This window comes from Cryobacterium suzukii (assembly GCF_004403185.1).
GTDB lineage: Bacteria > Actinomycetota > Actinomycetes > Actinomycetales > Microbacteriaceae > Cryobacterium > Cryobacterium suzukii.
In genome coordinates, this window is the sequence record NZ_SOHJ01000011.1 from 1 (window position 1) to 113,748 (window position 113,748).

At 64.6% G+C, this 113,748-nt stretch carries 101 protein-coding genes, 1 rRNA gene and 1 pseudogene (1 of these 103 only partly in view); 27 read left to right on the top strand and 76 right to left on the bottom strand.

Annotated features, from left to right (window positions below; genetic code table 11):
- From E3T39_RS09790 to tyrS, 3 genes are all read right to left on the bottom strand, one after another.
- Positions 1-87: ribosomal RNA gene (locus E3T39_RS09790) — 16S ribosomal RNA — on the bottom strand; the annotation flags it as partial.
- A gap of 687 nt (positions 88-774) precedes the next feature.
- Complete coding sequence (locus E3T39_RS09795) at positions 775-1,314, bottom strand: GNAT family N-acetyltransferase (RefSeq protein WP_134514834.1); 540 nt, start codon at positions 1,312-1,314, stop codon at positions 775-777.
- 56 nt (positions 1,315-1,370) lie between these two features.
- On the bottom strand, positions 1,371-2,672 hold the full coding sequence (gene tyrS, locus E3T39_RS09800) for a tyrosine--tRNA ligase (protein WP_174845114.1): 1,302 nt from the start codon (positions 2,670-2,672) through the stop codon (positions 1,371-1,373).
- Positions 2,673-2,814: 142 nt separating this feature from the next.
- On the opposite strand from tyrS, the gene E3T39_RS09805 reads away from it, so the two are divergent.
- On the top strand, positions 2,815-3,435 hold the full coding sequence (locus tag E3T39_RS09805) for a DNA-binding protein (protein ID WP_134514838.1): 621 nt from the start codon (positions 2,815-2,817) through the stop codon (positions 3,433-3,435).
- Positions 3,432-4,031, top strand: coding sequence for a hypothetical protein (locus tag E3T39_RS09810; RefSeq protein ID WP_134514840.1), 600 nt, complete (start codon positions 3,432-3,434; stop codon positions 4,029-4,031). Before E3T39_RS09805 ends, E3T39_RS09810 begins: the two co-directional genes overlap by 4 nt.
- Before the next feature lie 56 nt (positions 4,032-4,087).
- Here E3T39_RS09810 and argH read toward each other — a convergent pair whose 3' ends face one another.
- From argH to E3T39_RS09845, 7 genes are all read right to left on the bottom strand, one after another.
- Complete coding sequence (gene argH / locus E3T39_RS09815) at positions 4,088-5,524, bottom strand: argininosuccinate lyase (RefSeq protein WP_241979642.1); 1,437 nt, start codon at positions 5,522-5,524, stop codon at positions 4,088-4,090.
- Between the two features lie 7 nt (positions 5,525-5,531).
- Positions 5,532-6,731, bottom strand: coding sequence for an argininosuccinate synthase (locus E3T39_RS09820; RefSeq protein WP_134514844.1), 1,200 nt, complete (start codon positions 6,729-6,731; stop codon positions 5,532-5,534).
- Positions 6,732-6,896: 165 nt separating this feature from the next.
- Positions 6,897-7,826 carry an ornithine carbamoyltransferase gene (gene argF / locus E3T39_RS09825; protein WP_134514846.1) on the bottom strand — a complete coding sequence of 310 codons (930 nt, stop codon included), beginning with the start codon at positions 7,824-7,826 and terminating at the stop codon, positions 6,897-6,899.
- A 103-nt stretch (positions 7,827-7,929) separates the two neighbouring features.
- A complete protein-coding gene (locus tag E3T39_RS09830) occupies positions 7,930-9,111 on the bottom strand; it encodes an acetylornithine transaminase (protein ID WP_134514848.1) in 1,182 nt (393 codons plus the stop codon).
- Positions 9,108-10,022 (bottom strand): acetylglutamate kinase, encoded by a 915-nt coding sequence (gene argB, locus E3T39_RS09835; RefSeq protein ID WP_134514850.1) that lies wholly within the window; start codon positions 10,020-10,022, stop codon positions 9,108-9,110. Before argB ends, E3T39_RS09830 begins: the two co-directional genes overlap by 4 nt.
- Positions 10,023-10,024: 2 nt before the next feature.
- Positions 10,025-11,206 carry a bifunctional glutamate N-acetyltransferase/amino-acid acetyltransferase ArgJ gene (gene argJ / locus E3T39_RS09840; RefSeq protein ID WP_134514852.1) on the bottom strand — a complete coding sequence of 394 codons (1,182 nt, stop codon included), beginning with the start codon at positions 11,204-11,206 and terminating at the stop codon, positions 10,025-10,027.
- Complete coding sequence (locus E3T39_RS09845; protein ID WP_134514854.1) at positions 11,203-12,324, bottom strand: N-acetyl-gamma-glutamyl-phosphate reductase; 1,122 nt, start codon at positions 12,322-12,324, stop codon at positions 11,203-11,205. The genes argJ and E3T39_RS09845 overlap by 4 nt, the downstream gene beginning before the upstream one ends.
- Before the next feature lie 359 nt (positions 12,325-12,683).
- On the opposite strand from E3T39_RS09845, the gene E3T39_RS09850 reads away from it, so the two are divergent.
- A complete protein-coding gene (locus E3T39_RS09850) occupies positions 12,684-13,667 on the top strand; it encodes a type IV toxin-antitoxin system AbiEi family antitoxin domain-containing protein (RefSeq protein ID WP_134514856.1) in 984 nt (327 codons plus the stop codon).
- Positions 13,668-13,949: 282 nt separating this feature from the next.
- Here E3T39_RS09850 and pheT read toward each other — a convergent pair whose 3' ends face one another.
- The 10 genes from pheT to infC form a co-directional block, all read right to left on the bottom strand.
- Complete coding sequence (gene pheT, locus E3T39_RS09855) at positions 13,950-16,598, bottom strand: phenylalanine--tRNA ligase subunit beta (protein WP_134514858.1); 2,649 nt, start codon at positions 16,596-16,598, stop codon at positions 13,950-13,952.
- Positions 16,598-17,680, bottom strand: coding sequence for a phenylalanine--tRNA ligase subunit alpha (gene pheS / locus E3T39_RS09860; protein WP_241979643.1), 1,083 nt, complete (start codon positions 17,678-17,680; stop codon positions 16,598-16,600). The genes pheT and pheS overlap by 1 nt, the downstream gene beginning before the upstream one ends.
- Before the next feature lie 23 nt (positions 17,681-17,703).
- Complete coding sequence (locus tag E3T39_RS09865; RefSeq protein WP_134514862.1) at positions 17,704-18,612, bottom strand: amino acid ABC transporter permease; 909 nt, start codon at positions 18,610-18,612, stop codon at positions 17,704-17,706.
- Positions 18,609-19,256, bottom strand: a complete 648-nt coding sequence (locus E3T39_RS09870; RefSeq protein ID WP_134514864.1) for an amino acid ABC transporter permease — start codon at positions 19,254-19,256, stop codon at positions 18,609-18,611. Before E3T39_RS09870 ends, E3T39_RS09865 begins: the two co-directional genes overlap by 4 nt.
- Positions 19,257-19,393: 137 nt before the next feature.
- Positions 19,394-20,257: a glutamate ABC transporter substrate-binding protein gene (locus E3T39_RS09875; protein ID WP_134514866.1), complete on the bottom strand. Its 864-nt coding sequence runs from the start codon at positions 20,255-20,257 to the stop codon at positions 19,394-19,396.
- A gap of 84 nt (positions 20,258-20,341) precedes the next feature.
- Complete coding sequence (locus tag E3T39_RS09880) at positions 20,342-21,130, bottom strand: amino acid ABC transporter ATP-binding protein (protein ID WP_134514868.1); 789 nt, start codon at positions 21,128-21,130, stop codon at positions 20,342-20,344.
- A 103-nt stretch (positions 21,131-21,233) separates the two neighbouring features.
- A complete protein-coding gene (locus tag E3T39_RS09885; protein ID WP_134514869.1) occupies positions 21,234-22,034 on the bottom strand; it encodes a TrmH family RNA methyltransferase in 801 nt (266 codons plus the stop codon).
- Between the two features lie 142 nt (positions 22,035-22,176).
- A complete protein-coding gene (gene rplT, locus E3T39_RS09890; protein WP_092449848.1) occupies positions 22,177-22,569 on the bottom strand; it encodes a 50S ribosomal protein L20 in 393 nt (130 codons plus the stop codon).
- Between the two features lie 36 nt (positions 22,570-22,605).
- Positions 22,606-22,800, bottom strand: a complete 195-nt coding sequence (gene rpmI / locus E3T39_RS09895; protein ID WP_092341054.1) for a 50S ribosomal protein L35 — start codon at positions 22,798-22,800, stop codon at positions 22,606-22,608.
- On the bottom strand, positions 22,793-23,419 hold the full coding sequence (gene infC, locus E3T39_RS09900) for a translation initiation factor IF-3 (protein ID WP_104081252.1): 627 nt from the start codon (positions 23,417-23,419) through the stop codon (positions 22,793-22,795). Before infC ends, rpmI begins: the two co-directional genes overlap by 8 nt.
- 289 nt (positions 23,420-23,708) lie before the next feature.
- Between infC and E3T39_RS09905 the strand changes: the two genes are divergently transcribed.
- Complete coding sequence (locus tag E3T39_RS09905) at positions 23,709-24,110, top strand: DUF1844 domain-containing protein (RefSeq protein WP_134514871.1); 402 nt, start codon at positions 23,709-23,711, stop codon at positions 24,108-24,110.
- Between the two features lie 78 nt (positions 24,111-24,188).
- On the opposite strand, the gene E3T39_RS09910 is transcribed toward E3T39_RS09905, so the two are convergent.
- The 8 genes from E3T39_RS09910 to E3T39_RS09945 all read right to left on the bottom strand — a co-directional run bounded on the left by E3T39_RS09910 (position 24,189) and on the right by E3T39_RS09945 (position 34,255).
- Positions 24,189-24,977: a DNA-formamidopyrimidine glycosylase family protein gene (locus E3T39_RS09910; RefSeq protein ID WP_134514873.1), complete on the bottom strand. Its 789-nt coding sequence runs from the start codon at positions 24,975-24,977 to the stop codon at positions 24,189-24,191.
- Complete coding sequence (locus E3T39_RS09915) at positions 24,970-29,652, bottom strand: ATP-dependent helicase (protein ID WP_134514875.1); 4,683 nt, start codon at positions 29,650-29,652, stop codon at positions 24,970-24,972. Before E3T39_RS09915 ends, E3T39_RS09910 begins: the two co-directional genes overlap by 8 nt.
- Positions 29,653-29,708: 56 nt before the next feature.
- The gene (locus E3T39_RS09920; RefSeq protein WP_134514877.1) at positions 29,709-30,560 is read right to left on the bottom strand and encodes an SseB family protein; all 852 of its coding nucleotides are present in this window, start codon (positions 30,558-30,560) and stop codon (positions 29,709-29,711) included.
- On the bottom strand, positions 30,560-31,306 hold the full coding sequence (gene priA, locus E3T39_RS09925; protein WP_134514878.1) for a bifunctional 1-(5-phosphoribosyl)-5-((5-phosphoribosylamino)methylideneamino)imidazole-4-carboxamide isomerase/phosphoribosylanthranilate isomerase PriA: 747 nt from the start codon (positions 31,304-31,306) through the stop codon (positions 30,560-30,562). Before priA ends, E3T39_RS09920 begins: the two co-directional genes overlap by 1 nt.
- Positions 31,307-31,411: 105 nt before the next feature.
- Complete coding sequence (gene hisH, locus E3T39_RS09930) at positions 31,412-32,044, bottom strand: imidazole glycerol phosphate synthase subunit HisH (protein ID WP_134514880.1); 633 nt, start codon at positions 32,042-32,044, stop codon at positions 31,412-31,414.
- Positions 32,041-32,664 (bottom strand): imidazoleglycerol-phosphate dehydratase HisB, encoded by a 624-nt coding sequence (gene hisB / locus E3T39_RS09935; RefSeq protein WP_134514882.1) that lies wholly within the window; start codon positions 32,662-32,664, stop codon positions 32,041-32,043. The genes hisH and hisB overlap by 4 nt, the downstream gene beginning before the upstream one ends.
- A 9-nt stretch (positions 32,665-32,673) precedes the next feature.
- Entirely contained in the window at positions 32,674-33,798 is a 1,125-nt protein-coding gene (locus E3T39_RS09940) for a histidinol-phosphate transaminase (protein ID WP_134514884.1), read from the bottom strand.
- Positions 33,799-33,829: 31 nt separating this feature from the next.
- Positions 33,830-34,255, bottom strand: coding sequence for a LysM peptidoglycan-binding domain-containing protein (locus tag E3T39_RS09945; RefSeq protein WP_134514886.1), 426 nt, complete (start codon positions 34,253-34,255; stop codon positions 33,830-33,832).
- A 291-nt stretch (positions 34,256-34,546) separates the two neighbouring features.
- Between E3T39_RS09945 and lexA the strand changes: the two genes are divergently transcribed.
- On the top strand, positions 34,547-35,251 hold the full coding sequence (gene lexA, locus E3T39_RS09950; RefSeq protein WP_241979644.1) for a transcriptional repressor LexA: 705 nt from the start codon (positions 34,547-34,549) through the stop codon (positions 35,249-35,251).
- Between the two features lie 81 nt (positions 35,252-35,332).
- On the opposite strand, the gene metE is transcribed toward lexA, so the two are convergent.
- The 4 genes from metE to E3T39_RS09970 all read right to left on the bottom strand — a co-directional run bounded on the left by metE (position 35,333) and on the right by E3T39_RS09970 (position 43,022).
- Positions 35,333-37,675 (bottom strand): 5-methyltetrahydropteroyltriglutamate--homocysteine S-methyltransferase, encoded by a 2,343-nt coding sequence (gene metE, locus E3T39_RS09955; protein WP_134514889.1) that lies wholly within the window; start codon positions 37,673-37,675, stop codon positions 35,333-35,335.
- Between the two features lie 89 nt (positions 37,676-37,764).
- A complete protein-coding gene (locus E3T39_RS09960; RefSeq protein ID WP_241979645.1) occupies positions 37,765-38,730 on the bottom strand; it encodes a methylenetetrahydrofolate reductase in 966 nt (321 codons plus the stop codon).
- 378 nt (positions 38,731-39,108) lie between these two features.
- On the bottom strand, positions 39,109-40,695 hold the full coding sequence (locus tag E3T39_RS09965) for a chitinase (protein WP_134514891.1): 1,587 nt from the start codon (positions 40,693-40,695) through the stop codon (positions 39,109-39,111).
- Complete coding sequence (locus E3T39_RS09970; RefSeq protein ID WP_134514893.1) at positions 40,692-43,022, bottom strand: glycosyltransferase family 2 protein; 2,331 nt, start codon at positions 43,020-43,022, stop codon at positions 40,692-40,694. Before E3T39_RS09970 ends, E3T39_RS09965 begins: the two co-directional genes overlap by 4 nt.
- A gap of 268 nt (positions 43,023-43,290) precedes the next feature.
- Here E3T39_RS09970 and E3T39_RS09975 point away from each other — a divergent pair.
- A pseudogene (locus tag E3T39_RS09975) lies at positions 43,291-43,483 on the top strand (IS982 family transposase); the annotation flags it as partial.
- 67 nt (positions 43,484-43,550) lie between these two features.
- Here the strand turns inward: E3T39_RS09975 and hflX are convergent.
- Positions 43,551-45,128, bottom strand: a complete 1,578-nt coding sequence (hflX, locus tag E3T39_RS09980) for a GTPase HflX (RefSeq protein ID WP_134514895.1) — start codon at positions 45,126-45,128, stop codon at positions 43,551-43,553.
- 39 nt (positions 45,129-45,167) lie between these two features.
- On the opposite strand from hflX, the gene E3T39_RS09985 reads away from it, so the two are divergent.
- Positions 45,168-45,776, top strand: coding sequence for a class I SAM-dependent methyltransferase (locus E3T39_RS09985; RefSeq protein WP_134514897.1), 609 nt, complete (start codon positions 45,168-45,170; stop codon positions 45,774-45,776).
- Here the strand turns inward: E3T39_RS09985 and dapF are convergent.
- The 18 genes from dapF to thyX all read right to left on the bottom strand — a co-directional run bounded on the left by dapF (position 45,773) and on the right by thyX (position 64,640).
- The gene (gene dapF / locus E3T39_RS09990; protein ID WP_134514899.1) at positions 45,773-46,654 is read right to left on the bottom strand and encodes a diaminopimelate epimerase; all 882 of its coding nucleotides are present in this window, start codon (positions 46,652-46,654) and stop codon (positions 45,773-45,775) included. The two genes, E3T39_RS09985 and dapF, sit on opposite strands and share 4 nt — an antisense overlap.
- A 43-nt stretch (positions 46,655-46,697) precedes the next feature.
- Positions 46,698-47,663: a tRNA (adenosine(37)-N6)-dimethylallyltransferase MiaA gene (gene miaA, locus E3T39_RS09995; protein ID WP_134514901.1), complete on the bottom strand. Its 966-nt coding sequence runs from the start codon at positions 47,661-47,663 to the stop codon at positions 46,698-46,700.
- A gap of 4 nt (positions 47,664-47,667) precedes the next feature.
- Positions 47,668-49,272, bottom strand: coding sequence for a tRNA (N6-isopentenyl adenosine(37)-C2)-methylthiotransferase MiaB (miaB, locus tag E3T39_RS10000; RefSeq protein WP_134514903.1), 1,605 nt, complete (start codon positions 49,270-49,272; stop codon positions 47,668-47,670).
- Positions 49,273-49,333: 61 nt separating this feature from the next.
- Entirely contained in the window at positions 49,334-50,068 is a 735-nt protein-coding gene (locus E3T39_RS10005; protein WP_134514905.1) for a regulatory protein RecX, read from the bottom strand.
- 60 nt (positions 50,069-50,128) lie between these two features.
- A complete protein-coding gene (gene recA / locus E3T39_RS10010) occupies positions 50,129-51,274 on the bottom strand; it encodes a recombinase RecA (RefSeq protein ID WP_134514907.1) in 1,146 nt (381 codons plus the stop codon).
- 322 nt (positions 51,275-51,596) lie between these two features.
- Positions 51,597-51,842 carry a DUF3046 domain-containing protein gene (locus E3T39_RS10015; protein ID WP_134514909.1) on the bottom strand — a complete coding sequence of 82 codons (246 nt, stop codon included), beginning with the start codon at positions 51,840-51,842 and terminating at the stop codon, positions 51,597-51,599.
- Between the two features lie 92 nt (positions 51,843-51,934).
- Positions 51,935-52,243, bottom strand: coding sequence for a helix-turn-helix domain-containing protein (locus E3T39_RS10020; RefSeq protein ID WP_134514911.1), 309 nt, complete (start codon positions 52,241-52,243; stop codon positions 51,935-51,937).
- A 158-nt stretch (positions 52,244-52,401) separates the two neighbouring features.
- On the bottom strand, positions 52,402-52,929 hold the full coding sequence (locus tag E3T39_RS10025) for a CinA family protein (RefSeq protein WP_134514912.1): 528 nt from the start codon (positions 52,927-52,929) through the stop codon (positions 52,402-52,404).
- Entirely contained in the window at positions 52,916-53,509 is a 594-nt protein-coding gene (gene pgsA, locus E3T39_RS10030) for a CDP-diacylglycerol--glycerol-3-phosphate 3-phosphatidyltransferase (protein WP_134514914.1), read from the bottom strand. The genes E3T39_RS10025 and pgsA overlap by 14 nt, the downstream gene beginning before the upstream one ends.
- A 3-nt stretch (positions 53,510-53,512) precedes the next feature.
- Positions 53,513-56,428 (bottom strand): FtsK/SpoIIIE family DNA translocase, encoded by a 2,916-nt coding sequence (locus E3T39_RS10035; RefSeq protein ID WP_134514915.1) that lies wholly within the window; start codon positions 56,426-56,428, stop codon positions 53,513-53,515.
- Between the two features lie 96 nt (positions 56,429-56,524).
- Complete coding sequence (locus E3T39_RS10040) at positions 56,525-57,754, bottom strand: ABC transporter permease (protein WP_134514917.1); 1,230 nt, start codon at positions 57,752-57,754, stop codon at positions 56,525-56,527.
- On the bottom strand, positions 57,751-58,446 hold the full coding sequence (locus tag E3T39_RS10045) for an ABC transporter ATP-binding protein (RefSeq protein WP_134514919.1): 696 nt from the start codon (positions 58,444-58,446) through the stop codon (positions 57,751-57,753). Before E3T39_RS10045 ends, E3T39_RS10040 begins: the two co-directional genes overlap by 4 nt.
- A complete protein-coding gene (locus E3T39_RS10050) occupies positions 58,443-59,501 on the bottom strand; it encodes an efflux RND transporter periplasmic adaptor subunit (protein ID WP_174845115.1) in 1,059 nt (352 codons plus the stop codon). The genes E3T39_RS10045 and E3T39_RS10050 overlap by 4 nt, the downstream gene beginning before the upstream one ends.
- A 185-nt stretch (positions 59,502-59,686) precedes the next feature.
- Positions 59,687-60,664: a 4-hydroxy-tetrahydrodipicolinate synthase gene (gene dapA, locus E3T39_RS10055; RefSeq protein WP_134514921.1), complete on the bottom strand. Its 978-nt coding sequence runs from the start codon at positions 60,662-60,664 to the stop codon at positions 59,687-59,689.
- 35 nt (positions 60,665-60,699) lie between these two features.
- Complete coding sequence (locus tag E3T39_RS16455; RefSeq protein WP_134514923.1) at positions 60,700-61,809, bottom strand: multicopper oxidase domain-containing protein; 1,110 nt, start codon at positions 61,807-61,809, stop codon at positions 60,700-60,702.
- Positions 61,806-63,077 (bottom strand): cupredoxin domain-containing protein, encoded by a 1,272-nt coding sequence (locus tag E3T39_RS16460; protein ID WP_241979646.1) that lies wholly within the window; start codon positions 63,075-63,077, stop codon positions 61,806-61,808. Before E3T39_RS16460 ends, E3T39_RS16455 begins: the two co-directional genes overlap by 4 nt.
- On the bottom strand, positions 63,074-63,853 hold the full coding sequence (locus E3T39_RS10070; RefSeq protein WP_134514925.1) for a hypothetical protein: 780 nt from the start codon (positions 63,851-63,853) through the stop codon (positions 63,074-63,076). Before E3T39_RS10070 ends, E3T39_RS16460 begins: the two co-directional genes overlap by 4 nt.
- A 76-nt stretch (positions 63,854-63,929) precedes the next feature.
- Complete coding sequence (gene thyX, locus E3T39_RS10075; RefSeq protein ID WP_241979685.1) at positions 63,930-64,640, bottom strand: FAD-dependent thymidylate synthase; 711 nt, start codon at positions 64,638-64,640, stop codon at positions 63,930-63,932.
- Positions 64,641-64,768: 128 nt separating this feature from the next.
- On the opposite strand from thyX, the gene E3T39_RS10080 reads away from it, so the two are divergent.
- From E3T39_RS10080 to E3T39_RS10095, 4 genes are all read left to right on the top strand, one after another.
- Positions 64,769-65,218, top strand: coding sequence for a TlpA family protein disulfide reductase (locus tag E3T39_RS10080; protein WP_134514929.1), 450 nt, complete (start codon positions 64,769-64,771; stop codon positions 65,216-65,218).
- Positions 65,211-65,690 carry a DUF4395 domain-containing protein gene (locus tag E3T39_RS10085; RefSeq protein WP_134514931.1) on the top strand — a complete coding sequence of 160 codons (480 nt, stop codon included), beginning with the start codon at positions 65,211-65,213 and terminating at the stop codon, positions 65,688-65,690. Before E3T39_RS10080 ends, E3T39_RS10085 begins: the two co-directional genes overlap by 8 nt.
- Before the next feature lie 143 nt (positions 65,691-65,833).
- Complete coding sequence (locus E3T39_RS10090) at positions 65,834-66,265, top strand: OsmC family peroxiredoxin (protein WP_134514933.1); 432 nt, start codon at positions 65,834-65,836, stop codon at positions 66,263-66,265.
- 9 nt (positions 66,266-66,274) lie between these two features.
- Positions 66,275-67,165 carry a TIGR01777 family oxidoreductase gene (locus E3T39_RS10095; RefSeq protein ID WP_134514935.1) on the top strand — a complete coding sequence of 297 codons (891 nt, stop codon included), beginning with the start codon at positions 66,275-66,277 and terminating at the stop codon, positions 67,163-67,165.
- A 7-nt stretch (positions 67,166-67,172) separates the two neighbouring features.
- Here the strand turns inward: E3T39_RS10095 and E3T39_RS10100 are convergent, their stop codons facing one another.
- Positions 67,173-67,616, bottom strand: a complete 444-nt coding sequence (locus E3T39_RS10100; RefSeq protein ID WP_134514937.1) for a tetratricopeptide repeat protein — start codon at positions 67,614-67,616, stop codon at positions 67,173-67,175.
- Complete coding sequence (gene dapB / locus E3T39_RS10105; protein WP_134514939.1) at positions 67,613-68,377, bottom strand: 4-hydroxy-tetrahydrodipicolinate reductase; 765 nt, start codon at positions 68,375-68,377, stop codon at positions 67,613-67,615. The genes E3T39_RS10100 and dapB overlap by 4 nt, the downstream gene beginning before the upstream one ends.
- A gap of 56 nt (positions 68,378-68,433) precedes the next feature.
- On the opposite strand from dapB, the gene E3T39_RS10110 reads away from it, so the two are divergent.
- Positions 68,434-68,937: a GNAT family N-acetyltransferase gene (locus E3T39_RS10110; protein WP_134514941.1), complete on the top strand. Its 504-nt coding sequence runs from the start codon at positions 68,434-68,436 to the stop codon at positions 68,935-68,937.
- 37 nt (positions 68,938-68,974) lie between these two features.
- On the opposite strand, the gene E3T39_RS10115 is transcribed toward E3T39_RS10110, so the two are convergent.
- The gene (locus E3T39_RS10115) at positions 68,975-69,577 is read right to left on the bottom strand and encodes a histidine phosphatase family protein (RefSeq protein ID WP_134515746.1); all 603 of its coding nucleotides are present in this window, start codon (positions 69,575-69,577) and stop codon (positions 68,975-68,977) included.
- Positions 69,578-69,641: 64 nt separating this feature from the next.
- On the bottom strand, positions 69,642-70,985 hold the full coding sequence (locus tag E3T39_RS10120) for a M16 family metallopeptidase (protein ID WP_134514943.1): 1,344 nt from the start codon (positions 70,983-70,985) through the stop codon (positions 69,642-69,644).
- A 211-nt stretch (positions 70,986-71,196) separates the two neighbouring features.
- Between E3T39_RS10120 and E3T39_RS10125 the strand changes: the two genes are divergently transcribed.
- Complete coding sequence (locus E3T39_RS10125; RefSeq protein ID WP_134514945.1) at positions 71,197-71,787, top strand: TetR/AcrR family transcriptional regulator; 591 nt, start codon at positions 71,197-71,199, stop codon at positions 71,785-71,787.
- Between the two features lie 7 nt (positions 71,788-71,794).
- On the opposite strand, the gene E3T39_RS10130 is transcribed toward E3T39_RS10125, so the two are convergent.
- Complete coding sequence (locus E3T39_RS10130; protein ID WP_241979647.1) at positions 71,795-72,814, bottom strand: aldo/keto reductase; 1,020 nt, start codon at positions 72,812-72,814, stop codon at positions 71,795-71,797.
- Between the two features lie 327 nt (positions 72,815-73,141).
- On the opposite strand from E3T39_RS10130, the gene E3T39_RS10135 reads away from it, so the two are divergent.
- The gene (locus tag E3T39_RS10135; protein WP_134514947.1) at positions 73,142-74,755 is read left to right on the top strand and encodes a peptide chain release factor 3; all 1,614 of its coding nucleotides are present in this window, start codon (positions 73,142-73,144) and stop codon (positions 74,753-74,755) included.
- 70 nt (positions 74,756-74,825) lie between these two features.
- On the opposite strand, the gene E3T39_RS10140 is transcribed toward E3T39_RS10135, so the two are convergent.
- Positions 74,826-76,511 carry a ribonuclease J gene (locus E3T39_RS10140; protein WP_134514949.1) on the bottom strand — a complete coding sequence of 562 codons (1,686 nt, stop codon included), beginning with the start codon at positions 76,509-76,511 and terminating at the stop codon, positions 74,826-74,828.
- 277 nt (positions 76,512-76,788) lie between these two features.
- Complete coding sequence (locus E3T39_RS10145; RefSeq protein ID WP_134514950.1) at positions 76,789-77,007, bottom strand: hypothetical protein; 219 nt, start codon at positions 77,005-77,007, stop codon at positions 76,789-76,791.
- Between the two features lie 294 nt (positions 77,008-77,301).
- Here E3T39_RS10145 and E3T39_RS10150 point away from each other — a divergent pair, with 294 nt between their 5' ends.
- Positions 77,302-77,805 carry a glutathione peroxidase gene (locus tag E3T39_RS10150; RefSeq protein ID WP_134514952.1) on the top strand — a complete coding sequence of 168 codons (504 nt, stop codon included), beginning with the start codon at positions 77,302-77,304 and terminating at the stop codon, positions 77,803-77,805.
- 89 nt (positions 77,806-77,894) lie between these two features.
- Here the strand turns inward: E3T39_RS10150 and E3T39_RS10155 are convergent, their stop codons facing one another.
- Genes E3T39_RS10155 through E3T39_RS10175 form a run of 5 tightly spaced genes read right to left on the bottom strand, consistent with a single transcriptional unit; the run spans position 77,895 to position 84,163 of the window.
- Positions 77,895-78,818: an HpcH/HpaI aldolase/citrate lyase family protein gene (locus E3T39_RS10155; RefSeq protein WP_134514954.1), complete on the bottom strand. Its 924-nt coding sequence runs from the start codon at positions 78,816-78,818 to the stop codon at positions 77,895-77,897.
- Positions 78,815-79,312, bottom strand: coding sequence for a MaoC family dehydratase (locus tag E3T39_RS10160; protein WP_134514956.1), 498 nt, complete (start codon positions 79,310-79,312; stop codon positions 78,815-78,817). Before E3T39_RS10160 ends, E3T39_RS10155 begins: the two co-directional genes overlap by 4 nt.
- A gap of 20 nt (positions 79,313-79,332) precedes the next feature.
- Positions 79,333-80,499, bottom strand: coding sequence for an acyl-CoA dehydrogenase family protein (locus tag E3T39_RS10165; RefSeq protein ID WP_134514958.1), 1,167 nt, complete (start codon positions 80,497-80,499; stop codon positions 79,333-79,335).
- Entirely contained in the window at positions 80,496-82,541 is a 2,046-nt protein-coding gene (locus E3T39_RS10170) for an ATP-binding protein (protein ID WP_134514960.1), read from the bottom strand. Before E3T39_RS10170 ends, E3T39_RS10165 begins: the two co-directional genes overlap by 4 nt.
- A gap of 14 nt (positions 82,542-82,555) precedes the next feature.
- A complete protein-coding gene (locus E3T39_RS10175; RefSeq protein ID WP_134514962.1) occupies positions 82,556-84,163 on the bottom strand; it encodes a carboxyl transferase domain-containing protein in 1,608 nt (535 codons plus the stop codon).
- Between the two features lie 111 nt (positions 84,164-84,274).
- Between E3T39_RS10175 and E3T39_RS10180 the strand changes: the two genes are divergently transcribed.
- Positions 84,275-84,874 (top strand): SACE_7040 family transcriptional regulator, encoded by a 600-nt coding sequence (locus tag E3T39_RS10180; RefSeq protein WP_134514964.1) that lies wholly within the window; start codon positions 84,275-84,277, stop codon positions 84,872-84,874.
- Between the two features lie 17 nt (positions 84,875-84,891).
- On the opposite strand, the gene E3T39_RS10185 is transcribed toward E3T39_RS10180, so the two are convergent.
- From E3T39_RS10185 to pdhA, 4 genes are all read right to left on the bottom strand, one after another.
- Positions 84,892-85,554 carry a VOC family protein gene (locus E3T39_RS10185; protein WP_134514966.1) on the bottom strand — a complete coding sequence of 221 codons (663 nt, stop codon included), beginning with the start codon at positions 85,552-85,554 and terminating at the stop codon, positions 84,892-84,894.
- A gap of 211 nt (positions 85,555-85,765) precedes the next feature.
- Positions 85,766-87,172: a dihydrolipoamide acetyltransferase family protein gene (locus tag E3T39_RS10190; RefSeq protein ID WP_134514968.1), complete on the bottom strand. Its 1,407-nt coding sequence runs from the start codon at positions 87,170-87,172 to the stop codon at positions 85,766-85,768.
- Positions 87,169-88,128 carry an alpha-ketoacid dehydrogenase subunit beta gene (locus E3T39_RS10195; RefSeq protein ID WP_241979686.1) on the bottom strand — a complete coding sequence of 320 codons (960 nt, stop codon included), beginning with the start codon at positions 88,126-88,128 and terminating at the stop codon, positions 87,169-87,171. Before E3T39_RS10195 ends, E3T39_RS10190 begins: the two co-directional genes overlap by 4 nt.
- A 98-nt stretch (positions 88,129-88,226) precedes the next feature.
- Positions 88,227-89,339, bottom strand: a complete 1,113-nt coding sequence (pdhA, locus tag E3T39_RS10200) for a pyruvate dehydrogenase (acetyl-transferring) E1 component subunit alpha (RefSeq protein WP_134514969.1) — start codon at positions 89,337-89,339, stop codon at positions 88,227-88,229.
- Between the two features lie 131 nt (positions 89,340-89,470).
- On the opposite strand from pdhA, the gene E3T39_RS10205 reads away from it, so the two are divergent.
- The 7 genes from E3T39_RS10205 (at position 89,471) to E3T39_RS10235 (ending at position 97,211) form a co-directional block, all read left to right on the top strand.
- Positions 89,471-89,935 carry an Lrp/AsnC family transcriptional regulator gene (locus E3T39_RS10205; protein WP_134514971.1) on the top strand — a complete coding sequence of 155 codons (465 nt, stop codon included), beginning with the start codon at positions 89,471-89,473 and terminating at the stop codon, positions 89,933-89,935.
- A 197-nt stretch (positions 89,936-90,132) separates the two neighbouring features.
- Positions 90,133-90,618, top strand: a complete 486-nt coding sequence (locus E3T39_RS10210) for an NADH-quinone oxidoreductase subunit B family protein (protein ID WP_134514973.1) — start codon at positions 90,133-90,135, stop codon at positions 90,616-90,618.
- Positions 90,615-92,627, top strand: a complete 2,013-nt coding sequence (locus E3T39_RS10215; RefSeq protein WP_134514975.1) for a proton-conducting transporter transmembrane domain-containing protein — start codon at positions 90,615-90,617, stop codon at positions 92,625-92,627. Before E3T39_RS10210 ends, E3T39_RS10215 begins: the two co-directional genes overlap by 4 nt.
- The gene (locus E3T39_RS10220; RefSeq protein ID WP_134514977.1) at positions 92,624-93,565 is read left to right on the top strand and encodes a respiratory chain complex I subunit 1 family protein; all 942 of its coding nucleotides are present in this window, start codon (positions 92,624-92,626) and stop codon (positions 93,563-93,565) included. Before E3T39_RS10215 ends, E3T39_RS10220 begins: the two co-directional genes overlap by 4 nt.
- Before the next feature lie 9 nt (positions 93,566-93,574).
- Positions 93,575-94,234 carry a hypothetical protein gene (locus tag E3T39_RS10225; RefSeq protein WP_134514979.1) on the top strand — a complete coding sequence of 220 codons (660 nt, stop codon included), beginning with the start codon at positions 93,575-93,577 and terminating at the stop codon, positions 94,232-94,234.
- On the top strand, positions 94,234-95,682 hold the full coding sequence (locus E3T39_RS10230) for a proton-conducting transporter transmembrane domain-containing protein (RefSeq protein ID WP_134514981.1): 1,449 nt from the start codon (positions 94,234-94,236) through the stop codon (positions 95,680-95,682). Before E3T39_RS10225 ends, E3T39_RS10230 begins: the two co-directional genes overlap by 1 nt.
- A complete protein-coding gene (locus tag E3T39_RS10235; protein ID WP_134514983.1) occupies positions 95,682-97,211 on the top strand; it encodes a hydrogenase large subunit in 1,530 nt (509 codons plus the stop codon). The genes E3T39_RS10230 and E3T39_RS10235 overlap by 1 nt, the downstream gene beginning before the upstream one ends.
- Positions 97,212-97,226: 15 nt before the next feature.
- On the opposite strand, the gene E3T39_RS10240 is transcribed toward E3T39_RS10235, so the two are convergent.
- The 5 genes from E3T39_RS10240 to rpsO all read right to left on the bottom strand — a co-directional run bounded on the left by E3T39_RS10240 (position 97,227) and on the right by rpsO (position 104,582).
- On the bottom strand, positions 97,227-97,583 hold the full coding sequence (locus E3T39_RS10240; RefSeq protein ID WP_134514985.1) for an ArsR/SmtB family transcription factor: 357 nt from the start codon (positions 97,581-97,583) through the stop codon (positions 97,227-97,229).
- 60 nt (positions 97,584-97,643) lie between these two features.
- A complete protein-coding gene (locus E3T39_RS10245) occupies positions 97,644-98,498 on the bottom strand; it encodes an SGNH/GDSL hydrolase family protein (protein ID WP_166784100.1) in 855 nt (284 codons plus the stop codon).
- Between the two features lie 169 nt (positions 98,499-98,667).
- Positions 98,668-100,956: a polyribonucleotide nucleotidyltransferase gene (locus E3T39_RS10250; protein ID WP_134514989.1), complete on the bottom strand. Its 2,289-nt coding sequence runs from the start codon at positions 100,954-100,956 to the stop codon at positions 98,668-98,670.
- A 1,652-nt stretch (positions 100,957-102,608) separates the two neighbouring features.
- A complete protein-coding gene (locus E3T39_RS10255; protein ID WP_134514991.1) occupies positions 102,609-104,126 on the bottom strand; it encodes an amino acid permease in 1,518 nt (505 codons plus the stop codon).
- A gap of 186 nt (positions 104,127-104,312) precedes the next feature.
- On the bottom strand, positions 104,313-104,582 hold the full coding sequence (gene rpsO, locus E3T39_RS10260) for a 30S ribosomal protein S15 (RefSeq protein WP_092112143.1): 270 nt from the start codon (positions 104,580-104,582) through the stop codon (positions 104,313-104,315).
- A gap of 205 nt (positions 104,583-104,787) precedes the next feature.
- Between rpsO and E3T39_RS10265 the strand changes: the two genes are divergently transcribed.
- Positions 104,788-105,120, top strand: coding sequence for a DUF7882 family protein (locus tag E3T39_RS10265; protein WP_134514993.1), 333 nt, complete (start codon positions 104,788-104,790; stop codon positions 105,118-105,120).
- A 1-nt stretch (position 105,121) separates the two neighbouring features.
- Here E3T39_RS10265 and E3T39_RS10270 read toward each other — a convergent pair whose 3' ends face one another.
- The 3 genes from E3T39_RS10270 to E3T39_RS10280 are packed head-to-tail and all read right to left on the bottom strand — an operon-like array spanning position 105,122 to position 110,125.
- The gene (locus E3T39_RS10270; RefSeq protein ID WP_174845116.1) at positions 105,122-108,007 is read right to left on the bottom strand and encodes an aminotransferase; all 2,886 of its coding nucleotides are present in this window, start codon (positions 108,005-108,007) and stop codon (positions 105,122-105,124) included.
- A gap of 46 nt (positions 108,008-108,053) precedes the next feature.
- Positions 108,054-109,175, bottom strand: a complete 1,122-nt coding sequence (locus E3T39_RS10275; protein ID WP_134514996.1) for an AI-2E family transporter — start codon at positions 109,173-109,175, stop codon at positions 108,054-108,056.
- A 59-nt stretch (positions 109,176-109,234) separates the two neighbouring features.
- Positions 109,235-110,125 carry an LLM class flavin-dependent oxidoreductase gene (locus E3T39_RS10280; protein WP_134514998.1) on the bottom strand — a complete coding sequence of 297 codons (891 nt, stop codon included), beginning with the start codon at positions 110,123-110,125 and terminating at the stop codon, positions 109,235-109,237.
- 69 nt (positions 110,126-110,194) lie between these two features.
- Here E3T39_RS10280 and E3T39_RS10285 point away from each other — a divergent pair, with 69 nt between their 5' ends.
- Both E3T39_RS10285 and E3T39_RS10290 read left to right on the top strand, forming a co-directional pair.
- Complete coding sequence (locus E3T39_RS10285; RefSeq protein WP_134515000.1) at positions 110,195-111,340, top strand: M4 family metallopeptidase; 1,146 nt, start codon at positions 110,195-110,197, stop codon at positions 111,338-111,340.
- A gap of 9 nt (positions 111,341-111,349) precedes the next feature.
- Positions 111,350-111,616 (top strand): protealysin inhibitor emfourin, encoded by a 267-nt coding sequence (locus E3T39_RS10290; RefSeq protein ID WP_104127290.1) that lies wholly within the window; start codon positions 111,350-111,352, stop codon positions 111,614-111,616.
- Between the two features lie 20 nt (positions 111,617-111,636).
- On the opposite strand, the gene E3T39_RS10295 is transcribed toward E3T39_RS10290, so the two are convergent.
- Complete coding sequence (locus E3T39_RS10295; protein WP_134515752.1) at positions 111,637-113,304, bottom strand: BCCT family transporter; 1,668 nt, start codon at positions 113,302-113,304, stop codon at positions 111,637-111,639.
- Positions 113,305-113,608: 304 nt separating this feature from the next.
- Between E3T39_RS10295 and E3T39_RS10300 the strand changes: the two genes are divergently transcribed.
- Positions 113,609-113,748, top strand: partial view of a pyridoxamine 5'-phosphate oxidase family protein gene (locus tag E3T39_RS10300; RefSeq protein WP_134515002.1) — the start only. The gene runs 304 nt beyond the window's last position; 140 of the gene's 444 nt are visible here — the first part of the coding sequence; it begins with the start codon at positions 113,609-113,611; its stop codon lies off the right edge, out of view.

A 113,748-nucleotide genomic window follows, 5' to 3' on the forward strand; every position in this document is an offset into this window, starting at 1 on the left:
GGAGCAAGCTCCTCTTCACCGTTCGACTTGCATGTGTTAAGCACGCCGCCAGCGTTCGTCCTGAGCCAGGATCAAACTCTCCGTAAATGTTTGAATAGCTACCCGATCCAAAGACCGAACGCCCATCTAGTGCACCCACCAACCGGAATAGGCTGAGAAGATGCAAGTTTGAAACTGACAGAACAAATCATTACTGACTTGCTTTGTATAGTTGCCTAGTCCGAAGACCAGGACTTGTTCAATATTATTTCCAAAGGAATCTCATCAGCTGTACCCCGCTAGAAACGGGCCACAACCACGAGGTTTTTGGCATTTGACATTGTGCACGCTGTTGAGTTCTCAAGGATCGGACGCACCCGACTTCAGGCCCTACTGGGCTGTCGCTCCGGGGCAACTTGTCTAACTTACCCCTCCGACCAGACCCTGTCAAATCGAAGAAACACCCAGTTTCAAGCGCCAAAAAGCGACCAAAACCACGCGACTCGACCAACTAAGGAACAGCAGGAGGGAGGCTTACTATCCTAGCCCAACACCGACGCTCTACGCATCTATAAGAAACGTCTAGAACTCGAAGTTGTGATGACTACGATTTGGTCCCACGTGAGGCCGGGAAGCACTGCGGCTTTCCGCACCTTTGGGGTACGTATAGATACATTACGGCCACCACGACCACCCGTCAAAACGCCCCCCACCCGGGCGTGTCGCGTGTCCGCATCCGCTCCCCACCAGCAAAAGCCGGCCCAGGCGGGTCGGGCTTCACCTGTGGAGACCTGGTTATGACTCGGGGGCCACGGCCACGAAGAGTTCGCTCACGGAGTTGTAGTACTGGTCGGTTCTGCCGTTGTGTGTCATGCCGATGCGCAGGCAGACCCGCTGCGACGGGCGATTACTCGGAGTCGTGACGGCGACCACCCGGTCGAGGCCGGTCTTCCAGCCTTCAGCCAGTACGGCGGATGCCGCTTCCGTCGCGTAGCCGTGGTGCCAGGCGTTCGGGTGAAAGTGCCAGCCGATCTCGGTGTCCCCCGACGGCTCGAGCGGTGCCACCGCGCTCGACGCGGGGATGGACTTGAGCAGCAGATTGCCGAAGACCTCGCCGGTGTCGGCATCCGTTACCGCCCTAATGGCATGAATGGGATGCTCCATACCCTGCCAGCGCGTGATGACGGCAACCGCCTCGGCGCGGTCGGTCATAACGCGCGGATGCAACCCGATGTGTTGTTGCACGGACCACAGCGAGTAGAGCCCGAAAACAAAGTCGGTGTCATCCAGGGCCCAGGGGCGCAGCAGTAGGCGTTCGGTTCGAAGAGTTTCCACGACGTCATCTTGCCACCCGCACCTGCTGACCCCCTGCACTGCACCCGCTGGAACAGTTACTCGACGAAAATCCCCGCGAGCGTCTTCTTGCCACGACGCAGTACCGCCACTCCCCCTGGGAGCACCGATCCTTCAATGGTCAGGTCGACACTCGTGACCTTTTCGTTGTTCAGGTAGACCCCGCCCTGCTGCACCGCACGCCGGGCATCGCCAAGACTCTTCGACAGTTCGGTGTCGACGAGTAACTGCAGCACGGTCGCGTGCGGCGCCGTTGTCGTGTGCGGGAGTTCTCGTAGTGCGGCCTCGAGGGTGTCGGGATCCAGCTCGGCGAGGTCGCCCTGGCCGAAGAGCGCCTCGGCGGCGTGGATGGCAGCATCCGTTGCCGCGTGCCCGTGCACGAGGCTGGTCACCTCTAGGGCGAGCCGACGCTGGGCTTCGCGCCGGAACGGTTCGTTTTCGACCAGTTCGGCGAACCCGTCGATCTCGGCACGGGTGAGAAACGTGAAGACCTTGAGCCGAAAGACCACGTCGGCATCGTCGGTGTTGAGCCAGAACTGGTAGAAGGCGTAGGGGCTGGTGAGGTTCGGGTCGAGCCACACCGCGTTCCCCTCGCTCTTGCCGAACTTGGTGCCGTCGCTGTTGGTGATGAGCGGGGTGCCGATGGCGTGGACCGTGCCGCTTTCGGCGCGACGAATGAGGTCGGTTCCGCTCGTGAGGTTGCCCCACTGATCACTGCCGCCCGTTTGCAGCACGCAGCCGTAGCTGCGGAACAGCTCGAGGTAATCCAGGCCCTGAAGTATCTGGTAGCTGAACTCGGTGTAGCTGATGCCCGCGTCGGAATTGAGGCGCGCGCTAACGGCATCCTTCTTCAGCATGGTGCCCACACGGTAGTACTTGCCGATTTCGCGCAAGAAATCGATGGCGCTCAAGGGCGCGGTCCAGTCCAGGTTGTTCACGAGCGTGACGGCGTTGTCGCCCTCCGAACTGAGAAACCGCGATACCTGCGCCTTCAGGTAACCGACCCATTCCGCGACGGTGTCGGCGGGGGTGAGCGTGCGCTCGGCTGTGGGGCGCGGGTCGCCGATGAGTCCGGTCGAGCCTCCGACCAGGCCAAGCGGACGGTGCCCCGCCAGCTGTAGGCGCCGCATCAGCAGCAACTGCACCAGGTTGCCGAGGTGCAGGCTCGCCGCGGTCGGGTCGAATCCGCAGTAGTAGGTGATCGGGTCACCATCGAGCAGCGCCTTGAGCTCGGTCTCGTCGGTGGAGACGTGCACAAGGCCGCGCCAGTTGATCTCCTCCCACACCGAGTCGAAGGAAGGATCATTGGTCTGCTGGGCGAGAATGGTGGGGTCTGACACGCGCTTTAGGTTATCAGCCGCGGCAGTTTCCCGAAGTACCGGCAGAATACGTTCTGCAGTGCTGATTTAGGTTAGAGTCTATAATTGACTTAATTTAGCCTGTGGGCTTAACTAGACTAAATGCAGGACGGAGCCTGAGACCATGTTTGTCATCACCGCCGACCAGATCGGCAGCCGTAACGATCACGATCGCGCGCGCGAGATGATCGCGCAACTCGTGACACAGACCCCCGAAGCGTTCGGCCTGCCGCCCGACCAGACCGCCGGAGATGAGATTCAGTTACTCCTATCGGCGGCCCGGCCCACGCTCGACGCAATTCTCGCGCTGCACCGTTCCGGCCATTGGAGCGTCGGGCTCGGTGTCGGAACCGTGCGCACTCCCCTACCGGCGTCGACCAGACAGGCCACCGGCGGCGCATTCATCGCGGCCCGCGACGCCGTGCTGCGCGCTAAACGAACCGAAGCGCACTTTGCGCTCGAGGTCGATCCGACGCATGCCGCCTCCCCCGGCGTTGAGGCGCTCTTCACCATGCTCCTGCTGCTGCGTCAACGTCGAACCCCCCAAGGTTGGCAGGCCGGCGACCTGTTCGAAGGCGGATTGGCCCAAATCGATATCGCTGCAGAACTCGGAATCACGACCGGTGCCGTGAGCCAACGGCTCAAAGCCGCCCAGTACCGGGTTGAGCAGGCGGCGCGGCCGGCGTTGGTTAGGCTGCTGGAGCAGCTCGATCATCGCCCAAATGAAACGGATAATTCCGCATGACCTTCACCGTCCTTACATTTCTCTACTGGGTCGCCCTGCTCCTGGTCACGCTCGCCTCGCTCACCTGCGCCGCAATCGCCTTCAAACTGCACCGACAGATCTTCGCAATCTGGGCCATGGCCGGTCTCGTCGTTGCCCTCGTGCTCGCCGCGGTGCACGTTGGCACCGGCCCGAGCGCCTTCGGTATCGTGATCGGCATGCTCGCCGTCGCCCTCGCCGTGATCGGCGGCGGCCCGATCGCCGTACTGGCGCTCGATCTCGCCACCAACAACTCGGTACCGCCGGGCCAGCATGGCGGAATCATGGTGCTGAACGCCGGCAAACCGGCCCCCACCATGGCCGGGGTCAGCGACCCGGAGACCCACGAGGTGTTACGCGGCGGGTTGACCATCGGCATCCTGGAACGTCTCGCCGTGGCCGGCGCGATCCTGGCCGGTTTTCCCGAAGCGATCGCCGTGGTCGTCGCGATCAAGGGCGTTGGCCGCTTCACGGAGTTGGCCGCGGCCGAATCGCGCGAGCGGTTCATCATCGGCACCCTGTCGAGCCTGATCTGGGCGTGCGCCTGCGCCGCCCTCGTGCCGATGGCGCTGGCCTAGCGTGCCGGTTTAGTTCCTCGCAGGCACTAGCTGCGCGCCGCCGAAGCGGCAAGGCTCTACCGGCTGAGGGCGGCCGTCAGGTCGCGCACGCGGGCCACGAGGTGGGCACGCTGTTCGGCCACGCGCACCGGCGCGGTGCCGCCGGCGCCGTCGCGGCTGTCCACCGATCCGCGGATGGTAAGCACTTCGCGCACCTGGGGTATGAGGTGCGGCGAGATCACGAGCAGCGCCTCGTCGTCAACTTCGTGCAGGTCGAGATGGTTGGTTTCGGCAAACTTCACGAGCGAACCGGTGATTTCGTGCGCGTCACGGAATGAGACGTGCCGTTTGACGAGCCACTCCGCGACATCCGTTGCCAGGGAGAAACCTTGCGGGGCGAGTTCCGCCATCCGCTCGGTGTGGAAGGTCAGGGTGGCGACCATGCCGGTGAAAGCGGGCAGCAGCACTTCGAGCGTGTTGATCGAGTCGAGAACCGGCTCCTTGTCTTCCTGCAGGTCGCGGTTGTAGGCGAGCGGCAGACCCTTGAGCGTCGTGAGCAGCCCGGTCAGGTTGCCGATCATGCGGCCGGACTTGCCACGAGCGAGCTCGGCGATGTCGGGGTTCTTCTTCTGCGGCATAATCGACGAACCGGTGGAGTAGGCGTCATCGAGGGTGACGAAACCGAATTCCCGGGTGTTCCAGAGAATGATCTCTTCGGCCAGCCGGGACATGTCGATGCCGATTTGCGCGGTGATGTAGGCGAATTCGGCGACCAGGTCGCGGCTCGCGGTGCCGTCGATGGAGTTCTCGACCACGGCGGCGAATCCCAGATCCGCGGCGACGAGGCGCGCGTCGAGACCGAGAGTATTGCCGGCGAGGGCGCCGGAACCGTAGGGGGATGCATCCGCTCTGCGGCCCCAGTCCGCAAAGCGGTCGAGGTCGCGCACAAGCGGCCAGCAGTGCGCCAGCAGGTGGTGCGCCAGCAGCACCGGCTGGGCGTGCTGCAGGTGCGTGCGGCCGGGCATGATGGCGTCTTCGTGCGCTTCGGCCTGCGCGGCGAGGGCGTCGATCAGTTCAATGACGAGCGAGGCGAGAATGGCGGCGTGGTCGCGCAGCCACATGCGCACGAGCGTCGCGACCTGGTCATTGCGGCTGCGGCCGGCGCGGAGCTTGCCGCCGACCTCGACGCCGATTATGTCGATCAGCCCCCGCTCGAGGGCCGAGTGCACGTCTTCGTCGGCCTCGGCGGGTAAAAATTCGCCGGCGATGACGGCACGCTCGAGCTCTTCGAGCGCGCCGACCATCTGGGTGAGTTCGGTGTCGGTGAGATACCCGGCGGCGGCGAGGGCACGGGCGTGCGCGCGGCTGCCCTGCAGGTCGTATTCCGCCAGCATCCAGTCGAACTGGGTCGACTTGCTCAGCCGCGCCAGTTCCGGCGACGGTCCCCCGGCGAAACGGCCACCCCAGAGGGCGCCCGCCGCTCCGGCGCGGTTCGGGTTCTTCTCACTCGACACGGATGCCCTACTTAGCGGCGGCGTCGCGTCGTGCGGCCACCTTGCTCGGCAGCGACCACAGTTCAATGAAGCCCTTGGCCATGGTCTGGTCGAAGGAGTCGCCGGTGTCATAGGTGGCGAGGTTGAAGTCGTACAGGCTGGTCGTGCTCGAGCGGCCGGTGACGACGGCACTGCCGGCGTGCATTTTCAAGCGGATGTCGCCGGTCACGTACTTTTGTGTGTCCTCGATGAACACGTCAAGACTCTTCTTCAAACCGGAGAACCACAGGCCGTCGTAGACGAGCTCGGCCCACTTGCTCTCGACGCCGCGCTTGTAGCGGGCAACGTCGCGCTCCAGGGTCATGTTTTCGAGCTCTTCGTGCGCGGCGATCAAGGCGATACCGGCCGGAGCCTCGTAGATCTCGCGGCTCTTGATGCCGACCAGACGGTCTTCGACGATGTCGACGCGCCCGACCCCCTGGTCGCCGGCGAGACGGTTCATCAGCTGGATCATCTGCAGCGGGGTGACCTTCTTGCCGTCGATAGCGACGGGCACTCCCTGCTCGAACGTGATGACCACCTCGGTGGGGGCGCGGGTGATCGATGGGTCCTGAGTGTAGGTGTAGAGGTCTTCGATCGGCGCGTTCCACGGGTCTTCGAGGAATCCGGTTTCGACGGCGCGACCCCAGACGTTCTGGTCGATGGAGTACGGGCTCTTCTTCGACTGTGCGATGGGCAGGTTGTGCTTAGCGGCGTACTCGATGGCCTTGTCGCGGGTCAGCTCGAAGTCGCGCACCGGCGCGAGCGAGGTCAGTTCGGGGGCGAGGGCGGCGACGGCTGATTCGAATCGCACCTGGTCGTTGCCCTTTCCGGTGCAGCCGTGGGCGACGCTGTCGGCGCCGAGTTCCTTGGCGGTCGACGCGAGGTATTTGGCGATCAGCGGTCGGCTGATGGCTGAAACGAGCGGGTAACGCTTCTGGTACAGCGCGTTCGCCTTGAGCGTCGGCACGATGTAGTCGTTCGCGAACTCGTCCTTGGCGTCGATGACGATGGATTCGACGGCGCCGCAGTCGAGGGCGCGCTGACGGATCACATCCATGTCTTCGCCCTCCTGTCCGACGTCGACGGCGAGGGCTACGACCTCTTTGCCGGTGGCATCCTTGAGCCAGCCGATGCCGACCGAGGTATCCAGTCCACCCGAGTATGCGAGTACAACGCGTTCCGCCATGGTTCTCCCTAAATCTTGATCTGTCTAAAGTTTACGTGCTAGGCCCTGCGCCCCCGGTCGTCCGCCCTCTGCCGCGGACGGGGCCCGGGCCCCGTCCGCGGGCCCAGTTTATAAACTGGGCCCCGGGTCCGGGCCCGGGCCCCGTCCAGAAGGCGAGCGAGACGGTCAGGCCGCGTTGCGCGCGAGCAACCAGACCAGCAAAGCCTTCTGGGCGTGCAGGCGGTTCTCCGCCTCGTCCCAGATGATGCTCTGCGGCCCGTCGATGACGTCGGCGGTCACCTCGTAGCCGCGGTCGGCCGGCAGGCAATGCATGAAGTGTGCGCCAGCCTTGGCCAGGCCCATCAGCTCCGCGTCGACCCGGTACTGGCCGAGGTCACCGAGACGCGTCGCCTTCTCCTCTTCCTTGCCCATCGACACCCAGGTGTCGGTGATGACCACGTCGACGCCGGTGACGGCTTCGCGTGGGTCGGTGAACAGGGCGACCGAACCGCCGGTGCGGGCGGCGATGGCCGTCGCATCCGCTACCACCTGGTCGGTCGGGGTATAGCCGACCGGTGACGCGATGCGCACGTGCATGCCGGCGGTCGCTCCGGCGAGCAGGTAGGACTGGCCCATGTTGCAGGCTCCGTCGCCGAGGAAGGCGAGGGTCTGGCCGGCGAGGTCGCCGCGGTGTTCGCGGATGGTGAGCAGGTCGGCGAGCAGCTGGCAGGGGTGAAAGTCGTCGCTGAGCGCGTTGATGACGGGCACGGTCGTGCCGAGCGCCATTTCCTCGAGTCCGGCCTGGCCGTAGGTGCGCCAGACGATCGCGGCGACCTGGCGTTCGAGCACGCGGGCCGTGTCGGACGCGGTCTCCTTGCCACCGAGCTGGCTGTTTGCGGTGCTGATGATGAGGGGGCTACCGCCGAGGTCGGCGATACCGACCGCGAAGGACACCCGGGTGCGCGTGGAGGACTTGTCGAAAATGACCGCGACGGTCTGCGGGCCGGCGAGCGGGCGCACCGCAAATCGGTCTCGCTTCAGCTCCAGGGCCAGATCGAGAATCTCGGCCTGTTCGGCCGGGGAGATGTCGTCGTCGCGCAGGAAATGGCGGGTCACGGTGTCACTTTCGGTTGTTGAACAATGGGTGAGCGGATGCGGCTCCCCCTGTAAATACCCCGCGCGCCGGTGCGATACCCGCGCAAAGTGGGATTCGACCAGCCTAGAGGCTGGCCAGTGCACGCCCGAACCGCGCCTGGAAGTCGGCGACTTCGGCGTCGCCCACGATCAGCGGCGGGGCGACGCGAATGCTGGTCTCGTTGGCGGCATTGACGATGAGACCCTGGGCGAGTGCGGCGGAGCCGAGCTTCAAAGCCACCGGCTCGGTCAGGCCGATGCCGAGCAGCAGTCCACGTCCGCGTACCTCCTCGATCAGCGGCGAGTGGAAGCCGAGAATGATCTCGCGCAGCTGGTGGCCGCGGCGGGCGGCGTTGGCGGCCAGATCGTCACGTTCGATCACGCCGAGCACGGCGTTGGCGGTTGCGGTCACGAGCGGGTTGCCGGCAAACGTCGAGCCGTGCTGGCCGCGACGGAACAGCTCGGAGGCCCAGCCGAAGGTGACGAGCGCGCCAATGGGGACGCCGCCGCCCATCCCCTTCGCGATGGTGACGGCATCCGGAAGAATATCAGCATGGTTGTAAGCGAACCAGGCGCCGGTGCGGGCGATGCCGGTCTGGATTTCGTCGAGGATCAACAGCACGCCGTGCTCGGTGCACAGCTCACGGGCACGCTTGAGGAACCCCTCCGGCAGGTCGATGACGCCCGCCTCGCCCTTGACGGGTTCGAGGAACAGGGCAGCGACGGTGTTGTCGATGGTCGCCTCGAGGGCCTTGATCGTACTGTCGATGTGTTCGACACCGCCGGGCACTGGCTCGAAGGCCTCACGCATGTGCGGCTTGCCCGACAGGGCGAGCGCGCCCATGGTACGACCGTGAAAGGAGTCGTGCAGCGAGATGATGCGGGTACGGCGGCCTTTGTTGTTGAGCCTGGCCAGTTTGAACGCAGCCTCATTGGCCTCGGCTCCGGAATTGCAGAAGTAGACGCGGCCCGTTTCACCGGCGCCGGTGAGGCGCTTGAGGCGTTCCGCCAGTTCAATCTGCGGCGGCGTAGCGAAATAGTTGGAAACGTGGCTGAGCGTGCCGATCTGCTTGGTCACGGCGGCAACGACTTCGGGATGCGCGTGGCCGAGCGAGTTGACCGCGATGCCGGCCAGAAAGTCGAGGTATTGCGTGCCCTTCTCGTCCCAGACGTAGCAGCCCTCACCGCGCACGAGCATGGCCAGTGGCGGGCTGAACGTGCGCATCATCGAATCGGCGAACCGATTCTGCCAGGAATCTTCAGTCATGCCGGTACTACCTCCGTGCCGATGCCGCTTCCAGTGAAAATTTCGAGCAGGATCGAGTGCGGCACTCGCCCGTCGATGATCGCGGCCTTGGCGACGCCACCGTCGACGGCGTCGAGGCAGGCCGTCATCTTGGGAATCATGCCTGATTCCAGCTCGGGCAACAGACCGCGGAGCTCGGCCACATCGATGATCGACACGAGCGAATCCCGGTTCGGCCAGTCGCGGTAGAGTCCGGCGACGTCGGTGAGAATCACGAGCTTGGCCGCGCCCAGCGCGATAGCGAGTGAGGCAGCGGCAGCGTCGGCGTTGACGTTCAGGGACTGGCCAGGAACATCCGTATCGGGAGCGATCGAGGAGACCACCGGTATGCGGCCGGCCGCGAGCTGGGCGAGTACCGCTTCGGGGTCGACGCCGATGACATCGCCGACGAGCCCGAGATCGACCTCTTCGCCGTCGATGACGACGCCGCGCCTGCGCCCGCGAAACAGGCCGGCGTCTTCACCGGAGAGTCCGGCGGCGAGCGGGCCGTGCTGGTTGATGTGGCTGACCAGGTCGCGGTTGATCTGGCCGGTGAGCACCATGCGCACCACGTCCATCGCTTCGGGCGTGGTCACCCGATAGCCGCCGCGAAACTCGCTCTCGATGCCGAGACGCGCCAGCATGGCCGAGATCTGCGGGCCGCCACCGTGCACGACGACCGGGCGGATGCCCGCGTACCGCAGGTAGACCATGTCCTCGGCGAACGAGCGTTGCAGTTCTTCGCTCACCATGGCGTTGCCGCCGAACTTCACGACGATGATCTGGTCGTGAAAGCGCTTGAGCCACGGCAACGCTTCGATCAGCGTCGCCGCTTTAACGGATGCTTCGGCCTGACTGGTCTCGTCGGCGTTAGTTCTCGGTGTTTCGGTCATGATCAGCTCGAGTACGCGCTGTTCTCTTCGACGTAGTCATGGGTGAGGTCGTTGGTCCACAGGGTGGCCGTTTCGCTGCCGGCGTGCAGGTCGATCAGCACAGTCACGCCGCGGCCCGAGAGGTCGACGAGCTCGCGCGGCTGGTCGGGCTCACCCGCGGTGCACACCTGAACCCCGTTGATGGCAACGTCGATGCCGTAGGGGTCGAACGCGGCGTGCTCCACCGGTACTGTTCCGACGGCAGCGAGCACGCGGCCCCAGTTCGGATCGTTGCCAAAGATGGCTGACTTGAACAGGTTGCTGCGAGAGACCGCGCGCGCCACGGTGACGGCTTCGTCCTCGGAGACCGCGTTGGTGACCGTGATCGCCACGTCGTGCGCGGCACCCTCGGCATCCCCTTGTAACTGCAAAACGAGGTCGCGGCAGATCTCGATGAGGGCGATGTTGAATTCGTCCTGGTCGGCGGCGATGCCGCTCGCACCGGAGCAGAGCAGGCTCACGGTGTCGTTCGTCGACATGCAGCCGTCGGAATCGAGGCGATCGAAGGTAACCCGGGTCGCCGCGCGAAGCGCCGTGTCGAGGTCGGCCGAGTCGAGCACGGCGTCGGTCGTGATGACCACGAGCATCGTGGCGAGGCCTGGAGCGAGCATGCCGGCACCCTTGGCCATGGCGCCAATGCTCCAACCGGCGGCAGAGGTGTGCGCGGCCTGCTTGGGGCGGGTGTCGGTGGTCATGATCGCCTGCGCGGCCAGGAGGCCGGCGGCGGGCGTGGTGGCAGCATCCGTTTTGATGGTGAGGGCTGCCTCGAACACCCCGGCGGTGACGAGGTCGAGGTTGAGCTGTTCCCCGATCAGTCCGGTGGAGCAGACCAAAACGTCACCGGAGGAGATCTCGAGGCGGGTGGCGACGGCTTCGGCGGTGGCGTGTGTGGTCTGGAAGCCGATGCTGCCGGTGTAGCAGTTGGCGCCGCCGGAGTTGAGCACGATGGCGCTGACCCGGCCGTCACTCATGACCTGGGTGCTCCAGATGACGGGGTTGGCCTGGCAGCGGTTGCTGGTGAACACGGTGGCGGCGTTCTGCAGCGGACCGAGGTTGTGCACGAGGGCGAGGTCGAGCCCGCCGGACTTTTTCAGGCCGGCGGTGACGCCGGCAGCAGCGAAACCGGCGGGAAGGGTGACACTCACGGAGCAACTCCATTCATGGTCAGACCGAGCGTTTCGGTCAGACCGAGGGCAATGTTGGCGGACTGGATGGCGGCGCCGGCGGTGCCCTTAACAAGATTGTCGATGGCCGTGATCGTGACAACGCGGCCGGCGGCTTCGTCGACGGCCAGTCCGATCAGCGCGGTGTTGGCACCGAGCACATCGGCCGTGCGGGGAAAATGTCCCTCAGGGAGCAGGTGCACGAACGGTTCGTCGGCGTAGGCGCTCTCCCAGGCGGCGCGCACGGTGGCAGCGCTCGTGCCCGGTACCAGCCGGGCGGTCGACGTGGCGAGGATGCCGCGCGACATGGGCACGATCACCGGCGTGAACGAGATGGTGGCGTCTCGTGCCGCGCTGGCGGCTGGGCCGGTCGTGGTGGGCTGGCCGTCCGTAGCAGATGTGCCGGCCGTTGCGGCTGCGACGCCCGCGGCGGCCCAGCGCAGCGACTGCACGATCTCGGGAATGTGGCGGTGGGTGCCGCCGACCGCATAGGGGTTGGCGGAGCCGAGGATCTCGGCCGCGAGGTTCGGGAGCTTGAGGCTCTTGCCGGCCCCGCTCGGTCCGACCGCGAGTACGGCGACGAGGTCCTGCGCCTCGATCGCGCCGGCGTGGATTCCGGGGGCCAGTGCGAGTGCGACCGTGCTGGCGTTGCAGCCCGGAGCGGCGATGCGGCGAGCGCCGACGATGCGCTCGCGCTGTTTGCCGTGGGCGGTGGGCAATTCGGGTACGCCGTAGGTCCAGGCGCCGAAGTAGTCGCCGCCGTAGAACGCGGCCCAATCGTCGGGACTCTCGAGGCGGTGGTCGGCGCCGCAATCCACCACGAGGGTATCGGCGGGCAAATGCGCGGTGAGCTCACCGGATTTTCCGTGCGGCAGGGCCACGAACACCACATCGTGGCCGCTCAGATTCGCCGACGTCGTGTCGACGAGAGTCAGGTGGGCTAGGGAACGCAGCGATGGCTGCACATCGACCAGCCGCTGCCCGGCGTTGCTGTGCGCGGTGACCGTGCGCACCTCAAATTCGGGGTGTCCGGCGAGCAGCCGCAGCAGTTCGCCGCCCGCGTACCCGCTCGCGCCCGCCACTGCCACCGAAAAAACCATATGTTAAACCTAGCGCGGCCCCGGCGGCACTGGTTCCGCGCTCGTGCGGGGCGTCACGCGCGGGCATCCGCTTAGGTCGCGGCCCAAACCCGGGCGGCGGGCTCGCGGCACCCGGTGGAGTTCACGGCCCCCCTAGCTAGGAGTGCCACCGTCGCCAACGAGTGCCGCGACGAACGGATGCCACCGGCCGGCCTCGCGGCACTCGGTCGAGTCCACCGCTCCCCTACCACCGAGTGCCGCCTTCGCGAACAAGTGCCGGGAGCACGGACCGTCTCCTCCCCAGCGGATGTCCGTCTCGAGTACTCCCCGGATGCCGCGCTGCGCGCACGCGGCACCCGGCCTCGCGGGAGGGTGGGGACATGTTGGAGGCCTTGGAAACGCAGGATGTGCTCGGCGACGGCCTCATCACGGCCGATGCCCTTCGTGCGGCCGGTATCAATGCGCACGCCGTGGACCTGCTGGTGAAACGGGGCGAGCTCCGGCGTCTCCGACGCGGTTGGTACGCCCTCGGAGCGAAGTGGAAGGCGGTTGGTTCCGATGGGCAATACTGCCTGTTCGCGCGTGCCACTGCCGGTGCGGCGAAACGACCAATGGTGCTTTCGCATCATTCCGCCGCGGCCATGCACGGACTGCCGCTGATTGGCGCCTGGCCCGCCACGGTGCATGCTCTCGCCCCCGACGCCCAGGGCGGCAGCAGTCACCGGCTCGTCACCACGCATCGCGCCGCCGCCGATCCGAATACAACACTCATCACCGGTGTCGCGGTGACCAGCCTCGCCCGTACCCTTGTCGATATGGCTGCCGGGTGCAGTTTTCTCACCGGAGTGACGATGATCGACCACGTGCTCCACCAGGAGAGTAGACGGGTAATGGCCGGCGCGGGGAATCCGGGCGTTCCGACGATCACAAAGGCAATACTCTTCGCTGAACTGGAGGCGGCGCGTCCCCGTACGGGGCGACAGGCCGCCGAACGGGCCATCACCTTTGCCGACGAACTCTCGGCCAACGCTGGCGAGTCGCTCAGTAGAGTGCGGTTCGAGGAACTGAAGTTTGAGATTCCCGAACTTCAGGTGCGGTTCGACATCGCTGGCCGCTCGTACTTCGTGGATTACTTCTGGCGGGGTGTGCGCAAGATCGGCGAGTTTGACGGGCACATCAAGTACACCCGTGCGGCGGTCATGAACGGGAAAGACGTGGTGGGGGTGGTCGTGGCTGAGAAAGATCGGGAAAGCGTACTGCGCCCGTATGTGACGAGTTTCGACCGGTGGGGGTGGAACCTGGCCCTCAATGCCGACGAGTTCTACCGCTTCCTCTGCGAAAAAGGTGTGCCGCGCGCCCGCTGACGCTACCCCCTTGCGTTCGTGGCGCCCGTCAGGGTTCGTGGCGCCCGTTACAGTTCGCGGCACCCCGTGCAAAGAGTGCCAACGTCCCAAACGAGTGCCACCACCCGCGGATCCCGCGCGTCCACCTGATGGAGCGGCTCGCGGCACCCATTGGAGTTCGCGGCACCCCGGGCACCGAGTGCCCGCGTCCCAAACGAGTGCCGCGACCAGCGGATGCCGCGGGCCGGGCCCGAAAGGGTGACTCGCGGCATCCGCTGCGCGCGACATACAGGCCCCGGCTGGCTATTCGCGCAGGGCCGCCCCGAAGCGATCCGCAGCGAGGGCAACCCCCGACAGGCGTGCGGTGCTCGCCTCAGCGGCGGTCAGCGTGCGCTCCTCGCCACGAAAACGCAGTGCAAAGGTGAGCGACTTCTGGCCGAGTTCGACTCCGGCACCGCGGTAGTCGTCGACCAGGTCGATGGTCTCGAGCAGGTCGCCAGCCCCCTCGGCAACGACCGCGCGCAGGGCGGCAGCCGGCACCGAAACCGAGACGACGAGCGAGAGGTCCTGCGTCGCGGCGGGCATCGTGCGGATCGGCGTGACCGTCAAGTCACCGTCGGCCTGCGCGAAGACGAGCGCGAGGTTGATCTCGGCAACGGCCACGACAGCGGGAAGGTCGTAATCGTCGGCAACTGTGGGAAGCAGTTCGCCGGCGAATCCCACCGACACGGTCGCGGCCGACACACTCGAGCCCGACACACTCGAGCCCGACACACTCGAGCCCGACACACTGGAGTCCGACACGGTGACGAACAGTTCGGCGGTGCGGCCCGGGTGCATCGCCGGGTGCTGGCCCTGGCGAACTTCGATGCGCACGCCGGTGGCCAACGCCACCTGCTGCGCAGCGGCCAGCGCGGATTGCCAGCCGGTAGCAACGGCGGCCAGTCCGGGTTGGTGCCGCACCTCGTTGCCGACGAGAACGATCCCGACCAGGAGCGGCTGCGGCACGATGCCGGCATTCAGGGCAGCCTCCGCCTCCGCGCTCGGGCGCGCAGCGCCGGCCGGGAGCTCGGCCGTGCCGTATTTCACGCCGGCCTCGGGCCGAAAGACCAGTCCCTGCTCGTAGATGGCCACGTCGACCAGTCCGCGTGAACGGTTGCGGTGCGCGATCTGCAACATGCCCGGCAGCATCGACGTGCGCAGGAACGGTGCCTCGCCATCGAGCGGGTTAGCCACCTTTATCTGCGGCACCGAAATCGGCACAGCGGATGCCGCGTCCGCCATGCTCGCCCCGGCAGACACCGGAGCGGGTGAAACGGCCACCCCGAACAGATTGTTCGCCCGCTCGGAGACGAACGGGTAGGTCAGCACCTCGGTGTGACCGGTGGCCGCCAGGGTCTGCGCGATGGTACGGCGCAAAGTCTGCGTGCGGGTCAGGCCACGGCCGGGCGGTGCGACGGGCAGCACCGAGGGGATGCGGTCGTAGCCGACGATACGGGCGACCTCCTCGGCGAGGGTCCACTTATCAGTGAGGTCAGGGCGCCAGCTTGGCGGGGTGACCTGCAGGTCACCGTCGGCTTCGACCAACGAAGCACCGACGTCGACGAGCGCATCGCGCACCTCATCGCCGGTGTAGGCGAGGCCGATGAGACCAGAGACGAACCCGGTCGGCAGCAGAATCGGCTGGGGTGCCGGAGCCTCGTCGTAGACCGAACCGAGATCGTCGGCGACTCCCCCGGCCAGGTCCACAAGCAGCTGCACCACGCGGGCGGCGGCAACAGCGGCGACGCGCGGGTCGACACCGCGTTCAAAACGCTTGCTGGCCTCGCTCGGCAGCTTGTGACGACGGGCCGAGCGCGCGATCGATACCGGGTCGAAGTTGGCGGCCTCAACGAGCACGTTGACGGTCTGCGCGCTGATCTCAGTGCTTGCCCCGCCCATTACACCGGCCAGACCGATCGGTCCGGATTCGTCGGTGATCAGCAAATCTTCGATGTTCAACGTGCGGGTGACCGCGTCGAGCGTGGTGAATTTCTCACCAGAGGTCGCGCGCCGCACGATAATGCCACCGGCCAGCTTGTCGAGGTCGTAGCCGTGCAACGGCTGGCCGAGCTCGAACATCACATAGTTGGTCACGTCGACGACGAGTGAGATCGAGCGGATACCGACCAGCCCCAGGCGCGCGATCATCCAGGCCGGGGTGGCCCGGGTCGGGTCGACGCCGCGCACGACGCGGGTGACAAACACGCTTGCTCCGGTTCGGTTCCGAATCGGAGCCCGATCGTCGATCGTGACGGGGAACCGGGTGACCGGGGCTATTACGGTCAGCGCCAGCGCTGGATCCCGGAACGGCACACCGGTCGCGTGCGAGTATTCGCGGGCGACGCCCCGAATCGAGAAGGCGTAGCCGCGATCCGGGGTGACGTTAATCTCGACGGCGCTATCGTCCAGACCAAGCAGGGCAATCGCATCCGTTCCGACCGGAGCGTCGAGGCCGAGCGAAGCCAGCAGCAGAATGCCGTCGTGCTCGTCACCGAGTCCGAGTTCACGGGCCGAGGCGATCATGCCGTCGGAGACGTGGCCATAGGTCTTGCGAGCCGCGATCGGAAACGGACCGGGCAGCGAAGCGCCGGGCAGGGTCACGACGACCTTGTCGCCGACGGCGAAGTTGTGGGCGCCGCAGATGATGCCGTGAATGGCCGGGCCGCCGTCAGCAGCGAGTTCGTCGCCCGGCGCAACGCGCACCTGGCACCAGTTGATGGTCTTGCCGTTGGTCTGCTCTTCGCCGACGAATTCGAGCACCTCACCGACCACGATCGGACCAGAGACTTGGAAGCGGTGAATGTCTTCCTCTTCGAGCCCGACGCTCACGAGCGCGGCGTGTACGTCTTCCGGCGTGGTACCGGGGGCGAGGTCGACGAATTCGCCGAGCCAACTCAGTGGTACCCGCATTAGACCGTCATCCCATACTGCTGGCTGAACCGAATATCGCCCTCGACCATGTCGTGCATGTCCTTTACGTCATTTCTAAACATCACTGCTCGCTCAACGCCCACACCGAACGCGAACCCGGAGTACACCTCGGGATCGATCCCGGCGGCGCGCAGCACGTTGGCGTGCACCATGCCGCAGCCGCCCCATTCAATCCAGCGTGCACCGTCCTTAAAGGTCGGGTGCCAGACATCGAGCTCGGCGCTCGGTTCGGTGAACGGAAAGTAGTTGGGGCGCAGACGCACCTTGGCTTCCGGACCAAACAGGGCCCGCACGAAGTGGTCGAGCGTGCCGCGCAGGTTCGCCATGGTGAGACCCTTGTCAATGGCGATGCCCTCGATCTGGTGGAACACCGGCGTGTGCGTGGCATCGAGTTCGTCGGTGCGAAACACCCGTCCGGGCGCGACCACGTACACCGGCAGCTCGCGGCTGAGCAACGCGCGCAGCTGAACGGGCGAGGTCTGCGTGCGTAGCACGAGGTGGGCATCCGTCGGTTCGACGAAGAAGGTGTCCTGCATAGCGCGGGCGGGGTGGTCCTCGTCGAAGTTCAGCCCGTCGAAGTTGAACCATTCGCTCTCGAGCTCCGGCCCTTCCGCCACTTCCCAGCCCATCGCCACAAATACGTCTGCGGCACGTTCGCTGAGCAGCGAGACCGGATGCCGCGCCCCGGCTTTCCACGTCGACGCTGCGGCGGTGACGTCCACCGTTTCGGCGAGCAGGCGAGCTGCGGCTTCAGCGCTGCCAATTTCGTCTTCACGAGCGGTCAACGCCTTCGTGACGGCGCCTCGGGCCTGGCCGACGAGCTTGCCGGCTGCGGCCTTCTCTTTGCCCGGCACGCTGCGCATGAGCGCGTTGAGCTTCGACAGCGGTGAGGACTCCCCCGCGTGCTCACTGCGCACGAGCCTGAGTGCGGCGGTCGTGTCGGCGGCGGCAATGGCGGCCAGTGCTGCGTCAACGGCGGCGTTGACGGCGGCTTCCGAGATCAACGGCTCTGCTGGCTCGACTGACGAGGTGGGCTCTGGGGGAACGCTGGGAACAGACACAAGGCCCAAGTTTAGCGGGCTTGCTACTGGTCTCTGCTCTGCGTGCCCAGTGCGCGCGCGTCGACGAGGTTCGGGTCGATCGGCGGCGTCGTGTCGGGTTTGATGAGCTTGCCAGCCTGCGGCCCGGTACGCTTGGCGATTCGGCGAGCCAGCCAAGACAGCGACAGGTTCATCGTCAGGTAGATGGCGAGCACCACGAAGAAGAACGAGAACTGGTATTGGTTGCCGAAAAAGGTGCCCAGGTTGTAGTTTCCGGAGCGCATCAGTTCGGGGTAGCCGACCACGAAGGCGAGCGAGGTGTCCTTGAGCAGCACCACGAGCTGCGCGATGATGATGGGCAGCATCTGGCGGAACGCCTGCGGAAATTCGATGCGAAAACGCGTCGCGATCGGCGTCAGGCCGATGGCCAGCCCAGCTTCACGCTGTCCGCTCGGCAGGGCGTTGATGCCCGCGCGCAGGGCCTCGCCAATGATCGCACCGTTGTAGACAGCCAGGGCGGCCACGCCGGCCCAGAACGAACCGGTGGAGAAGACCAGCAGGATGAACAGCATCATCAGCAGCACGGGCATGCCGCGGAAGAATTCGAGCACAATCGTGGTCGGGATGCGGATCCAGGCGGCGCCGGAGGAACGGCCGAAGGAGAAGAGAACACCGATCACGAGGGCAAAAGCCGCCGCGACAAAGGCCATCCGCAGGGTGTTTAAGGCGCCGATGCCCAGGGTGCGCCAGACCTGCACGTCGTTGAAGACGTCCCAACGGGAGGCATCCCAGATACCGGGCTGCACGGCCCCGTTGGCACTCGTCTTGGGAAGGCCCAAAACCACGATCAGGGCCAGCAAAGCACCAACAATGATGACGACGCCGACGACGGAGAAGATCTTGGAGCGGAAGCGGGCTCGGGGGCCGGGAACGTCATAGAGCACGGAGGTCATCGGAGTACCGCCACCTTCTTCTCGATCCTGCCGGCGATGAAGCCCAGGGGGATGGTGATGATGAGGTAGAACACGGCAACCGCGAGCAGGATGGCAATGACGGCGTCCCCACGATCGTTGGTGATGCGGCGAGCCGCCCCGAAAAGTTCAAAGACGAAGAATGCACCGGCGACCGAGGTGTTCTTGGCCAGGGCGATGAACACGTTGATCAGCGGAGGAATCACCATGCGGAACGCCTGTGGCAGAACGATGAACGAGAGTGTCTGGCCAAAGGTCAGGCCGACGCTACGGGCGGCCTCGGCCTGGCCTACGTGCACGCCGTTGACGCCGGAGCGCAGCGCTTCGGCGACGAACGGCGAGGTGTACACCGTCAGACCGATCGCCGCGAGTTGAAAGTACCCCGGAGAGAATTGCAGGTAGGGCAGCAGGTAAGCACAGAAGAACAACACGAGCGTGAGCGGTGTGTTACGCACAATTTCGGTGTAAACCGTGGCGAATGCCCGCAGCGATGCCACGGGTGAAATGCGCATTGCGGCGACGAGCACGCCGAGGATGAATGCGCCGACGCCGGCGACAGCGAGGAGGCCCAGCGTGTTCCGGAAACCTTCCAAGAACAACGGCAGGTTGTCGATGACTGCGTCCACAACTCACCTCCTCTTCTGTACATATAGAACTGTGTGAGCGACCGGATAATTGGTGGTGCGGGCTAACCCGGATGGCCCGTCCGTGAGACGAACGGGCCATTCGGGCTTAGCGCGAGTGAGCTGGTGCTGCGATCGACCTAGTAGCGGTCGACGGCCGGCGGCTCTGGGGTGTCAAGAACGCTGCCCGCGGTGGCTTCCCAGGCTTTCACCCAGGTGCCGTCTTCGTAGGATGCTTCGAGTACATCGTTGATGAAGTTACGGAACTCCGTGTCTTCGAGCGCAACGCCGATACCGTAGGGCTCCTCGGTAAACGGGTTGTTGACGACCTCGAACTCGTCACCGTTCTGGTCGGCGAGGCCCGCGAGAATCACGTTATCGGTGGTCACAGCGGCGACTTCGCCGCTGCGCAGCGGGCCGAGGCAGTTGGAATAAGCATCCGTTGCGATGATGTCTGTCGTGTACTCGGCGATGTTCTTCTCCGAAGTGGAACCGCTCACGGTGCAGACAGCCTTACCGGCGAGGTCCTCGGGGCCGGTGATGTCAGTGCTGCCCGCGAGAACGAGCAGGTCCTGACCGGCCGAGTAATACGGGCCGGCGAAGGAGACGGACTCCTTGCGCGTGTCGTTGATCGTGTAGGTGGCGACAACCATGTCGACCTGGCCGTTGATGATGAACGGCTCGCGGTTCGCGGAGATGGTTTCGATCCAGTTGATGTTGTCGGCGCTGATTCCGAGCGCACCGGCGACGAGCTTGCCCACCTCGATGTCGAAGCCGATGGGATCTCCCGTGCCTTTGAGGCCGAAGAGCGGCTGGTCGAACTTGGTGCCGATGGTGATCTCGCCGGCTTCGGCGAGGGCGGCCATCGTGGTTCCCGCTTCAAATTCGGGGGCGTCGGCGACGTCGACCGTGTCGGTGGTTGCGCCGGAGTCGGTGCAACCACTGAGGACGAGTGCGCTTGCGAGGGCAAGGGCCGAAATTGCAAGGCCTTTTTTGAGTCTCATTTGTGTCTGCTCCTGATTGCTGTGAGGTGCTCTGGACGATCTTGCACACTGACTAGTGGACAAGAGACATAGTGGAAGAAAGTTTTAGTGGTCGAGAATTTTGGAGAGAAAGTCCTGCGCGCGAGTGCTCTGCGGGTTGGTGAAGAACTCTTCGGGCGTGGTCTCCTCGACGATTTCGCCGTCGGCCATGAAAATCACGCGATCCGCAGCCTTGCGGGCGAAACCCATCTCGTGGGTGACGACGATCATCGTCATACCGTCGTTAGCGAGGTCGACCATGACTTCGAGAACCTCGTTGATCATTTCGGGGTCGAGAGCGCTGGTCGGCTCGTCGAGCAGAATCAGCTTCGGCTCCATGGCCAGCGCTCGCGCGATGGCGACACGTTGCTGCTGCCCGCCCGAGAGCTGGGCCGGCATTTTCTTTGCCTGGTTGGCCACACCGACGCGTTCCAGCAGGGTCATGGCTTTCTTTTCGGCTTCGGCCTTTGACAGCCCTCGCACCTTTATCGGTCCGAGGGTCACGTTGTCGAGTACGGTTTTGTGCGCGAACAGGTTGAACGCCTGAAAGACCATGCCGACGTCAGCGCGCAGGTGGGCCAGGGCTTTGCCCTCTTCCGGCAGCTTCACACCGTCGATGGTGATGACGCCGTCATCGATGGTCTCGAGACGATTAATGGCCCGGCACAGCGTTGACTTGCCCGACCCGCTCGGTCCGATGACTACGACCACCTCGCCGCGGTTGACCACGGCGTTGATGTTCTTGAGAACGTGCAGTTCTCCGTAGTGCTTGTTGATGTCTTTAACGACGACTAGCGGTTCGCCCCGACGAACGGTGATGTTCGAGGTGGCCGGGGACGAATCTGTGGGCTCCATACTCCCTAACTTAGGACAGAACGCGCGTCTGGACATGCAAAATGCCCGGACAGTAACGCATTTGTAACAGTCCGGGCATCGCGTAGTTGTGCTATGTAGCAGGTCAGGCGCGCTGGGCGAACGCGCTCTCATACAGGCAGACGGATGCCGCGGTCGCGAGGTTCATCGACTCGGCTTCGCCGTAGATCGGCACGCTGACACTGCGGTCGACCCTGGCCAGGTCTTCGTCGGTCAGGCCACGAGCTTCGTTGCCGAAAACCCACACGGTCGGAGCCGCAAGCAGGCCCTCGTTGCGGGCGGTCAGCAGGTCGGAGCCCTTGATATCGGCCGCGAACAGCTGCAGCCCGGCCGCCTTGGCACGGTCGAGGACGTCGGAGAGGTCGGCCGCGATAGCGACGGGCAGGTGAAAGATGGAGCCGGTCGAGGAACGGATGACCTTGGGGTTGTACAGGTCGACGCTGCGACCGGTGAGGATGACGGCATCCGCGCCCGCGGCATCCGCTGCCCGAATGATGGTGCCGGCGTTGCCCGGGTCGCGTACCTCTTCGAGGATGGCGACGAGCTTGGGCTCGGCGTTGAAGATTTTCTTCACCGAGGTGGGGAACTGGTGGCAGACGGCCACGAAGCCCTGTGGGGTGACCGTGTCGGCCATGGCTTCGAGCACCTCTTCGGAGACGAACTCCACTTCGACCTGAGCGTCGACGGCCTTCTGGGCCAGGTCGGTGTAGCGGTCGAGAGCGGTGGGCGTCGCAAACAGCTCCACGACGAGCTCTGGGCGAAAGGTGAGGGCTTCGGAAACGGCCTGCGGGCCTTCGAGCAGAAACAGACCGGACTCGAGGCGCGCGTCGCGCTTGGCAAGTTTTGCGACGGAACGGACGCGCGGTGAACGTGGATTATCAAGCATGATGTTCAGTTTAGGTGCACAACGTTTAGGTACAGAAAAGGAGCGGGCGATCAGGTCGCCCGCTCCTCGTCTCCGAACTTCGAACCGTTCACCACATTCACGCCCAGGAGGCAGCGCGTGATGAACCGATCGGTGTAACGCCTTACGCCTTGACGGCGACCTTCGGTGCCGAGGTGTCGGCGGGAAGAGCAGCCTTGGCGCTCTCAACGAGAGCGGCGAACGTCGCTGCCTCGTTGACAGCCAGGTCGGCGAGGATACGACGGTCAACCTCGATGCCAGCCAGGCCGAGGCCCTGGATCAGACGGTTGTAGGTGAGGCCGTTGGCGCGCGACGCAGCGTTGATCCGCTGGATCCACAGGCGACGGAAGTCACCCTTGCGTGCACGACGGTCACGGTAGCTATAGGTGAAGGAGTGAGTGAGCTGCTCCTTGGCCTTGGTGACCAGGCGTGAACGCTGACCGCGGTAGCCCTTAGCGCGTTCGAGAATAACGCGGCGACTCTTGTGGGCGTTTACGGCCCTCTTTACTCTTGCCATTTTTTACAAATCCTTATTCGTTACGGGGGCCTGGTATTACAGACCGAGAAGCTTTTTGATGACCTTCTGGTCTGACTTGGCCAGCACCTGATCCTGGTTCAAACGGGACTTGCGCTGCGTGCTCTTGACCTCGAGGTTGTGTCGAAGTCCGGCCTGCTGCTTCATGATCTTTCCGCTTCCGGTGACCTTGAAACGCTTCTTGGTTCCGGAGTGGGTCTTCATCTTAGGCATTCGGTTCCTCCTGTTTCGCTGCCTTGTCGGCAACTTTGTCTGCCTTATCGGCTACCTTGTCTGCCTTCTCGGCAGCCTTGTGGGCGTTGATCTCGGCCTTGGCTTCTGACTTGTTCTTCAACGGGCCAATCACCATGACCATGTTTCGACCGTCGATCATCGGAGTAGATTCCACGGAACCGTACTCGGCGACATCCTCGGCAAATTTTTGGAGCAGTCGTACGCCCTGATCGGGGCGGGACTGTTCACGGCCACGAAAGAGAATCATGGCCTTGACCTTGTCACCGCTCTTCAGGAAGCCTTCGGCGCGTTTGCGCTTGGTCTCGTAGTCGTGCGTATCAATCTTGAGACGAAAACGAACCTCCTTGAGGATCGTGTTCGCCTGGTTGCGCCTGGCCTCCTTGGCCTTCTGCGCAGCCTCGTACTTGAACTTGCCGTAGTCCATGATCTTGGCCACGGGCGGCTTGGCTTCGGGTGCAACTTCGACGAGGTCGAGGTCGGCATCCTGTGCCAGGCGCAGGGCAACATCAATCGCCACGACCCCGACCTGCTCGCCGTTGGGACCAACGAGACGAACTTCGGGGACGCGTATACGGTCATTTGTACGGGGATCGCTGATGCGTCTCTCCTCTTGGTTAACTTCGTGATCACAACCAGACAGCGGATGCCGACTGGGGACGAAGAGAGGAAAATCACGCGTTTCCCAAGCCAACTTTATCGTTGGCCTGTTCTACACGACACCCTGTCTACCCTCGCTCTGCCACCTTCCCGAAGGAGGTGATGAAGCGACGGCGGAGTGCAAACTACCCGGTAACCTTGATGAAGCGGTATGCGCGGGTGGGAGATTCTCCACTTTCGTACCGAGACTATTGTCCCGGAACCAAAGATGAGCCTAGCAGAGGAATGCAGTGAGTAATACTTTTGAGCAAGATGCGGCTTTTGAGCAAGATGCGAGTTTTGAGCAAGATGCGAGTTTTGAGCAGGATGCGGCGCAGGCGACACGCGACATCGCCGATGTGGCCGCTGTGGAGATCATCACCACGGCCGCTGTGCACCTGATGAGTGCCGCCGCCGTGAAGTGCGGACTCGCGGAAGATCCCGACGCCCAGATCGACCTGGACGAGGCGCGCAAGCTCATCACTGCCCTCGCCGGCCTCGTGACGGCCGCCGCTCCCGACATCGCCGACATGCATGCCCGCAGCCTGCGCGACGGCCTGCGTTCCCTGCAGCTCGCGTTCCGTGAGGCCTCCGCCATCCCCGACGCGATCGGCGAGGGCCCCGGCGAGAAGTACACCGGCCCGGTCAACTAACTCCCTTCTCGACGAGCGGATGCTGCCGGTCACCCCGACCGACGGCATCCGTTTTTTAGTCCCCGGCGGCGGCTCGAGTCAGGTCTGGCAGCGTGGGCACCAGAACGTGTTGCGCTGCTCGACATCACTTCGGCCCAAGGTGCCGCGGCGAATAGGGGTACCACAGCGACGGCAAGCTTGAGCGCCTCGCCCGTAAACCCACACCTGGGCTCCGCGGCGCAGGTTGCCGGTGGTCGTGCGTTCGTCGCGGTCTTTGTTGGCCAGGAGCAGGCGCCGGGCCAGGCCCACGAGCCCGGGCACGTCGGTGACCTCGGCCATTGGCCGCGTCGGCAGCAACCCGCGCAGAAAGCAGAGCTCGTTAACGTAGACGTTGCCGAGCCCGGCCAGGTTGCGCTGGTCGGCGAGGGCCAGAATGACCGGTTGTTCGGGCCGAGCAGCGAGGCGAGTGGCGGCCTCGGCGCGCTCGCCCGCTCCCCAGCCGGTATCGAGCAGATCGGGTCCGAGGTAGCCGACCACCTCCGACTCTGCCCGGGTCGGCACGAGCTCCAGTACGCCGAGCTCAAACCCGACCGCGACCCAGTCCGCTGTTTCTAGAATGATGCGGGCCTGAAACGCTGGTCGCTGCCACCGTGTGCCCGGTCTATACAGGTGCCAGGCACCCTCCATCTTCAAATGCGAGTGGATGCTCGTCTCACCGACCCGGTGCAGCAGATGTTTGCCGCGACTGACGACCTCGTGCACGGTCTGCCCGGAAAGATCGACGGTAGCGAAAGTAGGCACTCGAATGTCGCAGCCCGTCAGGATGCTGCCGCGCAGGGCCTGGTCGAGGGTTCGGGCCGTGCGGTAGACGGTGTCTCCCTCAGGCACGCAGCCTCAGCCCTTTCGGAGTCTCGGTGAACCCGGCGGCGCGGAGAGCCACGCCCACGGCGGTGCCGATCACGAACACACCGTTGACCGTTTCAACCGCAATCCTCTGCACGCGACCGTTGGTGACCAGGGCGGCCAGACTCACGGTGGCCGCCCGGAGCACGTCCTGATCCGTTTCAAAAGCAACCACCGTTTTGCCGCCGCGCTCGACGTACAGCACGAGGGCACCGTCGACAAGAACAACGAGTGCACCCGCCTTCCGGCCCGGGCGGTGGGTGGTGTCGCCAGGCAGTGGCGGCCACGGCAGCGCGGCACCATAGGCATTCCCCGGATCCGTTGCGGCCAGGGTTATCGCAATGGCCGGTGCGGCACTGCGCGCAGCCGACGGGTCTGACGATCCCACAGCGAAGGTGCGCAGCCGGTCGATGGTGCCGCCGGTGGCGAACTGGGCAGCGCCGAGGCCCTCGATGAAATAGCCGCGGCGGCAGCGGGCCATCTCTTCAAACCCGGTGAGCGTGCGGTAGACGAGGGAGAATCCGCCCAGAACACCCTCGGCCATCACCGCCCCCCGCGTCACCACACCGTAGCGTTCGAGCAGGGTCTCCCCTAGGGCGTGCGCGCGACGCGTTGGCGACTCGTCGGCCACCGGAAGGATCGACCAGCGACCCGAGACTGTTGGTGGACCGCTGCGGCTCGGCAGGTTCGGCCGCGGCATCGACCGTCCGCGATGCAGGCGGGCGCGGGGCGCGGCCCGGCTCTGCCGGTGGGCCGTATGGCCGCCGGCCAGAAGTGACCGCACCGGAGCGAACGTGTCATTGTTGATCAGGCTGGCCCAGACCAGGTCCCACAGTGCCTGCACCAGTGCGGCGTCGTCCTGACTGCCGACGGCATCAGCCAACTGTCGGAAGAAGTAAGCACCGCCGCCGCCCAAAGTCGCGAGGATCTCCTGCTGGAGCGGCGTCGTCTCCACATCGACGGGGAGCGGCAGCGTGAGCTGGGCCGTCTCGGCGAGGTGCAGACTGACCCAGCCGTCGTTGCCGGCGAGGGTTCCCGCGCCCGCCCAGAGTAATTCCCCCGCGTTGGTGAGTTCGTCGAGCATGCCCGGCTGGTAGTCGCTCACCCGGGCCGGCAGAATGAGCGTCTCCCAGGCGGACGCCGGAATGCGCGCCCCCTCGAGCTGCTCCACAACGGATGCGACGCCATCGATTCCCCGCAGCTTGCCTCCCACATGTTGCCAGACCGGCAGGAACCGACCGATGGCCTGCTGGTCCACCGGTTCCACCTCGTGCCGAAGCGCCGCGAGCGAGCGCCGACGCAGGCGCCGCAGCACCTCGGAATCACACCATTCCAAGCCGGTGCCGTTCGGCCGAAATTCGCCCGCCACGATACGGCGGGCGTCGGCGAGGCGTCCGAGGGCAATCTGAACGACGGCGATGCCGAGGCCAAACCGGTCGGCGACGGCGTCGGTGGTGAAGGGTCCGTGGGAGCGTGCGTAGCGGCTCACCAGATCACCGAGCGGATCAGCCACGGATTCAGTGAACGCAGCGGACACCCCGATCGGCAGGGGCACACCGAGAGCATCCCGCAATCGGCTGGCGTCTTCGACCGCTGCCCAGCGTTCCTCACCTCCGATGCTCAGGCGCATGGCGCGGCGTGCGTCGACCAGGCCTAGCAGGGCGTGCTCGGCGAGAAAGAAGCCAGGCCGGTCGGGCGCAGGTAGCAGGTCGGGCGCGGGCTGCGATTCCGGCGGGGGAATGAGCATCCGCTCGGCGACCTCGATGGTGCTGAGGGGGCCAAGGGTGCGCAACAGATCGGCGACACCCTCCATGCCCTTGGCCAGGTAATCCGGCGCGAGCCGTTGCAGTTCTCGGTCGGTTTGGGCGATGACGCTCGGGTCGAGGAGTTCACGCAGTTCGACCCGTCCCAACAGCTCGGCGAGCAGGCTCGAATCGATAGCGAGGGCGGTGGCGCGCCGCTCGGCGAGCGGGGTGTCGCCCTCATACATGAAGGCGGCAACGTAACCGAACAGCAGCGTGCTCGCGAACGGGCTGGCGGTCTCGGTCATGGTGTCGACCAGACGCAATTCGCGGGAGGCGATCTGCCTGGCCAGCGCCGCGAGGGCCGGCAGATCGTACACGTCTTGAAGGCATTCACGCAGGGTCTCGAGAATGATCGGAAAGGTGGGAAAGGTGCGGGCCACGTCGAGCAGTTGGGCGGCCTTCTGCCGTTGTTGCCACAGCGGCGAGCGGGCGCCGGGTTTGTACCTGGGCAGCAACAGTGCCCGGGCAGCGCACTCCCGAAACCGGGAAGCAAACAGGGCGGAGCCACCGACCTCGTCAATGACAAGCTGCTCGAGCTCATCGGGGTCGAAAACGAAGAGTTCGCTGCCAGGCGGTTCGGTTTCGGTATCGGGGATGCGCACGACAATACCGTCATCGCTGGCTACGCAGGAGCCGTCGATTCCGTAGCGTTCGCGCACGCGAGCACCCACCGCGAGCGCCCACGGTGCATGCACTGGAGTGCCAAACGGGGAGTGCAGCACAACCCGCCAGTCCCCCAGCTCATCACGGAAGCGTTCGACCACGAGGGTACGGTCGGTCGGAAGCTGCCCGGTGACCGCGCGCTGCTCGGCGAGAAAGGCCAGCAGGTTACTGATTGCGCGCTGGTCGAGGCCGCTCACCGCGCAGCGAACCTGAGCTTCACTCGGCGACAAGGCCCCGACCTCGCGCACGAACTCGCCGATGGCCTGGCCGAGTTCGGCCGGGCGGCCGAGGCCATCACCCTTCCAGAACGGAAGCCGCCCTGGCTGCCCGAAAGCTGGCACGACGAGCACCCGGTCGTGCGTGATCTCCTGGATACGCCAACTCGTCGTACCGAGCGCGAAGACGTCGTTCACACGTGACTCGTAGACCATCTCCTCGTCGAGTTCGCCGACTCGTTTGCCGGTGATCTGTTCGCCACCGACCATGAAGACGCCGAACAGGCCGCGGTCGGGAATGGTGCCGCCGCTCGTCACGGCCAGGCGTTGCGCTCCGGGCCGCCCGGTCAGGGTGCCTGCGTCTCGATCCCAGACAATGCGGGGCCGCAGTTCGGCGAACTGGTCAGACGGGTAGCGGCCGGCGAGCAGGTCGAGGGTCGCCTCGTAGGCCGAGCGGGGCAGGGTCGCAAACGGCGCGCTGCGCCGCACCGTGTCAAACCACGTCTCCACGTCGATGGGCTCGAGCGCGCAGGCTGCGACGGTCTGTTGCGCCAGAATGTCGAGCGGGTTGGTGGGTATCCGCAGAGATTCGATGGCGCCGGCCACCATGCGCTCGGCGGCAACCGCAGCATGGATGAGGTCGGCGCGATGCTTGGGAAAAATCACCCCGCGCGAAATCTCACCCACTTGGTGCCCGGCCCGGCCAAGGCGCTGCAGCCCGCTCGACACCGACGGTGGCGATTCAACCTGCACGACCAGGTCGACGGCACCCATGTCGATACCGAGTTCCAGGCTCGAAGTCGCGACGACACAGCGCAGGCGGCCAGATTTTAGGTCGTCTTCAATGAGCGCCCGTTGTTCCTTGCTGACGGAACCGTGATGCGCCCGCGCGAGCAACGGCTCGGCGCCTGCGCTCTGGCCACTTCCCCCCATCAGCTCGGCCGGCGGGCGCGCAGCCCGCATCACACCGGGTTCGGCGAACTCGCCCTCGGCAGCCGAACCGGGCACCAAAGCGGATGCCTCCGCCCCGGCCAGACGATCGGCATAGATTTCGTTGAACCTGGCTGTGAGCCGTTCAGTAAGTCTCCGGGAATTCGCAAAGACAATGCTCGAGGAATGCGCCAGTACCTCGTCAACGATGGCCTCCTCAACGTGGGGCCAGATCGACCCGGTTTGCGCAGCAGCGGCCGACGTGACCCCCTCGCGTTGCGGTACCGGCCCGAGGTCGCTCATATCGTCGACCGGCACGACCACTCGCAGGTCGAACCGTTTCAGGGTGGGCGGCGCCACGATCTGAACGGGCGCGGCGCCACCGAGAAAGCGCGCCACTTCGCTCTGCGGGCGCACGGTGGCCGACAACCCGATGCGCTGGGCTGGGTGGCTAAGGAGCGCGTCGAGGCGTTCGAGAGATACTGCGAGGTGGGCGCCGCGCTTACTGGCCGCGACCGCGTGTATCTCGTCGATGATGACCGTCTGCACATCTCTCAGCGATTCCCGAGCTGCCGACGTCAGCATCAAAAACAAGGATTCCGGAGTGGTGATGAGGATGTCGGGGGGCGAGTTGACCAATTTGCGGCGCTCGGCGCTCGGCGTGTCTCCGGAACGCACACCGACCGTGACCTGTGGCGGCTGAAGTCCGAGCCGTTGCGCGGCCCGGCTGATTCCCACCAGCGGGGCGGTGAGGTTGCGTTCAACATCGACGCCGAGGGCTTTGAGCGGTGAGATATAGAGCACACGAGTTCCAAGCACCCGGGTGCCGGTCTCGGCTGCTGCCGGTGCTGACTCGTTCGCCAGCCGGTCGATGGCCCACAGGAATGCGGCGAGGGTTTTGCCCGATCCGGTGGGGGCCACGACGAGGGCGTGCGACCCTTGCGCGATTGCATTCCACGCACCGAGCTGCGCTGCGGTCGGCGTGGCAAACGCCTCGGTGAACCAAGCCCGGGCAGCCGGGGAGAATCGATCGAGCACGTCGGTCATACCGTCATTCTCACCTGACCTACCGACAGCGCACTGAACACGGCCAATATCGGGTACTAGGCCGAGGCGACGAGCTTGACACGGAGCGAATCAACGCCGGTCGTGATGGTCTCGCTTTCCGACCAGCGCGTGCCGAGGCGAGTGAGGATTGCGTCGAGGTCAGTCTGGGTGAGGCCGTCGACCAGTTCCAGTTGAACCACGAGCTCGGGGCCGGTGAGGTGGCCAAGCGGGTCACCGGCGGAGAGCTGGACGGTCAGTACCGAAAGTTCCGTCGCGATCGATGCCGTGAAGGCGGCGGCGACGTGGTGATTGGCGTAACTCGGTGTCCACGGCAAGGATTGGGCGATGGCCCACAAGGCCGGGCGTCGAATGACGAATTCACCGGGCGAGGTCGGGTCGAGCACGACGAGGTCGGTGTTTTCCTGCGCGGCGGCCAGGGCGACGCGCACGGCATCCGCTGGAACGGGCCGGGCGAGGGGATTCCAGATCGTCATGGCTGCGGTGGAGGAGAAAGCAGGCAGTACGGTGCGGCCGTCCGGACCGGCCACGGTGATGATCGACAGCTCCTGGGTTTTGTCGATCGTCTGGCCCCGCCTGTTCAGGGCGGCATCGCCGAGCTTGGTCACCAGGGGGATGAGCAGTCGGGAACCGCGAATGGCGTCGATGACGCTCTCTTCCCCGGCCTCGCGCGCCTGAAACCGGGCGAGCGCCTCAGCAAGGGGTGCGGGTACGGATCCGTCATCGCCAGCGTCGAGATTCGCCTCGAACTCGCGACCGGCCCAGGGCTGGCCGGCAGAGTCGGCCGTGTTGGCCGATTCGATGTGATCGCCGGGTTGACCTGACGGCGCGGCACCGCCCGGGCGTCCAAATGAATCGCCGGTGGAACCGAGGTTTCGCGCCTTCGCCATTAGTCCCCCGCGACGTCCAGGGCCTCGGCCAGGGTGAATGCGCCCGCATACAGCGCTTTGCCCACGATGGCACCTTCAAGCCCGAGCGGAACCAGGCGGCGCAGGGCTTCAATGTCATCGAGGCTGGAGATGCCGCCGGAGGCGATCACGGGTTTGCGGGTGCGGTCGAGCACCTGACGAAGAAGGTCTATGTTCGGACCCTGCAGGGTGCCGTCCTTGGTGACGTCGGTCACCACGTAGCGGGCACAGCCGGCCACTTCGAGGCGTTCGAGCACCTGCCAGAGGTCCCCGCCGTCCTTGGTCCAGCCGCGCGCAGCGAGAGTCGTTCCGCGTACATCGAGGCCTACGGCGACCGCGTCACCGTATTGCGCTATGACGCTGGCCGCCCACTCCGGATTTTCGAGAGCCGCTGTGCCGAGGTTGATGCGTTTGACGCCCGTGGTAAGTGCCGCTTCGAGTGACTCGTCATCGCGGATACCACCGGAGAGTTCAATTTTGACGCCCTTGACCTGACGGATGACCTTTTTGATCACGCCAGTATTGTTTCCCCGACCGAACGCCGCGTCGAGGTCCACGAGGTGAATCCACTCGGCGCCCTGCCGCGCCCAATCAGCCGCAGCGTCGATGGGATCACCGTAATTCGTTTCCGTGCCGGCCTCCCCCTTTGTCAGGCGAACTGCCTTACCGCCGGCCACATCGACGGCGGGCAAGAGGACGAGCCTCGGTGTCTTATTGAACTCGCTCATTGGTGTCCTTGGTTGGTGCGGTCGCATGCTGCGACCAGTTTCATGGCAGGTGCCGGTAATGGGTAGGCAGGAAGAGTGCGGATTGTGAAGTCTAGGCGCACCGCGCTAGTCGCGCAGAGTTCCGATCCAGTTCTTCAGCAGGCGGATGCCCGCCTCACCCGATTTTTCGGGGTGGAATTGGGTGGCGCTGAGCGGGCCGTTCTCGATCGCAGCCAGGAACGGTGCCCCGTGTTCCGCCCAGGTGAGCCGGGGTTCGGGAAACGGCGGCATGACCTCGAGCGTCCAGGATTGGGCGGCGTACGAGTGCACGAAATAGAACCGTTCCTCTTCGATACCTCGGAAGAGTACAGAGTTAGGGGCGCTCCTGACGGTGTCCCAGCCCATGTGCGGCAGGATCGGTGCGGGAAGTTCGGTGACCGTTCCGGGCCATTCGCCGAGTCCCTCGGTGTCGATCCCGCGCTCGACACCGTGTTCAAACATGACCTGCATGCCGACGCAGATGCCGAGCACCGGACGATCGCCAGCCAGGCGACGGTCGATGATTTCGTCGCCGCGCACCGCTTTGAGTGCGGCCATCACTGCGCTGAACGCACCGACACCTGGCACGACGAGGCCGTCGGCCTCGAGTGCGACCGTTCGATCGCTCGTCAGGGTGACGTCGGCGCCCGCCAGTTCGAGTGCCTTGGCCGCGGAGTGCACATTGCCCGTGCCGTAGTCGAAGACAACGACCCGGGTCACAGGGCACCCTTGGTCGACGGAATACCGTGCACCAGCGGGTCGAGGGCTTTGGCGAGGCGAAAAGCGCGGGCGAAAGCCTTGAACTCGGCTTCGGCGATGTGGTGCGGGTCGCGCCCGCCCAGCACGGTTACGTGCACGGTCAACCCGGCGTGAAAGGTGATGGCTTCAAAGACGTGACGCACCATGGAGCCGGTGAAGTGTCCGCCGATGAGGTGGAATTCGAAGCCGGCCGGTTCACCGGTGTGCACCAGGTAGGGGCGACCCGAGATGTCGACGACGGCTTGCGCGAGGGCCTCGTCGAGCGGCACCAGCGCATCGCCGTAGCGCGAGATGCCCGACTTATCGCCGAGCGCTTGGCGAATAGCCTGGCCGAGCACGATTCCCACGTCTTCGACAGTGTGGTGCACATCAATTTCGATGTCGCCGGAAGCGCGCACGGTGAGGTCGCACAACGAGTGTTTCGCGAACGCGGTGAGGAGGTGGTCGTAAAACGGCACCGAGGTGCGGATATCACTGACGCCGGTACCGTCGAGGTTGAGCGAGAGATCGATGCTGGATTCGCTCGTCTCCCGTTGCAGGTGTGCGACGCGGGGCGTGAAAATGCCGACAGGTGAACTCATACTGCTAGCTTATTCGGCTCGGACTGAATCGGTTTGACCGGGAGTACCGGCACGCCCCAGGCGGGACAACGCCTCGAGGAACTGTGACGTCTCATTCTCGGTACCGGCCGTCACCCGCAAATGGCCGGGAATACCAACGTCGCGAATGAGGATTCCCTCAGCGAGCAACGCCTCAAAGGTCTCCCGCGGGTCGGTCACTCCCCCAAACAGCACGAAGTTACTCCAACTTCGGTGCGGGGAATAGCCCAAGCGGGCAAGCTCAACCACGAGTCGGTCACGCTGCCCTCGAATGTCGTCGACCATCGCGAGCATCTCGGCGCTGTGCGCCAGAGCCGCATTCGCCGCGGCCTGAGTCAGAGCCGACAGGTGGTACGGCAGACGCACCAGGCGAAGGGCATCCGTTACCGCCGGATCGGCAGCCAGGTAACCGACGCGCGCACCGGCAAAAGCGAAGGCTTTGCTCATCGTGCGCGAGACGAGGAGCCGTTCCCGACCGGGCAGCAGGGTGATCGCACTCGGAGTACCAGTGGGTGCGAATTCGGCGTAGGCCTCGTCAACGACAACGATGCCGGCTGTCGCGTCGTAGACGGCGGCGATGGTCTCGAGCGAGAGCGGGGTGCCTGTGGGGTTGTTCGGCGAGCAGAGAAAAACGATGTCGGGGTTGGTTCGGGTGACCTCGCTCGCGGCCGTGACCGGCGAGAGCTCGAAGTCGGCGTCACGAGTGCCCGAAATCCAGGTGGTGCCAGTACCCGACGCGAGAATCGAGTACATCGAGTACGTCGGAGCAAAGCCGAGCAGGCTGCGTCCCGGCCCGCCGAAAGCCTGAAGCACCTGCTGCAGCACTTCGTTGGACCCGTTCGCCGCCCAAATATTGTCGGCGGTGAGCCCCTCACCGAGGTACTGGGCCAGCGCCTCGCGCAGGGCCGTGAACTCACGGTCGGGATACCGATTTACCGAGTGGATGGCCTCGGCCAGGCTAGCGAGGATGTCGCGCGCCACCGAGTCAGGGATGGGGTGCGTGTTCTCGTTGACGTTCAGCGCCACCGGAACGTGCAGTTGCGGAGCACCGTATGGGGTGAGACCTTGCAGATTGGTACGGAGCGGGAGGTCTTCGAGGCTGGTCACCCTCTCCATGCTACGGCCCTGTGCCGCTGCCGATATCTTCTTAGGTGTCGGCGGGGATTTCTAAACGCTGGCCCGGCTGCAAAGTTTCGACAGACAGTGCGTTGAGTCGTTTGATGTCCGCCACCACGTCGCGCGGGTCGGCCGCCGGCGAGATCTCTTCGGCAAGGTCCCACAGGGTCTGGCCGGGTTCGACCGTGACGAACCGGGCGGAACCGACGTCGGTTGGCGAGTACGCCAGAGTTGTAACGATTCCGGAATCGGTCGTGTACGACATGAGGTCAATGCCCGTGGCGGAGTCCGCCGCACCGGCCGCACCCCCGTTGACGGCGAAAGACACGGCGCCGATCACCAGCGGGACGGCTGCGAGGGTTGTGAAAACCACGCGACCGCGGCGGGTGAGACGAAGACGACTGACGGGCGTGAGGGCTGCCGGTACGAAAACTGCTGGTGCACATGCTGTGGTCATGTCAAACCTCCAAGGTAGGCGGGCTGCGAGTCTCGTATCCGGCCCTCGGCCGGGAAGGCCGGATACGAAACTATGTTCCGAATATAACTTCGAACAATCGAACATGCAAGCTTTTTCTCGCCTCAGCCCGGAATTTAGCGCAACACACTCGAATAAGTGTTTGTTTGAGGGCGTGGAACTGGATAAACTTTCGATAGGACAATTGCTTGATTTACACTCAACCAGACACCACCGACATTCCCGCGTGACATGGTTTCAGGCCACACGGGACCTATTCAAGGAGGGCACATCGTGACACAAGACACCAGTGGTACCCGCGACAAGGGCGGGACTCGGCGCCGCAAGAGTTTGAGCCAACGCCAGCTCGCTATTCTCGACGTGATTCAGCGCTCGGTGAGCTCGCGCGGCTACCCGCCGAGCATGCGGGAAATCGGTGATGCAGTCGGTCTCGCCTCCCTGTCGAGCGTGACCCACCAGCTCAACCAACTCGAACTCAGCGGTTACCTGCGCCGCGACCCGAATCGTCCGCGTGCCCTCGAAGTGCTCATCGAGATTCAGCGTGCTCCCGAAGACGTCAGCACCGGCGATCAGGACAGCTTTCACCCCGGCATACAGGTCGGCGATGCTGCGATGGTTCCCCTCGTCGGTCGCATCGCCGCGGGAATTCCCATCACGGCCGACCAACAGATAGACGAGATCTTCCCGCTGCCCCGCCAGCTCGTGGGTCAGGGAGAGCTGTTCATGCTCAAAGTCGTGGGTGAGTCCATGATCGACGCGGCCATCTGCGACGGCGACTGGGTAGTCGTTCGCCAGCAGAAGACCGCAGAGAACGGCGAGATCGTCGCTGCCATGCTCGACAATGAGGCCACGGTGAAGGTCTTGCGCAAGCGCGACGGCCACACCTGGCTATTGCCGCGCAACAGCAACTTCGAACCGATTGTCGGTGACTTTGCCGACATCCTCGGCAAGGTCGTTGCGGTGTTGCGCTCGGTCTAGTTCTCGCACTGACACCTGCCGCACGAGAAGGGCCCCACCACCAGCCGGTGGTCGGGCCCTTCTCTCACTGCGGTGGTCGAGTCAGGCGCTCACGTCGGCACTGAGGCGTTCGCGCACCACCCGCGTCGCCGCAAGCATGTTCTGCAGCGATTGCACGGTTTCGTCATAGCCACGCGTCTTGAGACCGCAGTCCGGGTTCACCCAGACCTGTCGTTCGGGAATGGATTCCAGGGCGGTGTCGAGCAGGGTCGTCAGTTCACCTACGCTCGGCACCCGGGGTGAGTGGATGTCATAGATTCCGGCACCGATGCCGTGGTCAAACCCGCCTGCCTCGATCTCTTGCACTACCTCCATCCGGGAACGGGCCGCTTCGATACTCGTGACGTCTGCATCAAGGTTGCGGATGGCTTCGATGACGACGCCGAACTCCGAATAGCAAAGGTGGGTATGAATCTGGGTCGCATCCGCTACACCGGCCGTCGCGAGCCGGAACGAGCCGACCGACCAATCCAGGTAGTCCGCGTGATCTCTCTTTTTCAGCGGCAGCAGTTCCCGCAAGGCCGGTTCGTCGACCTGAACGATCTTGATGCCCGCAGCCTCAAGATCACCAATTTCGTCGCGCAGGGCCAGGGCCACCTGGCGGGCAGTTTCGCCGAGCGGCTGATCATCGCGCACAAAGGACCAGGCCAGAATCGTCACCGGTCCGGTGAGCATACCCTTGACCGGCTTCGCCGTCAGGCTCTGCGTGTACACCGACCAGTCCACCGTGATCGGTGCCGGGCGCGATACGTCGCCCCACAGAATGGACGGCCGCGTGCAGCGGCTGCCGTAGGACTGCACCCAGCCGTTCTCGGTCACGGCAAACCCATCGAGGTTTTCGGCAAAGTACTGCACCATGTCATTGCGTTCGGGTTCTCCGTGCACGAGCACGTCGAGCCCAATCTCCTCCTGCAGGGCCACGACCCGACCGATCTCGGCGCGCATCAGGGACCGATATTCGTCGGCGGCTATGGTTCCCTTGAGAAACTGGGCACGTGTTCGGCGTATGTCACCGGTCTGCGGGAACGATCCGATCGTCGTTGTTGGCAACGGCGGCAGCTGCAATGCCGCATCCTGCGCGCGCAGACGATCGGCGTAAGCGCCCCGGCTGAAGTCGGCGTCGGTGAGCATAGCAGCACGGCGGCGCACGACGCCGTCGCGCACGCCGGGGGCGCTGTGCCGCTCAGCCAACGCAGCCTCGGCTTCGGCCAACGGTCCGGCGATGGCGGCCCGTCCATTGACGAGCCCCTGCGCGAGGGTAGCGACCTGCCCGACCTTCTGGTCGGCGAAGGCCAACCAGCTCGCCAACGAGCCAGGCAGAGATGTTTCATCGAGCACATCGTGCGGCACGTGCAGCAGGGAGGTCGAGGTGGAGACGGAAACGGAGTCCGACAGCACGCGCACACCCTCGGCAACTTCGATGGCCCCGGCTAAGTCGCCGCGCCAGATGTTGTGGCCGTCGATTACCCCGGCGACGAGGGTCTTGCCGTCCAGCCCCGGTACCGCCTGCGGCAGAGTTCCCCGCACCAGGTCGAGGCCGATTGCTTCGACGGCTGTGGAGGCGAGAACCGGCAGAGCATCATCGAGGCTGCCGTAGGGCGCCGCAACGAACAGAGCCGGCCGGACGGTCAACCGACCCAGCAACCCATAAACGGATGCGACGGCCGCCAGCGTCTCGGCGCGCGGCACGTCGATGGATTCACTGACCAGGCCCGGCTCGTCGAGCTGCACCCAGTCAGCGCCGGCATCCGCCAGCCGCGCGAGGAGCGCCGCGTAAACGGGAAGAAGATCGTCGAGCCGAGACAGCGGCGAAAAACCGCCCGGAGCGCCATCGCTGGCCTTGCTGAGCAGCAGGAACGTGACCGGCCCGACGAGCACCGGACGGGTGAGGAACCCGGCGGCTTTGGCTTCGACGAATTCACGCACGATCCGGTCACCGGCGAGCGAGAACACGGTCTCCGGGCCGATCTCGGGCACGAGGTAGTGGTAGTTGGAGTCGAACCACTTAGTCATTTCGAGTGGCAGGTTCTCTCCCTCGCCCCGCGCCAGGGTGAAATAGCCAGCCAAATCGAGGGTTCCGTCTGCGGCGACGAGCGAGGCAAACCGGCCGGGAATCGCGCCGACGGCGACGATCGTGTCGAGCACCTGGTCGTAGTACGAGAACGACTCAGGGATCGACGAGTCTGTGCGGCCGAGACCGAGATCGACGAGCCGGTCGCGGGTCTGCTGCCGCAGCTGGGCGGCGACGGCTTCCAGGGCCGCCCCATCGATCTCTCCGGACCAAAATGCTTCGACGGCCTTCTTGAGTTCCCGCCGCCGGCCGATGCGAGGGTAGCCGAGGATGGTGCCGGCGGGGAAGGCGCTGGATATGGGGGCGCTGGGCATGGTGATTCCTTCACTGGAGCGATGGTGGCTGGAATGGTCGAAGAGAACGAACGTGGGGGTGGGCCTACACGCCTGATCAGGCGGGAGGCCTAGGGCATGGCTGCGGGCACCGGACGCGCCCCACACCCCTCGAGTATCGACAGCACGGTGTCGTGCTGGTTGAAGGCATAGAGGTGTAGGCCGGGGGCACCGCCCGCGAGAACGTCCTGGCTGAGGCGTACGGCGTAGTCGATGCCGATCTGGCGCTGTCCTTGCTCGGTCGGTTCGACCTCGAGCTCGATCGACAGTTCAGCCGGCAACTTCTCACCGGACAGCTGCAGAATTCGGCGTAACCGGTTCGGGCTGGTCACCGGCATGATGCCGGGAAGAATAGGAAAGAGTACCCCGGCAGAGCGAGCCCGTTGGATGAAGCTCAGGTAGTCGTCGGCGTGAAAGAACAGCTGGGTGATCGCCAGGTTGGCCCCGGCGGCCTGCTTGGCCAGCAGCGTGTCGATGTCCTGTGTAACCGACCGCGAGTTGGGGTGGCCGTTGGGGAAGGCGGCGACGCCGATGCGCACCTTGCTGCGTTCGGTTTTTACTCCGCGAGCACTGGGAAGACCGGGAATGACCGTCTCGGTGTATGGCACACGTTCGGCTTGCACTCGATGGATGAGTTGCACCAGCTCGCCCGCGCTGTGGAGGTCCCCGAGAAACGTGGTGTCGTCCGGGGCTGCGCCCTGCGGCGCGTCTCCTCGGACGGCCAGGAAGCTGCGGATACCGGCGTCAAGGAACTCGCGAATGAGACGGCTCGCCTCTGTGTGCGAGGAGCCGACGCAGGTGAGATGCGCCATGGCATCCGCGCTCGTCTGGTCTTTGATGTAGCGCAAAACGTCGAGCGAGGAGTTGCGCGATGACCCGTTGGCGCCGTAGGTGACCGAGATGAACTCGGGACCGGCGGCGGCCAAGTGATCGATGGTGCGGGTGAGAGCGGATGCTGCGGCGACCGTTTTCGGCGGATACACCTCGAACGAGAACGCCAGGCGGGCGTCACACGCAGAAATCCCTGTCGTGGTCATGTTTCCTCATTCGGCAGAAGCGGTACAGCAGTGGTGGCCGGGCGGCCGCGGACATCGCCAGCAGTCTGGCGGTACTTCGCGGGCGGATGCCGGGCTCGGCTGTCGCTCCATGCCGGGGAATGAATTCCGTCGGCAACGATTGATTAGACACTAACAACACCGACGCTGACGTTGGCGAATATGACAATTCATGTCACCCCGCGGTCACTGTTATTACTGTCGGACATCTAGGCACCGCCATCGAACCCTGCCAGACGCGCTGCTCAGGCTTATTTTCATGGCCGCGGGTACGAGTGCTCGGGGTATCGTTGAGCTGCGTCGCGACAACCATTAGTGCGCGAGGGGCGGTAGCCACGCCGGCCGCGCGTCAGTCAAGCACTATTCGACCAGCCCGTCCCGCACAGCAACAACCTCGTCTTCGGTGAGCGGAATCCACGGTGACCCGTCAGGATTCGATGCCGCCGCCGCAGGGCTCTCCCCCTGGTTCCACCACTTTGACTCGTATGGCACGCCATCGAAGAGCACGCGGTTGCTCTTCTCGTACGTGGCCAGTCCGGCCCAATCCGGATAGGTTCCCGCAGGCAGGGTCGACTGCTCGAACGGCCTCTCTCCCGGCAACACCGGGCCGATGAGCGTCCACGGCGTCTCCCACTCATTGAGCACGGGGTTGTCGGGCAGATCGCCACGAGTCCACCACTTTGCCTGGTACACGTTTTGGTGCCACACGACCTTGGTGCCCTCGAGGAAAGAACCCTCCTCTGACCAGATCACGTACGGGCTGGTTGCCGGGTCGTCGAGTACGTTCTCCTTCTGCGGCTCGGACGTCGTCACGGCGGTTGCCGACGTCTCTGGCCGCCCGGTGAATCCGTCGCCAAGCAGCTCGGCAAACCTCAGATCGCCCTGATCGATTCCGCTGCAGGCGTCGGAAACTCGTTTGAGATCGACGTAGTTGGAACCGCACGGGGCATCGCGATTCAGTGACCAAAGCGACATCCGCCCGATCTTCATCTCCCGCGCAAACGCGTTCAGCTTCCGTGCGTCGTTCAGGCTGAAAACCTCGTCAGTGACATCGTTTTGACCGATCATTGGGGTAGCGCCGATCTTCGACCAGACCGTCGCTGCGGACAGTTCGGTACCGGCCCGCGAGTAGAGCGTGCCGAGCTGGCGGTGCGCGGAGGTGAGCGCCTGGATTGATGCTTCCGCCATGCTCTGGCCTTCGGCGCGGCTACTGCCGTAGTCCATCGTCATCAGGTTGACCCCAGCCAGGTCGACCCCGGCCGAGAGCATGCGGCTGACCGCGTTGGTGCCATCTTCGGTCAGCCCGGCGGGCGACACCGGAAGAGTCAGCCAGACGGCCAGCTCCGTGCCCGCTTCGCGACGCTGGGTCTGCAGGCTGCGGATTGCCTCGGCGCGTCGCTGGCCGGCGGCGGAATCCGTGAGGCCCTCACCTTCGAGGTCGAGATCGATGGTCGTCACCTTGTAGCGGTCGACCACCTTGGCGTAGGCGTCACGCAATGCCCCGGCGTCGGTGCAGCCGGTGGCGAGTTCATCGTTGAGCAGGCCACCGAACGAGACGACAATCTGGCCACCCAACTGTTCGAGGCGGGCCAGCCGTCGGTCCAGGTCAAGGGCCTCTGACGCCTCGGCCAGCGTGTACGCCGTTCCCCAGCTCGGTTCGCAAGGATCGTCCTTTCCGGCGACGATGAAGGACAACACGACGTCCCGACCGGCCTTCGAGGCGGGTGCCTCGAAGGCGAAGCTCGGCGTGGCCGTGACATCCACATAACCGGCGATCCACGGATCGTAAGCCTCAGCCGCCTGCGCGGCACTCCACCACTGCCACCCCAGGAGGCCTCCCCCGGTCAGGGCAGCGACGAGCAGCATCGACAACAGCACACGCACGGCGGAGAGCCGGTGACGAAGTTCGAGGTGTGACGCAGCTGCGGCAGAACCCGGGGCGATCATGCGACGACACCGTTCGCGGTTCGAAGCGCGGACTCACCGACTGGCCGCACCAGGGCGACGGATGACGGCGGCACACGGAGCGGGACATCCCCGCTCGCATGCCCGTGGTAGATGACCGCACGCCAGTCGAGCACAGGAACCGGCTGAACCACGGCCGGCGCGGATCGGGCGCGAGGCTGCTTCCTCTCCACGTAGAGCCATTTCGTGAGCCCGAGCCACACGTCGACGATGGAACTCCAGATGCCGATATTCGCAAGGATGGCCGTGGTGGCCAGCAGGGCGTTAAAGGCCGCGAATGCAGCGTTGCCCCAGTTCTGAGCCAGTACGTCACGCCACAGGGTCAACGCGGAGAATGCCACGATCAAGTACGGTGCGACCACGAACATCAGCGGCGCGGCTGTACGGTTCCGTACCTTGGGCGTGCGCGCAAACGGAATTTTCTTGCCCGTGACCGCCTGCTCGAGAGACTTGAACACGCCGGCCACGTTGACCGGCAACAGAACCAGGTTGAAGCCGTAGATCCGAAAAATGTCGCTGGACCGGTAACCGCAGTACCGCAGGTCACTGCCCATAGCGAGAAAATACGGCAGCGCGGCCAGGACGACGACGGGGCTGAGTAGTCGGCTGTCGTAGGGGTAGACCAGCAGGAACACGAGGCCGAAACTCGCCCAGGTAATGGAGGCCATGTAGTTGACCCGCAGGAACAGCTCCATCAGGCTCACGGGGTGGCCGTTGCGCTTCCGCTCGCGCAGTTGCCGCCAGAGCTTGGGCAGGATGAGCAGCCCGCCGTTCGCCCAGCGGCGGCGCTGCACGATGAGGGAACCAAAATCCGGCGGGGTGGCGCTGTAGCTGAGCCGCTCCGGATAGTTCATCAACGTCCAGCCGTGCGTGCCGAGGTCGATACTGGACTCCGTGTCCTCGATGACGGTGCGGTCCTGGACGTAGCGTCGGACCTCGAAGCCGCCAACGGTTTCGACCTCTACGATGTCTTCCAGGGCAAGCTTTCGGATGACTGCGTTCGCACCAACCCAAAACGTCGCCCCGTAGTATGACATCCCCTGGTGCAGGATGTGCTGGATGTCGGTGGTCGCCCCGGCGAGGCGCTCAATCCGGGTCGGCGCCCCCCGAAAAGACGAATACGGAGTCTGGGTGACGGCGACGCGGGCGTTGTCGGGCTGTTCAAGGAAATAAACGAGGCGCAGGCAGTAGTCGCGCAAGAGCAGCGAGTCCGCGTCCAGGGTCAGCAGGTAATCAGCGTCCGGAACGACGACGTCGGCATCTTCCGTGGCCGCGACCAGACGCAGGATGGCGCCGTCCGGACCATCCTCGCGGCGGAACCGCCCGCCCATCAGCCCGATGTAGGCGTTGAGGTTCATGGCCTTGTTGGCGTCATGCGGCAGCGACGCGTAGAGCTTGCGCTCGAACGTGTCCAACTCCGCCGAGAAAATCCAGACGAGGCGGCGCTTTAGCTCGAGCATTCGCTGGGGAATCGGTGCCGCGTGTTCGTCGGCGGCGGCCGTGAGCGCATCCGCCGTCACGGCGAGCTCGCCAGCCAGGCCACCGAGAACCTGCCCGACGAAGAAGGTATCGACATGGTCGGACACCTCTTCCTCGTCCGCCATCCGGCTCAACCAGGCCGACGCCCATCGGTAATCGTCCGCCAGCTCGCGAACGGCGTTCTCACTCACCGCCCCGTTCTCGGCCAGCTCGAGTTCACGGACGGGGAACTCATCGTTGAAACGCGCGCGGGGTTCGGCCAGCGCCTCGGCAATGCCCTGGGCGATCGCCCGCGATTCGGCCAGCCGCACCGCAGTCGCCGGATCGGTGGGATATGGCGGGTCGTCGAGCAGCAGGACGACACGCAACGCCGGATACTCCTGCAAAGCCGCGGACCACAGAGTGGCCCGAACGACCCTGGGCTCCTCGCTGTAGGACGGCACCAGGACCGTCATGGGCCCGTGCCGCCTTGCGAAATGGCTGTCGAGTTCGGCCCTCGGAACGCGCACGTGGTCACGGAATCGCTGCAACGCCCCCTGCCTGGCCACGAGGTACATCAGCGCAGAGAAGGTCAGAAAAGTCACGACGATGAGGTAGGAGATCGCCTCGGTTGTGAAGCGGAAGCTCTCGGTTCCGTTGTTGAGGAACTCGCGCATGACCGTGTAGATCAGATAGCCCAGCCACGACATCACCGTGGCGATGATGGCCAGACGACCCCAGGCGATCTTCGAGTCACTCGGTCGTTCGTGAACCGTGGGCAGTGGTTGAGTGGTGCGTTCAGCACCTAATTGGCGTTTTCGAGCAGGCGAAGCTACGGTCTTCGTTGACATCGGTCATCCTCGGGTAGGCCCGGTTTTCTTCGGGTTTTCGGGTTCACTCACGTCGGAATATATGAGATATCCCCAACATTTTGACCGTAGCCCATTTGGTGTCTGCCACAGAAGTCCCCCGGAAGGGGTCATTTCAAAGCGGCGTGGCGATAGCGCGTGTGACCGCGTGCACGTGCTGTCGGTCCCAAAACCAGAGACGCGGTCGCGTGACGCTCTCGGATGCAGTGCGTGTGATGCCCGACCGAACAGGGCGCGGCGATACGGTCGCGCCCGGGATACCCCGTCCTGGGGCGAGATCACCTAACTGATCGATTCCAACCCGGTGCCGTGCGGTAAATCTCGGGATACCGTGAAACGCTCCGACCTGGCCGGGCACGCGGGCCGGCTACTGCGCGTCCCACTCCCGCTCCTTCTGCGGATTCCGCCCCTACCGGATCTGCCTACTCGACGGAATGCCCGTCAGAACTGATTCCTCGCAACCCCCAACAAACGATCCCTCACCGCCGACGACCAGTCGGACTCACTCATCTAGGAGGAGACTGCGGGTAAAATCACGAACGGCGCGAACTGCGGCTCGATCTCGGGGGTGACGAACGCCGTCACGTGAGTGCCATCCTCTATGTACTCGGTGACCTCAATCCGGCCCAGATCGTGCAAAACTGCGATGAGGTCCCCGCGGTCGTAGGGAATGAGAAGGTCAAGTTCGATCTGCGGCGTTGGAAGTAGGAGCGCCACGGCGGTGAGTACGGTCTCGATGCCCTCACCGGTGCGAGCAGACACAAACGTCGCCTGGGGCTCAAGGCCGCGCAGTACAAGCCGGTCATCGTCGCTGATCAGGTCGCTCTTATTGAAGACAACCAATTCGGGAATGTCGCGGGCACCAACCTCGGAGATGACGTCGCGCACCGTGGAGAGCTGGGCAACCGGGTCGGGGTGCGAGCCGTCAACGACGTGCACGATGACGTCCGCGTCGGCGACCTCTTCGAGGGTTGAGCGAAAGGCTTCGACGAGTTGGTGCGGCAGGTTGCGCACAAAGCCGACCGTGTCGGTGAGGGTATACAGGCGTCCGTCGGCGGTCGTCGACTTGCGCACTGTGGCGTCGAGGGTCGCGAACAGGGAGTTCTCAACGAGTACTCCGGCCTTGGTGATCCGGTTGAGCAGACTGGACTTGCCGGCATTGGTGTAGCCGACGATGGCGACCGAGGGAACGGCGTTGCGCTTGCGGTTGGCGCGCTTGGCCTCCCTGGCCGGTTTCATCTCGACCATTTGCTTGCGCAGTTTGGACATGCGGGTGTGGATGCGGCGACGGTCGAGTTCAATCTTGGTCTCACCGGGGCCACGCGACCCCATTCCGGCACCGGCGCCACCGACCTGACCGCCGGCCTGGCGGGACATCGAGTCACCCCAACCACGCAGGCGAGGCAGCATGTAGGCCATCTGCGCGAGCTCAACCTGCGCCTTGCCCTCGCGACTCTTGGCATGTTGGCTGAAAATGTCGAGGATCACGGCTGTACGGTCGATGACCTTGACCTTGACCACGTCTTCGAGGGCACGCCGTTGGCTCGGCGCAAGTTCGGTGTCGGCGATGACCGTGTCGGCGCCGAGCGCTTTCACGATGTCGGCGACTTCCTGAGCCTTGCCCTTACCGAGGTAGGTGCTCGGATCGGGGGTGGCGCGACGCTGCAGTAACCCGTCGAGCACGGTCGCCCCGGCGGTTTCTGCGAGGGCGGCGAGTTCGCGCATGGAGTTTTCCGCGTCATCGACGGTGCCGTGAGTGTAAACGCCCACCAGCACAACGTTTTCCAGGCGAAGCTGGCGGTATTCGACCTCGGTGACGTCTTCAAGTTCGGTGGACAGGCCACCGACTCGGCGCAGGGCGTTGCGGTCGGCACGTTCGGACTGGTCACCGTCGTGGTCGCTGCCGTCGTACTCGCCGGAGGACTGGGTTTGGAGGGCCTGGGCCGACCCGCTCCGGAACAGGGAGTACCCGGCGGCTTTGCTGTCAGCGCTGGCCAACACTCGCGCCACAACATCGTCTGTATCGAGGGATTCTGCGCCTGAGTTATCTACCGTGTCGTTGCCGGAGGGCGCCGTTGGATCATTCATCCCATTAACCTTAGTTGAACGAACTTGAAAGGTTCCCTTATGTCGTCCGACCACTATTTTTCTCCGGCGCCCGGAACCGTACTGAAAACACGCCAGATCACCGTGCAATTACACGGGCAGGATCGGCTCCTGACGACGGCCAATTCGGTGTTCAGCCCGGCCCACATTGACACCGGCACCGAGGTCCTACTCAAGTACGCCCCCGAGCCACCACTGACCGGTCATTTTCTCGATCTCGGCTGCGGCTGGGGGCCCATCGCGCTGCACCTGGCGCTCGCCTCCCCCGAGGCAACCATCTGGGCCGTCGACGTCAACGAACGTGCTCTCGATCTCGTTCGCACCAACGCGGCCGCCCTCGGCCTGACGAACATCAAGGCCGTGCTCGCCGCCGACGTACCAACAGACGTATCATTTAGCACGATCTGGTCGAACCCGCCCATTCGCGTCGGCAAGGACGAGCTGCACGGGCTCATGCAGACCTGGCTACCTCGTCTCGAACCGAAAGCGGATGCCTGGCTCGTCATCCAGCGCAACCTCGGCTCGGACTCGCTCCAGCGCTGGCTCGCAGCCGAACTCCCGCCCCACTTCGAAACCACCCGGGAGGCCATCAGCAAGGGCTTCCGAGTGCTCCAGGTGCACCGCGACTAACCCAGGTTCAAGACCCCATCGAAGACAAGCTCCGCTGGCCCGGACAGTGACACATGTTCCCCGTCTTCCGCCGGAAACATCCGCACCCCAAGTACCCCACCGGGCACCTCGACCCGCCACTGGTGCGGTGCCAATTTACCGGCCCAGTGCCGCGTAGCCAGCGCGGCCGCGACCGCACCGGTGCCGCAGGACAGCGTCTCCCCGCTGCCGCGTTCATGTACGCGCATGCGAAACCGCCCGACGCCGTTAACGACCAACGGTTCGTTCGGCACCACGAATTCGATGTTGACCCCGCCAGCAGGTTCGGGCTCCAGTTGCGGAATAAAGGTGAGATCGGCCGCGTCGAGTTCGTCGTCGTCGGCGAGGGCGACAACCGTGTGTGGGTTGCCGACATTGATGCCCAGGCCCGGACGCGCTACAGGCAGGTTCTTGGTGCGCACGAGCGGTTCGGTACCGTCAAGCTTCCACCGTCCGAGATCGACCTGAAAACCGGATGCGTTGCGCTGCACGTCGCGCACACCGCCGCGAGTGCCGATCGTGAGGGTGTCGCCGGGTAGCAGCTCGGCGAGATCGTTCTCAATGAGGAACTTGGCATAGACCCGGATGCCGTTGCCGCACATTTCCGAGACGGTCCCATCGGCGTTCCAGTAATCCATGAACCACTCAGCAGCGTCGTCCTCGGCGAGGGCTGCAGCGCCGTCTGGCAGATTCTTACTGCGCACCGCGCGGATGACGCCGTCGGCGCCAACGCCGAATTTGCGGTCGCACACGGCGCGAATCTGCGCCGGGGTAAGCTCCGACGTGCCGTCGGGATCAGCGAACAGCACGAAATCGTTGCCCGTGCCCTGGCCCTTGGTGAAGTTCAAAGTGATACCCATGCTGCTAGTTTAGGGCGGTCACTGGGTGCTAGCCCGAACCGGCTCAAGCTGTCGGTGCTGAGAGCGCGCCGCGCGCGCTGCCCCGGTCGACCTGCGCGAGGGCGTCGTCGACCCGGTCGCACGCATCGGACTCCATCCAGTGGGTGTGCACGTAGCGTTTGAACCAGCTCACCTGCCGCCGTGCATAGCGGCGGGTCAACTGTTGGGTAGCTTCGATCGCCTCGACTTGGCTGAGTGTGCCGTGCACCTGGCCGAGGGCCTGAGCGTAGCCAATCGCACGGCTCGCCGTGACCCCACTCTCAATACCGGCTGAGAGCAAGCCGCGGGCTTCGTCGACGATGCCGGCCGTCCACATCCGCTCTACCCGTGCATCGAGCCGAGGGGTGAGCTGCTCGCGTGGGGTTCGCAGTCCGAGCAGCACGCTGGGCTGCCAGTACACCGGCTTCTCGGGCAAGGCGGCCAAGTGCGGGGCGCCGGTCAGTTCGACGATCTCTAAAGCGCGCACCAGACGGCGACCGTTGCTCGGGCCGATCCGCAGGGCGGCCTGTGGGTCGACGGCCTGCAGGCGGGTATACATCAGACCGGGTCCGCGCGCCAATAGTTCGGCTTCGAGCCGGGCCCGCAACACTGGATCGGTACCGGGAAACTGAAAGTCAAAGACGACCGCAGAGACGTAGAGGCCAGAGCCGCCGACCAGGATCGGTACTGCCCCGCGCGCGACGATCTCGACGATGGCCGTGCGGGCATCCGTTTGGTAGTTGCTGACGGTGGCCTCATCCGTCACGTCGAGTACGTCGAGCAGGTGGTGCGGAATGCCGCGACGCTCGGACTGCGACAATTTGGCCGTGCCGATGTCCATGTTGCGGTAGAGCTGCATGGCATCGGCGTTGACGATTTCGGCCGGCTGGCCGCGTCCAATCAGTCGTTCGGCGAGGTCGAGGGACAACTCAGACTTGCCGGTACCGGTCGAGCCGATGATTGCGATCAGTACCGCTGGTGCAGACGACAAGCTCCTAGCGCTCGTCGTCGTTCACGTTGTAGATGGGAATCGTGGTGGAGCCGCTCTCGAGCCGCAGACCGATGGTTGGCAGGCCCAGAGAAACCGGTCCACCGCCGCCGGCCCCACCACCATGGGTGGGCACTGCGCAGGAGTCAGCTTCCAGGCGGTCCCACGCGTCACCAGCGCGAGTCGAGCGGATGCGCAGCGGCGCCCCATCGGTCGAGTCGGCGATGAGGTGGAACGGCGCTGCCTGGGTGACGACGACGGTGACCATGTCGCCGGGGCGAGGGCGGGCCGAGCCGGCCGGCACATCAAAGTGCACGAGGCGGCTATCGGGGGCGCGCCCGCTCAGACGATGGGTATCACTGTCTTTCCGTCCGACGTTGGCGACGAGCAGTTCCACCTCGCGGCCGATCATCGTTTGGTTCTCTTCGAGGGAAATGCGCTCCTGCACAGCCGCGAGTCGCTCGTAGCGGTCTTGCACGATGGCCTTGGGGACCTGGTCGGGCATGGTCGCAGCCGGGGTTCCCGGACGAATCGAGTACTGAAAAGTGAACGCCGTTGCGAACCGAGCCAGCTCGACGACCCGCAGGGTCTCCTGAAAGTCTTCTTCGGTTTCGCCGGGGAAGCCGACGATGATGTCAGTGCTGATAGCGGCGTTCGGCATCTGAGCGCGCACCCGGTCGAGGATGCCGAGGAATTTCGCTCCGCGATAGGAGCGCCGCATCGATTTGAGGATGCGATCGGATCCGGACTGCAGCGGCATGTGCAGTTGCGGCATGACGGAGGGCGTTTCAGCCATGGCGTCGATGACGTCGTCCGTGAAGGCGGCGGGGTGCGGGCTGGTGAAGCGGATGCGCTCAAGCCCCTCGATTTTACCCGCCGCGCGCAGCAGCTTGCCAAAAGCGAGACGGTCGCCGAACTCAACCCCGTAGGAGTTCACGTTCTGCCCTAGCAAGGTGACCTCAATGGCGCCGTCGTCGACGAGCGACTGGATCTCGGCGAGAATCTCACCCGGACGACGGTCCTTTTCCTTGCCACGCAGGGCGGGAACGATGCAGAATGTGCAGGTGTTGTTGCAGCCCACCGATATGGACACCCAACCGCTGTAGCTGGAGTCGCGTTTCGCCGGCAGGGTCGAGGGAAAGGTCTCGAGGGATTCGAGAATTTCGAGCTGGGCTTCGCCGTTGTGGCGCGCACGTTCGAGCAGGCTGGGGAGCGAACCCATGTTGTGGGTGCCAAAGACAACGTCGACCCACGGTGCCTTCTCGAGGATGGTGGTCTTGTCTTTTTGGGCCAGGCAGCCGCCAACGGCGATCTGCATCCCGGCGTGCTTGCGCTTGACCGAGGCGAGGTAACCAAGGTTGCCGTAGAGCTTGTTGTCGGCGTTCTCACGCACGGCACACGTGTTGATCACGACAATGTCAGCTTCGCTACCGTTGGCGGAGACGTAGCCGGCCGCTTCGAGCGAGCCGCTGAGTCGCTCGGAGTCATGCACGTTCATCTGGCAGCCGAAGGTGCGCACCTCGTAGGTGCGGGCCCGCCCCGAGTCGTCGATCGCGGCTGCCGAGGGGGTGATCACGGTACGGCGGGCTAGTTCGGGGGCGACGATACTCATAGTGCGTACAGTTTACGCGAGCAATTCGGTGTGTGAGCCGTGCACCGCATTTGCCAAGGCGTCAACGGAACCGGACGCGGGAGGCGGCACCGCCGCCGCGGCTGTCCATGGCGGCCTTGACTGCGAGACGTACCGCTGAGGAGCTGTAGCCCTTACGCATGAGGAAGCCGGTGAGTCGGCGATCGATAGTCTGGTCATCGAAGCGTTCCATCTGTCCGATCCGCTTGGTGGCCAGGTCGATGGCGCGCTCTGCTTCGTCATCGGGAAGTTCTTCGAGCTTGTCCATCATGACGCTCGGGTCAAGCTTGCGTCGACGCATTTCGGCCTCGACGCCGTTGCGTCCCAGTCCCTTGCGCACGTTATGGCTGTGGATGATCTGATCGGCGAGTTTGGCCTCATCGAGGTAGTTCAGCTCGATGAACTTCGCGATGATCTCACTCGCGTCGCCCGAGTCGACACCTGTGGCATTCAGCACCAGCAGTGCCTCGACCGTCGACAGCGAGCGGCCCCGCAGTCGGTGCAGCAGCACTTTTTCGGCTCGTTCGCGCTGGTCAAGTGCATCGGCCGAGGCGGAAGCGTCGTCGTCTAGCGCGATATCGGCCGTGATGCTGGCAGGCAAAGCGTCGGCCTCAGCCTTACTGGCAGCTGCCGCTGAAAACCTGTCGACCTCGGCCGGACCGGCCTCGAGCGGGGAGCGACGCTTCATGCCCGGTGCCGCACCGTGCAGGTAGGTCACGGGAGCCAATCCGGCGTCTGTGCGTTCTGCTGCATCATCCTGGGGTTCAAAGTGGACCATGCCCGTGACCTGCCTTCGGTGCTCGTTGAGTGTGATGCCTTGCTGTAGCTGCGTTGCCGGTTAAGCGGTCTTTCGAGCGGCCGGGGCCTTGGTCGCGACCGGGCCACCGGCGAGCAGAGCCGCGGCATCCGCTTCGGCCTTGGCCTTGGTTTCGGCCTCCAGCGCGATGGCGGCAGCGGCCTTCTCGGCCGCCTTGGCCGCGATGCCTTCGGGGCCGATGCCGAGCTTGATCAGAATCTTGCGCTCGATCTCGTTGGCCATGTCGGGGTTCTTGAGCAGAAAGTTGCGCGAGTTCTCTTTGCCCTGGCCGAGTTGGTCGCCGTCGTAGGTGTACCAGGCCCCGGACTTCTTGACGATGCCCTGGTCAACACCGAAGTCGATCAGACTGCCCTCGCGGGAGATGCCGATGCCGTAGATGATGTCGAACTCGGCCTGTTTGAAGGGCGGTGCCATCTTGTTCTTGACGACCTTGACCCTGGTGCGGTTGCCGATGGCGTCGGTGCCGTCTTTCAGTGTTTCAATGCGCCGAATGTCGAGGCGCACCGAGGCGTAGAACTTGAGTGCTTTACCGCCAGAGGTAGTCTCGGGGCTGCCGAAGAACACACCGATCTTCTCGCGCAGCTGGTTGATGAAGATCATGGTCGTGTTGGTCTGGCTGAGGCCACCGGTGAGCTTGCGGAGAGCCTGCGACATGAGGCGAGCCTGCAGACCCACGTGGGAGTCACCCATCTCGCCCTCAATCTCGGCGCGCGGCACGAGGGCTGCAACGGAGTCGACGACGATCAGGTCGATGGAACCGCTTCGCACGAGCATGTCGGCAATTTCGAGGGCCTGCTCACCGGTGTCGGGCTGGGACACGAGAAGGGCATCGATATCGACGCCGAGCTTCTTGGCATATTCCGGGTCGAGGGCGTGCTCGGCGTCGATGAAAGCGGCGATGCCACCGTTCTTCTGCGCGTTCGCGATGGCGTGCAGGGTGAGGGTGGTCTTGCCCGAAGACTCCGGACCGTAGATTTCCACGATGCGTCCGCGCGGCAGTCCGCCAACGCCGAGTGCGACGTCCAGGGCGATCGACCCTGTGGAAATGGTCTCAACGGGGGCACGATCGTCGCTGCCGAGACGCATGACCGATCCCTTGCCGAATTGACGGTCGATTTGCGCGAGAGCGGTTTCGAGGGCTTTCTCGCGGTTCGCTTGTGATGCCATGGTGGTGATCTCCTTGGGTTCTGCACTGTCGCCGGTTCTGAACGGCGTTGCGGGTGTGCATAGTGGCGCCTATAGGCTGTCGGCGCACCCACCGGGAGAACTCCGATGCGTGTTTCGACAAGGCAGTTGCTGACGTTCTCTGACGAATTCGACTGTACGCCGCACCTCCGACACTGGCCGGGGGCACGATCGAACGGTGCACAATCTGTCGAGTTGTCTGCTGTGGAGGAGTCTATCAAGACCGAACAGACATTCGAGCATTGCCGCAAATCCGTTGCGGCGTGTCGAAATATCGCCCTAACCGGAGAAGGGTTCGCCCGCGCTACGGGCGGGGAGCTGGGACGCCGGCGCCGTACCAGCGACTGCGGGGCACGTCGACCTCGGCGCACAGTGCCAGCCAAACGTCGCGGGCGGGAACACCGGCCGTGAGGGCCTGATCGGCGGTTCGACCGCCGAGCGGGGTGAGCACGAGATCGTGGGTGAGGACACGCCCATAGGCGTCACCGAACTCCTCTTTCATCGCGGTGCGGAATTCGCTCAGTCGCACAACACTCCTTGAATCTGCCATTGCCTGACAGTTGTTCCCGAACAAAACCACCGCCGACTGACATCGTCGGCGGTGGTTTTTATTGTAAATCCTGAAGTGGCGCCGGTTGGTGACTAACGCAACATGAAATCGGCATCGAACGTATTGACAAACTCGTCCGGTACCGTGTCGGGGAACTGATCAATACCCTCGATAACGGCGAGGCGGTCACCAACTTCGCGCATGATGACCGAGATCGGGGTTTCCAGTGCATCTGCGACAGAGGCGAGAATCTCCGAAGAGGCCTCTTTCTGTCCTCGTTCTACCTCGCTGAGGTAGCCGAGCGCGACGCTGGCTTTGCTTGCGACCTGACGCAGGGTACGCCCCTTTTGCAGGCGGAAGTCCCTGAGCACATCGCCGATTTCCTGACGAACAAGAATCATCGGAACCTCCTTCTTATGCCTAGTAATTTAAGGCCTATAACCATCGGATTGCGGTGGTGGATGCTTAGGATACTGCATCCATCCGACACTTTGACACTACCGAGAATCACTGGGCTTTGCTTGTGAATGTCTTCGATGTAACCAGCCCGTAACAGGAACTATTCCGCGTCACCCTCCGCTATCAGCGCACGCACAGCATCAATCGCCTGGCGTACGGTTTCGGCACGAATCTCGGCCCGATCGCCGTCCAGAAGCAGCGGCACGACCCAGGAACCGTTGCCTTTTGACAGGCCGATGAACACCGTTCCGGCGGGGTGTCCGCCGTCCGGACCCGGCCCGGCTACACCCGTTGTCGACACGCCGATATCGGCGCGCACGTCATTTACCGCAAGCAGCGTGCGCACGCCAGCCGCCATCTGCTTTGCGACGTCGGCGTGCACCGGGCCGTGAACGTTGAGCACGCTGCTGTCGACCTGGAGCAGGTCGCGCTTCACTGCGGTGTCGTAAGCGACCACTCCCCCACGAACCACTTTGGATGCGCCGGGGATACGCACGAGTTCGGCCACGAGCAGCCCACCGGTGAGTGATTCGGCGACGGCGATAGTGAAATGACGGGCGGTGAGTTCCGCAATCAGCTCGGCCGTCGCATCCGCTGCCGTCGTTTGCGCCGGGTCAGGCAACGTCATGCTTTCGCAGTCGCCAAGCCGAGATGAGGTAGTCGAGGCCGGAGACCACGGTGAGTACGAGGGCGATGGTCATGGTCGCCGTGTTGAGCCAGTGCACCCACTCGCCGAAGACCAGCCAGAACGGCAGTAGGGCGAGCGAGATCGACACGGACTGGGCGATGGTCTTGAGCTTGCCGCCGCGGCTGGCCGGAATGACCCGGTCGCGCAGCATCACGAAGCGAAACACGGTGATGCCAATTTCGCGGACCAGGATGACGATGGTCACCCACCACGGCAGCTCACCGAGGATAGACAGGCAGACCAACGCACCGCCGGTGAGAATCTTGTCGGCGATCGGGTCCAGGATCTTGCCGAGGTCAGTCACCAGATTGTGTCGCCGGGCGATCATGCCGTCGATACCATCGGTGGCGATCGCGATGATGAACAGCACGGCGGCGGCCCAGCGCAGCGCATCGTGGGCACCGTTATCGGCCAGCAGCATCCAGATGAAGACCGGAGCGAGCAGAATGCGCACGACCGTGATCAGGTTGGGCACGTTCCAGTTGCTGGGGCGAGAGACGGATTCGTGCGGTGTTGCCATGGTTCAGTCCCTGCCGGTTAGTTTCCAGGCATCCTCGTCGTCCTCGGCGCCATCTACCTCAGAATACCCCTGTGACATTTTCTCAACCGGGTCGTCGGCATAGCGCGGGTCGGGCGCTGACTCGGCGCGGGAATCCCCGGACTGTGCCTTGAGAGCGTGCTGCTCGTCGTCGGAGCCGCGCAGACGGGCCAGCACGCTCGGCAACTGTTCAGCATTCACCAGCACGTCACGCGCCTTAGAGCCTTCGGATGGGCCCACGATTTCGCGGGATTCGAGCAGGTCCATCAGGCGGCCGGCCTTGGCGAAACCGACCCGCAGCTTACGCTGCAGCATCGAGGTCGACCCGAACTGGGTCGAAACGACGAGTTCGGCCGCGGCGAGGAGCACCTCGAGGTCGTCGCCGATATCAGAGTCAATTTCTTTGCGCGGGGCGACCATGGACACGTCGGGCCGATAGTCCGGCCTGGCCTGCATGGTGACGTGCTTGACGACCTTTTCGATCTCGTCTTCGGTGACCCAGGCGCCCTGCACCCGAACGGCTTTGGAGGCGCCCATCGGCAGGAACAGCGCGTCGCCCTGGCCGATAAGTTTGTCGGCGCCGGGCTGGTCGAGGATGACCCGGGAGTCGGTGACGCTCGTGACGGCGAAAGCCAGGCGTGACGGCACGTTGGCCTTGATCAGCCCGGTGACCACGTCGACGCTGGGCCTCTGGGTGGCCAATACGAGGTGAATTCCTGAGGCGCGGGCCAGCTGGGTGATACGCACGATGGAGTCTTCAACGTCGCGAGGTGCGACCATCATGAGGTCGGCCAACTCATCGACGACGACCAGCAGGTACGGGTACGGCTTAAGCTTGCGTTCGCTGCCGACCGGCAGCACCAGCTCGCCGTTGACGACAGCCTTGTTGAAGTCGTCGATGTGGCGAAAGCCGAAGCTCGCGAGGTCGTCGTAACGCATGTCCATCTCTTTCACGACCCATTGCAGCGCCTCGGCCGCTTTCTTGGGATTCGTGATGATGGGCGTGATGAGGTGCGGAACGCCGGCGTAGGCAGCGAGCTCGACCCGTTTCGGGTCGATGAGCACCATGCGCACGTCGCTGGGCTTGGCACGCATGAGCAGACTCGTGATCATGGAGTTAACGAAGCTCGACTTACCGGAACCGGTCGAACCGGCCACGAGCAGGTGAGGCATCTTCGCGAGGTTGGCGATAACGAAACCGCCGCCAACGTCCTTACCGACGCCGATGGTCATCGGGTGGGTAGCGTTAGTGGCGGTGCTCGAGCGCAGTACGTCGCCGAGGGTAACGATCTCACGGTCGGTGTTGGGAATCTCGATGCCAATGGCGCTTTTGCCGGGAATGGGCGAGAGGATACGAACTTCGTTCGAGGCGACCGCGTAGGAGAGATTCTTGCTCAGCGCCGTAACCCGCTCGACCTTGACGCCCGGGCCGAGTTCGATCTCGTACTGGGTGACCGTGGGGCCGCGGGAGAATCCGGTGACCTTGGCATCGACCTGGAACTGGCGCAGCACCTCGGTGATCGACTTGACTACGTCATCGTTGGCGGCCGAGCGGGCCTTGGCCGGCGGGCCGGCGGTGAGAGTGGATGCCGCGGGCACGAGATAGGGAATGGCCGCGTGCGGGCCGGCCAACTCGGAATCGGAGCCTGCGAGCGGCGGGAGGGCCGCGCCGGAGGCATCCACTGCCTGACTCAACTCGGGGAAGACATCGTCGAAGCCGGGAAGAACCTCGGTGTGCCCGGCCGGATCGTCGGAGTGCAGGCCGGTGGACGGCCCTGTGCCGAGGTCGACCTCGCCGGTGAACCGTTTGACGGCGAGCTCAGCCTTGCGCAGGTCTTCGAGCACCTCGGTGCCGTAATGGTCGCGTTCGGGCGGAACAGTGTGGTCGGTGACCCCGGATTCGATGGCGCTGTCAAAACCGCCGCGCGACTGGTTACCGCCGAGAAGCACGCTGAGCGGGTCGGCCGGGGCCGGGCCAGGTTTGGATTCGGTCGACAACGCGCTGCCGAAGTCGGGGTCTTCCTCGCGCTTGCTGTTATTGCGGCGCCACCATGGCAGCGCGCCCTCGGACTCGTCGCCTGAATCAACGTCGACGCCGTCGAGCTCAACCTGAGCGGTCTTGCCCGGCTTGACGCCCTTGCCCGTCTTCTCGGTCGTTCGTTCGTCTTCGTCGGTGACCTGCGCTCCGAACAGCCACTCGTAGAGCTCGCGGGAGCGCTGACCAACCCGGTTCGGCGGGGTCTTGGTGATGATGAACAGGCTCAGCAACAACAGCAGAATGACGACGATCGTGGCGCCGATCGAGGTGGTCAGCATGATCAGCGGGGCAGCGATCATCCACCCGATGACACCGCCGGCCAGTGCGAGGGCAGGCATACCTTCTTGCGGCTGCGGCTGAACACCGAAGATGTGGCAGAGGCCCGAAATGGTCACGAGCAGCAGGCTGAGCCCGATGCCGATGCGCCCGTTATCGTGCACGGAACTGGGTTTGCGAAAAAGCCAGACGGAGAACAACAGCAGGATGACCGGCAGGGCAAAGGCGACCCGGCCGAACAATCCGCCGAAGGTGTACGCGTCAAGCTGCTGCGCCACGACGTTGTTAATGAGGAACCATTCAACGACGGCTCCCGAGATGGCGAGCAGCACGAGAAAGAACGGTAGGCCGTCGCGGCGTTCATCTTTGGAAAGTTTCTCGGGGCCGAGGGCACGGGCAGCACCGCCGGTGAGGTGGGCCAGGCCCATCCAGGCGCGGGCACCGAGGCTCGGTTTCACGTCGACGGCAGTGAATTTGACGGTCTTCTGGGCGGCGGTACCGCTGTTGCGGGTTGCCGGTTTGCGCGCCGGAGCGCCCTTCGCTGCCGGCGTGCGGGCACGCCCGGTCGACTTAGTGCTCGTAGCCATGAAATAACGCTACCAAGCACCGGCGACATTGCCCTGACCCCACGCCCACGGCCTGCGTGGCTGGTAGGCAAAAGCCGGGGGCGGCATCCGCTTGTTTCAATAGCGGATGGCGTCGATCACCTTCACCCGCACCGCGACCAGTGCCGGAATCAATCCGGCGAGGGCACCGACCACCGTCGCGCAGACCAGGCCGAGGATGGCCGCTTCGACCGGGAACGGCGGAAAGTCGGCGACCTGGCCCTGGCTGATGAAATTCTCAACAATCGGATTTTTCACAATGAGAACGGCGGCGATTACTCCGACAATTCCCGCAACGACGGTCGCGACGACGCTTTCCATCATGACGGCGAAGAACACCCTGCCGGCGGTCGCGCCGAAGCTGCGCCGAATGCCGATCTCGCGGATGCGCTGTTTGAGCGTGACCAGGGCGATGTTCACCAGGCCGAGCGCTCCGAGCAACAGCACAAGTCCGGCGATGGCACCGACCGTGAGCTTGAGGGACAGGTAGGGGTCACCGTTTTGGTACGCCGCGTAGTCCTGCCGGTTCACCTGAACGAAGGCATCGCTGCCGAGCGCACCCTGCACGTCGCGTTGCAGCGCGGTCACGAGCTGCTCGGACACATCAACCGGCACCCACAGTTCGTACGATGGTGGTCCGAATTGCTGCAGGTTCGGGTCCGTCACGACCGGGCTGATGGCGGTGAGGGCGTCGGCGAGCATGTACATCGCCGGTTCGGTCTCCCAGGAGAGTGACGGGTAGACACCGGTCACGACGGCCGTCGTGGTGCGCTCGCCGACCAGAGTCGTCGTCGGGTGTGTGCGCAGGTCAGGGCGACCGAGGCGGTCCCAGAAGATGGAGTTGATGAGCACGGCCGGGGCCAGCCGGGTCTGGTCGCCGTCAGTGAACCAGGTGCCCTCCTCGAGGGTGATGCGGTGCATGGTCCCGTATGGCGGGTCGACGCCGATGGTCTGCACCGGTACTGCACCGTCCGCAAATTGCACGGTCTGGCTGGTGTTGACGACCCGGCTGGCATAATCGATCTGGTACCGCTCCAACGCCGTACGCCAGATTTCGGGCATACCGGTCGGGGTCGAGCCGTCGTTCATCGAGGCCGACAGGTAGAGGCTCGCTGCACGCCCTCCCGATCGTTCGCTTTGTTCGATGGTGGCTTGTTGGGCCACCCCGCCGAGTCCGACCACGGTCGTAATGGCGCAGACGGCCACGGCCACACCGATCAGCGACAGCATGACGCGCGTCTTGTGGATGCGCACTTCCTGCCACGCCTCGATGACCGCGCCCACGAGGTTGCTCACGACGCGCTTCATGCTGGCACCGTGCTGGTGCTCTGGAGCACACCGTGGTCGAGCCGCAGGTGCCGGGTGGCGCGGGCGGCGATGGCTGGGTCGTGCGTGATGGTCACCAGGGCCGCGCCGGATTCGGTCGCGACCTGGTCGATGAGGTCCATCACCGTTTCGCCCGTTTCCAAGTCGAGTGCGCCGGTGGGTTCGTCGGCGAGAATCAGCCGGGGGCCGCGCACAAGCGCACGAGCGATCGCCACTCGCTGCTGTTCACCGCCGCTCAATCGGTCGGGCAAAGAGCCGAGTCGATCGCCGAGCCCGACCCGTTCGAGCATCTCGGTGGCGATTCTGGCCCGCTTCCAGAACTGGCGGCCCTCCGCGTAGAGCAGCGGCGTCATCACGTTTTCGAGGGCGGTGCGACCCTGCAGTAGGTTGAACTGTTGAAAAATGAAGCCGACTTCCCGGCCGCGCAGCCGGTCCCGCGCGCCGGACGATAACGACTGCACCGGGCGGTCTTCGAACAGCATGGTTCCGCTCGTGGGGTTGTCGAGCAGCCCGAGCAGGTTGAGCAGAGTGGTTTTACCCGAACCGGAACGGCCCACGATTGACACGCGGTCGCCCACATTCACCTCGAGGTCGACGCCGGAGAGAATCGTGAGCGGCGGCGCATCGATGAGTTGCACGGTGCGAGTGACACCCTCAAGGTGTAAGAGGGTCAATGGGAGATCCCGCTGCTGGAGATGCTCGGCCCAAAGCAGACTTCACTACCGTCGGGTTGCAGCTGGCAGTCCGCGCCACCGACGGAAACAGCACCCGGTACGAACTGGTTGATCAGGTCGCCCTCCACGAGTCCGTCGATGACCTGCACGTTGGTGCCGTCGGTCATGCCGAGCGTCACCGGGCGCTCTTCGGTGCCACCGTCTGGCAGTACGAACCAGACGACGCCGGTCTGGGCGGAGCCCTTGACTGCGGTGGTCGGAACGACGAGCACGTTTTCGGCCAGGCCCGCGGCGATGGTGATCTGAGCCGCCAGACCGGAGAAGACAGTCACCTCGGCCGGAACCGCGCAGGTGACGGTGGTGCCACTCGTGCCGGCCTGGCCTGCGGCCCCGCTGTCACCGCCGGCTGATTCCCCAGCCAGAGGCGTGCTGATAGTCAGCCCAGTGCAGGTGAACGGCGCCGGACCGTTAGTGATCGAAACGGATGCTTCAGTCGGCTTGCTCAGCAGCCGATACTGCTGCTCGGGGCTGAGCGCTCCGCTCACCGAGAAGCTTGGTGGCGCCACCTGGCCGGTCGCATCCCCCACGGCCACGCTCTGGCCGTGGATGACGCTGAGTGAACTCAGGACGCCGGTGATCGGGGCCAGCACCTTGGAGAAGGTGATGACCGGTTTGGGCTGGGTGACGGTGACGTTACCATCGGCATCCGCTGTTTCGACTGGGTCCTTGATCGTCTCGACTCGGATGTCGTAGATCTTGTCGTCTTTGTTCACGGTCTGGCCGACCGCTATGAAAATCTCATCGACAGTGCCGATGGCGGTGGCTTTAACGGCGACTGCCGGATCGGCGCTGACCGTGCCGGGCAGGGTCACGTCGTTGCTGATGGTGCCCAGTCCCACCGGAACCTGGGGTTCGACGATGACCCCGGTCGGTTCGGCCGGGTTGCGCTCGACCGCAGCGTCGGGATAGAACGCGAGCTTCACCAGGGCAACAGCGATGGCGGCGATGACGATGAGTCGAAGGATCGGAAAGACCCATTTGCGTGCAATGTTCACGACACTCCCCACACAGCCGACCCGACGTGGTCAAGCTCGATGGGCTGAGCCTAGCGTTACGTGGGCCTGCGTGTCGCCGTCCACCAGACGCTTCGCGGCACCCGTTGCAGCTCGTGGCACCCGTACAAACGAGTGCCACGAACGCCAAGGGGTGCCGCGACCACAAGCCGTCCGGCACGCGAGCGTTAGCGGGTGGTGCCAGCGACCTTGGGCAGCGCTCCACCGGCGGCCGCGTTGCGGTCCGGGCGGAAATTGGAAAAGTCCACGCCAGGGATGTCCCTGACCAGCGACAGTTCGTCCTCGATCTGAGCGGCTTCAGAGTCTTCGGGGCCAACCAGCGGCAAACGCACCCGCGGGCTGCCAATGCGGCCGAGGCCGTGCAGGATGTACTTGACCGCGACGGTTCCGGGAACGTGGGTCATCACGGCACGCACAAGCGGTTCCAACTGCTGGTGAGCTGCTGTGGCCACCTTCAAGTCGCCCCGATTGACGGCGTCGACCATGTGCCGATACGGGGTGGCCGTGATGTTTCCGGTGACGCCGATGAGGCCGGTGGCACCGATCGACAGATGGGCCAGCACGTTGGGGTCGTCGCCGGAGAAGTACATGAGGTCGGTCTGGTTGAGTACCCGGCTGACCTGGGCGAAATCACCCTTGGCGTCTTTGATGGCGAGGATATTGGGGTGCTTGGCCGCGCGCAGGATGGTCTCGTAGGCGATCGCGACTCCGGTGCGTCCCGGGATGTCATAGAGAATGACGGGGAGATCAGTGGCATCGGCGATCATGCGGAAGTGGGTGAGGATGCCGGCCTGGGTCGGCTTGTTGTAATACGGGGTGACGATCATGTTGCCATCCGCGCCGGCCTTCTCGCTCTGCCGAGCGAGCTGCATAGCGTGCGCGGTCTCGTTGGAGCCACCGCCGGTGATGATCTTGGCGCGGCCGTTCGCTACCGACTTGCCCACCTCGACCAGGCGGATTTTCTCCGGGTCGGTCAGCGTGCTCGTCTCACCGGTCGTACCGGTGACGACGATGCCGTCGGCGCCGGCGTTGATGACGTCGTCGATGTGCTTCTCCACCCCGGCCCAGTCCACTTCGCCATCAAAGGTAAACGGAGTGACCAGTGCGACCAGCACCTGGCCAAAGGGATTCGTAGAGGTAGACACGAGGTACAGGCTACCTGCACCTTAGGGTCGCCCGCTCAGGTCACCGTCACCGGGATGACCTTGGTGGCCAGGACCGCGCCCGTGATCCAGTGGTAGAGATCGACGGTGAGTCGGTATTGTCCGGGCGTTGGTGGGCGAAGCAACACGTCGAAGCGTTCGGCCGCGCCGAAGTCGATCATACTCGTCATGAGCGGATTACCGACAGCGCCAGTCGGCGGTGAAGCGCCCAAGCTGGAGGTGTCTCTGTAAGGTCGTCCGTCGTGGGCGATCAGCTCCGCCATCGCCACCGGCTTTCCCGCGGCGGTGGTGAAGCTCATGTGCACCGGGAAGTTGTTCGCGTTGATCAGCCGAAGCAGCGTCGGTTTGCGGGAACCTCCCCCGGCGTTGGCTCGGATGGCCTTCAGTTGCCACGGTCCCTCCCTTTTTGGGCCACGGGCCAATTCGCCGCCGAGCAGGTAGAAGTGGCGTGGCTCGTACCGGTCAAGGCCGACGTCCTCGCCGGACAACCCGGCCGCGTGGTTCATCTGGTGCCAACGCGTGTCCACCGCGTAGGCGGCCAGTACCGTCTCGGAAGCCAGGTCGTATTCCGGGCCGTCCACGAATGCGCGGCGGGTGATTCCCGGCTCGACCGGATAATCGGGGTGCACGATCGGGTCGACGATCAGGCCACCGAACATGCCCATTTGCACGTGCAATGGGGTGTTGACGTGGCAGTGGTAGAAGTAGGTGCCGGCCGAACCGAAATTGGGATCTCCCGGGCGGCCACGCTCCGGTTGCCACTGATAGGTGTATTCCCCGGATACTTCAAAGGAGGTGTGCCCGACGCCGTCGTTTCGCGGATCCGGTTCGATGCCATGCCAGTGCACGGTGTGCACGCGCTTGCTGGGGTGGATCGTGGCGTGGAATATCTCTCCCTCGGTCATCCGTAGTAGCGGCGACGGCAGCACTCGCCCAGAATCCTTCGTTTCGAAAGCCCAGATTTCGTGCTCGGCGCCGTCGTCGAAGGTCATTTTGTCGTTGAAGAAGTCGAGCTCGACGGCCCGGTCTGGCTTTTGCAGAAATTCGGTTGCGGGGCTCCCCTCGTGAATCTGATCCGAGCTAAATTCCACCTGACTCCGGTACAGGTGGTGTGCTTCCTCGCTCATGGCGCCTCTTTCTGAGCAGCGGGCGGGGGAACCGCCACCGGGGCCGCGATGGTCCAGCCCGCGACGAGACCGCCCGGATACATGCCGCCCGCCGCTACCTGGGAGGTCTCGGCATGGCAGTGCATCGGATAGTGCCAGGGGGTGCTTCGCGCGTTCCACACGGGATCGATGACATCCGGCGGACGCCGGACCGGCAGGACGCAATCTTTGCGCTCCAGGGGGTGCATCTCCACCGTGTCCTCCCAGTGCTGCAGGAACACATTGCCGTTTGCATCCACCGTGCCGCCGGAACGCGGGAGCACCTTTCCGTTGATGGCGACGGTCCAGACGTGATTGCCGTGAAAGTGGAGCTGATGAATGGCGATGCCGGTATTAACGGCGCGCATGAGTTGCCCGGTGCGTCCGGCACCGGCCGTGACACCCTGGCTGAAATCGCGCACGTCGACCTGGCGGGCGGATCCGCTCATCAGCGTCTCCTCCTCCCTGATGTGGTTGGCCGACAGGTCGGTAGAGATTCCGAGGGATTGATACCCGCTACGCCCGTTTAAGGTGAAGTAGCGCGGATACGCCGGGGTTACTTTCGGGTCGACGGTGTCGCCCCGCGACGCGATCCGTGCCCACGCCGGGTCGACGTCGTGGAGTATCCACAGCCATTGCCGCTCGAATTCCGGACCCGATGGAGCCGATTGCCATTTGTTCGTCGTGTTCGTCACCAGCAAGGCACCAGCCAGACCCAGCGTGCGCTCGACCGGATCCGCGGCCGGGTCATCCGGACGTTTCCCCGGGTCACAGAAGACGTAGCTGCCGGGAGGTGGTGCCGGGAATTCGAGCAGCACCGACCGGCCGGGCCGGATCTTGCCGGTACTTCGGTGCTTGCCGCCGGAACCGGCGCCGACGAACATGAGCTCGTGTTCCTGTGCGAGATTGTTGTGCACACGCACGCTCACGACGCTACCGGCCTCGGCGATCAGGGTGCGTTCTGGGAAATAGCTCGCCCAGTACTTGCGGCGAACCAGATAATGCCCCGGGTTCGCGGGATCCGTGAAGGCGGGCGTCGGTCGCCCGAGCGGCGGCAGGGGCGCTCCCAGCGGATAGCTGCGACTCGGAACCAGGCGCCCTGCGGCGGTGAAAACCTGCGGGCTGAGGGTGAGACTCGGAGCCGGGTCTTTCACCGAGGTCGCACGGTTCCCGAAGCCGCGGTGATAGACCAGGGCCCCGTCCACCATCGGCAGGAAACCCTCATTTATATAAACATTCAGGGTTGTCATGATTGCGCCGCAGCCGGGAATTGAGGCACCGTCAGGGTGTGCTGTGCGTCGTGCGGCGCATCCGTGAACTCAACGAAAAATTCGGTTGCATCCGAGGGCGCCAGATAACTGACCCACAGCCTTTCGACTTCTCCTGCTCGGATCGGTCCCGGATCGCGACTGGCGTCGTTGGGTGTGATGGTCGGGCCGTTCACGAGTCGCAGCCGCAACTGGCCGGGCGAAAACAGCATCGGCAGCGCCGTGCCGTTGAGCACCTCGACTTCGAGAACCACAACGCCGCCCCAGGTGAGATTTGCCGGCTGTGGAAACGGCGACGCCGGGGAGACGCCCCCGTCGCTAGGCCCACTGCCGGAGTGGCCGTCGGAATGGCCGCCATCTGACTGGCCACCGAGGGTGGACTCGCCCAGCACTGCTATCGGAACACCGTCCGAAATTGCCGCCGGTCCAGCGGCCAAGGACGGCGCTGCCGGGGCACCCAGGAGTTCCACCGCAGACAGGGTGGCAAACGCCTCCGGTCCAGCGACTGAACGCAATGAGGACAGTCCGTCCGTGCTTAGGCGCGGACCGCGCCCGGCTCGGACGACTCGAACCGTCCACGGGAGCGCGGGCTCGAGCAGACCCGGCGCGCGTTCGGCAGCCGACAAGCCGTAGCCGGCCGCCGTGATGACAGCGGCGCTGCCACCGACGACCACAATGAACTGCCTGCGCGAAAATACCGGCCCAGCTCGGTCGGGTGCGGCGCCGTTGGCTGCCGCGTCCACTCCTTGTTCGAACATTCGTTGCCCCTGCCTGCCTGAACCGTGCGTTCAGACTGGTCAGGCGACCTTGGGAAAACCTTGGGGACTCGCGCAGTTACGGCGAAACCCGGCCGTTTTTGTTGAAGGCTTCGTACGTGAGGGGCATGAGCTTTTTAAAGTGGATTTCCATCTGCTCGGCGCACATTTCGATCTCGCGCTGGGGGAACGACGGAAATGACGAGCCCTCGCGCTTGGTACGCAGGCTAAGAAAGTTCATCAGTGAGCGCGCGTTGAGCGTGACGTACATCGAGGAGTAGATGTTCAGCGGCAGCACGATCCGGGCGACTTCGCGCGCGACGCCGGCTTCGAGCATCCGCTGGTAGGCCTCGTAGGCGTGGATCGCGGCGGCGCGGGTCTGCTGTTGCACCAGCGCGATCTGCTCGGCCGTGCCGGGCAGAAAGTCGTAGGCTCCCGGCTTGCCGACCTGCACCAGGTTGCGTTCGGCGGACGGCACATAAAATACCGGGCCCAGCTCCCGGTAGCGGCCCGACTCTTCGTTGTAGCTGGCGATGCGGTGCCGCATGAACTCGCGGAACACGAAAATGGGCGCGCGCACGTAGAACGTCATTGAGTTGTGTTCGAACGGCGAGCCGTGCCGGTCGCGCATGAGGTAGTTGATCAGCCCTCGGTCGCGCTTCTCGTCGACCTCGCTCTCTGAACCGTCGAGCTGACTCTGTTCCAGGGTCTGCTCCCCCAGGGTCGACACCCTGGCAGCAAACAGCACATCGGAGTCGTGGGCGCTCGCGCGCACCAACTCCACGGTCATTTCAGATCGAAACTCAATTTCAGACACTGACACAGGCTAGCCGGTCTGTCGGGCGGCGCGCCCGCGCGCAGTCGTAATGTCTCGTCACAGTCCCCCGAACGGGACTGCGCGCACGTACCGTTGACATTATGAACCCACTCGAAGCGATCGGACTCCTGTTCGCCCTGTTGGCTGCCACGACCGTTCTTGGCCTTGTTTGGCGAGCCCGTCAAGGACGAGTGGCTCGTTTTTCCGGCGACGTCATCATTGCAGCGGATGTTGCCGCCACGGTCGCCTTCGGCCCTGCCGCCACCCTGCTGCAGTTTTCGACCGAATTGTGCGCTCGCTGCCCGGGTACCCGCCGTCTGCTGGGCGCTATCGCCGAGCAACGCCCGGGGGTGGTTCACGTGGAAGTGGATCTCACCCACCGCCCCGATCTCGCCAACCGGTACGCCGTTCTGCAAACCCCGACGACCCTGATTCTGGACGGGTCCGGTCGGGTGCGGGCCCGCGTGGGCGGCGCTCCCACTCGGGCCGACGTTGGCGCGACCCTTGATTCGATCACGCAGAACACCACACTCGGGAGCTCTCATGTCTAAGACACCTCGCGCCCGGCTCGATCCGCGCGGACCCCGATTCGGGGCAGGTCTGACGGCCGTGCTGTTGCTCATGGTGGTGTTCCTATCGCTTACCGGGGCATCCGCTGCCGCGCTGGTACTGCTAGCAGCAATAACCGCGTTATTCGCGTGGGGTGCATTGGCCGGCGCCGGTCGGCATCCGTACGGCGCCCTGTTCAAGAAATTCGTGCGGCCGCGCCTCGCCCCGCCGACTGAACTCGAAGACGCGGCCCCGCCCACTTTCGCGCAGGGCGTTGGCCTGGCCGTGACCTTGGTCGGACTCATTCTGGGCTTGGCCGGTGTACCGGGCGCTGTCGGAATCGCTGCGGCCGCGGCGTTCGTCGCTGCCTTTCTGAATGCGGTCTTCGACTACTGCCTCGGCTGCCAGATCTACCTGTTTCTTCTTCGATCCGGCGTGCTCAACCGCGGTGGTCGAACCGTCGAGAACGTCTGATCAGCTCTCTCCGACCCGACCGGCAGATCCGATCTCGCGCTGCCTTCACGTGTCGGCTGGCTCTCAGGCATTTCCCAGACGGGAGGTGTTCGCGGTGCAGGTCGGCCAGTTAGGGTGGAAGCCAATCACCTGGAGGTAACACCATGCCCACGACGCTCACGAGTGAAGCAACCTCAGTATGGACCGGCGATCTTTCGACCGGCACCGGCACCGTCACCCTCGACTCCTCGCACGCCGCCGAATTCTCGGTGAACTGGAAGGCCCGCGCTGAGGGAGTGTCGAAGACGACTAACCCGGAGGAACTGCTCGGCGCCGCCCACGCCGCCTGCTTCTCCATGGCACTCGCCAACGCCCTCGCTTCGGCCGGCCACACTCCGGAGAGCATCCAGGCCACCGCCGCCGTGACTTTTGCGGCCGGCACCGGGGTTATCGGAAGCCACCTGCTGGTCAGCGCCAAGATTCCCGGCCTGACCGAAGCTGAGTTCGAGGTGTTCGCCCAAGACGCCAAGGACAACTGCCCGATCTCTAAAGCACTCGCGGGCATCCCCATCACCATCGAGGCAGAACTGGCCTAGGGCACCGACGTGCGCGTTCTGATCGCCGGAGCGTCCGGCCTCATCGGCCGGGAACTCAGCCGGCAGCTGGCCGCGGCCGGCCACACTCCCGTGCGATTGGTACGGCGGGAGGCCCTTGGCAAGAACGAGATTCGGTGGGACCCGGCTGCCCATGCCCTGGACGCTCACGTTCTGGATGACATCGATGCTGTCGTCAACCTGTCGGGCGCGTCACTGGCGCGACTGCCGTGGACGTCGGGCTATCGCAAGGAAATCCTGAGCTCGCGCCTTGCCGCCACCCGCACGATCACCGACGCGCTCAGGCAGGCCGCCACTCCCCCGACTGTTTTGCTCAACGGTTCCGCCGTGGGCGTGTACGGCAATCGCCCCGGGGAGATCCTGAGCGAGACGTCCACGGTCGGGACCGATTTTCTGGCCGATGTCGTCAACCAATGGGAGGCTGCAGCCCGGCTCGCTCCGGAACCGACCCGGGTTGTCACGTTACGCACCGGCCTCGTACTCGCCAAGGGCGGCGCACTGAAACCGCTGCTGCCCCTGGCCAAACTCGGTCTCGCGGGACCACTCGGCGGCGGGAATCAGCATTGGGCCTGGGTGAGCCTGCACGACGAGGCTGCGGCCATCCTTCATCTGCTCACCTCGACGCTCTCCGGCCCGGTCAACCTCGTCGGGCCATCCGCGGCTACGTCGAACGACATCATCAAGGCGCTCACCACGGCGCTGCACCGACCGTTTTTCCTGCCGGTGCCCGAGCAGGTCTTGACACTACTGCTCCAGGACGCCGCCCGCCAACTGCTACTCGCCGACCAGCAGGTGAGTGCCCAGAAACTTTTGGACGACGGGTTCGAGTTTGCTCACCGTACGCCAGCTACCGCGATCGCCTGGATGCTCCGGCAGCCGTAGCCCGCGGCTACTTCGGGTTGCGCTCGAGGCTGATCGCGGTGCGGATCGCCCCGCGAGCGCGCTTGCGATCGCCGGAGGCGTCGTAGGCGAGGCCGAGGCGGAGCCAGGCGTGCCAGTTCTCTGGCTCGGCTTCTACCGCGGCCTGCGCCGCCGGGAACTGCTCGTCGGCAGCGTCCCGGTATGGCCGGCCGCTCGGTCGCACCGGCACGTCGGCGGCGGGCAGGCCGCCCTGCTCATCGAGCTCACGTACCAGGCGTTCCGAGCGGATGCCGAAAGCCACTTCGCGCGCCAGCGCCCAGAAACCGATCAGCGGCAGGAGGAGAAGGGCAAGGCCGATGGCGATGCCGACCGGTTCCCCGCTCTGAATGAAGAGCACCGCTCGTACGCCGACCAACACCAGGTAGAAGACGAGCAGAGCCGCCATGACAACGACAGCGATCTTGCCCTTCACTTGGAGGCTCCTTCGCTGGCAGCCGTAACGAATCCCAGGTCGACGATCTGGTCGAGGCCGACCGTCACACCTCTAATGGTTCGTGCGGCCTCGAGTGCGAGCAGGATGCCACTCTCATAGGCGCTCGGTGACAGGGTGTTGTGGCTGATCGTGAGGGTTTCGCCCGTGCCGCCGAGAAGGACGTCTTGCCGGGCAAGTAGGCCGGACAGGCGCAGGCTGTGCACGGGAACGCTCGCGACCTGCTGGCCGCGGGCACGCTGATCCGTGTGCGGCGCGGAGACCGGTCCGAGTGCAGCGCGCGCCCGGCCGATCAGTTCGGCGGTTCGCACCGCCGTGCCCGATGGTGAATCAACCTTCGACGGCTGATGAGCTTCGACAATCTCGATGGAGTCGTAGAACCGCGCAGCCAGGGCGGCGAAGGCCGTGGCGAGCACCGATCCGATCGAGAAATTCGGAATGATGATCACGCCGGTGTCGTCCCGGCCGGCGAGGCGTCGGGCGAGAGAATCGATATCTTCCTGGGTCCAGCCCGAAGTGCCGACGAGCACCCGCAAACCGTGCTCGGTCGCAAAATCGACGACGCTACGGCTCACGTCGGGCCGGGTCAGGTCGATGGCGACCTGCGCCCCAAGCATCTCGTTCAGCTCACTGTGGGAATCGAGGCGGGCAACAACCTCGAAGCCCTCGGTTCGGTCGATCAGGTCGGAAACCAGACGGCCCATCTTGCCCGTCGCTCCAATAATGGCCACCGTCGTTGTCATAAAACCAATCTACCAATTGATCGCGTCAGCACGTGCCCGCGCAATAACCTAGGCAGATGCCCCAGTTTCACGCCGTCTCGGTAGCGGACGCCGCCGCCCTCGCCCTGCTGACCGAATACTTCCGCAGCCCCGAGCTGTCGTTTCGACAGTCCCACGGCAGTTACCACCCGACCTATCCAGTCGCGGAGCAATTCGTGCCGCCGCGGGGCGTGTTCCTCGTGGTACTCGATGGCCAGGCCGGAGATGACTCTGGCGGCGCGTATGTCGGGTGCGGAGGCATCCGGCGATTGGAGAACGCCGAGAGCGAACCGGTCTGCTTCGAGGTCAAACATTTGTGGATCCAGCCGCGCGCCCGCGGGCGCGGCTGGGGGCGAATGTTGTTGGCCGAGCTCGAGAGCCGGGCGCGCGACCTGGGCGCCGCCGAAATGGTGCTCGACACGAACGCGAGCCTGTCCACGGCCGGGGCGCTCTATCACAGCACCGGGTATGAGAGCACTCCCTCGTATAACGACAACCCCAATGCGACACACTGGTATCGCAAACGGCTCAGCACGAACTAACTACAGCGCAAACTAACTACTGCCCGCTCGTGAGGCTTTAGAACATCAGCGGTTCCGGCAGCCCGGTACGCAGCTCGACCGGCAAGTGGCCGAGGTCGTTGTGGGTGACGAGCGTCCACGGTCGGCCTGGTTTTTGCTGCAGCACGGTGAGACCACAATTGGCCTGATTGATTCCGACCCAGCGCCAGTCGGGAGCTCCGAGCACCTCCCGAACAAACCACGCGATTACGAAATTGTGGGTGATCAGCAGGTCGTGCCGCTGGCTGCGGCGCGGTTGCAGAAATTCAGCGACGGCGTCTTCCATCTGTGCACGTCCCGCCGCGATCTCGTCTTCGGTGACCGAACCGAAAAACGGGTCGTAGGCCGACGGTGTCTCGGCCGCCCGGCCAGAGGGAATGCAGTCGAACAGCAGTGCCGACGGCTCGCTGTGCAGCGCTGGAAGGCGTTCCGCCATAATGGTGGCGGTTTCGGCGGCCCGCTGCAGCGGCGAGTGCCAGGCGCCTGTGAACGGAACCCCACTCAGACGATCGGCGATCAGCAGCGCCTGGCGTTTGCCGCGCGGCGATAAGGGGCCGTCGTGCAGGCCGTGTTCGGCATCCTGTTGTTCGCCGTGGCGTACCAGGTAGATGTACTGGGGCATCATCGTCCATTTCGAAGTTCGGAACCCGGCCAGGCGGGATGGTGCAGAAGCGAATAACGGCCGGTCAGCCCGGAAGGATGGCCGCGAACGCGTCGTCTTCCAAGGCTCCGACCGCTGAGATCGACACCGAGCCGCTCGCCAGTTCCGCTGCCAGTTCCTGCACGTCTGTCGCGGTAACCAGCGCGAGGCGGCGCAGCGCTTCGTCGAGATCGGCGAACTCGCCGAGGGTTATCTCGGACCGACCCAGCCGAGACATTCGGGTGTCCGAGTCTTCCAAAGCGAGGGCCGACGCTCCACTCAGCTGGCCAGACGCCCGCCGCATCTCGTCGTCGGTGACACCGCCATCGGCGAGGCGGTGCAGCTCGCTGAGCATGAGTTCGGCGACCTGGCCGGCCTTGGCCGGCGTGCATCCGGCATACATACCGAACAGTCCCGCATCCGAGTAGCCGGGCGCGAATGAGTAGACCGAATAGGCCAGTCCGCGCTTCTCCCGCACTTCATGAAAAAGCCGGCTCGACATTCCCCCGCCAAATATCGACGTGAGCACGCTCATCGTGACGCGGCGGTCGTCGGTCGCCAGCAGGCCGGGCATACCGAGCAGCAGGTTCGCCTGTTCCAGCGGGCGTTTGACGATGGTCAGGGCTCGGCCCTGGTGGATCTCGGCTGGTACGCCGCCCCGACGGCTGACCGGGGTTTGGGGAATACTGAGGTCCCAGCCGGAACGTTCGAGGGCTCGGGTAACGGCGGCGACCAGCGAGTCGTGGTCGACGGCGCCGGCGACCGTGACGACGAGGTCTTGCGGGCGATAGTTGGCCTGGTAGTGCTCCCACACTGCCGTGCGGGACGCACCACGAATGTCGTCGGCGCTGCCGCCGATGGGACGGCCGAGCGGATGCTTCCCCAGGACCGCTTCGAAGAATCGCTCATTGGCGACGTCTGCCGGGTCGTCGTCAGCCATGGCGAGTTCCTCGAGAATGACGCCGCGCTCGGTTTCGAATTCACCGGCATCCAGTTTTGAGGAGGTCAGCATGTCGGTGAGAACATCAATGGCCATACCGAGGTCGCGGTCTTGCACCTTGGCGTAGTAGCAGGTGTATTCCTTTGCGGTCATAGCGTTGTGCTCGCCGCCCACCGCGTCAAAAGAGATGGCAATGTCGAGAGCGGATCGCGTCGGCGTGCCCTTGAACAACAGGTGCTCGAGAAAGTGAGTGGAGCCGAAGTGACCCGGTTGTTCGTCGCGGGAACCGACGGCGACCCAGTAGCCGATGGTGAGGCTGCGGGCACCCGGCACCTGCTCACTCAGGATGCGCACGCCGCTCGGCAGAACGGTGCGACGCACCAGGGCATCACCGGCGGCCCGAAACGAGAGTTCGGCCTGGTCTAGGGGAAAGTCGACGGCACCGTTCATATCATCAACAACCTTACAAGACACGATCGGAGCTACCGGCTCCCGCATTCGAACTCGCCAAGCTACCCCCAGTTTGGCCGGAACGGTCCGTGCGGTCGATTACACCAGACTGGTCTGTCTACGGTGTGTTACAGTCTGGAAGCCGACCGGGAAAACACCGGATTTGCGTTCATGCGGGACCGCTCGCGGACCCTCAACAAAGGAGTGACGCATGACTACGCTGACAGTTGACGCCGTTCGACCGGCGACGCACGCCAAGCTGCGTATCCTCGCCACTGCCGACCGTTTGTTCTATACCGAGGGCGTACACACCGTAGGTGTGGACCGCATTATCAGCGAGTCGAAGGTCACCAAGGCAACCTTCTACAAGTACTACCGTTCGAAGGACGCCCTCATCGTTGTGTACCTTCAGAGCCGGGACCGTTTGGCGCGCGATTTTCTCGCCAGCCTCGACTCGCATTGTGACACCCCGGAACAGCGGCTGCGCGGCGTCGTCAATGAGATCTCCGCCCAGGTCATTCGCGGAGGCTTCCACGGCTGCCCGTTTATCAACGCCGCCGCACAGTTCACCGACCCGGCCCACCCAGTGCGCCAGGCCGTCTCTGCACATCGCGACTGGTACGGTCGATCGATCGAGGACATGTTCCGCGGGATGGGCCATGCCCGGCCCGGAGACGCCGCCGACGATTTTTTTCTGGCCCGCGATGGTGCCTTTGCCGGTGCAAATCTCGGCGACCCGATCGGCGCCCACACTGCCCTGTTGCGCGCTATCCAGCGCGTGCTCGGCGAATCCGGCGCCTAACCAACTTTTAGTCGGCCGACACCCGGTCGAGATCGAGCAGGTCATTGCGGCCGAGGCGGATGCTCGCCGCCGCGACCAGAGACTGCACCTGATCGGCCTCGCCTGCGCCGGCGACCGGCGCCACCACGTCGGGCCGGGCCAGCAGCCAGGCCAGGGCGATCGACGCCGGCGCTACGCCCTGTGCGGCGGCGATACGGTCGACCACGGCCAGTACCCGCAGCGAACGACGATTGAGGTACACCTTGGCGAGTTGTCCGCGGGCGGTGCCGGCGACATCCGCCTTGGTACGAAAAGCACCGGCCAGAAAACCGTGGGCCAGGGCAAAGCCGGGCATCAGCGCCAGATTCTGGGCGCGGGCCACGACCGCGACGTCTTTTTCGAGTTCGGCGCGATGCACGAGGTTGTACGGCGTTTCGGCGGCGACGAACTTGGGCAGGCCGAGGGCGGACAGCACCCTGGCTTCCATAAGGCGTTCCGCGGTGAAGTTGCTTGCCCCGAGATAACGCACCTTGCCGGCGCGCATGAGGACGTCCACGGCAACGAGGCTCTCTTCGAGGGCGACGGTTTTGTCGTCGAAGTGAAAGTAGAGCAGGTCAAGGTAGTCGGTGCCGAGCCGAATGAGGCTGGCTTCGACGGCGGCGACAATACTGCGCTGGGTCAGTCCGGGATTGTCGAGATTCCGGCCGATTTTGGTGGCCAGAACAGTCTCGGCCCGAGCACCTCGAGAACGCAGCCACGAACCGATAATTACTTCGCTGCGCCCGGCCGCGAAGCTGTCAGCGGTGTCGAGAAAGTTGCCGCCGCAGTCGCGGTGCGCGTCGAGAATGGCTTTGGACGCTTCACCCGTGGCCGTCCAGCCGAAGGCGTTGCAGCCGAGGGCCAGTGGATGCACGCGCAGCTCGGTTCCCGCAATCTGCCGGAGAACCGGGCTCGCACCGACCGTGGTCTCGGCCTGGTCGGTTTCGGCCAGCCGCGAACGGTCGACCGACATCGCATCGAGCGAAGACGAGACCACCTGTCGGGGCATTGCGTCCTCCTCCAGGGGTGCTCGCCGGACCATTCGTTTCTGCCGGGTTTTCTCTTGGTAAATTGCTCTTGGCCCGACCTTAGGCGAGGCCACCGACATTTCGCGGCGGCACGCTAAACCGTTACCAAAATGTACGTCCGTGGCGGCCAAATAGGAGGCAGTAGCTGTCGGCTGCCAGTTGACACGTTCTTGATTTGTTAGACTGGTAGTTGCGCGAAAACTGGGCTGCCTGTGCGGGTGCACATCCGCCCTGGGCCGCCTGCCATCGAATAGAAAATCGGTCGGTCGGCGAGGTATCCTGCCCGAATCAGCCGCAGGAAAGCAGCCATGACCACCGTCGCCGACGTGCCAAACCCCCAGGTTCCCCGCGAGGCTCTGCGTCGCCGCACCTTCGCCGTGATCTCCCACCCCGACGCCGGCAAGTCCACCCTGACCGAAGCCCTGCTGCTGCACGCCCGCGCGATCACCTCGGCCGGCGCCACGCACGGCAAGGCCGGTCGCAGCGGCACCGTCTCGGACTGGATGGAGATGGAGAAGGCCCGTGGTATTTCGGTGACGAGCGCCGCGATCCAGTTCGAATACCACGACGCCGTGATCAATCTGGTTGACACCCCCGGTCACGCCGACTTCTCCGAGGACACCTTTCGGGTGCTCTCCGCGGTGGATGCCGCGGTCATGCTCGTCGACGCCGCCAAGGGCCTCGAGCCCCAGACCATGAAGCTGTTCGCCGTCTGTAAACAGCGCGGGCTCCCGGTGATTACCGTCATCAATAAGTGGGACCGCCCTGGCGACACTCCCCTGGCCCTGATGGACGAGATCCAAACCCGCACCGGCCTGCTACCGACCCCGCTGAACTGGCCGGTCGGCGAAGCCGGCGACCTGCGCGGCGTACTCGATCGTCGTTCCGGTGATTTTCTGCGCTACACCCGCACCGCGGGCGGCGCGACCGTGGCCGAATCGGTGCGGTTGGATGCGGCCGACGCGGCGATCGAGGAAGGCCCGGCCTGGGCATCCGCTGTCGAAGAGTCGGAGCTGCTCGACGCGGAATCCCAAAATCACGACTCCGAACTGTTTCTCGACGGCCAGACCACACCCGTGCTGTTCTGCGCCGCAGTGGCGAACTTCGGGGTGCAGCAGTTGCTCGACACCCTGGTGGAATTCGCGCCACCCGCTGAAGCCCGCATCGATATCGACGGCAACCCGCGCAAGGTCACCTCGCCGTTCTCCGGGTTCGTCTTCAAGGTGCAGTCCGGCATGAACTCGGCGCACCGCGACCACGTGGCTTTCGTGCGCGTGTGCTCTGGCGAATTTCGCCGCGGCATGGTCGTCACCCATGCGGCGACCGGCCGGCCCTTTGCGACCAAGTACGCCCAACAGTTGTTCGGCAAGGAACGCACCGTGACCGACCAGGCCTGGCCTGGCGACATCGTCGGGCTCGTGAACGCGTCGGCGCTGCGGGTGGGCGACTCGATCTTCGAAGACGAACGCGTAGAGTTTCCGCCCCTGCCGTTGTTCTCCCCCGAACATTTTCGGGCGATTCGCCCGGTCGACAGCAGCAAGCACAAGCAGTTTCGTCGCGGTATCGACCAGCTCGACCATGAGGGCATCATCCAGGTGATGCGCTCCGAGGTGCGCGGCGAACAGGCACCCGTGCTCGGAGCTGTCGGGCCGATGCAGTTCGAGGTCGTCGAAGACCGCATGGTGCACGATTTTCACGCCGACATTCGCATGGAAGCACTCCCATACCAGGTGGCCCGCAAGACCGACAAAGAAAGCGCGCTCGTGCTCGCCGGCACCCGCCAGGTGGAAGTGTTCACCCGCTCCGACGGCACACTGCTCGCCCTGTTCAGCACACCGTGGCGCCTGCAGGCGATTATCAAGGAGAACCCGAAGCTCGTGCTGATCGACATCGCAAACGCCACGGCCGACGACTTCATGTAACTTCTTCGATGAACAAGAAAGGCCGCATCCTCATGGAGGATGCGGCCTTTCTTGTGTCTGTCGGTGCTGGTTACGCGTCGACGACCACGGAGGTGATGACCGGGCTGCGACGGTACTTGCGGTTCATCCAGCGGCTCACCGACTGCGTGAACAGGTCTTCGAGCTCGGCACCGTCGACGATCTTGATGCGGTTCGCGGCCTTCATGGCCTCATCGATGACCTTGGTCGCACCCTTAACCCACTCGTCATCGTGCACGAATCCGCGCGCCAGGAATTCGACGGGCTCGGAGAGCGTGCCGGTCTTGGCGTTGAGGATTCCGAGGATGGTGATGGTGCCGTCTTCGGCGAGCTTGCGACGGTCTTCCATCGCGGCAGTGGATGCGCCACCGACGGTCATCCCGTCGACGAAGATGTAGTCGGCGACGACCCGGCCGGTGACCTTGGCCTGGCCGTCGATGAGGTCCACGACGACGCCGTCTTCGACGACGATGACGTTGTCGGAAGGGACGCCGGTCGCGATAGCGAGATCGGCGTTGGCCGTCAGGTGACGCCATTCACCGTGGATCGGCATGACGTTGACCGGCTTGACGATGTTGTAGCAGTAGACGAGCTCGCCGGCACTGGCGTGGCCGGAAACGTGCACCTTGGCGTTGCCCTTGTGCACGACGTTGGCGCCCCAACGGATCAGGCCGTTGATGACGCGGTAGATGGAGTTCTCGTTGCCGGGGATCAGCGAGCTCGCGAGCAGCACGGTGTCGCCCTCGCCGATCTTGATGACGTGCTCGCGGTTCGCCATGCGCGAGAGGGCGGCCATCGGCTCGCCCTGCGAACCGGTGCAGATGAGAACGACCTTGTCGTCCTTCATGCGCTCGAGCGCCTTCATGTCGACGAGCAGACCCTTGGGAATGTTCAGGTAGCCGAGTTCACTCGCGATGCCCATGTTGCGCACCATGGAGCGGCCGACGAAGGCCACCTTGCGGTTGTGTTTGACGGCAGCGTCGATGACCTGCTGGATACGGTGCACGTGGCTTGCGAAGCTCGACACGATGATGCGGCGCGGGGAGGTGCGGAACACGGTGTCGATCGCCGGTCCGATGTCCTTCTCGGCGGTGGTGAAGCCGGGGACCTCGGCGTTGGTCGAGTCCGTCATGAACAGGTCGACGCCCTCTTCGGCCAGGCGTGCGAAGGCGCCGAGGTCGGTGAGGCGCTTGTCGAGCGGGAACTGGTCCATCTTGAAGTCACCGGTGGCGAGCACGAGGCCGGCTTCGGTGCGGATGGCGATGGCCAGGCCGTCGGGGATGGAGTGGTTGACGGCGATGAATTCGAGGTCGAACTGGCCAATGGTGCGACGCTCGCCCTCCTTCACTTCGATGAAGTTCTGGCTGAGGCGGTGCTCCTGCAGCTTGGCGGCGAGGAAGGCCAGGGTGAGCTTGGAGCCGACGACGGGAATGTCGCCGCGTTCCTTGAGCAGGTAGGGGACGGCTCCGATGTGGTCTTCGTGCCCGTGGGTGAGCACGATGGCCTCGATGTCCTGCAGGCGGTCCCGGATGGCCGTGAAGTCGGGCAGGATCACGTTGATGCCGGGCTGGTTGTCTTCGGGGAAGAGAACGCCGCAGTCGATGATGAGCAGCTTTCCCTTGTGTTCGAAGACGGTCATGTTGCGGCCGATCTCGCCGAGACCTCCGAGCGGGATGATGCGCATGCCGCGAGCCGGCAGTGCCGGCGGAGTGCTCAGGTCGAGGTAGTGGTTATTCATGAATCTCATTTCGTTGTCTGCGGTACTGCATGTCCAGGTGTGTGGGGACCGAGCTCGGGCATACGGAAAGCCGGCGTTGAGGGGCTTTTGCGCGTACGCGTACCTCGTGTCGTGTCGGGCGGGCAAGCAAAATACCGGCCAGGCACGTCTGTAGTCTACCGGCGCGTCGACGATCAGCATTTCGATGCCACCGGGCCGTTGTCGAATACGACAAAAAAGGGACTCCGCTTGGCGGAGTCCCTTTTTTCGATTTCGGCAGTAGCCGAACCGAGGCGCGTTACGCTGCCGCGGCCAAGTGCCTGCTGCCGGCCATCTCGGGCTGTACAGCGCGGACCGGCACGGTCACGGTGCGGTGCGATACGTACTCGCCGGCGTCACGGTGCTGCGCGGTTCCGCTGACGTACCCGCTGCCCGTGACCACTCGACTAATGCTCTGAGAAATGTATTCGTTGGGACGGATGGTGCTTTCGCTGGTGTGCGAGACGTAAGAATTCATGATGCTCCTGGTGCGATCTACTGACGGATGCCGACTGGGATCCAGAGCAATGACTAGTCACAGATCACTCCAATTCGTTCTGGGGAACTGGTTCGAGTGAAGCTGGGGTGTTGGCCCGTTCGGCGGGAAGTATGCGCTGCGCCGCGCGAGCTGAGAAGTCCGGGTCCGCTAATGGACCGCCATGACTTCTAAGGTGATATAAGACTACGTGACCGTGTCACCCGTTGGGGGAAACGCACGATCTACACAGGGACTGTGCAGGCAGCTTGGATTCAGCATCGATACTGTTTTCGAATGACTTCTTCTGCGCTGTACGACATCCCCCTCACCCTCATCGATGGAACGGATACCACCTTCGGCGCCTTTGAAGGTAAAACGGTTCTTGTCGTCAACGTCGCATCAAAGTGTGGCTTCACCCCGCAGTACGCCGGTTTGGAAGCCCTCTATCAGCGCTACGCGGACGACGGGCTGGTCGTGCTGGGATTACCGAGCAATCAGTTCATGGGCCAGGAACCCGGCACTGAAACAGACATTGCCCAGTTCTGCGGCATGACCTACGGGGTGACCTTTCCGATGACGGCCAAGGTTGATGTGCGGGGCAAGCAGCAGCATCCGCTCTATGCGGAGCTGACAAAATTTAAGCGGGGCCTGCTGCCCGGACTGATCAAGTGGAACTTCGAGAAGTTTCTGGTGACACCGACCGGCGAGATCGTGGACCGCTTCGCCTCCGCAGTGGAGCCGGAGTCGACCGAAATCGTCGGCGCCATCGAAAAGGTGCTGGCAGCCAAGGCCGCCTGACCTCACATTTTTTTGGACGGGGCCCTGGCCCCGTCCCCGGGCCCAGTTTGTAAACTGGGCCCACGTTCATAGCATGGGCCCAGAGAATTTCAGCGTGCGGCCCGGCGCAGCACGGCCTCGGCGTGGCGCAGCACAGGGCCGTCGATCATGCGACCTTCATGCTGGAAGACACCCCGGGCACTCGCGGCGGCCTCGAGCAGTCCGAGGGCATAGTCCACTTCGGCGGCGGTCGGCTGGTAGGCGGCGCGAATGACCTCAACCTGGCTGGGGTGGATGCAGGCGGTGGCGGTAAAGCCGCTCGCGACGGCATCCGCTGCCTCGTTTTTGAGGCCGGCCGTGTCGGTGATATCGAGATGTACGGCGTCGATCGCGGCCTTGTCGTGGGCCCGAGCGGCCAACAACACCTGGGAGCGGGCGTAGCGGGCGACGTCACGGTAGTTTCCATCGGCGAACCGGCTAGAGGTACCACCGAGCGAGGCGACGAGATCTTCGGCCCCCCACATGAGCGCGACAACGTTACGTGCGGCGGCGATTTCCGTCGCTGAGACGACGCCGGCTGCGGTTTCGCACAGGGCGATCACGCGGTAGTCCGCCAGGCGTCCGACTTGGCCGGCGCTGACAGTTTTAGCGAGCATGACGTCGCGGTACTCTGTGCGCTCAAGCGCGGCCAGGTCGAGTGCGAAATCGGTCGTGTCAGCCGAATTGATGCGCACGATCGTGCGCGCTGCCTCAAGCGGATGCTCGATCAGCGCGCGCCGCGCAGCGGCCCGGGCCTCGGGCGCGACGGCGTCCTCCAGATCGAGGATGACGGCGTCTGCACGCTCGGCCGCCTTCGAATAGCGCTCGGGCCGGTCGGCCGGGCAGAACAGCAGAGCCGGGCCAAGCGTGAACGGTGCCGGGGTGAAGGGACTGAGCCCGGCAGGACTGTCGTCGAACGGATCGGGGCCGGCCGGGTCAAAGTCCGAGTCGAACGCTTCCCCACCGAACGGGTCGCCGTCGAACGGGCCGCTCATTGCGCGGCATCCCTGCACCAGACCAGCACGGTGCGCACGGCCGTACCCACCACAACGCCGTCCTGGTTGCGTCCCCTGTGCTCGAGCGTGATGATGCCCTGACCCGGGCGGCTCTTCGACAGGCGTTTGTCGGTGACGATGCTCTCCGAGTACAGGGTGTCACCGTGGTGCAGCGGATGCGGAAACGTTACGTCCGAAAATCCCAGGTTCGCCACGATCGTTCCCTGGGTCAATTGCGCGACCGAGCTGCCGACCATGGTCGAGAGGGTGAACATGGAATTCACCAGGCGTTCGCCGAACGGCTGCGTGGCCGACCAGGCCGCGTCGAGATGCAACGCCTGCGTGTTCATGGTCATCGTCGTGAACAGCACGTTGTCGGATTCGGTCACGGTGCGACCGGGGCGGTGCTGATAGAGCGCATCGAGATCAAACTCCTCGAAGTAGAGGCCGCGCTGCTGCACCGGGTGGCGTTCCGGGGTACCGGGGTCGGTCATCCGCTTCTCCTCAATCACTGTCAGCTGGCGAATCCCAGGGCCCGTGAGATGACCATGAGCTGCACCTCGGTTGTGCCCTCGCCAAGCTCGAGCACCTTGGAATCACGATAGTGCCGCGCGACCGGATTCTCGTTCATGAAGCCGTATCCGCCGAAAATCTGCGTGGCGTCGCGGGCATTGTCCATAGCTGCTTCACTGCCGACCATCTTGGCGATCGAGGCCTCCATCTTGAAGGATTTACCGTTGATCATTTTCAGCGCAGCGTCGTAGTAGGCGAGGCGCGCGGTGTGAACGCGCGCCTGCATCCGTGCAATTTTGAACGCGATGTGCTGATTGGAGCCGATCGAACGGCCGAAGACATTGCGGCTGTTCGCATAGCGGATCGACTCTTCGAGGCAGCCCTGCGCTGCGCCGGTGCACAGCGCGGCAAAGGCGACGCGGCCCTCGTCGAGGGTCTGCACGAAGTTGGCGAAGCCGCGGCCGCGTTCGCCGAGCAGATTGGCCTCCGGCACGCGCACGTTGTCGAACACGAGCGGATGGGTGTCTGAGGTGTGCCAGCCGACCTTGTCGTACGGCGGGAGTGCAGTGAAACCGGGGGTCGGTGTCGGAACCAGAATGGCGGTGAGTTCCTTCTTGATCGAACCGTCGGCGCGAGAGGACTCCCCCGTGACCGCGGTCACCGTCACGAGGCGGGTAATGTCCGACCCGGAGTTGGTGATGAACTGCTTCGTGCCGTTGATCACCCATTCGCCGCCCGTGAGCTCTGCGGTGGTCTTGGTGCCCGCGGCGTCTGAGCCGGCATCCGCTTCGGTGAGGCCGAACGCGGCGAGCGCCGAGCCACTCGCGAGCCGAGGTACCCACTCCTGCTTCTGCGCCTCCGTGCCGCTGCGGAACACCGGCATGATGCCGAGGCCGACTCCGGCTTCGAGTGTGACGGCGATGCTCTGGTCGGCGCGGGCGAGCTGCTCCACGGCGAGGCAGAGCGCGAAGTAGTCCTTGCCCTGGCCGCCGTACTCCACGGGGAACGGCAGTCCGAACAAGCCCATCTCCCCCATCTGGGCGATGATGCCGTATGGCAGGCGGCGCAGGGTGTCGTACTCATAGGCGGCCGGGGCGACAACGGTGTCGGCGAAGTCGCGAACCGTGTCGCTGAGGGCTTGGTATTCGGGGGTGAGTTCGTAGGTCATTCTGAGTCTTCCTTGTCTGCGATGGTTTCGGGGGTGCTGATCGTCGCAACGATCTGGTCTAGTGCCACGAGGTCGCCGGTCTTGAGGTTCACCGTGACCCGGCCGGCCGTTGCGGCCACGAGTTTGTGCTCCATCTTCATGGCCTCGACCACGAGGATGGTTTGGCCCGCCGTGACCACGTCGCCGGTGGCGGCGTGCACCGCGATGACGGTGCCGGGCATGGGCGAGCGCACGTCTGGGCTGACCGCCCCTGGCTCGCGGCCTCTGCCCGCGAGGTGTTCCGCGAGCTGCTCGGCCCGTGATCGGTGTCGCAGGTCAAACGAGAAGCCGTCGGAGCCGATATACACCCGCGCTCCGGACTGCTCGACGGCGAACACCCGGGTTTCGCCGTCGTAATCGACGCGAAACGCGCCTTGGCGACCGGCGATCGGCGTGAGGCCGGCTGGTACGGCCGGGCGCTCACCGATTGAAACGGATGCCGCCCCCGGCTCCCCGACAACCCGCACCTCCACGGATTCGGTCGCGCTCACCCCCAGCGAATACAGCACCGGACGCGGCGAACCCACCCGCCACCCGCTCGGCCGCGTCCACACACCGTTCGCGCCGGTCAGATCGGACCCAGCAAGCGCGCGCCCGTGTAGGAACAGCGCCGCAGCGGCGAGGACGTGTCCGTCTGCTCCGCGAAAGGTGAGGTTGGGAAGCTTGCGTTCGATCAATCCGGTGTCGAGGCGGCCGGCGCGCACGTCGGCATCCGCTAGCAGCAGCCGAAGGTATTCGGTGTTGGTGTGCACTCCGAGCACGACGGTGTCGGCGAGCGCCCGGTCGAGACGGGTCAAGGCCTCAAGCCGGGTAGGGGCCCAGGCGATCACCTTGGCGAGCATCGGATCGTAGTGCGAGGCGATCGTGAGGCCCGAGGTCAGCGAGCTGTCAACCCGCACCCCCTCGCCCGTGGCCTCGTGCAGCTGCAGCACGGTGCCGGTGGTCGGCAAGAAGCCGCGCTCGGGGTTCTCCGCATAGAGCCGCGCCTCGATCGCATGCCCCGTGAGGCATATATCAGACTGGGTGACCGTGAGCGGCTCTCCCGCCGCAATGCGCAACTGCCAGTCCACCAGATCGAGGCCGGTAACCAGCTCGGTGACCGGGTGTTCAACCTGCAGGCGGGTGTTCATCTCCATGAAGAAGAATTCGTCGGGAGCGGCTGCGGAGACTAAAAATTCCACGGTTCCAGCGCCGCTGTAGCCCACGCTGCGAGCCGCAGCGCAAGCCGCCTCGCCGATGCGCGCGCGAGTCGCCGCGTCGAGAAGGGGGGAGGGCGCCTCCTCGATCACCTTCTGGTGCCGACGCTGCAGCGAGCACTCGCGCTCGCCGAGGTGTATGACAGCGCCGTGATTGTCGGCGAGCACCTGCACCTCAATGTGCCGCGGGGTGGCAACGAGCCGTTCGAGCAGCAGGGTGTCGTCGCCGAAGGCGCTCTGCGCCACGCGCCGTGCGGTCTCGAGGGTGGAGGGCAGGTCTTCAGAGCGTTCCACCACGTGCATGCCCTTGCCGCCGCCACCGGCCGAGGGCTTGATCAGCATCGGGTACCCCACGTCGACGGCTGCCGCGATGAGCTCCTCGTTGCTGAGGCCCGGCTGAGCCACCCCGGGGATAATCGGCACGCCGTAACCGGCCACGTGGTTCTTCGAGCGGATCTTGTCGCCCATCGTGTTCAGCGCGTGCACGCTTGGCCCGATGAACACGATTCCGGCGTCGGCGCAGGCCTGCGCGAAGGCCTGATTCTCGCTGAGAAATCCGTAGCCGGGGTGAATCGCCTGGGCACCGGTTCGGGCAGCAGCGGCCAGAACGGCCTGAACGTTCAGGTAGCTGTCGGCCGGCGCGGCGCCGCCGAGGCGCACCGCGGCATCCGCTAGCGACACGTGCCGAGCGTCGCGGTCTGCGTCGCTGTACACGGCGATAGAGCGGATGCCCCGCTCGCGCAGCGTGCGGATGATACGGCAGGCGATTTCGCCGCGATTGGCGACCAGAACGGTGTCAAATGTCATGGAAATCGTCTCACTCACATTCGGAAGAGGCCGAAGGCGGACTCGCCGAGCGGCGCGGAGGCACATAGGGCGAGGGCGAGACCGAGAATTGTGCGGGTGTCGGCGGGGTCGATGACACCGTCGTCCCACAGCCGGGCGGTCGAATAGTAGGGGCTGCCCTGCTGCTCGTACTTTTCGAGGATCGGGTCCTTGAAGGCGGTCTCGGCCTCGGCCGACCAGGTGTCTCCGCCGCCCTCGATCTGCTCGCGCTTGACGGTGGCGAGCACGGAGGACGCCTGCGGGCCGCCCATCACGGAGATGCGGCTGCCCGGCCACATCCAGAGGAAGCGGGGTGAGTAGGCGCGGCCGCACATGGAGTAGTTGCCGGCGCCGAAGGAGCCGCCGATCACGACGGTGAGCTTGGGCACGCGGGCGGTGGCGACCGCGGTGACCATCTTGGCACCGTGCTTGGCGATGCCGCCAGCCTCAGCTGCCTGGCCCACCATGAAACCGGAGATGTTCTGCAGAAAGACGAGCGGAATTGCGCGCTGGTCACAGAGCTCGATGAAGTGGGCGCCTTTCTGCGCAGATTCGGCGAACAGGATGCCGTTGTTGGCGACGATTCCCACCGGGTGGCCGTGGATGTGCGCGAACCCGGTCACGAGCGTGGTGGCGTATTCGCGCTTGAATTCGTGGAATTCGCTGCCGTCGACGATGCGCGCGATCACCTCGTGCACGTCGTACTGGCCCTGCACGTCGACGGGGACGGCTCCGTAGAGTTCGCCCTCGTCGGCGACCGGGGGGACAGACGGGATCACACTCCACGCCGGGGCCTGGGCACGAGGAAGGGTCGAGACGATGTCGCGCACGATCTGAAGGGCGTGCTCATCGTTTTCGGCGAGGTGGTCGGTGACGCCGGAGACGCGGGCGTGCAGGTCACCGCCGCCGAGTTCCTCGGCGGTGACGATTTCGCCGATCGCGGCCTTCACGAGGGGCGGTCCGCCGAGGAAAATGGTGCCCTGGCCGCGGACGATCACGGTCTCATCGCTCATGGCGGGAACGTAGGCGCCGCCGGCGGTGCACGATCCCATCACCGAGGCGATCTGCGGGATCTTGGCCGCGGACATCCGTGCCTGGTTGTAAAAGATGCGGCCGAAGTGGTCGCGGTCGGGAAAGACTTCGTCCTGCAGGGGCAGGAAGGCTCCCCCGGAGTCGACGAGGTACACGCAGGGGAGGCGGTTCTCGAGGGCGATCTCCTGGGCTCGCAAGTGCTTTTTCACCGTCATCGGGTAATAGGTACCGCCTTTGACGGTGGCGTCGTTGGAGATCACGAGCACATAGCGGCCGTGCACGAGGCCGATGCCGGCGATGACGCCCGCTCCCGGACTGTCGTCATTGTAGAGACCGGTCGCGGCCAGCGGCGCGATCTCGAGAAACGGGCTGCCGTCGTCGAGCAATCGGTCGATGCGCTCGCGGGGCAGCAGCTTGCCACGGGCGAGGTGGCGCTGCCGGGACTTCTCCGGCCCGCCGAGCGCGGCCGTAGCAAGGCGCTGCTTCAGGTCGGCGACGAGCTGTCGCTGGGCAGCGTCATTGCTACGGAACGTCTGAGCAGAGGAGTCGAGCCGACTCGCGAGTGTCTCCATCGACATCTTCCCTTTGGCGATGCCGGGCGACCCGGTATCGAGTACAGTTAGTGTTCACTAACTGAAGTTCAGGTTAGTCAGGATTAACTGAAATGTCCAGTGGAGGCTCACATGAGCGCGCCGATCGAGACCACGTCACGGAGTCGAGCCAAGGCTGAACGACGCGCGGCCCTGCTTAGCGCCGCAGGTACGCTCTTTGCCCAGTCCGGATTCAACAAAGTCTCGATCGAAGACCTTGGCGCGGCCGTTGGGGTGAGCGGGCCGGCGGTCTACCGCCACTTCAACGGCAAACAGGCCGTGCTCGCCGCGCTGCTCATCGATGTGAGCGAGGATCTGGTCGCTGGCGGTGATGCTGTTGTTTCAGCTACAACGGATGCCGCGGGCGCCCTGCAGGGTCTCGTGCGCTTTCACGTGCAGTTCGCGCTCTCCAATCCCGACGTGATCCGGGTGCAGGACCGTGACCTGGACAGCCTCGCGGAGGCTGCCCGCCATCGGGTGCGCCTGCTGCAGCGCGAGTATGTGGAACTATGGGTGCACGTGCTCAAGCGAGTGCACCCCGAGGTCGACCTGGCACTGCTCCGCATTCGGGCCCACGCCACCTTCGGGTTGCTCAACTCAACGCCGCACAGCGCTCGTGCGTCCTCGAAGGCCGCCGTGCGCGCCCTGCTCGAGGAGATGGCCCTCGCCGCTCTCGGCCTGCCTGGCGCGTAACGGCCCGCACGAACCGGTCAGAACGCGGCGGTGCAGACGCACAGCTCGTTGCCCTCGACGTCGGCGAGCACCCACCAGTCGGGGGCGTGCTCGTCGCTCAGCAGCATACCGCCGACTGCGAGAACGGCCGCGACCCGGTCTTCGGCGTCATCGCTCGGGACGTAGACGTCCATATGAATACGGTTACGGTCGGTGCGGGCGATCTCCATGTGCTGGAACCACACCTTGGGGGCGAGGCCGCGCGGGTCGACCAGTTCCACTCCGTCGGCGCCGGTGACCTCGGTGTAGCCGAGGCCGACCTGCCAGAACGGGCGCACGGCATCCGCGTCGGTGCAGTCGATCGCGATGTCGTAGCGGGTCGGGCGCGTCGGATGCGCGTTGGCACCTAGGGTGTCGGCGATCTGCTGTACCCGGGCCGCGAGCTCGAGATCGCGCGCGGTGACTCCCCCGGCATCGTGCGTTGTCAGCACGAGCGACACCGAGCCGTAGCCGAGGCGCACGTCGGGATGATGGTTCAGCGCCTCGGCGGCCTCACCGACCCGATTGACCAGTTCGAGGGCGGATAGGAAGTCTGTGGTGCCAAACGTGGCGTGCAGGCATCCGTCGAGATGCACGAAAGCGGTGCCCGCCAGCTGTTTCTTCGTCGCAAAGGGGGCGAGGAGTGCGCCTTGAGGGTTCATGCCTCCACTCTGCTACGCCTCCGCACCCCGGTCAATCGCTTATCTGGTGCACACCTCCTGCAATCTGCAGAGCCGAATTCTGGCTGCTTCGGAATTCCGCGGAACTTTTCGGTCGGTCGTATGAATTGCAGGAGTTATGCGCAAGAGAGGGGCCCGGACGACTGGTACTGGCCTGGTGGCAGACCCGTGGTCTTGGGGAGGGTGGAAGGAGCTAGACCATGGTCAGCACGCGCGCCGGGTCGGCGAGGATCGTGCCGATGTCGGCGAGAAAGCGGGAACCCTGCTCGCCGTCGACCAGTCGGTGGTCGAACGACAGGCTGAGCGTGAGCACCTTGCGCAACGCGACCTCGCCGCGATACTCCCACGGCCGAGAGCGGATGGCGCCCATCGCGAGAATCGCCGCCTCCCCGGGATTCAAAATAGGCGTGCCAGCGTCGATGCCGAACACTCCGATATTGGTGATCGTGATGGTGCCACCGGACAGAGCCGCCGGAGTCGTCGTGCCGGCCCGGGCTGCCGTCGTGAGCTCGGCGAGCGCCGCAGCGAGGCCGCGCAGGTCGAGCCGTTCAGCGTCGCCGATGTTCGGCACGAGCAGTCCGCGCGGTGTTGCGGCAGCGACACCGAGGTTCACGTAGTGGTACTGCACGATCTCACCGGCCGGCTCATCCCACCGGGTGTTCAGCGACGGCGTGCGGGCCACGGCCAGGCAGAGCGCCTTAGCTACCACTGCCAGAATGCCGATCCCCGCATCGGCGAACTGCCGGTCGGCGCGCAGGGAATCGAGCAGCTCGACGGTCGGGGTGACGTCGATGGTGAGAAACTCGGTTACGTGTGGCGCGGTGAACGCGCTCTGCACCATGGCGGCCGCCGTGAGTTTGCGCAGGCTCTTGATCGGTGAGCGGGACTCGCGCACGTCGTCGCCGAGGCTCGTGGCCGGCTGGGCAGCCGTCGCCCCGGGCTCGGCCCCGTGCAGGTCGGGGGCCGGCAACGACTCGGTAATACGGGCGCGAACGTCATCCCGCGTGATCAGGCCGTCCTTTCCGGTTCCAGTGACCATATTGAGGTCAATTCCGAGGTCACGGGCCAGGGCGCGCACCGGCGGCGTCGAGCGAGGTCTCTCCCGAGCGGGTGCCGCGACGGGCGGTTCGACGGATGCTGGGGCGGGTGCTGCAGCGGGTGGCGCCACGGATGCCGCGGCGGGCGGTTCGACGGATGCGGCGGGCACCGACGCATCCCCGGCGCCCGTTCGGGTACGACGCTGGGGGTGTCCGCCGCGCTCGACGGCGGGGCCATAGCCGACCAGATTGGCCTCACGCTGCTCGACCGGAGCCGGAGCCACAGCATCCGTTTTCAGCGTCGAATCTGTGGGCTCATCGGCCCCGCCGATGTCGAAGGAGACGATCGGTTCGCCGACATGCACGACCACCCCGGCCGGCTGGTGCAACACGCGCACGACTCCGGCAAACGGGCTTGGCAGTTCGACGACAGCTTTGGCCGTTTCCACGTCGGCGATGTGCTGGTTGAGCGTGACCGCATCGCCCGGCGCGACGAGCCAGGCCACAATCTCGCTCTCGGTGAGACCCTCACCGAGATCGGGCAGCTTGAATACCTTGATCATCGGCGCCCCATAACCCGGTCGACACCGTCGAGAATGCGGTCAAGATCGGGCAGGTGGTGGCTTTCCAACTTGGCTGGCGGGTACGGCACGTCGAAGCCGGTGACCCGCACCGGCGCGGATTCCAGAAAGCTGAAGCAGCGTTCGGTGATGGTCGCGATGATTTCCCCGCCGAGACCGCCCGACTGCGCCGCCTCGTGGGTCACAACGAGCCGCCCGGTCTTCCGAACGGATGCCTCCACGACCGCATAATCCACCGGTGACAGCGACCGCAGGTCGATGACCTCGATCGAGATGCCCTCGTCGTCGGCGGCGAGCGCCGCGTCCCGCGCGGTCGTCACGAGCGCTCCATAGGCGAGGAGTGTGACATCCGTTCCGGGGCGCACGATGACGGCCTGCTCCATCGGGAGCCCGAGCTCTGGCACGACCTCGCCTTTCACGTGGTAGCGGCGCTTGGGCTCGAAGTAGAGCACCGGGTCGTCGCTCGCGATGGCCTGCCGAATAAGACTGTAGGCATCCTGGGCGTTGGAGACGGCGATCACTCGAAGGCCGGAGGTGTGGGTGAAGTAGGCCTCTGGCGATTCGGAGTGGTGTTCGGCCGCTCCGATTCCGCCGCCGAACGGCACCCGGATGGTGATCGGCATGCGCACGGCGCCCTGGGTACGGTAGTGGAACTTGGCGACCTGGCTGACGATCTGGTCGAAGCCGGGAAAGATGAAGCCGTCGAACTGAATCTCGCAGACCGGGCGATAACCGCGATAGGCCAGGCCGACGGCGGTGCCGATGATCGCGGATTCGGCGAGCGGGGTGTCGATGACCCGGCGAGCCCCGAACTGGGCGAGCAGGTCGCTCGTCACCCGAAAGACTCCGCCGAGGGCTCCGATATCCTCGCCGAGCAGCACCACCTTGGGGTCGTCGAGCATGGCCTGCCGCAGACCCTCGTTGATGGCTTTGCCCATGGTGAGGGTTTTGGTCTCGCTCAGCGGGGTTGGTTGCGGCGCGTTGAGGCCGGGAACCGTTGACACGGTTGCCGGGGTCATCAGTGGGGTCATGGTCATCACGCCTTTCCGTTCTGTTCGGCAATATCGTGTTCCGCACTAAAACTTGTGAGGTACCCGGCGTAGTCGGCGCGCTGGCGCTCGAGGGTGGCGTTGGGGGTGGTGTAGACGTGGTCGAACACGCTCAGCGGTTCGGGGTCGGGCATGCCGATGCAGCCAGCGCGTAGTTCGGCGGCTGCGGCATCGGCCAGCGCCGCAGTGGCCGCCTCCACCTCGGGTGTGATTTCACCGAGGCTGGTCAGCAGCCGGTGCAGACGCAACAGGGGGTCGCGCGTCTTCCACTCGGCCAGTTCCGCCGGGTCTCGGTAGCGGGTGGGGTCATCCGCTGTGGTGTGCGGTCCCATACGGTAGGTGACCGCTTCGATGAAGGTTGGGCCGCCGCCGGTGCGAGCCCGGTCGAGGGCCATGCGGGTCGCGGCCGTGACCGCGATCACGTCGTTTCCGTCGATGCGCAGGCTGGGGATGCCGAAGCCCGGCGCGCGATCGGCGATGTTGCGGTGTGCCTGCACCCCGACCGGCTCGGAAATGGCCCACTGGTTGTTTTGGCAGAAGAAGACCACCGGGGCCTGGAAGCTCGCCGCGAAGACCATGGCCTCGTTCACGTCGCCCTCGCTCGTGGCACCGTCACCGAAGTAGGTGATGGCGACGGAGTCGACATCGTCGCGCTGGGCACCGAGCGCCCAACCGGTGGCGTGCAGGGTTTGCGCGCCAATAATGATGGCCGGGGTGGCCATATTGACCGTGTACGGGTCCCAGCCCGACAGAGCGTTGCCGCGCCAGACCTTGACAATGTCGGTGACATTCACGCCACGGCAGTACGCGACGGCGTTCTCGCGGTAGCTCGGAAAGATGAAGTCGTCACTGCGCAGGGCCCGGGCCGAGCCGATCTGGGCGGCTTCCTGGCCGAGCAGCGGCGGCCACAGACCGAGTTCACCCTGGCGCTGCAGGGCTGTCGCCTCGGTGTCGATGCGACGCACCACGACCATATCTCTGTAGAGCGCCAGGAGGGCCGCGCCGTCGAGATCTTCAACCCACGAGTCGAAATCGCCGCGGGGTATTCGCTCGCCGTCAATCGAGAGAAGCTGCACGAGCTGAGGGGAAAAATCAATCATGGGGAGCTCCGAGCGTCATTGCTAAAGTTGTCGTGAGCCTATGTCGACCCGACAGGGAGCACAACCACTGTCAAAAAAAGTGAGCAGAGTGCCCTATTCAGGCTCGCCAGAGCGTGTTAATATTTTGCACTATGTACAGCCTTGACAAGACCGACACAAAGCTCCTCCAAGCACTCTCCGACGACCCGCGCAGTACTTTCGTTGCGCTCGCCGACACGCTGGGACTTTCTCGCAATACCGTGCAGGCGCGCATGAAGCGATTGGAAGACTCTGGTGCCTTTCTCGGCTTCGATCGGCGCATCAATCCAGCCACCCTCGGCTACCCGCTGACCGCGTTCATCGAGGTGCACGTGCAGCAGAAGCGGCTCGCCCAGATCGTGATCGACCTGGCCCTGATCCCGGAAATCGTGCAGGCGCACGGCATGAGCGGTCAGGCCGACTTACTCGTGCGGGTGGTCTGCACGGATGCCGCCGATCTGTTTCGCATTGACGGTACGATTCTCGCCTGCGACGGCGTGGAGCGCACTGAGACATCGCTCGCGATGGGCGAAGTCATCCCCTATCGCCTCACACCGCTGCTCGACCGCCGCGGGTAAGCGGTCCCCGCCCGCCACGATCTATTTGCTAAATTCTCCATATAGTTATATAAAGAAGTAATGAAGTTAACTGCGCTGGTAGACTTGTGCTCAACCAGACGCACCGCAGAATCCGTCGCCTGCCCAACACCTTCGACTTTCGCGTTCCCCAGAGAAGGCACCAGTGTCGTGAACATGCATGCACACCGGGGACTTGTATGAGTTTCCTGCGATTGGCCACCCTCATTCGGCACGGCTCCCGCATTGCCGAACCGGCGCCGCCTGCCCCGCCGCTGTTTGCAGGGGCTGAGGCGTTTGGTGGCAGCGTGCAGGTGCGGTTCATCAATGCCGGTGGCTGCAACGATTGCGCGCTCGAGGTGGCCGCCGCATTCGGTCCCGTCTACGACGTGGAACGCTATGGCGTGCGCCTGGTTCCCTCGCCGCGGCACGCCGACGTGCTGCTCATCGTCGGCAGCGTGACCCGCAATATGGCCCAGCCGATGCTGCGCACCATCGAGGCCACTCCCACTCCCCGGTTCGTGATCGCGGTCGGTGATTGCGCCCTGCACGGCGGCGCCTTCCGCGAGGGCTACGGCATCATCGGGCCTGTTTCCGATTTTGTGCACGTGGATATCGAGGTGCCGGGCAGCCCGCCAGAGCCGACCGATATTGTGCGGGCCTTGCGCCGGATGACCGGCCGATGACCGGCATTGAAGCAGGATTGCTCCTGCAACTCGGCCTCGGCGCACTGGCCGTGGTGACCGCCCTGACGGCAGCACCGTCTCTGCGGTCGCGGGCGGTCGGCATCCTCTGCACCCTGATTGCGGTGACCGGCTTTCTGACCGGTCTCGGGGCCATGCTCGGCGCCACCGGTGGACTGCGCATTTCCATGGCCCTGCCGATGGACCCGCTCGTACTGGCCCCCGACCGCCTCGGCGGCCTGTTCATGCTGATCGTCTCGGGTGTGGGCATTCTCGTGTCGCTCTACTCGATGAGTTCCACCCGCGGACCCGACGCGAGCCGCACCGCCTGGGTCGCCATGCCGATGTTCCTCGTTGGCATGCAGCTGGTGCCGGCCGCGACGGATTCGGTTTCATTTCTGCTGGCCTGGGAAGTCATGACCCTCGGCTCGACCATGCTGCTGCTGGCTGACCATGCCAGCCGCGCGACGGTCGCCTCGGCGGGAATCTGGTACTCAGCGATGTCGCAGCTGAGCTTCTTCTTCATCCTCGCTGGCTTCGCCGTGCTCGCCGCCGCGTCGGGCGGTACGAGCTTCAGCAACCTGCAGGCGATCGAACCCGGGCCCGCGAACGTAGCGTTCGTGCTGCTTTTGCTCGGTTTCGGCGGCAAGGCCGAACTCGTGCCGCTGCACGTTTGGGTGCCCCGAGTGCTCCCCGAAGCTCCCAGCCACGTCTCGGCCGCGATGAGCGGCGCCATGGTCAAGATCGGCGTCTACGGCGGCCTGCTGGTGTGCGTTCGGCTGCTGCCAGACGGCCCCGCCTGGTGGGGCATCGCGATCATGGGGGTGGGCGGTGCATCCGCCCTCTACGGCATTCTGCAGGCTTCCGTGTCCAGCGATCTCAAGGTACTGCTGGCCTACTCGACGACCGAAAACATGGGCCTGGTCTTTCTCGGACTCGGCGCGAGCATGCTGCTGCGCGGTTACGACGCGCAAGCGGCAGCGGATGCCGCGCTCGTGGCCGCCCTGCTCCTCGCCGTCAGCCACGCGGCGTTCAAATCGACGCTGTTCCTCGGCGCCGGGGCCATCATCCACGCCACCGGGGAACGCAACCTCGACCGGCTCGGCGGGCTCGGCGCCCGCATGCCCGTCACGGCCGCGGCGTTCGGCATCGCCAGCCTCGGCGCCGCCGCGATCCCAATCACGAGCGGTTTCGTCGCCGAGTGGATGCTGCTGCAATCACTCATTCACGGCGGTCGCCTCGACGGGGCGGTCGTCTCGGTCGCGGCATCCGTTGCCATGCCCCTCGCTGTCGCTGTCGTCGCCCTCACCGCCGGCCTGGCCCTGCTCACCTTCGTCAAGGCCTACGGCATCGCATTTCTGGCCCGACCGCGCAGTATCGAAGCAGCGGATGCCCGTGAGGTGCCGCCGCTCATGCAACTCTCGCTCGCCCTCGGCGCCCTCTTCGTGCTCGCCCTCGGGCTACTCCCCGGACCGATTGCCGCGCTCGTCGCGCACACCGTCAGCTCAAACCCGGGCGCCGCCGTGCAGTCCGTCGGCCTCGGCGGCGTCTCGCTGCCGGGTATCGGAGCGGTGCTCGACCCGATCATGCTCGTTGTGCTGTCGGCGCTGGTCGCCATCCCGGTGATCGTCTCGATCATCGTGTCGGCCCGTCGGTATCCACATCGCACGGTCGACCTGCCCTGGGGCGGCGGCGGCTCCCGGGCGAGGCCGCGTATGCAGTACACCGCGACCTCCTACGCCGAGCCACTCGTGCGAGTCTTCGACGACGTGCTCAAACCGTCGCGCGACGTGCAGGTCACCCACGTGGCCGAGTCCCGATATCTGGTGGAACGGGTGCGAGTGGAACAGCGCGTCTCTGACGTCTTCGAAACCCGGCTGTATCGACCGGTGCTCAACCTGGTCCAGCGCTACGGAATCGTCGTGCGCCACGTCGCCAACGGCAGCATCCACCGCTACCTGTCCTATTCTTTCGTTGCTCTTCTCATCGTGCTGATTGTGGTCTCGCTATGAACGCCATCATCATCGCCGTAGTGCAGGTCGTGCTGTTCGTCTTCCTCGCCCCGGTATTGATCGGGGTAATCCGACAGGTGCGGGCCACGATCGAAGGCCGAGCCGGAGTCGGAATCTGGCAGCCATGGCGCGACGTGCGCAAGTTGCTGGCAAAAAACCCGGTGCGAGCCACCGACAGCAGCTGGATGCTGAGGGCAGGCCCGGTCGCCCTGGTCGTGTCCAGCCTGCTGCTGTGCGTGCTGCTCCCGTTGGTGGGCACCATTCCCTTGGCTCTAGTTCCCAGCGACCTGTTCGTCATCGTCTCCGTCATGCTGATCGGCGTCGTGGCCCTCGCGCTCGTCGGCCTGGACGGCGGAACCGCCTTCGGCGGCATGGGCTCCAGCCGGCACATGACCGTCGCGGCGCTTGTTGAACCAACCCTGCTGCTCTCGATTTACGCATTTTCGATCCCGGCCGGAACCAGCACCCTGTCGGTCATCGTTGAAACCCGGCTGCTCTCCCCCGAGCTAATCATCTCGCCGGTCAGTGTGCTGGCCCTCGTCGCCCTGTCGATCGCGATCATGGCCGAGACCGCCCGTCTTCCCATCGATAATCCAGGCACCCACCTTGAGGTGACCATGCTGCACGAAGCGATGATCCTCGAAGCGAGCGGGCGTGACCTGGCCTGGCTCGAAGTCGGCTCCTGGCTGAAGCTGGCGGTCCTGCTCGGCCTGGTCAGCAACCTGGCGGTGCCGTGGGGCGTAGTGACGGATTTCAGCGCCCTCGGCCTACTGATCGGCGTCGTCAGCATCGTCGTGAAGGTACTCCTACTCGGCGTGTTGTTGAGTGTCGGCGAGATTTTTCTGGCCAAGGTGCGTCTGTTCCAAGTGCCGGAGCTGCTCGCCGGCTCGTTCGCCCTCGCCTTCCTCGCCGTCACCGCCTCCTACCTGGTCGCCTGAGGAGCATCCGTGTTTGAGAACATCTACCCCCAACTCATCGGTCTGTGCGCCGGCGCCCTTCTACTCACGAGCGCGCTCATGGTCTGGCGACACTCCCTGCTCGCATCGATTCGACTACTCGCGCTGCAAGGCATAGCCCTCGCCGCTCTCGTGGCGGTCATTGGGATCGCCGAGGGCGAGTCTGAACTGGTAATCGTGTCGCTGCTCATTCTCTCGGTCAAGGGCATCGGCCTTCCCTGGGTCCTCGCCCACCAATCCAAGGCATCCATCAAGCAAATTCAGGAATCGCCCCGGCTCAACCCGACCGCTGCGCTCCTGACGGTCACCGTGTTAACCATCCTCAGCTATATCGTCGTCAGTCGTGTCTTCGGTCTCGGCGACAGCAGCACCGGTCATGCCGCCCCGATCGGCCTCGCCATGGTGCTCATCGGGTTTCTGCTGCTCATCAGCCGGCGCCGTGCCCGATCGCAGCTCATCGGTTTTCTGGTGCTCGACAACGGCATCGCCACCATTACGTTTCTTACCAGCGGAGGGGTGCCGATTCTGCTTGAATTCGCGTTCTCCCTCGATGTTTTGCTGGTGGTGCTTATTCTGCATGTATTCGCGGGCCGCATGCGCACCAAGTTCGGCGGCACGGCCGTCGATCAGCTCAGGGAGTTGCACGATTGATGTCGTTAATATTGTGGATTCCGTTAGTCGGCCCGCTCGCCCTCGCCGGGCTCAGCCTGCTACTGGGCACCTCGGCGCTCCGCCGTTTCGTCGGCGTCGCTGCGTCGAGCGCTGTCTTGATCTCCGGCCTGCTGCTGGTTAGTGCCGTGCTAAACGGTGCCGTGCCCGAAAGCGGTGGCGGCATGCTGCGCGCCGATGCCCTCTCGGCCTACATGATCAGCGTCGTTGGAGCGGTCGGCCTCATTTCAACCTGGGGCGGGCTCAGCAGCGCCGCATCGAGCCGCACAAAAGATGCCGCGAGCTACGAGGCCCTCATCGCCCTGTTCCTGGCTGCGATGTCCCTCGCCGTTCTCGCCGACAGCATCGGTCTGATGTGGGCCGCTGTCGAGGCCACCACCATCGCCACCGCTTTCCTCGTGGGTCACCACCGCACCGGTCGCTCCCTCGAGGCGGCGTGGAAGTACGTCATCCTCGGATCGGTCGGCGTGGCCATCGCGCTGCTGGGCATCGGCTTTATCTACGCCGCGTCCGTCAGCACCGACACCCCCACGCTGTCCTGGCTACTGCTCAGTCAGTCAGACCTCGGCCTCGACCCGGCGCTCATCACCGCCGGCGGCGCCCTCGCGGTGCTCGGTTTCGCGACCAAGGCCGGCCTAGCTCCAATGCACAGCTGGCTGCCGGACGCCCACAGCCAGGCACCCGCGCCGGTCTCCGGCCTCATGTCGGGCGTGCTGCTCTCGGTCGCTCTTTACGCCATCCTGCGCATCCAGTCGATCACCAACCTCGTGATCGGCCCGGAGTTTCTGCGCATCATGCTCAGCGTCGGCGGCCTGCTCTCCCTGCTCGTGGCCGCGTCGCTGCTCATTCGCCAACGCGACTACAAGCGGATGCTTGCCTATTCCAGCATCGAACACATGGGCCTCATGGCCATCGGGGTTGCAATCGGCCCGGCCGCGCTCCCCTCGGTGCTGTTGTACGTTCTGGGCCACGGCCTGATCAAGGCAACCCTGTTCGTGATCTCCGGGCGCATCCTCAAGGTCGAGGGCACCCCGGTGATCTCGGACGTGCGCGCCCTGCTGGTGCGACGGCCCGGCCTCGCCGTGCCGTGGCTCATCGCGATGGCAGCCATCGTCGGTTTTCCGCCGTTCAGCATCTTCTTCTCCGAGGTCGGCATTATCATGGCCGGCTGGTCGGTGGGCCTCGGCGGCGTCGTCGGAGCGGCCCTCGTGCTGCTGCTCGTGATCTTCGCCGCGTTTACCCGTTTGACCGTTCAGATGACACTCGGCGCTCCCCCCGTTGGCCTTGCGTTCACTCCCGACTACTCGGCCCATGGCCCGCGCCTGCCGATCTTTTTGGCCCTGGCGACGACGGCGACGGTCGCGTTCGTCGCCGAACCGGTCGGCACTCTTCTGCTGCAGGCCACAGCCGTTCTGGGAGGTACCAACTGATGCGTGATGAACGAACGCCGCAAGACCTGGCCGCCGATAACCTGGCTGCTGATGGAACCGAACTGCGAGCCCTGGACCGCTCCCAACTACCGAGCGCCGCCGGCGCACTGCTGGATGCCGGTAGCCGCCTGGCCCTGGTCGCCTGCCACGAGGACGACGACGACTTTCGCATCGTTTACTCCTTCGTCGGAGCCACCCCGTCACTGCGCGCAGACCTCTCGGTCAGAGTGCCGCGGAACGACGCCTGGATTCCCAGCCTCGCCGAAATATCCCTGTCAGCAGGCAACTTCGAGCGCGAAATTCGGGACCTGTACGGTGTCGTTCCCCGCAATCACCCGCAGCCCCATCGTCTCGTGCGCCACGGTCACTGGCCACGCGGCTGGTACCCGATGCTGCGCGCTAGCGCCGTCGTGCCCGAGTTCGAGCCTGACGTTGAGTCATTTCCGTTCGTGCCGGTGGAAGGCCCCGGTGTCTACGAGATCGCGGTCGGCCCGATCCACGCCGGCATCATCGAGCCCGGTCACTTTCGGTTCTCGGTGGTCGGTGAGACCATCGTGCGAATGGAAGCCCGCCAGTGGTACCTGCACCGCGGTGTCGAGAAGGTCTTCGAGGGCAAGACCGCTGCCGAGGGCGTGCTTTTGGCCGAACAGATCAGCGGTGACACCGCCGTCGGCCACTCCCTCGCCTTTGTCATGGCGGTCGAGCAGGCAGGCGGAATTGAGGTCTCCGAACCAGACCGGCTACTGCGTGCCCTGCTGCTCGAGCTCGAACGCCTCTACAACCACGTGACCGATCTCGGCTCGCTCGCCAATGACGTCGGCTTCGGCATCATCGACGCGCACGCGCAGGGCCTGCGTGAGCGGCTGATGCGCATCAACAAGTCGGTCACCGGGCATCGTCTGCTGCGCGGTGCCCTCAGCGTCGGCGGCACGCGCGTGACCACGCTCCCCGACGCAGCCGAGCTCACCAGCGTGAGCGCAGCCATGGCCGAACTGGTCGGCATCACGCTGGGCCACGCCATCGTGCGCGGTCGCTTCACCGGAACAGCCCGGTTGCCCAAAGCCCAGGCGACCACGATTGGAACACTCGGCTACGTCGCCCGCGCATCCGGTATTGCTTCCGATGCGCGCTCCGAGCATCCGTTCGTCAACCTCGGTGAGGGTTTTCATGTTGTCACCGAAGAGGGCGGCGACGTTCTCGCCCGGTATACCGTGCGCGCACGCGAACTCGAGGTGTCGACCGCCGTCGTGCTCGACCTGCTGCTACGTCTGCGGGGTCATACCGGGACGGCGTTCAGCGTGAACCCAGCCTCGACCGGCACCGGCCTGGCCCTCGTGGAGGCCTGGCGGGGTACGACGACACACCGCGTCGAACTCGCCGCCGACGGCAGACTCAGCCGGGTTAAAATCGTCGACCCGTCGTTTCTGAACTGGCCCGCCGTGCCGCACGCCCTGTCGGAGACGATCGTTCCCGACTTTCCGCTCGCAAACAAGAGTTTCAACCTCTCCTACGCCGGAAACGATCTGTAGACAGGCTGACAGCGCCTAGCCAGCTGTCGTCGAGGACTCTTCCGTTTCGAGGTGGCGGAGCAGAGCGTGCGAGTCGGTCAGGTTGGCCAGCACCATGCGCTTGGCTGCGGCCAGCAGCTCAATCGAGCTCGCATCTCGCAGGGCATAGAAGATGGAGTTGCCCTCCCGGCGCGTCACCACCACACCGGCGCGACGCAGAACGCCGAGCTGCTGGGACAGATTGGACAGCTCGCAACCGAGCGCCTCGGCTAAACTGCCGACCGAGCGTTCACCGGAAACGAGCTGTTCCAGAACCTGCACGCGCAACGGATGTCCGAGGGACTTGAACAAGTCAGACTTCAATTGGGCGACGGATAGACCAGAGGAGAGCACCGGTTTAGTATATCGCTACCTTATGATTCTTTCAACTAGATAGCGTGTGACGCGTCGCGCTTACCGGCGCAGCAGCCCATCGTTGAGGAGGGCACGCGCGTAGCCGAGACTGTTCCCTAGCGCGTTCGGGTGAAAATTGGCCAGCGCAAACGGATTCAGCGCATCAAACGCGAAGAACGGTAAGCGTGACCCGATGCCGTGGCCGGCGAATTCCTGCGACGCATCAACAAAGCGGATACGTGGGGTGCCCATCGCCTCGACCGAGCCCTTGATAACGAGGTTCAGCGCGTCGGTGGCGCCATTGAGCACGTCGCCCAGCGGGGAGAATCCCGGCTTGAACTGCCGCGGATAACTCAACACCGCTATCTTCGCCTGCGGCAACGTCGCCGCCACGAGCCCATAGGTCCCGACGAGCTTGGGGGCCAACATGCTCAACTGAGCAACGCTGTTGTGGATGGCGCCGCGGCAGCCATCGCTGGCCGGGTTCGGCGCACAGGCCGCCAGGACGATGTTGGAGCCAGCGTCAATTCCGCCGACGGTCAACGTGACCAGGGCAGTACTCGGGCTGACCCCGGCAAGCTGAAGGGGGATTTCCGCCGTGCTAGCGCCGGAACACGCATTGTTCGACTTGAGCTTAAAGGGGCTGACCAGAGACGTGAAAATCGGGTAACTGGCCCGTTTGGAGCGCAGGCACGCGGTACCGTCGAGAACGTATGGCGGGGCACCCTGGCCGGAGGTGAACGAGTCACCGAGGGCGACGTATCCGGCAGCGGATGCGGCAGCCGGGGCTGAGCGAGCCGTGTCCGTCTGTGCGAGTGCCGGAGCGCTCACTGCCCCCGCCAGCAGGGCAGAAGCGACCAGAGCGACCGCGCCGATGCGTGGCAGGAATCCTGAAACTATCCGTTTATTTGTCATGCCGCGAACGTAGCCCCGGACATCGGGCACGACAAGGCGCGCACACGCTGTAATTCGGGCTCCGGACGCGAAAAGGCCCGCACTGCAAGCAGTGCGGGCCTTCCGTCTACCCGACCGACCTGGCGAGAGGTGATCGGGAGATCTATTGGGGCAAGTTGTCCGTCTAGTACTAGACCTCGATCGAAGCGTCTGCGCTGTCGGAAGCCGCGGCGCGGCCTTCGGTGTCAGCTGCCTCCTCGAGAACCGGGGCGAGTGACAGCTTGCCACGGTCATCGATCTTCGTGATTTCCACGAGAACCTTCTGGCCGACGCCGAGTACGTCCTCGACGTTCTCAACGCGCTTGCCACCAGCAAGTTTACGCACCTCGGAGATGTGCAGCAAACCATCCTTGCCAGGGAGCAGCGAGACGAAGGCACCGAACGCGGCGATCTTGACGACGGTTCCGAGGAACTGTTCGCCAACCTCGGGGTTGGTCGGGTTCGCGATGGCGTTGACCTGGGCGCGAGCTGCCTCGGCCGACGGTCCGTCAACGGCGCCGATATACACGGTACCGTCTTCCTCGATCGAGATATCGGCACCGGTGGTGTCCTGGATCGAGTTGATCGTCTTGCCCTTCGGGCCGATCAGCTCGCCGATCTTGTCGACGGGAATCTGCACGCTGATGACGCGGGGCGCTGTGGGCGCCATCTCGTCTGGAGCGTCGATCGCGGCGTTGAGCACGGAGAGGATCGTGGTGCGGGCATCCTTCGCCTGTGTCAGCGCGCCAGCCAAAACCGAGGCGGGGATGCCGTCGAGCTTGGTGTCGAGCTGGATCGCGGTGATGAATTCGCTCGTGCCGGCCACCTTGAAGTCCATGTCGCCGAGAGCGTCTTCGGCGCCGAGGATGTCGGTGAGGGCGGCGTAGCGGGTCTGGCCGTCAACGGTGTCGCTGATCAGGCCCATGGCGATGCCGGCGACCGGGGCGCGCAGCGGCACTCCGGCGTTCAGCAGCGACAGGGTGGACGCGCAGACGGAACCCATCGAGGTAGATCCGTTGGAGCTGAGCGCCTCGGAGACCTGACGGATTGCGTACGGGAACTCCTCACGCGTCGGCAGCACGGGAACCAGGGCGCGCTCAGCGAGCGCTCCGTGGCCGATCTCGCGGCGCTTCGGCGTTCCGACCCGGCCAGTTTCACCGGTCGAGTAGGGCGGGAAGTTGTAGTTGTGCATGTAGCGCTTTTTGGTGACCGGGTTCAGCGAGTCGATCGACTGCTCGAGCTTGAGCATGTTCAGGGTGGTGACCCCCAGGATCTGGGTTTCGCCGCGCTGGAAGATGGCCGAGCCGTGCACGCGCGGGATGACCGCGACCTCGGCGTCGAGCGGACGAATGTCGGCCAGCCCGCGACCGTCGATACGGATGCCCTCGTCGAGAACGCGTGAGCGCACGACGAGCTTGGTGACCGACTTGTATGCCGCGTTGACCTGGTTGTTGGCGCTCGCGTCGAGCTCACCGGCTTCGACCTTGGCCGCGATGGCGGTCTTGACGGATGCCTTGAGCGCGTCGTCGGCGTTCTGACGTTCGACCTTGTCGGCGATCGTGTAGACCGTCTTGAGCTGGTCATAGGACAGCGCGGCGACAGCGTCGTAGGTGGCCGGCTGGTATGGCGGGAACAGGGCGAAGTCGGCGGTCGGCTTGGCGGCAGCGTCGGCTACCTGCTGCTGCGCAAAGACGAGCTGCTTGATGAACGGCTTGGAAGCCTCAATGCCCTGGGCAACGACGGCTTCGTTCGGCGCGATGGCGCCACCCTTGATCAGGTTCCAGGCGGCGTCGGTGGCTTCGGCTTCGATCATCATGATCGCGACGTCCTGGGCGCCGGCGGCATCCGTGACAACGCGGCCGGCGACGACCATGCTGAACACGGCGTCGTCCAACTGCGAGTGCTTCGGGAAGGCAACCCACTGGCCGCCACCGTTCTCGTCGGGGATGAGAGCGACGCGAACGCCACCGATCGGTCCGGAGAACGGAAGGCCGGCGAGCTGGGTCGACATTGAGGCCGCGTTGATGGCGAGCACGTCGTAGAGTTCATCGGGCTCGATCGCCAGGACGGTGATGACTACCTGGATCTCGTTGCGGAGTCCGTCGACGAACGACGGACGCAGTGGCCGGTCGATCAGGCGGCAGGTGAGGATCGCATCGGTCGAGGGACGACCTTCGCGACGGAAGAAGCTGCCCGGAATGCGGCCGGCAGCATACATGCGCTCTTCGACGTCAATGGTCAGCGGAAAGAAGTCGAAGTTGTCCTTCGGCTGCTTGCTGACGCTCGTGGCGGAGAGCAGCATCGTCTCTTCGTCAATGTATGCGGCGGCAGATCCCTGTGCCTGCTGGGCGAGACGCCCGGTTTCGAAACGGATGGTGCGCTTGCCGTACTTGCCGTTATCGATAACGGTTTCGGCGAACGTGATTTCTGGACCCTCCATGTGGGGGTTTTCTCCTTTAAGTTTGCTTCTCGCCATTCTGGCGACGAAGGCTCGCATGCCCATATGGCAGGCGAGTGGGACAGGGAGCAGTGTCAGACGGCGTTTTCGCTGGCCGTCAGAAGAAACTCACCACCACGCGCAGGCCGTGTTGGAAAATCACCACCGACAACCAACGTTTGACCGGGTTGCTCCAGATAACTGGCCAATCCCGAGACTGACCTCTTCAATTCTAACAGACCCTTAGAAACCGTCCGTCGCCGCACGGAAGCACGGAACGCGGCTGCCCTGGCTGGACGGTTCAGCAATTTCCACCCCGAACTGGTGCCATGACGTTGCCCCCCAGAGAAGGTACTCCGGGCAGACTGTGTACTAATCGAAGTGAGAGCAGCATGGTTCACGGACTTGGTCGGCTAGCCGGCGCTCCCGTTATGCGCGTTTGGTCGCGTCTGATCAGGCAGGGTCATTCAACCGTCCCTCGCCCAGCAGATGCCCCCCGTGGGCACGCACCCGGGCTAAACAGTGATCGGGTTCTTATTTTTAGCAACGGTGTTGCCTCCGGTTGGGGTGTCAGTAGTCACGACCTTGCTCTTCCCGGCTCGCTGGCGCGCGCACTATCGGCCCAGACCGGACGAGGTGCGGACGTCAATCTCGTGGCCACACCAATGGGGTTCATCAGTGCCGCACTTGACCAACTCAACGACGTCGACCTACGGCGGTTCAACGCGATCGTGGTCATTCTCGGCGCCGACGATGCCCTCAATTTCATCTCAGAGACAACGTGGCAGGCCGAGATATCGCGCATCGTGAACGTGCTCGAACGGGAAACCCCCGACACGACGTCGATCTTTGTGCTGGGGATCCCCTCGCTCCGTACCATTCCCAGCCTGGACAGCCCTCTGGGCATGGTTGCCAACGTTCACGCCCGAGCTTTGAATTCCCTGACAGGAGACGTTTGCCGCGGCGCGACCCGCGCGACCTTTGTCCCAATGGCGGATGTCCCGTTCATGGTGCGCGGTCGAAACCGCAATTCGTCGGACTATCAGGCGTGGGGGAATTTCCTCGCCAAACGTATGAGTGCACAGCTTGACCTGGCCCAATGCCCAATCGAAACGGCGGATCCAATTTTCGCTGAACCCCGCCGTACCGACCGCCAGCGGGTCATCGAAGACCTTCGTCTGGTCGACGCCAGGAGGGAGGACCGGTTGGATCACATTTTGTCCCTGACCCAACAGTCCTTCGGAACCCAGTCCGCGATGTTCGCCGTGCAGGATGCTGACCGCCTGTGGGTCAGATCGAGTGTCGGCCCCATACCGAATGGAATTCCGTGGCAAGACGGATTGTCGGCGGTGACCGTTCGCGGACACGGCGCCGTCGTGGTGGGTGACACCTGGAACGACGAGCGATTTCGCCACAGGTCGTACGTGCAGGGCGCACCATACGTTCGTTTCTACGCCGGCTTTCCCATCGAATCCTCTGCCGGCGAGAGAATAGGAGCCCTGTGCGTCTTCGATCCAGCGGCACGGTGCGAGAAGACCGTCGACAGAGTGTTGCTGCGCCAACTCGCCCTCATGGTGCAGAACGAATTGTCCTTTGGCACGACCGAAGCTGGCCCAACGCAGCGGCCACTGTCCGATGCGCCCCTGCCACCGGTATTACCGCTGAGCGACCGGCGCTTTCGCGCTCTCCTCGAGGGCAGCAGCACGCTGTTTGATGCCGAGCACGGAGTGGCGGCGTCCGTAGGCAAAATAGACGATGAAGCCGACGGCCAGCCAGACCGCGAACCGCACCCAGGTGAGGGTCGTGAGGTTCAGCATCAGCCAGATGCAGAGGCCGGCCGAGAGTATTGGGAGCACCGGTGAAAACGGCACTTTGAAGGCGCGCGGCAGATCGGGACGCTTCTTACGGAGCACGACGACGGCGATACTGACCAACACGAAGGCCGACAGCGTGCCAATGTTAATCATTTCTTCGAGCACCCCGACATCGGTCAGGCCCGCGATCAGCGCAACGGCAGCACCAGAAATGATCTGGATCCGGGCCGGAGTGCGGCGCTTCTCACTCGTGACACTCAGCCACCGCGGCAGGAGGCCGTCGCGGCTCATGGCGAACAAGACCCGGGAAAGGCCAAGCAACAACACCATGATCACGGTCGTGAGGCCGACCAGAATTCCGATCGAGATAACCTGCGCCGCCCACCCGGCGCCGACGGCAACAAATGCGGTCGCGAGGGAGGCGTTGGGGTCATCGGCCAGCACCGTGTACGGCACCATGCCGGTGAGCACCAGGCTCACGCCGAGGTAAAGCACGGTGACGATCGCGAGCCCGGCAAAGATGCCACGCGGCAGGGTTTTTTGCGGGTTTTTCACCTCTTCGGCGCTCGTGGCGACGACGTCGAAGCCGATGAACGCGAAGAACACCAGAGAAGCACCGGCCAGCAGGCCAAACAGGCCGTACTGGGCGGGAGCCGCACCGGTCATGAAGGAGAACAGCGACTGCATCCAGACATCGCCGTCGCCGCCCGTCGTGGGAACTTCGGCGGGGATGAATGGGGTGTAGTTTTTCGGGTTGATGAAGAAGGCGCCGACAATGATAACGAAGACGACGATGGCGACTTTGATGATGGTGAAGACGCTCGCCACTCGCGCGGACAGCTGGGTGCCGAGCACGAGGAGCGCGGTGAAAATGGCCACGATAACGAAGGCCCCCCAGCTCACGTCGAGGCCGAGCACGGGAATGGTGGAAGGAACGTTCCAGCCGGCCAGGTCGAACACGGTGCTGAGGTAGATGCCCCAATACTTAGCGATAACGGCGGCGGCGGTGAGCATTTCGAGGATGAGATCCCAGCCGATGATCCACGCGAGCAACTCTCCGAGCGTGGCATACGTGAAGGTGTACGCGGAGCCAGCGACCGGCACCGCCGAAGCGAACTCGGCATAACACATGATGGCGAGGGCGCAGGTGAATGCGGCCAGTAAGAAGGCCAGCGTGACGGAAGGGCCGGCGTAGCTGCCAGCGGCCTTGGCGCCGACCGAAAAGATTCCCGCGCCGACGGCTACGGCAACACCCATGATCATGAGGTCCCAGGTGCCGAGGGTGCGTTTAAGGCTGTGGCCCTTTTCGAGCGAGTCTGCTATTGAATCTTCAATACTCTTGGTGCGCCAGAGACTCATGCGTGGTGGTATCCGTTCATTATTGCCAACCCCTCATGTTAGCAACCCCGTTCTCGCCCATTCGCTGCCTGCCCAAAGATGACCCGGTACGCAAAACGGGCCGCCACCTAGGAGGTGACGGCCCGTTTTGAAGAAGTTCGCGTTATCAACGCTGCCTTCGCTACGCGCAGTTAAGCTGCACGCTAATTAGCGACGCAGGCCGAGGCTGCCGATCAGTGTGCGGTATCGAGTGATGTCGATGTCCGACAGGTAACCGAGCAGACGGCGACGCTGACCAACCATGAGAAGCAGGCCACGACGTGAGTGGTGGTCGTGCTTGTGCTCTTTCAGGTGCTCCGTGAGGTCGAGAATGCGCTGCGTGAGCATTGCAATCTGAACTTCCGGGGACCCGGTGTCGCCTGGGTGGGTAGCGTACTTTTCGATGATCGCCTTCTTAGCATCTGGTTCGAGTGCCATAAAGTGGGATCCCCTTTCTCTCACTGCGCGGTGCCCTTGGCCAATTGCCTGAGCTCTCTTTATCCGCGGCCGTTAAACGGCAACCTACTTACTTTAGCAGAGTGGGCGGCCGGCGCGGTCACCCCGCGGGAATTGGCGGGAACGAGCCGCTCTACCCGCGCCCCGGATACCGCTAAAGTGGTGGAATAATCGAGGAGGTGCACCTATGGGTTCATTGCTTTACGGCAATCCGGGCATCGTGATCACCTTCGACGATCGTGCCCTCATGCACCTGCAGATCGTCATCAGCACCAAGCTACGTCGACGCGAAAGTTTCGTCTTCACCTGGACCGATTCTGTCGGTGAGGGCAGCGGTCGCAGTGCCATCTGGCTCGACCCGACGAGCACACTGTACTTTCGATATTTCGGCAGCCGAATGCCGTCGATCAATCGTGAGTGGATCGAAGCGCTCATGCTTTCGGCCAACAGTGCCGGCGGCCTGGTCTTCATTGTCGAACCCGAGCCAACGGCGCTCACCCCCGCGAAAACGCGTCGCTAGATCAAAGAGTGAGCTCGCCGAGCACCTCGCCGAGGGCGTGCAAAAAATGGTCGGCGCTGGCTACGCTGAGGCAGAGCGGCGGCTTGATCTTGAGCACGTTTTTGTAGTCGCCGGTAGGCTGCACGATGATGCCGCGCAGTAGGAGTTCGTCACAGAGTCGGGCCGTCGCCGCGGTTGCCCGCGTGAACTTCGCCCGGTCGCTGACCAGCTCGACGCCGAGATAGAGCCCCATACCGTAGACCGCACCGATCAGGTCGAACCGTTCGCCGAGCCGTTCCAGCCCCTGCTTGAGGTGTCGCCCGACGACCTCGGCATTGCCTTGCAGGTCCTCGTCACGCATAATGTCGAGCACCGTCAGGCCGATGCGACAGCTGAGCGGGCTGCCACCGGCAGAGGAGAAGAACGGTCCATCGTCGGCAAATCGTTCGGCCACGTCACGGCGGGTGATCACCGCGCCAAGCGGATGCCCATTGCCCATCGCCTTGGCAATGGTGATGATGTCGGGAACCACGTTCTGCTGCTCCGTACCCCAGAAGTGTCGGCCGAGGCGCGCGTAGCTCACCTGCACCTCGTCGGCGATGCAGAGCCCACCGCGGGCGCGCACCCTTTCGTAGACTCCGGTCAGGTAACCGTCAGGCAGCAGCACGCCGCCGGCATTGCCGAACACCGGTTCGGCGATAAAAGCAGCGACCGTACGCTCGTCGTCCTGGAGAGCTTGCAGGTCACCATCGAGATCATTGAGGTATCGCGGCGCAGAATGCATGCCCCGGTATTTGCCGCGCACGGCGTTCGGAGCCTCGACCAGGCGCACCCAGTCCGGCCGGGTGTCGAGCGCCCGTGGGTTGTCGGCGACCGAGGAGGAGACGGCATCCGCTGCCATCGACCAGCCGTGATAGGACTCTCGCACGGACAGGACGGTGTCATGGCCGGTGTAGCGGAAAGCAAGGCGCAGGGCGAGGTCGACGGCCTCGGTGCCGCTATTGACCAGAAAGACCGTGTCGAGCGGGTCGGGCGCGAGTTCGACGAGGCGTTCGGTGAACCGCACGAGCTCTTCGTAGTGAAAACGGGAGTTGGTGTTCAGCAGCGCCCACTGGCTGCGGGCGGCCTCGGCAATGCGCGGGTGTCCGTGCCCGACTGTGGTGACGTTGTTGACCATATCAACGTAGCTCTGCCCGTAGATATCGATCAAGTGGTGTTTCCAGCCTCGTTCGATCTGCGGCGGGGCCGCGTAATAGTGCTCCTGCACACGGGCGAACGACGCATCACGGCGCTGCAGCACGGCGGCCGGATCGGCGGGTGGGCTGGCAGTGTTGAGCCCAAACAGGGCGGAGGGGTCAGGGCAGACCCTCTGCCAGAGCGCCGCACCAGAGGGCGCCATGAAAAACGGCGGGCGAATGCCGCGCAGTCGGCTGGTCTGTACGGTCAGACGGGCAGTGGCCGTGCCGAGGGCGGTTCCGGCCCGCAAGAACTGGCCGTCGACGACAGCCAGGTCAATCCCGGTCAGCCACAGGTCGAAGTGGTCGCCCTCGAGCCGCACCGTGGCGGTATCGATCACCGCGACGGTACCGTCCGTCGGCGCCGTGACCACAGTCCCGGTGGGCAGGTACAGCTCCACGCCGAGGGCCAGGGTGAGCGATTCTTCGGCGGTGTCGATTCGTGTCTGCGACAAGCGATACTCACCGTAGCGGGTGACGGCGTGGCCGAGGCGAGCGGCGATATCCGCTGCTACCTGCTCGTCAATTCCGGGTTTGAGCCAGCTGCCGGCGTCGAACGCGGCGCTCGTGACCGACAAATCGAGGAGGGCTGCTGGGTCGAGCGGGCCAGCCAGAGGGTGCTCGGTGGAAATGATGGGCGTCTTCTCGCCGGTCACGGCGAAGCGGATCAGGGCTTCGAGTTCGGCGGCGTCCTGGTCTGCCGCCGTGTCGAAGGCGAGCCACTCGCGGGCACGATTGGCGTCGGCGTAGTCGTTGTCACCGTCAAGGTGCACTTGTTTTTCGCCGCTCACTACGAGCACCGCCGTGCGCAGTACGATCAGCGGCCAGAGGGCGGTGAGTTCGGCGTCGGTGAGCGGCACCTGCGCGGCGAAGGCCTCGATCGTGTCGAGGATGGCGAGCGGATGCCGGGGGCTGCGGTACAGCACGCAGGCGCAGGTCGCAGCGAGCTCGGCGATGAGCCAGCCCTGGGCTACATCGCCGAAGTCGATCACTCCAGAGATCGTCTCGACCGAGTCAGCACGACTCACCACGTTGTCGTCGGTCAGGTCACCGTGGATCGTCTGCACCCTCAGGTTTGACGCGACCCGGTCGACGTGCTGCCGGGCGGCGTCGGTGACGATGCGCAGCCGCTCCCGGCGCGCCTCGTCGTCGAGGTACGGCAGGAGCGCGTCGATGACGTCGCCGCCGCGTCGCAGGTCCCACTGCAGAAAGCGGTCGGTTCCCGGGTGCTCGAAATCGACGAGGCCAAGAACGATGCGACCGGCCACGTTGCCGAGCTCGCGAAGCTGCCCGACCGACAGGCGCAGGGAGTCGGTCAGCGGAACTCCCTCGACGTAGGTCAGCAGGCGCAGGTCGAGGCTCTGCGCGTCGATCGTGACGCGCTGTATCTGCGCACCGTCCTTTCCGGCGATCGCAGCCGGCAGGTCGAGGCCCAGGTTGCGCAGGTGCGCCAGGGCCGCGTTCTGGGCCTCCAGCTCCACAGTGGCGACGGCCGGATTGGAGACCTTCAGCACGACCGAGCCGGCAGCCGTTTCAATACGAAAGTTGCGGTCCTGGTTACTGCCGAGCTCGATGCCGGTACCGGTGACGCCGAACCGGATGCTGGCAAACTCGATCGCCTGTTCAAGGGTCAGCTGCGGGCGCGGCAGGTGAAATGGACTCTGCTCGGTCATGGTTCTCCAGTCACGCAAGTGGCAGCGGCGGCACGAGCAGATCGGTTCAGCGCTTGCGAACGCGACGCTTCGACTGGTTCACCGCGGCAACCGGGCGCGGAACATCCGCGGTGTGCCAGGCCTTGGCGATGGCCCACGCGACGGCCGCGATCGGCACCGACAATACGGCACCGACAATGCCGCCCAGGATGGTTCCGGCGGTCAAGCCCACCAGAATGACGAGCGGATGCAGCTTGAGCGACTGAGCCATGACAACCGGCTGCAGAAAATTGCCCTCGAGCTGGTTGACCGCGATCACGATGATGATGACGATGAGCGCGACGCCCGGGCCACTCGCGACGAGGGCCACCAGGGCTGCGAGCACACCGGCCGCGGTCGCGCCGATCAGCGGGATGAACGCTCCGAGGAACACGATCACCGCCAGCGGCAGGGCAAGCGGCACCTGCAGAACGGCCAGGCCGACGCCGATCGCGGTGGCGTCGACGGCGGCGACGATCGCCGTGCCGCGTACGTAACCGCCGAGCACTCGCAGTGAGGTGTGGCCGATGCGGCGCCCGCGGGCGAGGCGCTCGCCCTTGAACGGCGTCAGGAAAAAGTTCCAGATCTGGTCGCCGTCCTTGAGAAAGAAGAACAGAATGACCACGAGCAGCACGGCCCCGGTGACCAGCTCGAACACCACCGACGCTCCGGCGAGCGCTCCGGTGCCGAACTGGCTGCTGGTGAGGAAGTCGACCACCGCGGTGCGCGCGTCGTCGATCTGCTCCTCGTCAACCTGGATCGGCCCCTCGATGAGAAACTGTTGCAGACGATCTATGCCCTGGGAGGCCGAGGAGAATAGCTCGTCCCACTGGTCCCGCACCGCAAAGACGATGAGGGTGATAATGCCGCCGAAAAACGCAATGCCACCGAGCAGGGTGATCCAGGTGGCCAGAATCGCAGCGACGCCGCGCCGGCGCAGGCCGTTGATGACCGGGCTCAGTGCCGCGGCGAGGATGATGGCGATCAGCACGGGAATAACGACGAGCTTGAGCTGCACCAACCCGAAGATGACCACGGCGGAGAGGAGGATGACGAGCAGAATCTGTCCGCTACGCAACCCGAGCCAGCCGAGTCGGTCGTTCAGCGGGGTGCGAGGAACCAGGGGCGTGGGGTCGTCTTGTGCGCGCATGCACCCAGCCTAGACATCCGCTGCGCAGAAACCTCGATCGACCGGCCTCTTTGGCCGATTCACTTGAGGGCGGCCGCGACCGTGTCGAGGATCGACTCGTCGCCGGCGTAGATTCCACTCTCGCGCGGCCAATGGCTGATCACGTCGGTGAAGCCGAGCTCGGCGGCCCGGCCGACGGAATCCTCAAACGCATTCATGCTCTGCAGGGAATATGTGCCACCGCTGTCGAGCGAGAGATAACGGTCGATCGTGGCGGGGTCGCGGCCGCCACCGCTGACAACGTCGTCGAGCCGGTGGGTGAGATCGCGCACGCTGGACCACCAACTCTCCCCCGCCGCACCGTCCTGCCCGGTAGTCACCCAACCCTGCCCGAAACGGCTCACCAGCCCGAGGCCCTTCGGCCCGTTGGCGGCGATCAGGAACGGAACTCGCTGGCGCGCCGAGCCGCTGGCAGGGTAGGTCACCATGCGCGCGTTGTTGGCGGTGTACCACTCGCCAGCGAAGCTGATGCCGTCGGTGGTTCCGGGTTCTTCGCCGCGCAGCAGCACGTCAAGGTCGGTGACGAATTCGGCGAACCGGGAGTGCCGCTGCCGGGGCGTGTACTCCGGCTGGCCGAGAACGCTCGCGTCAAAACCGGTGCCGCCCGATCCGATACCCAGTAGAAACCGCCCGGCCGACACATCGTCGACCGTCGCGACATCCTTGGCGAACGGAACCGGATGCCGAAAGTTCGGCGACGAGACAAAAGTTCCGAGCATGATGCGTTCGGTCACGGCCGCAGCAGCGGTCAAGGTGGGGATGGTCGCGTTCCACGGTTCATCGGCGAGCGAGCGCCAGGACAGGTGGTCGTAGGTGAAGGCGTGGTCGAAACCGTACTGCTCGGCTCCGAGCCATTTTCTGCACGCAACCGACCACGGGTCCTGGGGAAGGATGACGATTCCAAAGCGCATGCGCCGAGTCTATTCAGTCCCGTCAGAACGTGGAGTTGCAATGTCGGCGGCCGGTGCCAGACTCTGCACATGGACACTCCCGAGCTCCACACCAGGTGCACGATCGTTCCGCCCTACCTGTTGGTCAGGCTGGCGAAACTTGACGAACCCCGATTCGCGCAGGCCGCCGCCGCCGCACGGGCGTCATTGCTGCGGGACTCGCAGATTCGGCAATTGCGCGGCGGGGTGCATCCGTTTGCTTATTCCGGGGCTCGCACCCTGCCGGCGCGTACTCCCGGAGACTCAGACCGCACAATTTCGGATGCCGATGGTCAGGAACGACTGCCCGGTCGGCAAGTGCGCGCCGAGGGCCATCCTGCCGGCGTCGACCCGGCCGTAAATGAGGCCTACGACGGTCTCGGCGCCACGCAGACGCTCTTCTGGACGCAGTTCGGGCGGGACAGCATCGACGGAAATGGACTTCCCATGGACGCGACCGTGCACTACGGCAAACAATACGACAACGCCTTCTGGGACGGCGAACGCATGGTGTTCGGTGATGGTGACGGGCAAATCTTCAACCGCTTCACAATTTCGCCCAGTGTGATCGGTCACGAGCTCACGCACGGGGTCACCCAATTTACGGCCAATCTTCAGTACCAGGGCCAGCCGGGGGCCCTCAACGAGTCCATCTCCGACGTGTTCGGTGCCCTGGTCGAGCAGCACACCAAGAATCAATCGACGGCAGAAGCCAGTTGGCTGATCGGCGAGGGCCTGTTCACGGTCCAGGTCGAGGGCGTTGCCCTGCGCTCGATGAAAGCGCCTGGCACCGCATTCAACGACGATGTGCTCGGCAAAGATCCGCAGCCCGGCGATATGGCGGGCTACATCGAAACCGACGACGACAACGGCGGAGTGCACCTCAATTCCGGCATTCCCAACCGCGCGTTCTACCTGGTTGCCGACACTCTCGGCGGCAACGCCTGGGAGACCCCTGGCCACATTTGGTACGACACACTCATCGGCACCGGGCTAAACCGTCAGAGTGACTTTGCTGCTTTCGCCGCGGCGACGGCCGACACCGCGGCGCGACTGTACGGCATCGGAGGCGCCGCCCACAACGCGGTGCTACAAGCATGGGCGACGGTGGGCGTGGTGGCGGCGAGTTCCGCCCCTGTTCCCCCCGCCCGGCCAGCACCGCCAACACCGCCAGTTGCACCGCTGCCACCGGAGTAACATCACGGTATGAAAGTCATCGTCTCGCGCAGCGGCGGGATGGCGGGGATCCGCCTCACCTGGGAAGTTCGGGTCGAAGAACAGCCCGACCCAAGCACCTGGACGGAGTTCTTAAATTCTTTGCCTTGGGATGACGTCACCGACAGCGAGGCCACGCCAGATAGGTTCGCCTACCGCATTCGGTGTGCCCCGCATGAGGTGGTACTCGCCGAACCCCAGGTGAACGGTCCGTGGCGTGATTTGGTCAATCGGGTCAGGGCCGCCAACGGCATGTAGCGGCCCGACCCATTTAGACGTTAGTTCTTTTGACGACGGCCCCAGCGTGGCCGACGGTCCGGATCGTCGGTCAGGGCCGCTTCGATGTGCCCGTCGACCTGCTCACCGAAGTGGTCGTCGAAGTTCTCCTCGAGGTGCGCCGTGACACTCTTGCCGATGCGACGAGCCATCTCTTCACGCCGCTGGCGCCGCTCGGCAGCCACCAGAACCTCGTGTTCGATGCGGAAGGCCCGGTAGGTGGCGATACACATACCGACCATGACGACGCTCACCGGAATGGCGGTCAAAATGGCCCCCGTCTGTAGGGCGGCCAGTCCGCCGGCCAGCAGCAGGGCAATGGCGACGAGCCCGCCGAGCCCGGCCCACATGATGCGGCTCCACTTGGGAGGGTTGGTGTCTCCCCCGGAGGCGAGCATGTCGATCACGAGCGATCCGGAGTCCGCGGAAGTGATGAAGAAGATCGCGATGACGATGACCGCGATCACCGAGAGGATCACACCGAAGGGCAGGGTACCCAGCAGGTTGAACAGCACGTTCTCGGGCACGATGCCGACTTCGGGGTCGAAAAGACCGCCGCCGTCGCCTTCCCAGGCCTGACGGATGGCGCTGCCGCCCATCACGGCGAACCAGATGAAGGTCACGAACGTGGGAACGAGGAGCACTCCGGCGATGAACTGTCGAACAGTGCGGCCACGCGAGATACGTGCGATGAACACGCCCACGAACGGGGCCCAGGAAATCCACCAGCCCCAGTAGAAGACGGTCCAGCCGCCCTGCCAGTCGAGACCGCCCTGACCGGTGTATGCGCTGGTTGCGAAGGTGAGACCGACGACATCCTGGAAGTAACCGCCGAGGGACTGCACGAGAACGCGCAGCAGGTACATCGTCGGGCCAAGCAGCAGCACGGCGACGAGCAGCAGCCCGGCCATGCTGAGGTTGATGTTGGAGAGCCACTTGATGCCCTTGCCGACACCGCTGACGACCGAGGCCGTCGCGATGATGGTGATGACAACGATGAGGATCACCAGCAGCGTGTTGGTGACGTCGCCGACGACTCCGAGATAGCTCAGGCCTGCGGCGATCTGCTGCACACCGAGGCCGAGCGAGGTCGCGACACCGAACAGGGTTCCGACGATGGCGATCACGTCGATCACGTCGCCGAGTCGTCCCTTCACCCGGCGGGTGCCGAGCAGCGGCTCGAGCGCCCAGCGGATGGAGACCGGGCGGCCCTTACGGTGGATCGAGTAGGCCAACGAGAGACCGACGACGGCGTAAATCGCCCAGGCGTGGAATCCCCAGTGCAGGAAGGTCTGCGACATGGCCGCGGAGGCGAGCTCGGCACTGTCGCCCTCGACGCCCGGCTTCGGGTTGGTGAAGAAGGTCAGCGGCTCGGAAGCACCCCAGAAGACGAGGCCGATTCCCATGCCGGCGGCGAAGAGCATCGCGAACCAGCTCATGATGCCGAACTCGGGTTCGTCGTCGTCCTTGCCGAGCTTGATGTCGCCGAAGCGGCTGAGGCCCATCCAGATGGCGAACACGACGAAGGTCGCCACGATGATGACGTAGTACGGGCCGAGGCCGGCGACGACCCAGCCCTGGAGCAGGGCGAGCACGCTGCCGGTGCGAACCGGAAAGGCGATGGCGATCACGACGACGGCGAGAATGATGCCGAGCGCCGGATAGAACACCCGAGGTGCTGCAACAGCGAAGCGACGGGTTTTGGGAGGACTGCTGCTCGGCGTTTTCGCCGGTACTTCGGGTAGTGCACTCACGGTGGAACCCTCTCTGAAATAGATTGCGACGCGCGACAAGACCCTTCAGGTCAAACCGCCTGTGCACCGCTAGGTGCCTGCCCCGCCGGGCAAAACTCCAGTTTACAGGTATAGAACCCCGTATGGGGGACAAAATATTTTTCGGCGTCAAATTGCCCGTTGCGGTACGAAACACGCCGCCCAGGCTCGTCCTGAGGCTCGGGGCGTGTGACGATGGACCATGACTTTCAACGATGTGAACGAGGCTGCATCGGCAGTGCAGAATCTCAGCGAAGAGGAATGCTGGAACGCCTTGCTGTCGGCCAGTCTGGGCCGCCTGGCCGTGGCCGTCGGAGGCCTACCCGACATTTTTCCGGTCAA

What these genes read in the sequence shown, in the direction of transcription:
- E3T39_RS10275 (WP_134514996.1), bottom strand. Translation starts at nt 109,175, where the DNA reads ATGCGCGCACAAGACGACCCCACGCCCCTGGTTCCTCGCACCCCGCTG.
- recA (WP_134514907.1), bottom strand. Translation starts at nt 51,274, where the DNA reads ATGGCATCACAAGCGAACCGCGAGAAAGCCCTCGAAACCGCTCTCGCG.
- E3T39_RS10120 (WP_134514943.1), bottom strand. Translation starts at nt 70,985, where the DNA reads ATGAACGGTGCCGTCGACTTTCCCCTAGACCAGGCCGAACTCTCGTTT.
- E3T39_RS10040 (WP_134514917.1), bottom strand. Translation starts at nt 57,754, where the DNA reads ATGAAGCGCGTCGTGAGCAACCTCGTGGGCGCGGTCATCGAGGCGTGG.
- E3T39_RS10195 (WP_241979686.1), bottom strand. Translation starts at nt 88,128, where the DNA reads ATGGGCAAAGCCATCAACGAGGGTCTGCGGCAGGCCATGCTCGACGAC.
- hflX (WP_134514895.1), bottom strand. Translation starts at nt 45,128, where the DNA reads ATGAATGATCCAACGGCGCCCTCCGGCAACGACACGGTAGATAACTCA.
- E3T39_RS10250 (WP_134514989.1), bottom strand. Translation starts at nt 100,956, where the DNA reads ATGGAGGGTCCAGAAATCACGTTCGCCGAAACCGTTATCGATAACGGC.
- E3T39_RS10130 (WP_241979647.1), bottom strand. Translation starts at nt 72,814, where the DNA reads ATGCCCCGACAGGTGGTCTCGTCTTCGCTCGATGCGATGTCGGTCGAC.
- E3T39_RS16455 (WP_134514923.1), bottom strand. Translation starts at nt 61,809, where the DNA reads ATGAGCGAGGAAGCACACCACCTGTACCGGAGTCAGGTGGAATTTAGC.
- E3T39_RS10020 (WP_134514911.1), bottom strand. Translation starts at nt 52,243, where the DNA reads ATGATTCTTGTTCGTCAGGAAATCGGCGATGTGCTCAGGGACTTCCGC.
- E3T39_RS10005 (WP_134514905.1), bottom strand. Translation starts at nt 50,068, where the DNA reads ATGGTCCACTTTGAACCCCAGGATGATGCAGCAGAACGCACAGACGCC.
- E3T39_RS09850 (WP_134514856.1), top strand. Translation starts at nt 12,684, where the DNA reads ATGTTGGAGGCCTTGGAAACGCAGGATGTGCTCGGCGACGGCCTCATC.
- E3T39_RS10255 (WP_134514991.1), bottom strand. Translation starts at nt 104,126, where the DNA reads ATGAGTCTCTGGCGCACCAAGAGTATTGAAGATTCAATAGCAGACTCG.
- E3T39_RS10085 (WP_134514931.1), top strand. Translation starts at nt 65,211, where the DNA reads ATGTCTAAGACACCTCGCGCCCGGCTCGATCCGCGCGGACCCCGATTC.
- E3T39_RS10245 (WP_166784100.1), bottom strand. Translation starts at nt 98,498, where the DNA reads ATGACAAATAAACGGATAGTTTCAGGATTCCTGCCACGCATCGGCGCG.
- thyX (WP_241979685.1), bottom strand. Translation starts at nt 64,640, where the DNA reads ATGACCGTGGAGTTGGTGCGCGCGAGCGCCCACGACTCCGATGTGCTG.
- hisB (WP_134514882.1), bottom strand. Translation starts at nt 32,664, where the DNA reads ATGAGTTCACCTGTCGGCATTTTCACGCCCCGCGTCGCACACCTGCAA.
- E3T39_RS10035 (WP_134514915.1), bottom strand. Translation starts at nt 56,428, where the DNA reads ATGGCTACGAGCACTAAGTCGACCGGGCGTGCCCGCACGCCGGCAGCG.
- E3T39_RS10160 (WP_134514956.1), bottom strand. Translation starts at nt 79,312, where the DNA reads ATGACCGACCCCGGTACCCCGGAACGCCACCCGGTGCAGCAGCGCGGC.
- dapB (WP_134514939.1), bottom strand. Translation starts at nt 68,377, where the DNA reads ATGACAACGACGGTGGCCATTATTGGAGCGACGGGCAAGATGGGCCGT.
- pgsA (WP_134514914.1), bottom strand. Translation starts at nt 53,509, where the DNA reads ATGGCAACACCGCACGAATCCGTCTCTCGCCCCAGCAACTGGAACGTG.
- E3T39_RS10290 (WP_104127290.1), top strand. Translation starts at nt 111,350, where the DNA reads ATGAAAGTCATCGTCTCGCGCAGCGGCGGGATGGCGGGGATCCGCCTC.
- E3T39_RS09865 (WP_134514862.1), bottom strand. Translation starts at nt 18,612, where the DNA reads ATGACCTCCGTGCTCTATGACGTTCCCGGCCCCCGAGCCCGCTTCCGC.
- E3T39_RS10145 (WP_134514950.1), bottom strand. Translation starts at nt 77,007, where the DNA reads ATGAATTCTTACGTCTCGCACACCAGCGAAAGCACCATCCGTCCCAAC.
- E3T39_RS09845 (WP_134514854.1), bottom strand. Translation starts at nt 12,324, where the DNA reads ATGGTTTTTTCGGTGGCAGTGGCGGGCGCGAGCGGGTACGCGGGCGGC.
- E3T39_RS09945 (WP_134514886.1), bottom strand. Translation starts at nt 34,255, where the DNA reads ATGACCACAGCATGTGCACCAGCAGTTTTCGTACCGGCAGCCCTCACG.
- miaB (WP_134514903.1), bottom strand. Translation starts at nt 49,272, where the DNA reads ATGAGTATCGTCGCCCCCGAACTAGCCCGCCGTACCGTGATCACCCCC.
- E3T39_RS09880 (WP_134514868.1), bottom strand. Translation starts at nt 21,130, where the DNA reads ATGGAGCCCACAGATTCGTCCCCGGCCACCTCGAACATCACCGTTCGT.
- E3T39_RS10230 (WP_134514981.1), top strand. Translation starts at nt 94,234, where the DNA reads ATGTCGTTAATATTGTGGATTCCGTTAGTCGGCCCGCTCGCCCTCGCC.
- rpsO (WP_092112143.1), bottom strand. Translation starts at nt 104,582, where the DNA reads ATGGCACTCGAACCAGATGCTAAGAAGGCGATCATCGAAAAGTACGCT.
- argB (WP_134514850.1), bottom strand. Translation starts at nt 10,022, where the DNA reads ATGACCGAAACACCGAGAACTAACGCCGACGAGACCAGTCAGGCCGAA.
- pheT (WP_134514858.1), bottom strand. Translation starts at nt 16,598, where the DNA reads ATGCGGGTACCACTGAGTTGGCTCGGCGAATTCGTCGACCTCGCCCCC.
- E3T39_RS10110 (WP_134514941.1), top strand. Translation starts at nt 68,434, where the DNA reads ATGCCCCAGTTTCACGCCGTCTCGGTAGCGGACGCCGCCGCCCTCGCC.
- E3T39_RS10220 (WP_134514977.1), top strand. Translation starts at nt 92,624, where the DNA reads ATGAACGCCATCATCATCGCCGTAGTGCAGGTCGTGCTGTTCGTCTTC.
- E3T39_RS09805 (WP_134514838.1), top strand. Translation starts at nt 2,815, where the DNA reads ATGTTTGTCATCACCGCCGACCAGATCGGCAGCCGTAACGATCACGAT.
- E3T39_RS10175 (WP_134514962.1), bottom strand. Translation starts at nt 84,163, where the DNA reads ATGGAGACACTCGCGAGTCGGCTCGACTCCTCTGCTCAGACGTTCCGT.
- E3T39_RS10070 (WP_134514925.1), bottom strand. Translation starts at nt 63,853, where the DNA reads ATGTTCGAACAAGGAGTGGACGCGGCAGCCAACGGCGCCGCACCCGAC.
- dapF (WP_134514899.1), bottom strand. Translation starts at nt 46,654, where the DNA reads ATGGGTATCACTTTGAACTTCACCAAGGGCCAGGGCACGGGCAACGAT.
- priA (WP_134514878.1), bottom strand. Translation starts at nt 31,306, where the DNA reads ATGAGCGAGTTCAATAAGACACCGAGGCTCGTCCTCTTGCCCGCCGTC.
- E3T39_RS10280 (WP_134514998.1), bottom strand. Translation starts at nt 110,125, where the DNA reads ATGCGCTTTGGAATCGTCATCCTTCCCCAGGACCCGTGGTCGGTTGCG.
- rpmI (WP_092341054.1), bottom strand. Translation starts at nt 22,800, where the DNA reads ATGCCTAAGATGAAGACCCACTCCGGAACCAAGAAGCGTTTCAAGGTC.
- E3T39_RS10170 (WP_134514960.1), bottom strand. Translation starts at nt 82,541, where the DNA reads ATGACATTTGACACCGTTCTGGTCGCCAATCGCGGCGAAATCGCCTGC.
- E3T39_RS09965 (WP_134514891.1), bottom strand. Translation starts at nt 40,695, where the DNA reads ATGATCGCCCCGGGTTCTGCCGCAGCTGCGTCACACCTCGAACTTCGT.
- E3T39_RS16460 (WP_241979646.1), bottom strand. Translation starts at nt 63,077, where the DNA reads ATGACAACCCTGAATGTTTATATAAATGAGGGTTTCCTGCCGATGGTG.
- E3T39_RS10235 (WP_134514983.1), top strand. Translation starts at nt 95,682, where the DNA reads ATGCGTGATGAACGAACGCCGCAAGACCTGGCCGCCGATAACCTGGCT.
- E3T39_RS09915 (WP_134514875.1), bottom strand. Translation starts at nt 29,652, where the DNA reads ATGACCGACGTGCTCGATCGATTCTCCCCGGCTGCCCGGGCTTGGTTC.
- E3T39_RS10265 (WP_134514993.1), top strand. Translation starts at nt 104,788, where the DNA reads ATGGGTTCATTGCTTTACGGCAATCCGGGCATCGTGATCACCTTCGAC.
- metE (WP_134514889.1), bottom strand. Translation starts at nt 37,675, where the DNA reads ATGCCCAGCGCCCCCATATCCAGCGCCTTCCCCGCCGGCACCATCCTC.
- E3T39_RS09820 (WP_134514844.1), bottom strand. Translation starts at nt 6,731, where the DNA reads ATGGCGGAACGCGTTGTACTCGCATACTCGGGTGGACTGGATACCTCG.
- E3T39_RS09985 (WP_134514897.1), top strand. Translation starts at nt 45,168, where the DNA reads ATGTCGTCCGACCACTATTTTTCTCCGGCGCCCGGAACCGTACTGAAA.
- E3T39_RS09960 (WP_241979645.1), bottom strand. Translation starts at nt 38,730, where the DNA reads ATGACCACGACAGGGATTTCTGCGTGTGACGCCCGCCTGGCGTTCTCG.
- E3T39_RS09810 (WP_134514840.1), top strand. Translation starts at nt 3,432, where the DNA reads ATGACCTTCACCGTCCTTACATTTCTCTACTGGGTCGCCCTGCTCCTG.
- E3T39_RS10165 (WP_134514958.1), bottom strand. Translation starts at nt 80,499, where the DNA reads ATGACCTACGAACTCACCCCCGAATACCAAGCCCTCAGCGACACGGTT.
- E3T39_RS10015 (WP_134514909.1), bottom strand. Translation starts at nt 51,842, where the DNA reads ATGGCAGATTCAAGGAGTGTTGTGCGACTGAGCGAATTCCGCACCGCG.
- rplT (WP_092449848.1), bottom strand. Translation starts at nt 22,569, where the DNA reads ATGGCAAGAGTAAAGAGGGCCGTAAACGCCCACAAGAGTCGCCGCGTT.
- E3T39_RS09920 (WP_134514877.1), bottom strand. Translation starts at nt 30,560, where the DNA reads ATGGCGAAGGCGCGAAACCTCGGTTCCACCGGCGATTCATTTGGACGC.
- E3T39_RS10150 (WP_134514952.1), top strand. Translation starts at nt 77,302, where the DNA reads ATGACTTCTTCTGCGCTGTACGACATCCCCCTCACCCTCATCGATGGA.
- E3T39_RS10090 (WP_134514933.1), top strand. Translation starts at nt 65,834, where the DNA reads ATGCCCACGACGCTCACGAGTGAAGCAACCTCAGTATGGACCGGCGAT.
- E3T39_RS09940 (WP_134514884.1), bottom strand. Translation starts at nt 33,798, where the DNA reads ATGGAGAGGGTGACCAGCCTCGAAGACCTCCCGCTCCGTACCAATCTG.
- E3T39_RS10135 (WP_134514947.1), top strand. Translation starts at nt 73,142, where the DNA reads ATGACCACCGTCGCCGACGTGCCAAACCCCCAGGTTCCCCGCGAGGCT.
- E3T39_RS10080 (WP_134514929.1), top strand. Translation starts at nt 64,769, where the DNA reads ATGAACCCACTCGAAGCGATCGGACTCCTGTTCGCCCTGTTGGCTGCC.
- E3T39_RS10185 (WP_134514966.1), bottom strand. Translation starts at nt 85,554, where the DNA reads ATGAACCCTCAAGGCGCACTCCTCGCCCCCTTTGCGACGAAGAAACAG.
- E3T39_RS10155 (WP_134514954.1), bottom strand. Translation starts at nt 78,818, where the DNA reads ATGAGCGGCCCGTTCGACGGCGACCCGTTCGGTGGGGAAGCGTTCGAC.
- E3T39_RS09885 (WP_134514869.1), bottom strand. Translation starts at nt 22,034, where the DNA reads ATGCTTGATAATCCACGTTCACCGCGCGTCCGTTCCGTCGCAAAACTT.
- pdhA (WP_134514969.1), bottom strand. Translation starts at nt 89,339, where the DNA reads ATGATTGATTTTTCCCCTCAGCTCGTGCAGCTTCTCTCGATTGACGGC.
- E3T39_RS09875 (WP_134514866.1), bottom strand. Translation starts at nt 20,257, where the DNA reads ATGAGACTCAAAAAAGGCCTTGCAATTTCGGCCCTTGCCCTCGCAAGC.
- E3T39_RS10285 (WP_134515000.1), top strand. Translation starts at nt 110,195, where the DNA reads ATGGACACTCCCGAGCTCCACACCAGGTGCACGATCGTTCCGCCCTAC.
- E3T39_RS10190 (WP_134514968.1), bottom strand. Translation starts at nt 87,172, where the DNA reads ATGATCAAGGTATTCAAGCTGCCCGATCTCGGTGAGGGTCTCACCGAG.
- E3T39_RS10025 (WP_134514912.1), bottom strand. Translation starts at nt 52,929, where the DNA reads ATGACGTTGCCTGACCCGGCGCAAACGACGGCAGCGGATGCGACGGCC.
- E3T39_RS10115 (WP_134515746.1), bottom strand. Translation starts at nt 69,577, where the DNA reads ATGCCCCAGTACATCTACCTGGTACGCCACGGCGAACAACAGGATGCC.
- E3T39_RS10140 (WP_134514949.1), bottom strand. Translation starts at nt 76,511, where the DNA reads ATGAATAACCACTACCTCGACCTGAGCACTCCGCCGGCACTGCCGGCT.
- E3T39_RS10125 (WP_134514945.1), top strand. Translation starts at nt 71,197, where the DNA reads ATGACTACGCTGACAGTTGACGCCGTTCGACCGGCGACGCACGCCAAG.
- E3T39_RS10180 (WP_134514964.1), top strand. Translation starts at nt 84,275, where the DNA reads ATGAGCGCGCCGATCGAGACCACGTCACGGAGTCGAGCCAAGGCTGAA.
- E3T39_RS09970 (WP_134514893.1), bottom strand. Translation starts at nt 43,022, where the DNA reads ATGTCAACGAAGACCGTAGCTTCGCCTGCTCGAAAACGCCAATTAGGT.
- E3T39_RS10270 (WP_174845116.1), bottom strand. Translation starts at nt 108,007, where the DNA reads ATGACCGAGCAGAGTCCATTTCACCTGCCGCGCCCGCAGCTGACCCTT.
- E3T39_RS09830 (WP_134514848.1), bottom strand. Translation starts at nt 9,111, where the DNA reads ATGACTGAAGATTCCTGGCAGAATCGGTTCGCCGATTCGATGATGCGC.
- E3T39_RS10215 (WP_134514975.1), top strand. Translation starts at nt 90,615, where the DNA reads ATGACCGGCATTGAAGCAGGATTGCTCCTGCAACTCGGCCTCGGCGCA.
- E3T39_RS10205 (WP_134514971.1), top strand. Translation starts at nt 89,471, where the DNA reads ATGTACAGCCTTGACAAGACCGACACAAAGCTCCTCCAAGCACTCTCC.
- E3T39_RS10210 (WP_134514973.1), top strand. Translation starts at nt 90,133, where the DNA reads ATGAGTTTCCTGCGATTGGCCACCCTCATTCGGCACGGCTCCCGCATT.